The sequence below is a fragment of the Streptomyces sp. NPDC006476 genome (assembly GCF_040612015.1).
Classification (GTDB): domain Bacteria; phylum Actinomycetota; class Actinomycetes; order Streptomycetales; family Streptomycetaceae; genus Streptomyces; species Streptomyces griseorubiginosus_B.
Window position 1 is genome coordinate 114836 of the sequence record NZ_JBEXPK010000001.1, and the last position, 114224, is coordinate 229059.

The following is a 114224-nucleotide window of genomic DNA, read 5'->3' on the forward strand; positions in this document are numbered from 1 at the left end:
GGCGTGGGGGAACTCCAACACCGGTGCCGCCACGGGTGGTTCGTGCGGCTCGCACTGTGCGATCTACGAGCAGGACGTGCACGCCCACTGGCAGGACGGATCCGCCGAGTACGAATGGCTGAAGGCCGACCTCGCCGCGCATCCCGGCGTGCCCAAGTTCGCCTTTTTCCACTTCCCGCTGCGCTCCGACAGCGCGAGCGAGCCGAGTGACACCTTCCTCGCGAACGTCGAGCAGACTCTGGTGAACGGTGGCGTGGACCTCGTGTTCAACGGTCACTCGCACCTGTATCAGCGCAACACCGCGGGGCCCGGCCGGATCGCCTCGTACGTCACCGGGGGCGGCGGCGCGGACGTACACTCCGTCGGCGAGAACGGCTGCTCGGCGACGGACGCGTATGGCATCGGCTGGTCCTACAGCCGTGACCGCGGCTCGGCTTGCGGAGCCGCCGCCGTGCCGACGGACGACGCGCAGGTTTATCACTTCCTGAAGGTGACCGTCGACGGCACGTCCGTCACCGTCGCGCCGACCGACTCTCTCGGGCAGACCTTCGACGTGCAGACCTACACGGTCACTCCGTGACCCGCTCGTCCGCCAGCAGCATCTGCAGGGCGCGTACGAGTGTGGCCGCCGTTTCCTCGTCGAGTGCGGCGAGGAAACGGCGCTCGGCGGACCGCCGCGCCTTCTCCCCCTGCCGCAGGCACTCCTCGCCGGCGGGCGTGAGCTCAACGATGTTCTTGCGCCGGTCCTGCGGGCTGCGCCGGCGCCGTACGAGGCCTTGGTCCTCGAGGCCGTCGACGAGCGACACCATCGTGGTGCGGTCGACCGCGAGCCGCCCGGCCGCCTCGACCTGCGACAGCGGCTCGTCGCCGGAGAGCACGACGAGCACGGCCAGCTCATGCCCGTCCACGCCGTACGGAGCCAGTGCCTCGGCCGACGCGCGGGCCAGCTTGGCCTGGGCGTGCTTGAGGAGGTAGCCGAGCCGGGATTCGAGGGGAGCGGGTCTCGCGTCGCCTGTTGCCATGCCCTGACTGTAATGGGGACTGATCGTCAGTATCGCTGATGATTTAGTAGGCTGACGATCATGACCACTGTGCGCTTCGGCATCAAGACCACCCCCATGCATGTGCCGTACGAGGACCTCCGCCGTGTCTGGCTGGAGGCCGACACCGTGCCGGAGATCGACGACGCCTGGCTGTGGGATCACCTGCTGCCGGTCGCCGGCCCCAAGGACGGGCAGATACACGAGGGCTGGACCCTGCTCTCCGCGCTCGCCGCGCAGACCGGGCGGCTGCGGCTCGGGCTGCTCGTGACCAGCAACCGGATCCGTCCGCCCGCGCTGCTGGGCAAGATGGCCTCCACGGTGGACGTGATCTCCGGCGGGCGGCTGGTGATGGGGCTCGGGGTCGGGGGAACGCACCAGCCGCCGGGCGCGGGTGGGATCGCGGGAGAGAATCCGGCGATCGCCGAGTACGAGGCGTACGGGTTGACGCTGGTCCCGCCTGCCGAGGGTGTCGCGCGGCTGGCGGAGACGGTCGAGATCCTGAAGCTGATGTGGACGCAGGACGTCTTCGACTACGAGGGCCGCCACTTCCGCCTCAAGGGCACGCACAACGAACCCAAGCCCGTGCAGCGCCCCGGTCCCCCGCTGCTGATCGGCGGCTGGGGCACACGGCTGCTGCGGCTGGTCGCCGAACACGCCGACATCTGGAACGTCCCCGGTCCCCCGCACAACAGTGTGGAGTTCGTCGCCGAGCGCGCCCGGGTGCTGGACGCACACTGCGCCGAACTCGGGCGCGACCCGGCCGAGATCACGCGTTCCGTGCAGGTCCTGGTGTCGTACGACGACCCGGCGGCGACGCGGGCGACGGTGGCCGCGCTGGTCGACGCCGGGGTGAACCATGTCGTACTGAGTCTGCCGCGTCCCTATCCGCAAGGAGTGGTGCGGTGGTTGGTGGACGAGGTGATCGCCGAGTGGCGCCCACGGGACGCGGACACGAGGGACGCGGGTACGGGGGACGGAGGTACGGGGGACGCCACCCGGCCGTCCGTCACGGCATGAGGTGGTAGTCCGGGAAGTTCCCGGGCAGCCGCTCCCCCGCGGGCCCCTGCGTCACGGCGCGCACCAGGAGCTCACCGCCGACGAACGCCCCGCGCCAGGACGCCCCGAAGCCGCCGAAGAGCTCGTCCCGGTCGCCTCGGGAGCGCGGTTTTCCGTGGCCGACCTTGAACGCGCGGATCTGCGGCGCCAGCCGGTCGAACGTGGCCCGGTCGTCGGTGGAGAGGGTGGCCACCAGTGCCCCGTTGGAGGCGTTCATCGCGGCCAGCAGCTCCGCCTCCGTGTCGACCAGGACGATGGTGTCGACCGGACCGAACGGCTCCGCGTGGTGCAGCGGGGACGAGGGTGGCGGGTTCAGGAGGGTGACCGGCTGGACGTACGCCGAGGTGTCCTGGCCGGGCAGGAAGCGGGCGTCGGCCTCGCTGCCGCGGTGCAGCGGCACGGCGCCGCGGTCGATGGCCTCGGTGACCTGGTCACGCAGTTCCTTGGCCTTGGCGGCGTTGACGAGCGGGCCGAAGTCCAGCTCCGGGCAGGGGTCCTCGGGCCGATCAACGGCGAGCGGGTGGCCGACCCTGAGCGTGCGGACCGCGGGCAGGTACGCCGCCAGGAAGTCGTCGAACAGCTGCCGCTGGACGACGAAGCGCGGGTACGCCGTGCAGCGCTGCTTGCCGTAGTCGAAGAGCTTCGGGATCACGGCCGCGAGCGCGTCCCAGTCCGAGTGGTTCCAGATGCCCCAGGTGTTGAGTCCTTCCTGTTCGAGTACGTGTCGTTTGCCGAGGTCGGCGACGGCCGTGGCCACCGCCGCACCGGTGTCGCGTCCGCCGACGAAGGAGACGCAGCCGATCTCGGGCGCCCGTACGAGCGCCTGGGACAGCTCGCTCCCGCTGCCGCTGACGAGGGTGGCGGGAATCCCCTCGCGGGCGGCGAGCGCGCAGGCCAGGGTGAGACAGGCGAGGCCGCCGTCGGTCGGGGTCTTGGCGATCACCGCGTTGCCCGCCAGTGCCTGGACCAGCATGGCGTGAACGAGCACGCTCATCGGATAGTTCCAGCTCGCGATGTTGGACACCGGGCCGTCCAGCGGGGCCCGGCCGGCCAGCATCGGCTCGATGCCGTCGACGTACCAGCGCACGCCGTCGATCGCCCGGTCGACGTCGGCCTGGGCGAGCCGCCAGGGCTTGCCGATCTCCCAGACGAGCAGCAGGGCGAGCAGTTCGCGGTGTTCGGTGAGGGCGTCGAGGGTGGCCGCGACGCGGGCGCGGCGTTCGTCGAGGGGGACGTACCGCCAGGCCCGGTGTTCGTCGAGCGCCGCGCGCACGGCCCGGTGGGCGGTGTCGCCGTCCAGACGGGGCGGGCCGGCGATGGGGCTGCCGTCGACGGGGCTGGTGGCGGGCAGCGCCCGGCCGTCGGCCTGCCAGGTGGCGTTCCAGAGGTTGAGGACGCGGTCGTCCCGGAAGGCCTCGGGGGCCACGGCCAGGCAGCGTTGCCAGGCGTCGGTCCAGGACGTGCCTGATTTGAGGGTGAGGGTGGTTGCCATCGGGTTGCTCCGCTCTCGGTGCACAGTCGGGGGCGGGGATGCGTGGCTCAGCTCAACTATGAGGGACCGGGGGCCGGTCTTCGAGGCGGGCGAGGACGAGTTTCGCCGTCTCGGTCGGTGTGCTTCCCACACCCACCCCGACCGCCTCCAGCGCCTCCTTCTTCGCCCGCGCGGTGCCGGAGGAGCCGGACACGATGGCTCCCGCGTGCCCCATCGTCCTGCCCTCGGGGGCGGTGAACCCGGCGATGTAGCCGACGACGGGCTTGGTGACGTGTTCGCGGATGTACGCGGCCGCGCGTTCCTCCGCGTCGCCGCCGATCTCGCCGATGAGCACGACGAGTTCGGTGTCGGGGTCGTCCTGGAAGGCGGCGAGGCAGTCGATGTGTGTCGTGCCCACCACCGGGTCGCCGCCGATGCCGACGCAGGTCGAGAAGCCGATGTCCCGGAGTTCGTACATGAGTTGGTAGGTCAGCGTGCCGGACTTGGAGACCAGGCCGATGCGGCCGGGTTTGGTGATGTCGGACGGGATGATGCCCGCGTTGGACTGACCCGGCGTGATCAGGCCGGGGCAGTTGGGGCCGATGATCCGCGTGCCCTTCGACCTCGCGTACGCGGTGAAGGCGACGGAGTCGTGGACCGGGATGCCCTCGGTGATGACGACCGCGAGGCCGATGCCCGCGTCGGCGGCCTCGACGACGGCCGCTTTGGCGAAGGCCGGTGGGACGAAGACGACGGTGACGTCGGCGCCGGTGGCGTGGACGCCCTCGGCGACGGAGCCGAAGACGGGGACGGCCCGCTCGTCGAAGTCGACGGTGCGGCCCGCCTTGCGGGGGTTGACGCCGCCGACGACGTTCGTGCCGGCGGCGAGCATGCGCCGGGTGTGCTTCATGCCCTCGCCGCCGGTCATGCCCTGGACGAGGACCTTGCTCTCCTTGGTGAGGTAGATGGCCATGTCGGGCTCCTTCAGCCGGCGGTGGCGAGTCGGGCGGCACGACGCGCGGCGCCGTCCATGGTGGTTGCCTGCTGCACCAGAGGATGCGCGCGTTCGTCGAGGATGGCTCGGCCCCGGGTCGCGTTGTTGCCGTCGAGCCGCACGACCAGCGGCTTGGTCAACCGCACACTGTCCAGGGCCTGTACGATCCCGTCCGCCACCGCGTCGCAGGCGGTGATGCCGCCGAAGACGTTGACGAAGACCGACTTCACGTCCGGGTCCGAGAGGATCACGGACAGACCGTCGGCCATGATCCCGGCGGACGCCCCGCCGCCGATGTCGAGGAAGTTGGCGGGCCGGGCGCCGCACCCGGCGACCACGTCGAGGGTCGACATGACAAGTCCCGCGCCGTTGCCGATGATGCCGACCTCGCCGTCGAGCTTGACGTAGTTGAGGCCCTTCGCGGCGGCCGCCGCCTCCAGCGCGTCGCCGTGCTCCACCTCCCCGGCGCCCCAACCGGACTGCCGGAAGCGGGCGTTGTCGTCGAGGGTGACCTTGCCGTCGAGGGCGAGGATCTGCCCCTGCGCGGTCCGCACGAGCGGGTTCACCTCGACGAGCAGCGCGTCCTCGCGGACGAGCACATCCCACAGCCGTACGAGGACGTCCACCGTCTGCGGCGGCAGCCCCGCCGCCTCGGCGATCTCGCTCGCCTTCGCCGAGGTGACGCCCTCGGCCGGGTCGACGGGAATGCGGGCGACGGCCTCCGGGCGACTGGCCGCGACCTCCTCGATCTCCATGCCGCCCTCGGCGGAGGCGATGGCGAGGAAGCCGCCCGCCACGCGGTCGAGGACGTACGAGACGTAGAACTCGCTGTCGATGTCGACGGGTTGGGCCAGCATCACCGTGCCGACGGTGTGGCCCTTGATGTCCATTCCGAGGATCTGACGCGCGGTCAGCTCCGCCGCGGCCGGGTCCGCGGCGAACTTCACCCCGCCCGCCTTGCCGCGCCCCCCGGTCTTCACCTGCGCTTTGACCACCACTCGGCCACCGAGCCTGCGGGCGATCCCGCGTGCCTGTTTGGGCGAGTCGGTGACCTCGGCCCTCGGCACCACGATGCCGTGTTCCTCGAAGAGTTCCCTTGCCTGGTGCTCGAACAGGTCCATTCCGGCTCCTGACTCAAAAGTGCCGCACGCCCCCTGGACACCACCCACCGGATGCGGGATAACAAGGTTCATACAGTATTCGTCGACTGTATGCAATGTACCGCGAGAGCGTTCCAACCCCCTACGAAGGGACAGGACTTCGCCATGCCCGACGACACCCAGGACGTGATTTCCGGCGGTCACCTCGTCGCCAAGGCGCTCAAGGCCGAGGGGGTCGACCGCATCTACACGTTGTGCGGCGGCCACATCATCGACATCTACGACGGCTGCGTCGACGAGGGCATCGAGGTCGTCGACGTACGACACGAACAGGTCGCCGCCCACGCCGCCGACGGCTACGCGCGCATCGCCGGCAGGCCCGGCTGCGCCGTCGTCACCGCCGGTCCGGGCACGACCGACGCCGTCACCGGTGTGGCCAACGCCTTCCGCGCGGAGTCCCCCATGCTGCTGATCGGCGGTCAGGGGGCCCTCGCCCAGCACAAGATGGGGTCACTGCAGGACCTGCCGCACGTCGACATGATGACGCCGATCACCAAGTTCGCGGCGGCGGTGCCGGACACGGCCCGCGCGGCTGACATGGTGTCGATGGCGTTCCGCGAGTGCTACCACGGTGCGCCCGGCCCCTCCTTCCTGGAGATCCCGCGCGACGTCCTCGACGCCAGGGTGCCGGTGTCGAAGGCACGCGTGCCGAAGGCCGGTGCCTACCGGGCCTCGACGCGCTCGGCAGGTGATCCCGAGGCGATCGAAAAGCTCGCGGACCTGCTGGTGCACGCCGAGAAGCCGGCCATCCTGCTGGGCAGCCAGGTGTGGACGACCCGCGGCACCGAGGCCGCCGTCGACCTTGTACGCACCCTCAACATCCCGGCGTACATGAACGGCGCCGGCCGCGGCACCCTCCCGCCAGGCGACCCGCACCACTTCCAACTGTCGCGCCGGTACGCCTTCTCCAACGCGGACGTCATCGTCATCGTCGGTACGCCGTTCGACTTCCGCATGGGCTACGGCAAGCGGCTCTCGCCGGACGCGACCGTCGTTCAGATCGACCTCGACTACCGCACGGTGGGCAAGAACCGCGACATCGACCTCGGGATCGTCGGCGACGCGGGGCTCGTGCTGAAGTCGGTCGCCGAGGCCGCCTCCGGGCGCCTCAACGGCGGGGCCGCCAAGCGCAAGGAGTGGCTCGACGAGCTGCGCGCCGCCGAGCAGACCGCCCTCGAGAAGCGGCTGCCGAGCCTGAAGTCGGACGCCTCACCGATCCACCCGTACCGCCTGGTCAGCGAGATCAACGACTTCCTGACCGAGGACTCGATCTACATCGGCGACGGCGGCGACATCGTCACCTTCTCCGGGCAGGTCGTGCAGCCCAAGTCGCCGGGCCACTGGATGGATCCGGGGCCGCTGGGCACCCTGGGCGTCGGTGTCCCCTTCGTGCTCGCCGCCAAGCAGGCGCGGCCCGACAAGGAAGTGGTGGCCCTCTTCGGTGACGGCGCCTTCTCCCTCACCGGCTGGGACTTCGAGACCCTCGTCCGCTACGACCTCCCCTTCGTCGGCATCGTCGGCAACAACTCCTCGATGAACCAGATCCGTTACGGCCAGGCCCAGAAGTACGGCCTGGAGCGCGAGCGGGTCGGCAACACGCTCGGCGACGTCCACTACGACAAGTTCGCCCAGATGCTGGGCGGTCACGGCGAGGAGGTGCGCGACCCCGCCGACATCGGCCCCGCCCTGCGCCGCGCCCGTGAGTCGGGCAAGCCGTCGCTGATCAACGTCTGGGTCGACCCGGACGCGTACGCCCCCGGAACCATGAACCAGACGATGTACAAGTGAGGTGAACGCCCGTGACCACCAAGGCACTTGAGGGCATCCGCGTCCTCGACATGACCCATGTCCAGTCCGGGCCCTCCGCGACCCAGCTACTGGCCTGGCTCGGCGCCGACGTCGTCAAGCTGGAGGCGCCGAGCGGTGACATCACCCGCAAGCAGCTACGCGATCTGCCGGACGTCGACTCCCTCTACTTCACGATGCTCAACTGCAACAAGCGGAGCATCACCCTCAACACCAAGACCGAGCGCGGCAAGGAGATCCTCACCGAGCTGATCCGGCGCTCGGACGTCATGGTCGAGAACTTCGGACCGGGCGCGGTCGACCGCATGGGCTTCACCTGGGACCGCATCCAGGAGATCAATCCGCGGATCATCTATGCCTCCATCAAGGGGTTCGGGGACGGCCCGTACACCAACTTCAAGGCGTACGAGGTCGTCGCGCAGGCCATGGGCGGGTCGATGTCGACAACCGGTTTCGAGGACGGGCCGCCGCTGGCGACGGGGGCCCAGATCGGGGACTCGGGCACGGGTGTCCACGCCGTGGCGGGGATACTCGCGGCGCTGTTCCAGCGCGAGCACACCGGGCGCGGTCAGCGGGTGAACGTGGCCATGCAGCACGCTGTGCTCAACCTCTGCCGGGTGAAGCTGCGCGATCAGCAGCGCCTGGCCCACGGCCCGCTCGCTGAATATCCCAACGACGACTTCGGGACGGAAGTTCCCAGGTCCGGAAATGCTTCCGGCGGCGGCCAGCCGGGCTGGGCGGTCAAGTGCGCGCCGGGCGGCCCGAACGACTACGTGTACGTCATCGTGCAGCCCGTCGGCTGGAAGCCCCTCAGCGAGCTCATCGGCCGGCCCGAGCTTGCCGAGGACCCCGAGTGGGCGACGCCGGAGGCCCGTCTCCCCAAGCTCAACAAGATGTTCCAGCTGATCGAGGAGTGGTCCTCGACGCTGCCCAAGTGGGAGGTGCTGGAGCGGCTCAACGCCCACAACATCCCGTGCGGGCCGATCCTGTCCACGAAGGAGATCATCGAGGACGACTCGCTGGTCGCCAACGAGATGGTGGTCACCGTCCCGCACCCCGAGCGCGGCGAGTTCACCACCGTGGGCAGCCCGCTGAAGCTGTCCGACTCCCCCGTCGAGGTGACCAGTTCACCGCTGCTCGGCGAGCACAACGAAGAGGTCTACGTCGGCGAGCTCGGCCTCGGCGACGAGGAGCTGCGCCTGCTCAAGTCGAACGGAGTGATCTGACGTGATGGCCGAAGACCGGGTGCTGAGGGTGCGGTCGCTCCTCGACGCTGTGCGGGCCGAGGGGCGGACCGCGCTCACCGCACCCGAGGGCAAGGTGATCGCCGACGCGTACGGGATCGCGGTACCGGGTGAGGAGGTCGCCACCGACGTGGACGAGGCGGTCGCGTACGCGGCGCGTTTCGGCCGGCCCGTGGTGATGAAGATCGTCTCGCCGGACATCCTCCACAAGACCGACGCCGGCGGCGTGGTCGTCGGCGTCGAGGGCGCCGGGGACGTACGGGCGGCGTTCCACGAGATCATCGACAACGCACGCGCGTACGACGCGCACGCGCGGATCGAGGGTGTTCAGATCCAGGAACTGCTGCCCAAGGGGCAGGAGGTCATCGTCGGCGCGGTGACGGATCCGACCTTCGGGAAAGTCGTCGCCTTCGGGCTCGGCGGCGTTCTCGTCGAGGTCCTCAAGGACGTCACGTTCAGGCTGGCGCCGGTGAGTGCCGACGAGGCGCTGTCCATGCTGGACTCGATCCGGTCCGCGGAGATCCTGCGCGGGGTGCGCGGTCGGGCGGGCGTGGACCGGTGGGCGATCGCGGAGCAGATCCGACGGGTGTCCCAACTGGTCGCGGACTTCCCGGAGATCGCGGAGGTCGACCTCAACCCGGTGATCGCGACTCCGGAGGGCGCGGTCGCCGCCGACATCCGCGTGATCCTCGCCGAGAAGCAGCCACCGCCGCGCCGCAGGTACACGCGCAAGGAGATCCTCACCTCGATGCGGCGGCTGATGCAGCCCGCGTCGGTCACCGTGATCGGTGCCTCCAACGAGCAGGGCAAGATCGGCAATTCGGTGATGCGCAACCTCATCGACGGCGGCTTCGCCGGAGAGATCCATCCGGTGAACCCCAAGGCCGATGACATTCTGGGCCGCAAGGCGTACAAGAGTGTCACGGACGTTCCCGGTGAGGTGGATGTGGCGGTCTTCGCGATCCCCGCCAAGTTCGTGGCCTCGGCGCTGGAGGAGGTGGGTCGCAAGAACATCCCCAACGCCGTGTTGATCCCCTCCGGGTTCGCGGAGACGGGCGAGCACGAACTCCAGGAGGAGATCGTGGCGATCGCCGAGCGGTACGGCATCCGCCTCCTCGGACCGAACATCTACGGCTACTACTCGACGTGGCAGGACCTGTGCGCCACGTTCTGCACGCCGTACGACGTCAAGGGCGGGGTGGCGCTGACCTCGCAGTCCGGCGGCATCGGGATGGCGATCCTGGGCTTCGCCCGCACCACGAAGACGGGTGTGTCGGCGATCGTCGGCCTGGGCAACAAGTCGGACCTGGACGAGGACGACCTGCTGACCTGGTTCGGCGAGGACCCGCACACCGAGTGCATCGCGATGCACCTGGAGGACCTCAAGGACGGGCGCGCCTTCGTGGAGGCCGCGCGGGCGACCGTACCGAAGAAGCCTGTCGTGGTCCTGAAGGCGGGCCGTACGGCGGCGGGCGCGAAGGCAGCGGGGTCGCACACCGGTGCGCTCGCGGGCGACGACGCCGTGTACGACGACCTCCTGAAGCAGGCCGGTGTCATCCGGGCGCCCGGTCTGAACGAGATGCTCGAGTACGCGCGCGCGTTGCCGGTGCTTCCCGCCCCCAAGGGCGACAACGTCGTGATCATCACCGGGGCCGGCGGCAGCGGCGTACTGCTGTCCGACGCAGTGACCGACAACGGGCTGTCCCTGATGGAGATCCCGCCGGACCTGGACGAGGCGTTCCGGAAGTTCATCCCGCCCTTCGGGGCCGCGGGCAACCCGGTCGACATCACCGGGGGCGAGCCGCCGTCGACGTACGAGGCGACGATCCGGCTCGGTCTGGAGGACCCGCGCATCCACGCGCTCGTCCTCGGCTACTGGCACACCATCGTGACTCCCCCGATGGTCTTCGCCGAGCTCACCGCGCGCGTGGTGGCCGAATTCCGCGAACGGGGCATCGAGAAGCCCGTGGTGGCCTCGCTCGCGGGCGACGTCGAGGTCGAGGAGGCCTGCCAATACCTCTACGAGCGCGGGGTCGTGGCGTACCCGTACACGACCGAGAAGCCGGTGGCCGTGCTCGGGGCGAAGTACCGCTGGGCGCGGGCCGCGGGTTTGCTGGGGGGCGGTTCATGAGGTGACCCACGCGCGGGGCCGGCCGACAGTGCGGTCGGCCGGCCCCGGGACCCGTGCGCACACGAAAGGCATTGGACAGGGGGCGCTGGCCAGAGCTTTCGACGCAAGGGGCACTGAGCGATGACAACAACCGACTATTCGGCGTCCGTCCCCTACAGAGAGGTGACGGACCGCAACGGCCGCAAGTACCGGATCGGCGAGACAGACGTCGACATCATGGGCCGGACACGCAAGTGGATGGTCATCCTGCCCTGGGTGGGCATGATGGGCATCAGCTCCGCCGAGTACGCGTTCACTTCGGCGGAGGACACGCTCCACGAGGCACATCTGTGGAGCAGCGGACACATCTTCTGGCTGATGGGCGTCTGGATCTTCTTCCAGGCGGCCGTGGCCTTCCCCGCCGGACAACTGCGGGAGAGCGGCAGACTGCCCGCCCGTACGGCCATGATGATCGGCGCCGTCGGCACGATGCTCGGCTATCTGTCACTGGCGTACGCACCGCACGTCACCGTCGCCTACATCGGCTTCGGCATGTTCAGCGGCATCGGCGCCGGTCTCGTCTACGCGACCTGCGTGAACATGGTCGGCAAGTGGTATCCGGAGCGCAAGGGTGGCAAGACGGGCTTCGTCAACGGCGGTTTCGCCTACGGGTCCGTGCCCTTCGTCTTCCTGTTCACCTCGTACATGGACCTGAGCAACTACCGGACCGTGCTCGCCAGTGTGGGCATCGGGCTGTGCCTGGTGGTGGCCTCGGCAGGCTGGTTCTTCAAGGACCCGCCGAAGAACTGGTGGCCCGCGCACGTGGACCCGCTGAAGCTGACCGACGACCCGAAGATCCGCCGGGCGCTGGAGAAGAACCCGCCGGCGGTCAAGCAGTACACCCCGAAGGAGGCCGCCCGTACGCCCGTCCTGTGGATGATGTGGTTCTGTCTGCTGTGCACGGCCGGCATCAACATCTTCGGCATCGCCTTCCAGGTGCCGTTCGGCAAGGACATGGGGTTCGCGGGCGGGATCGTGGCCACGGCGATGTCCCTGAAGGCCATCGTCAACGGCACCGGCCGCGGCGTCATCGGCTGGATCTCCGACCGCTCCGGGCGCCGTAACACCCTGATCATCGTCTGCCTCGTGCTCGGCACGGCGCAGTTCGGCGTGCTGATCTCCGGACAGATGGGCAGCATGCCGTTCTTCCTGTTCTGCTCCATGGTCTCCGGCTTCGGCGGCGGCGCGATCTTCCCGCTATTCGCGGCCATGACGGCGGACTACTTCGGCGAGAACAACAACGCCACCAACTACGGCATGGTCTACAGCTCGAAGCTGATCTCCGGGCTCGTCGGCTCCGGCCTGGGCGCGATCGTCGTCGGCGCCTGGGACTACCACGGCGCTTTCGTCCTGGCGGGCTCCATCGGCCTGGCCTCCGCTGTGCTGGCGCTCTTCCTGAAGTCCCCGGGCAGGCCGAAGGCCCGGCGCATCGTCCCCAACCCGCACCCGCTCGGCGAGGAGATGGCACAAGCATGACTGCAGATCCGCTCTCGGCCGACACGGCAGCCGCACACCGTCCCTACCGCGAGGTGACCGACTCCAACGGCCGCGTGTACCGCGTCGGCGAGACCGACCGGGACATCCTCGGCCACTCCCGCAAGCTCATGGTGTACCTCCCGTGGATCGCCATGATGGCCATCAGCGTCTCCGAATACGCGTACGGCTCCGCGGAGGACACCCTGTCCCACGCGCACGGCTGGACGCAGTCCAACACCTTCTGGATCCTCAGCGTCTGGGTGTTCTTCCAGGCGGGCATCGCCTTCCCCGCGGGCTGGATGCGCGAGAAGGGCATCCTGACGGCGCGCAGGGCCATGTACATCGGTTCCGGCATGTGCCTGGTCGGCTTCCTCGCCCTGTCGCACCTGAGCAACGTGTGGCTGGCCATCCTCGGCTTCGGCGTGGTGGGCGGCCTGGGCTCCGGCCTGGTCTACGCGACCTGCATCAACATGGTCGGCAAGTGGTTCCCCGAGCGCCGGGGTGCCCGGACCGGCTTCGTCAACGGCGGCTTCGCCTACGGGTCGCTGCCGTTCATCTTCATCTTCAACTACGCCTTCGACACCGGGAACTACCACCGTGTGCTGGACCTGATCGGCTGCTACGTCATGATCGTGGTCGCCGGATGCGCGATGTTCTTCAAGGACCCGCCGAAGAACTGGTGGCCCGCGGACATCGACCCGCTGACGTTCGCCGGAAACCGCAAGAACGCGGCGAGTCTGGCGAAGAACCCTCCGGCGGTACGGCAGTTCACGCCGAAGGAGGCCATCAGGACGGGCATGCTGCCGCTGATGTGGCTGGCCATCGTGATGACCGCCGGTGTGTCGATCTTCGGGATCTCCTTCCAGGTCGACTACGCCAAGGACGTCGGTTTCGGTCCCCTGGTGGCGGCCTCCTCGATGGGTGTCATGGCGGTCATCAACGGCGTCGGCCGCGGTGTCGTGGGCTGGCTGTCCGACAAGTGGGGCCGCAAGTCGACCCTGGTGTTCGTCATCGTCGTGCTGGGCCTCGCCCAGTTCGGCGTGATCCTGGCCGGCGAGATGAAGAGCGAGTGGCTGTTCCTGTTCTTCGCCTTCCTCTCCGGCTTCGGCGGCGGCGCCTTCTACCCGATGTTCGCGGCGCTGACCCCGGACTACTTCGGGGAGAACTACAACGCCACCAACTACGGCCTGGTCTACAGCGGCAAGCTGATCAGCGGCCTCTTCGGCGGCGGCCTCGGCTCCATGGTGGTCGCGGCCTGGGGCTACGACGGGGCGTACGCGCTGGCCGGCGGCGTCTCCATGGTCGCGGCGGCGATCGCCCTGCTGCTGCGGCAGCCGGGCCGCAGCAGCTCGGACATGCTCACGGCCCAACCCCAGCCGGCGAGTTGACGGCACGCGCGCGTGAGGCGACCCTCCCCGGGTGCGGGGAGGGCCGCCTCATGGCGGGCGTACGGTTCAGCACTTCTCGCGCAGGGAGTGCAGATACGCGCTGGAGCGGCGGGCGAAGGTGAAGGACTCGTCGGGCTGGTCGCGCTCGGTCTGCCAGTGGTGGGCCAGGCGCTCACCGCGGAGCCTGGTCACGGCGGAGATGAACTTCTGGTAGTCGATGTCGCCGTCGCCGACATCGACCATGCGGTAGCCGAACTGGTTCGACGGATCGCTCACCCCGTCCTTGACGTGGAAGAGTGGGTAGCGGTGGGGCTGCCTGAGGACGTAGTCGAGGGGTTCGAACGGGGCGGGGCTGCCGTCGGGCCGCTTGGAGAACCGGAACTGGCCGGCGTAGGCCCAGAAGATGTCCATCTCCAGGAACACCAGGTCGGGGTCGGTCTCCGCGAGGACCACGTCGTAGAGGCGGACCTTGGGGTTGTCGGTGGCGAAGGAGAACTCGTCGGAGTGGTTGTGCTGGTAGAACTTCATGCCGCGCGCCTTCGCCGCCGCGCCATAGGTGTTGAACTCCTCGGCGGCGCGCTTCCAGGCGTCGACGGTGGAGCCGTAGCGGAACGGTCCGGAGGCGGTGCCTATGTGCTTGAGGCCGAGTGCCTGGGCGTCGTCCAGGACCTTGGTGAGGTTCTGGGCGAAGGTGTAGGCGTTCGGGTCGTCGGAGTAGTAGCCGACGTGGCTGCCGATCGGGGTCAGACCGTGGTTCCGAGCCAGCCGCCGGAGTTGGGCGAGCGTGATGGGGCCGGCCGAGCCCTGCGTGTAGCCGGCGAACTCGACCTCGTCGTACCCGTACTTCTCCAGTTCGGCGAAGACGGGCGCGAAGCCGAGCGTGGAGACCTTGTCGCGCAGGCTGTACAGCTGGATACCCAGCCGGCCGGGCGGGAGGACGGGACGGCCACGGCCCGCGGAGGCGGACTCGGCGGCCGTCGCCGGGGACGCGGCGCCGAGCAGGGCCGCCGCGGTGGCGCCGGCGGCCACGCCGAGCATGCCTCTCCTGGTCAGGCGGTGGGTGAGTTCGGGATCGGTCTGGGGGATGCGGCTCATGCCTGGAACTCCTCGGTGTCGGAGGGCGTTGTCAGTGGTGAGTGCTTCACTGGGGACCAGTCGGAACGGACGGGTCCTGCGGGGCCGGTCGGTCCAGACCGGCGAGGTGGAGCAGGAGTGACTTCACGTCGGTGGCCGCGAGGCGGTCGCCGACGGCGCGGGGGGTGGAGCAGATGAGGAGCGGACCGTCGTCGTCGCTCGTGGGAAGGCGGCCGTGGCTGCCGCGAATAGGTGACGGGTCCAGGGGCACGACCGCCATGCGGTAACGCATGCCGAGTTTCTTGCGCGCGAGCGCGGTCGCTGCCTTGACCCTGACGTAGGGGTCGAGTGGGTCCATGAACAGCTCGGCCGGGTCGTAGCCGGGTTTGCGGTGGATGTCGACGAGTCGCGCGAAGTCGGGAGCGCGGGCGTCGTCGAGCCAGTAGTAGTACGTGAACCAGGCGTCCGGTTCCGCGACGGCGACGAGTTCGCCGGAGCGCGGATGGTCGAGGTGATGGGTCTTCTTGCCCTGGTCGTCGAGGAGTTGGTCGATGCCGGGCAGGTCGGCGAGGACTTGTCGGATGGTGTCGAGGTCCTCGGGGCGGCGCACGTAGACGTGGGCGATCTGGTGGTCGGCGACCGCGAAGGCACGGGATGCCATCGGGTCCAGGTACTCCATGCCGTCCTGGGTGTGGACGTCCAACAGGCCGGCGCGGCGCAGGGCGCGGTTGATGTCCACGGGCCGGTCGGCGCGGGTGATGGCGTACTCGGACAGGGCGACGACGGTGCGGCCCTCGGCGGCGGCGTCGTCCAGGAGCGGGGCCAGTGCGGTGTCCAGGTCGGTGGCCGCCTTGCGGGAGCGCGGGTCGTCGGGGCCGAAGCGTTGCAGGTCGTAGTCGAGGTGAGGGAGGTAGCACAGGGCCAGGTCGGGGTGGCGGGTGCGCAGGATGTGGCGGGTCGCGTCGATGATCCACTGGCTGGAGACCAGGTCGGCGCCGGGTCCCCAGAAGTGGAAGAGGGGGAAGGTGCCGAGCTTCTCGGTGAGTTCGTCGTGCAGGGCCGGGGGCCGCGTGTAGCAGTCGGGTTCCTTGCGGCCGTCGGCGTAGTAGATCGGACGGGGAGTGAGGGTGATGTCGGTGTCGGCGCCCATGGCGTACCACCAGCAGATATTGGCGACCGTGTAGCCGGGGTGGGCGCGGCGGGCGGCGTCCCAGAGCTTGTCCCCGGCGACCAGGCCGTTGTGCTGGCGCCACAGCAGGACGTCGCCGAGTTCGCGGAAGTACCAGCCGTTGCCGACGATGCCGTGCTCGGACGGGTGGGTGCCGGTGAGGAAGGTCGACTGGGCGGCGCAGGTCACTGCGGGCAGGACGGTGCCGAGCGGGGCGCGGGAGCCGGACCGGGCGAGCTTCTTGAGGTGGGGCATGTGGTCGAGGAAACGGGGGGTGAGGCCCACGACGTCCAGGACGAGGAGGGGGGTGGGGCTGGTCGCGGCCCGGTGTGTGCTCATGGCAGCTCCTTGAGGCCGAGGTCGGTCAGCAGGTCGCGGGCGAGGGTGAGTTCGGCGGCGATGCCGTCGGCGAGTTGGGGGCGGCCGCGGGGCCGGAGTTCGGGCGGGAGGGCCTGCCAGGTATAGGTCTCCACTTCGAGGTGGTGGGTGAGCGGGTGCGGGCCGCCGACCAGGCCGGACAGGGCGGCCCGCAGGACGGGGAGCGTGGAGGTCAGGGGCACGGCGGGGGCCGCCTGCAGGGGGACGTGGAAGTGGGCGCGCCAGGGTGCCGTGTCGGGCAGGGCGCCGGCCGTGAGGGCCTCGCCGAGGTCGTCGGTGCCGTGCAGGCCACCGGCCCCCAGGGTGCGGGTCTGGTGCAGGAAGCGGGGTTCGTCGAAGGAGGCGAGGGCGGCACGGACGCTGGGAAGGCGGGGGTGTTCGGCGTGCAGGGCGGCGGAGAGCTGGGATTTGACGATGGGGACGCGTGCTTCGGTGAGCGCGTCCAGGGCGGTGTGCGGATCCTCGAAGGAGGTGGCGAGGTGGCAGGTGTCGACGCAGACGCCGATGCGGTCGTGGCCGATGCGGGTGAGCGGGTCGATCGCGTCCGCGGTGGTCTCGACGACGCAGCCGGGTTCGGGTTCCAGGCCGACGCTGATCGAGCGGCCGGTCAACTCATGGACGGCGTCGAGTCGTTCGGCGAGGGTGACGAGGGCCGTGCGGGCCTTCGCGACGCGGTCCTCGCCACCAGCGGTGCGCCAGGCGAGCGGCAGGGTGGAGATGGTGCCCTCGGTGACGTCGTCGGGCAGGAGCCCGGCGAGGATGCGGGCCAGGGCGGTGGTGTGGTCCAGGCGTTCGGGGTCGGCCCAGTCGGGCTTGTACACGCGGTACTTGACCTCCTCGGCGCCGAAACCCTCGTAGGGGAAGCCGTTGAGGGTGACGACCTCGAGTCCCCGGCGGTCGAGTTCGGTGCGCAGGCCGCGCAGGGCGGACGGGTCGGTGACCAGGGCGTGCGCCGCGTCCTTGGCGAGCCAGAGGCCGATGCCGAGTCGGTCACGGCCGAGGCGCCGGCGGACGGGTTCGCAGTGCTCGCGGAGCTGGGCGAGGACGCCGTCGAGGTTTTCCGCGGGGTGGACGTTGGTGCAGTAGGCGAGGTGGACGGTGGAGCCGTCGGGGTGTCGGAAGCGCATGTCTCACGCCCCGCCACGGAGGATGGAGTTGCCCTCGTGGGCGGAGTCCGTGGCCGTGACGTCCAGGTTCAGGCGGCCGCTGAGTCCGTAGAAGGCGACGGGGTTCCGCCACAGCACCCGGTCGACGTCGTCCTCGCCGAAGCCTTCGGCCAGCATCAGGTCGGCCACCCTGCGGGTCTTGAGGGGATCGCTCCTGCCCCAGTCGGCGGCCGAGTTCACGAGTACCTGCTCCGGGCCGTAGGCCCGCAGGATCGCGACCATGCGCTCCTCGTCCATCTTGGTGTCGGGATAGACGGAGAAGCCCAGCCAGCAGCCGCTGTCCTTGGCCTCCTTGACGGTGGTCTCGTTGAGATGGTCGACCAGGACGCGGTCGGGGGACAGCGCGGACTCGTGGACGACGTCGAGGGTGCGGCGCAGACCGGCGAGCTTGTCCCGGTGCGGGGTGTGCACCAGCGCGGGCAGGCCGTGGTCGGCGGCGAGCTGGAGCTGGGCGGCGAGCGCGGTGTCCTCGGCCGCGGTCATCGAGTCGTAGCCGATCTCGCCGACGGCGACGACCTGGTCCTTGACGAGATAGCGGGGCAGTTCGTCGAGGACGGGGGCGCAGCGGGGGTCGTTGGCCTCCTTCGGGTTGAGGGCGAGGGTGCAGTGGTGGGCGATGCCGTACTGGGCGGCACGGAAGGGTTCCCAGCCCAGGAGGGAGTCGAAGTAGTCGAAGAAGGTGGCGGGAGAGGTGCGGGGCTGGCCGAGCCAGAAGGAGGGTTCGACGACGGCTCTGACGCCGGCGGCGTGCATGGCGGCGTAGTCGTCGGTGGTGCGGGAGGTCATGTGGATGTGGGGGTCGAAGATGCGCATCAGGACTCCTTGCCGTCGCTGCCGCGCAGGCCGGGTTCCGCGGCCGGCGCGGGTGGGGTGGCCGTGGGGTCGCTCAGGGTCAGGACGCGGTACAGGTCTTGGGGCACCGCACGGCCCGCGGCGGTGCGTTCGGCGGCGTGGTCGGCGAGCATGCGGGCGAGTTCGCCGTCCCCGCGGGCCCGCCGGTCCAGATCGGTGACCTCGTCCACGGGGACCCCGGTGAACAGGCACTTCAGGACGGCGTGGCGCCAGAGATGCGGGCTGAGGTGCCGGGCGGCGTACGGGCCGACGGCGGCGGACAGGAGGCGGGTGTCGTTGGTGCGCAGGGCGTCCTCGACGAGCGGAACGGCGTCGGGGCCGGCGACCAGATGGGGCAGGGCGTGCAGGACGGCCCGGCGTTCGGCGGCGGTGCCCTGGAAGTAGACCCGGCTGAGCGCGTCGGTGCCGGCGCGGGCGGCGTGCAGGATCAGCACACGGGCGGCGTCGGCGTGCTCGGGTCCGCAGCGGCGACCGGCCTCGGCGATGCGCAGCTCCCATGCGGAGACGGGTCCGTGGACGCCGGGTTGGGCTGCGGCCTCGGAGAGGGCCTGCTCGAGCCAGGTGCGGGCGGACTCGTCGAGGCGGGCGACGAGGTGGCGGTGCAAGGCGGACGGTGGGGTGAGGGCGGCCGGGGCCGTGTCCTGGGGACGGGAGGTGGACGCGCGGTCGGGGTCGCCGATGCTCGTCCGTCCTGCCGCCGCGCGGGCCCCAGTGGTGTTCCCGGGGTCGATCTGCGGCATCGCGTCTCGGTCGGTCTCCGCGTGGGCCGCCCGGGGGATGTTCCGGGTGGGGTGCCGATGCGTCATGGGGTGCTGCTCCCTTCGGGGGTGGCGGAGGGATCGCCGTGCGGTGCGGCGTCGGGCGACTGAGCGGCTTTCGTCGCCGCGCGACGGAGGAACGGGAGGGAGTGTTCGGCGAAGTGGGGGCCCGCGTGGGAGTGACGGGGCAGTTCGACGACGGTCAGGCCCTGGTAGCCGGTGGCGGCGAGGGCCGCGAGAACCGGCGGGAAGTCGATCTCGCCCTCTCCGAGCGGGAGGTGCTCATGGACGCCGCGGCGCATGTCCTCGATCTGGACGTGCCGGAGCCAGGGACTGGCGGCGCGTACGCAGTCGGCGGGAGAGAGGGGTTCGAGGCACTGGCAGTGACCGATGTCGAGCGTCAGACCGAGGTGTTCCGGGTCCCCGAGGGTGCGGCGGAAGTGGTGGAAGTCGGCGAGGGTGGCGAGGAGATGGCCCGGTTCCGGTTCGACGGCGAGGGGAATGCCCGCGCCGGCGGCGGCTTCAAGGACGGGCGTCAGTGACTCGGCCAGACGTTTCCACGCCGTGTCCGGGTCCGTGCCGGCCGGGGTGATCCCGCTGAAGCAGTGCACGGCGTGAGCGCCGAGGTCGGCGGCGACCTGGACGGCGCGGATCAGCAGCCCGACCCGCCGGGCCCGGTCCTCGGGGCCGGGGTCCAGCAGGGAGGGGCCGTGCTTGCGGCTCGGGTCGAGTACGTAGCGGGCGCCGGTCTCGACGGTGACGTCCAGGCCGAGGGCGTCGAGGCGTTGAGCGACACGGCGGGTTCGGGAGGTGAGGTCGGGGGCGAGGGGGTCGAGGTGCATGTGGTCGAGGGTGAGTCCCACGCCGTCGTAGCCGAGGTCGGCGAGGAGGCCGAGGGCCTCGTCGAGCCGGAGGTCGGTGAGGCCGTTGGTGCCGTAGCCGAAACGGACGGGGGTGGCGGCTGCCGGCCCCGGGGTCGGCGTGCCGTTCGGCCGGTGCGTCTTCTCGGTGCTCATGTGATGCTCACCGTCCTCGCGAACCGCCTGCCGAGCGGGGCGAGCACTGCCACGAGCACCGCGGTGGACCGTGCGCCCGAGCGGGCGGCGAGTGCGGCCTGGAGCGGAATCGTGGCGCGGACACCGCTTCCGACGGCTCGTTGGGTGAGTTGGGGTGACGGATTGAGGGCCGCGTGGGCGTAGGGGCGGGCCGCGGTGACGGCGTAGGCGGCGCCGAGCGCCGAGCGCAGGGCGGCTTTCGGGGCGGGGCGGCGGGTGAGGAGGTGGGTGAGGACGCCGGTGGTGGCGAGGGCGGCCAGCGGGGCGAGGGGTGAGCCGTCTGTCGTCTCCCGGCGGGAAACGGCCGTCACCGCGAGGGTGTGGGTGGCGAGCAGTGCCGCGGAGGGGAGAGCTCTGCGCGGGTGGCCGGTCGTGGCTGCCGCGCCGAGCAGCAGGTCGAGTCCGCGGGCGGCGGCCATGGCGGCTGGACCGGCCGGGGTGCGCTTCAGACCGAGGTCGTACGCCCAGACGGTGGCCGCGAGGGGGGCCGCGACCGCCAGAGCGGGGCGGCCCGCACGGGCGGCGAGCGCGAGGCCGGCTCCGGTGAGGGCGCAGGCGGCCGAGAAGGCGGCGGCCGGGTGGATACGGGCCGAGGGGAGGGGTCGGTGGGGGCGCTCCAGCGCGTCCTCCTCACGGTCGGACCAGTCGTTCAGGGCCATGCCGGCCTCATAGAGGCAGAGGGAGGATCCGATGGCGAGGAGAGTGCGGGCGCTCGGGGCCGGGGCGGTCGCGGTCGCACCGGCGAGGGCGTCACCCGGGACGGTGAACAGGGCGGGGAGCCGCAGCAGTTCGGCCCAGGCGAGGGCGTGTTCGGCGAGGGATGCGGTGCGCCCGGCGTCCGGCGACGGCATGGGTCCCGCCGCCCGGGCAGTGCCGGTCCGACCTGTCCTGCTACGTCGGCCGACGCCCACGGCAGGGATCTCCCAAGCCGGCGTCGATTCAGCGGCATCCGCAGCCCCACCGGCGCCCCTTCCGGCCCCGGCAGGCGTCAGCCGAACCGGCGTCGAATCAGCGGCATCCGCAGTTCCGTCGGCGCTCCTTTCCTGCACGGCATCCGCCTGGGAACCCGGCTTCGGGGCCATGACACCGGTACTTCGGCCGACTCTCCGGCTCGTCCACCGGCCGGGGTCCCACGCTCGCAGCCGGCTCATCGCGGCTCCCCCTGCCGGTCCGAACCACCGTGAAGCACGCGCCGGCGGGAATCAGAATCGGCGGACCCACCGTGGGAGCCCCGTCCCCCGTCCGTCACCCGCAGTCGTTCCGCGAACCCGAGGAGCGCCTCGTACTGCTCCCCCAGCGCGGCCGGTCCCTCACCCACCGGGTCCTTGAAGTAGAAGCCCAGTTCGCCCAGAGGCCCGGCAAGGCCCGCCTCGTGCGCTCGGGCTGTCAGCCGGGCCAGGTCGAGCACCAGGGGCGCGGCCAGCGCCGAGTCGCAGCCCTGCCAGATGGTCTGGAGGATCATGCGGGTGCCGAGGAAGCCGTCGAAGGCGATGTGGTCCCAGGCGGTCTTCCAGTCGCCGAGCGTGGGGACGTCGTCGATGTGGACCTCGCCCTCGGGAGTCACCGCGAGGGTCTCGGCCAGGACGCGCTCCTTGCCGGCGTTCTTGGCGGCGGCCGCGGCCCGGTCGGCCAGTGCCGCGCCGTCGCCGCCGCCGAGGAGGTTGGTGCCGGACCAGGCGCGGACCGACAGGGCGCGCTGGGTGAACATCGGGCCCAGGACGGAACGCAGAAGCGTCTGGCCCGTCTTGCCGTCGCGCCCGGCGTACGGCAGGCCGCTCCTCTCCGCGGCGGCGGCCAGCGAAGGGTGGTGCAGGCCGGTCGACGGGGTGAAGTTCACATACGGGCAGCCCGCGCGCAGGGCCGCCGCCGCGTAGAGGGAGCTCGGCGGGAGGGCACGGTCCGCTGCCGGGGGCTCGGTGGAGGCGACGTTCACCACCACAGCCCGGTCCAGACCGCGTCGTCGTACGAAGTCATAAATGTCCGCGGTGAAGGCGGCGATCAGCTCCTCCTCGGTGCGGGTGTCGCCCGGCACCGGGCCGCCCGGTCTGATCTCCTCCTCGGCGGCGGAAAGTTCGGCCGGGACGGCGGCGGGGAGGCCGGGTGGGAGGACGCCTCCGGCCGCCAGTGCCTCGGCACGTTTCGGCAGGGGGCAGTCCTGGGTGTCGTGTCCGCCGAAGACGAGCGCGGCCAGGGGCGGCAGGCCGGTGTCCGCGAACGCCGGGGTCTCGGTGAGCAGCCCGGTGGGCGGTCGCAGGCCAACGGTCAGCGCGGCGCAGCCCGCGACGACGGTGGTGGCGACGGAGCCACGGGCCCCGATCAGCCATACGCCGACGCGTGGCCCGGATACGGAAAGGGACGCGGACATGGGCAGCCTCCTCGTCGAACGCGTCGGGTACGAAGCACCACAAATCAACAGCTCCGGGGATCGATGAATCCCGCGCGACGGAATTCCTTGATCCTGCGCCCCCGGACGGGGTGGAAGGCGGCGGGCGGAGGTCCGGCGTCCTCCGCCCGCCGCCGCTCAGTCGCCCTTGCCGGGCAGTTCCCTGATCCGGATGTCGCGGAAGGACACCTGGTCGTCGGCTCCGTGGTTCTGGATGCCGATGTGTCCGTCGGCGAGGCTCCGGGCCGGGTCGGTGTTGGTGAAATCGTTGATCTTCACGCCGTTGAGCCAGACGCGGAGCCGTTCACCCTCCACGCGGATCTCGTACGTGTTCCACTCCCCCGGCGGGTTCAGCGCACGGTCGCGCTTCTTCATGTCGGCGGACTGAAAGCCGTAGACGGACCCGGTGGTCCTGTCGGGCACGTCGGTGGCGTCGATCTGGATCTCGTAGCCGTTGTTCACGGCCGACCACGGGTCGTCCGAGGGCGGAAAGCCCACGAACACACCGGAGTTGTCGTCCCCGTCGGGACCGGCCATCGTCCAGTCGAGCTTCAGGGAGTACGACGTGAAGCCCGACGCGGCGTACCAGAGCAGGCCCATACCGCCCGACGACGTCAGCGTGCCGTCGCCGGCCAGGGTGAAGGAGCCGGGGCCCGCCTGCTTCCAGCCGTCCAGGGACGTGCCGTCGAGCAGCGGCCGGTAGCCGTTCTCGGGACGGCAGTCGGCCTGGGCGTCGCCGGTCGCCCATCGCAGACCGCCCAACAGGTGCTGTCGGAAGGCAGGTTCGGCGTACGACTCCTTGGTGTGGCCGCCTCCGGTGTAGAAGGCCCGGCCGCCCTGGTAGCTCTGGCACCAGGCGATCGGATGGTCGCCGTTCATGGTGCCGCCGGTGTACGAGGACTCGTCGAGCGAGGCCAGGACATGGGCCCGGTCCCGGGGGTTGGAGCGGTAGTTGTACCACTCGTCGGTACGGGACCAGGTCCGTTCCAGGCCCGAGGTCGCCGGATGAGCCCGGTCCTCGACGGTCACCTTCGCCGGCTGGATCGCGGGATGCGACTGGAAGTAGGCGCCCGCGAGGCCGCCGTAGAACGCCCAGTCGTACTCGGTGTCGGCGGCGGCATGGACGCCGACATAGCCGCCGCCGTGCCGGATGTAGCCCTCGAAGGCACTCTGCTGGGCGTCGTTCAGCACGTCCCCGGTGGTCGACAGGAACACGACCGCGTCGTAGCGGCGCAGGTTCTTGGCGGTGAACGCCCCGGCGTCCTCGGTCGCGTCGACGGTGAAGCCGCCGCCGGTACCCAGCTGCCGCACCGCCTCCACGCCGGCCGGAATGGAGTCGTGCCGGAAGCCGGCGGTCTTGGAGAAGACCAGCACCCGTTTCCCGGCGTCCCCGGGGTGCGAGGCGGCGGGACCCGAGACGCAGCCGAGGAGCAGTGCCGCGCCCGCGACGACGGTTGCAGAGCGGCCGGTTGAGCGCATCACGTTCTCTCCCCTCAGCTCGTCGTGAAGGTGAAGTCATCCACCTCGAACAGCGCGCCCGAACCGCCCTTGAAGACCAGGTAGAGCGCGGTCGAGCCCTTCGGTGCGCGGGACAGGGCGGCGGTGACGTCCTGGAAGGTGTCCCAGCCGCCGGTCACGGGGACGGTCGCCTTGCCGAGCAGGGTGCCGCTCGGCGAACCCGCACGGATCTCCAGCCGCCCGCCCGCGCCGCCGGAAGCCACACGAGCCGTGACCTTGGTGGCGTTGCTCAGGGCGTACGGAGTGAACGAGATCCAGTCGCCGTTGCCGATGTCACCGACCGTCTTCCCGCCGTGCGCGGTGTCCCGGGCGACGACGGTGACGCCGGAGCTGTCGCCGAAGTGCTCGGCCTGGCGGTGGCGGGGCTGCAGGACGTTGCGGCCGTGGGAGGTGAGCGGGGCCTGGCCGCCGCCTCCGTTGTCGGTGTACTCGGCGTCCAGCACCCCGAAGATGTTGGCGTTCTCGTCGTGGCCGCCGTCGGCGGTGGTCTGGAGGGTGCCGGTGCAGCCGTTCGCCGAGGTGATCGGGTGGCCGTGGGTGTCATGGCCGAGGACGAAGGTGACCTTCACCTTGGAGCAGTCGATGGCCGTGCCGTCCTCCGGGTCGGTGACCCTCACCTTGAACGGGATCGCGTCACCGAAGCTGAACAGCTGGCCGTCACGCGGGAGTTCGACGGTCACCGTCGGTGCCGTGTTGCCGACGACGATCTGAACGCTCGCGCTGCCGGTACGGCCGCTGGGGTCCTTCGCCGTCAGGGTCGCCGTGTAGGTGCCGTTCTTCTTGTACTTGTACGTCGGATTCGCCGCGGTCGACTTGCCGCCGTCCCCGAAGTCCCAGCTGTAGGTGAGAGCGTCACCGTCCTGGTCCGACGAACCCGCGGAGGAGAACCGCACCTTCAGCGGGGCCTGTCCTGACGTGCGGCTCGCCGCGGCCTGGGCCACCGGGGAGTGGCCGTCGGTCGCGTTCTCGATGCGGTACAGGCCGGAGTTGTCGTCGCCGCCGAACCACGAGGTGCCGTAGTCGAGGACGTACAGCGCGCCGTCGGGTCCGAAGGCCATGTCCATCACCTGGGTGCCGGTCCACGGGAAGACGTTGATGGACTGCACGGTGCCGCTGCCGTCGCTCACGATCCGCTTGATCCAGCGGCGGCCGAACTCACCGGCGAAGAAGTCGCCGTCGTACGCCTCGGGGAACTTGACGGGCGAGTCGAGCGAGGCGTCGTAGTGGTAGACCGGACCGCCCATGGGGGACTCGGAGCCGTCGCCGAACTCCGGTACGGACGGGCCGTTGTAGGGAATCCAGGCGGGCTGGGCCGGGGGCAGGTCGGTGAGGCCGGTGTTGTGCGGGGAGTTGTTCTTCGGGGCCCCGCAGTCGAAGGAGCTGCCCGAGGTCTTCGTCGCGAAGTCGTAGTCCACGTAGGCGTCGTTGGCGCCGGTGCAGTACGGCCAGCCGAAGTTGCCGGGGCCGGTGACGCGCGCGAACTCGACCTGGCCTGCCGGGCCGCGGGCCGGGTCTGCGGCGCCCGCGTCGGGGCCGTAGTCGCCGACGTAGACGATTCCGGTCTTCTTGTCGACGCTGAAGCGGAACGGGTTGCGGAAGCCCATCGCATAGATCTCGGGGCGTGTCCTGTCGGTGCCGGGCGCGAAGAGGTTGCCGTCGGGGATGGAGTACGAGCCGTCGGCGTTCACCTTGATGCGCAGGATCTTGCCGCGCAGATCATTGGTGTTGCCCGCGGAACGCTGCGCGTCGAAGGCGGGGTTGCGGTCGGCGCGCTCGTCGATGGGCGTGTAGCCGTCCGACTGGAAGGGGTTGGTGTCGTCGCCCGTCGACAGGTACAGGTTGCCGGCCGCGTCGAAGTCGATGTCGCCGCCGACGTGGCAGCACAGGCCGCGGGAGGCCGGGATGTCGATGACCTTCTTCTCGCTGGCGGTGTCGAGGGTGCCGTCGGCCTTCAGCACGAAGCGGGAGAGGCGGTTGACGCCGTCGAAGGGGGCGAAGTCGGCCGCGGTGCCCGTCTCGGGGGCGTCACCGGCCGGGGTGTTCAACGGGGGTGCGTAGTAGAGGTAGATGGCCCGGTTGGTCGCGAAGTCCGGGTCCACTCCGACGCCTTGGAGCCCTTCCTCGTCGTGGGAGTAGACGTCGAGCTTGCCGATCAGCCGGGTGTTGCCGGCGGCGTCCGTGAGGCGCAGCTCGCCGTCGCGTGAGGTGTGCAGGACGGAGCGGTCGGGGAGGACGGCGAGCGACATGGGTTCGCCGACCTCCGCCTCCCCCTTGGCGAGCGTGACCTGCTGGAAGTCCTCCGCCGCCAAGGCAGCCGGTGCGGTGCCCGGGTCGGCGACGGCTGCGCCGGCCTGGGGCGTGGTCAGGGTGAGCGAGGCGCCCGCGAGGAGCGCGCCGCCGAGGAGGGCGACCGCTCGGCGGAAGCGTCGTCTGTGCGTTGTGGGTCCTTCGGTGCGGGTGGTGCGGTCGTTCCCGTGCACGAATGCCTCCATGGGGGGCCGGTTGTACGGGCGGGTGCGTACGCCGGGATGCGCCGTCATCCCGGAGATGCGGAAAATGAACTGGCTTCTGTGCAGGCTCAGTTGCCGAACGCCGCGTCGAAGGAGGCCGACGGCGGCTCGAAGTCGTGGGCCTTGAGCCGGGTCAGGGCCTCCGGGGCGCCCTGGAGCCGGTCCATGCCGGCGTCCTCCCACTCGACGGAGATCGGGCCCTGGTAGTCGATGGAGCGCAGCATCCGGAAGACGTCCTCCCAGGGGACGTCGCCGTGGCCCGCGGACACGAAGTCCCAGCCCCGGCGCGGGTCGCCCCAGGGAAGATGGGAGCCGAGGCGGCCGTTGCGGCCGTCCAGGCGCTTGCGGGCCTCCTTGCAGTCGACGTGGTAGATCCGGTCGCGGAAGTCCCACAGGAAGCCGACGGGGTCCAGGTCCTGCCACACGAAGTGCGAGGGGTCGAAGTTCAGGCCGAAGGCGGGACGGTGCCCAACGGCCTCCAGGGCCTGGTGCGTTGTCCAGTAGTCGTAGGCGATCTCGCTCGGATGGACCTCGTGGGCGAACCGCACGCCCTCCGCGTCGAAGACGTCGAGGATCGGGTTCCAGCGCTCGGCGAAGTCCTCGTAGCCGCGCTCGATCATCGACTCGGGCGCGGGCGGGAACATGGCGACCAGGTGCCAGATGGCGGAGCCGGTGAAGCCGATGACGGTGTCGACGCCGAAGGCCGCCGCGGCCCGCGCGGTGTCCTTCATGCGGTCCGCCGCGCGCCGCCGTACCCCTTCCGGGTCCCCGTCGCCCCAGACCTCGGCCGGCAGGATGGCCTGGTGGCGTTCGTCGATGATGGCGTCGCAGACGGCCTGCCCGACGAGATGGTTGGAGACGGCCCAGCACTCGAGGCCGTACTTCTCCAGCAACTCGTGCCTCGACCTGAGGTAGGAGGAGTCGGTGAGAGCCTTGTCGACCTCGAAGTGGTCGCCCCAGCAGGCGAGTTCGAGGCCGTCGTAGCCGAAGTCGCGGGCGAGGCGGCAGACTTCCTCCAGGGGCAGATCCGCCCACTGGCCGGTGAAGAGCGTGAACTGGCGTGGCATGTCCGGGACCTCCTCAGACGGCGACGGGCGTGTAGACGGAGTTCTTCTCGGCGCTCTCCTCCACGGCCGCCAGCACGCGCTGCACCTGCAGCCCGTCGGCGAAGGAGGGTTCGGGCCGGCGGCCCTCCGCGACGGCGTGGACGAGGTCGCGGGCCTGGTGGACGAAGGTGTGCTCGTAGCCGAGGCCATGGCCCGGCGGCCACCAGGCGTCCAGGTAGGGGTGGTCGGGTTCGGTGACGAGGATGCGGCGGAAGCCGGCGTGCGTTCCCGGCTCCGTGCCGTCGTGGTACGACAGCTCGTTGAGCCGCTCCAGGTCGAAGGCCAGCGAGCCGCGCTCACCGTTGAGTTCGATGCGCAGGGCGTTCTTGCGGCCGGTGGCGTAGCGGGTCGCCTCGAAGGAGGCGAGGGCGCCGGAGGCGAAGCGGCCGGTGAACAGGGCGGCGTCGTCGACGGTGACCTGCCCGGTGCCTGCGGACGAGGCCGCGGACAGGCCGCTGGTGGCGCCGACGGGCAGCGGACGCTCCCGTACGAAGGTCTCCGTCAGGGCGGACACACCCGCGAGCCTCTCGCCCGCGAGATACTGCGCGAGGTCGACGATGTGCGCGCCGAGATCGCCGAGCGAGCCGGAGCCGGCCAGTTCCCTGCGCAGCCGCCAGGTGAGCGGGAACTCCGGGTCGACGAGCCAGTCCTGAAGGTACGTCACCCGGACGTGCCGCAGCTGTCCGAGGCGCCCTTCCGCCACCATCCGCCGGGCCAGGGCGGTCGCCGGCACCCGACGGTAGTTGAAGCCGACCATCGCCAACTGACCACGTTGGTGGGCGGCTTCGGCCGCCGCCGCCATCGCCGAGGCCTCCTCCACGGTGTTCGCGAGCGGCTTCTCGCACAGGACGTGCTTTCCGGCGGCGAGGGCGGCGAGGGCGATCTCGGCGTGGCTGTCGCCGGGGGTGCAGATGTCGACGAGGTCGATGTCGTCGCGTGCGATCAGGGCCCGCCAGTCGGTCTCGGCCGTCGCCCAGCCGTGCCGGTCGGCCGCCGCCCGTACGGCCGTCGCGTCGCGCCCGCAGATCGCGGCCATGACCGGCCGCAGCGGCAGGTCGAAGATGCGCCCCGCGGTGCGCCAGCCCTGGGAGTGGGCGGCGCCCATGAAGGCGTAGCCGACCATGCCGACGCGCAGGGGCGGCTTCGCGGCCTCCGGTCCGTCCGACTGCTGGGGCTGTGCCATACGGATGTCCTCCTCGTCCTCGTCCTCTTCGTGGCTGTGCCGTGGGGGGTGCGGGGCGGTCAGCGGAAGCCGGTGGGCATGTACTGGTCGACGTTGTCCTTGTCGACGACGGCCGAGTAGAGCGTGATCGAGGCGGGGATCTCGAACTCCGCCATGCCGCTCACGCCCTTGCCCTGGCCGAGGGCGCGGGCCAGGTCGATCGCGGACGCGGCCATGGTCGGCGGGTAGAGGACGGTCGCCTTCAGTACGCCGTTGTCCTGCTTGATGGCCTGGAAGGCGGAGAGCGCTCCGGCGCCGCCGACCATCAGGAAGTCGTCCCGCCCGGCCTGCTCGATGGCGCGCAGCGCGCCCACGCCCTGGTCGTCGTCGTGGTTCCACAGCGCGTCGAACTTGGGCTGGGCCTGCAGGAGTTGGGCCATCTTGGCCTGGCCGGACTCGACCGTGAACTCGGCGGCCTGGCGGGCCACCTTCCTGATGTTGGGGTAGTTCTTCAGGGCGTCGTCGAAGCCTTTGCTGCGCTGTTTGGTGAGCTCCAGGTTGTCCAGTCCGGCCAGCTCGACGACCTTGGCGTTCGACTTCCCTTTCAGCTTCTCGCCGATGTAGGTGCCGGCGTTGAGGCCCATGCCGTAGTTGTCGCCGCCGATCCAGCAGCGGTACGCCTGCGGGGAGTTGAAGATGCGGTCCAGGTTGACGACGGGGATGCCGGCGCGCATCGCCTTCAGCCCGACCTGGGTGAGGGCCTTGCCGTCGGCGGGCAGCACGACCAGGACGTCGACCTTCTTGTTGATCAGGGTCTCGATCTGGCCGATCTGCGCGGCCGTGTCGTTGGAGCCCTCGGTGATCTCAAGGGTGACGTCGGAGTACTTCTTGGCGCGGCTCTCGGCGTTGTCGTTGATGGCGTTGAGCCAGCCGTGGTCGGCCTGGGGTCCGGCGAAGCCGATGGTGACGTGCTTGCCCGGCTTGTCGTCCGCGGCTGGCCGGTTGTCGGCCGCGGTCTTCTCGTCCTTGCTCTCGTTGCTCGTGCAAGCGGTGAGGAGGGCGGTGGTGGAGACGGCGGCGGCTCCGAAGAGGAGGCCTCTGCGGCTGGTGCCATGTGACACAGCACTGGCACCGGTGGAATGTGACATAGTACTGAAACCTTTCCTCAGACCTCAGGACGTGCTCGCGCTGCGCCGCTGCACCAGCACGGCGGCGACGATGATCGCCCCCTTGGCGATCTGCTGGACGTCGCTCTGCAGGTTGTTCAGGGCGAAGATGTTGGTGATCGTCGTGAAGATCAGGACACCGAGCACCGAGCCGGTGATGGTCCCGCGTCCCCCGCTCAACAGCGTTCCGCCGATGATGGCGGCCGCGATGGCGTCCAGTTCGTAGAGGTTGCCGTTGGTGTTCTGGCCGGAGCCGGACAGGACGATCAGCAGGAAGGCGGCGATGCCGCAGCACAGCCCGGACAGCAGGTACAGGTACAGCCGCTGACGGCGGACGTCGATGCCGGCGAGCCGGGCGGCTTCCGCGTTGCCGCCGACGGCGACCGTGCGGCGGCCGAAGGTGGTGCGGTTCAGGATCAGCCAGCCGATGATCGTCACGACCGCGAAGACCAGGACCAGCGGCGGGACGCCGAGCACGTAGGAGTCGCGCTCGCCGAGCTTGAGGATGCCGTCGATGGTGACGATCTGGGTTCGGCCGTCGGTGATCTGCAGGGCCAGGCCGCGGGCCGAGGCGAGCATGGCGAGGGTGGCGATGAAGGGGACCATGTTGCCGTACGCGATGAGCAGTCCGTTCACCAGGCCGCAGCCCACGCCGACGATCACCGCCGTGAAGAGGACCCCGGCGAAGCCGTAGTCCTGCGTGGCGACCGTCGTCGCCCACACCGAGGCCAGGGCGACGATCGCGCCGACCGACAGGTCGATGCCGCCGGAGGTGATGACGAAGGTCATGCCCACGGTGACGACGCCGATGACGGAGGCCTGGGTGAGGACGAGCTGGAGGTTGCGGGTGTCGAGGAACTCGTCGGGCTTGGTGATGCCGCCGATCAGGACCAGGGCCGCGAGGACGCCGAGGAGGGAGAGGGTGCGGACGTCGGCGCGGGCGAACAGGCCGCGCCAGACGGGGACTTGGCCGGCCGTCGGCACCTTGTCGGTGTTGTCCCGTGGCGGGGAGGCGTGCTGCGTCATGACGCCGGGCTTCCTTCCATGACGAGGTCGAGTACGCGGTGTTCGTCGAGCTCCCGGGCGGGCGCCGTGTGGACGACGTGTCCCTCCCGGAGCACCAGGACGCGGTCGGCGAGGCCGAGCACCTCGGGCACCTCGCTGGAGACCAGCAGGACGGCGAGGCCCTCGTCGGCCAGGCGCCGGACGACCGCGTACAGCTCGGCGCGGGCGCCGACGTCGACGCCCCGGGTCGGCTCGTCGAGCAGCAGGACACGGCAGCCGCGCAGCAGCCACCGGGCCAGGACGGCCTTCTGCTGGTTGCCGCCGGAGAGGGTGCGGACGGGCACGGAGGGGTTGTCGGGCCGCAGGGACAGCTCGCGTGTCGCCGCCCGCGCCGCCCCCAGTTCGGAACCCCGGTCGATCCAGCCGGCGCGCGAGAAGCGGGACATGGAGGAGACGGAGACATTGCGGGTGACGGACTCCAGCATCAGCAGGGCCTGCGCCTTGCGTTCCTCGGGGGCGAGCCCGAGCCCTGCCCGCACCGCGGCCCGTACGCTCCCGGGCCGCAACACACGCCCGTCCACCCGTACGTGACCGGCGGTCGGCCTGCGGGCGCCGTAGATCGTCTCCAGGATCTCCGAGCGCCCAGACCCGACGAGTCCGGCGAGACCGACGATCTCACCGGGCCGCACCTCCAGGTCCAGCGGCGCGAACTCCCCTTCCCGCGCGAGCCCTTGAACCTCCAGCACCGGGGTCGATTCCGGTAGCGAGGCGGGCCGCTCGGGGAAGACGTACTCGACATTGCGACCCGTCATCAGCGCGACCACCTCACGGGTCGGCGTGGACTTCGCCGGCAGCCCGCGGGCCACCGCCCGTCCGTCCTTCAGCACGGTCACCCGGTCGCCGATGCGGCGGATCTCCTCCAGCCGGTGGGAGATGTAGACGACGGCGACTCCCTCGGCCGTCAGGTCGCCGACGATACGGAAGAGGTTGTCGACCTCGTCCGGGTCGAGGGCGGCCGACGGCTCGTCCATCACGATGAGCCGTACGTCGTGGGAGAGCGCCCGCGCCATGGACACGATCTGCTGTTGGGCCGCCGACAACTCCCCCACCAGCCGGGTCGGGTCGATCTCCGGATGCCCGAGTCGCCTCAGCAGAGCGGCGGTCGACGCCTTCGCCGTCTTCGCCCGGACGACGAATCCGGCCGCCGTCGGCTCGTGGCCGAGGTGGACGTTCTCGGCGACGGACAGGTGTTCCACCAGGTCGAGCTCCTGGTAGATGGTGGCGATGCCGAGGCGCATGGCGGCGATGGGCGAGCGGAGGGTGACCGGCTCGCCGCGCCAGCCGATCGTGCCGGTGTCGGGCTGGTGGGCGCCGGCCAGGACCTTGATCAGGGTGGATTTGCCGGCCCCGTTCTGGCCGAGCAGACAGTGCACCTCACCGGCCTGGACGTCGAGGTCGACTCCGTCGAGGGCCCGGACTCCGGGGAAGGACTTGGTGATGCCGGACATGCTGAGCAGCGGTGGTTCTGGTGCCATGCGGATCCCCTTGGCGGGCGTGCGGGCCGGTTGCAGGGTGCGTGCGGGCACGCTCGGTCGGCGTGCCTGCGGGCAGGTGTGTTCGGGGCACGGCGCGGCAGGGCGCCGTGCACGTGAGCCGTACTGAATGAGCGCTTACGCGGGTGAGAACAGATGGTCGCTGATGAGGCGGGCGGCGCCGATGACTCCGGCGTTCGGGCCCAACTCCCCCAGCACGATGGGTAGGTTGCCCGTCGCGAGCGGCAGCGACTGACGGTAGACCTGGGTGCGGATCGCGGCGAGCAGGGTGTGGCCGAGGCCGGTGACCCCGCCGCCGATCACCACCAGGCCCGGGTTGAAGAAGGAGACCAGGCCGGCGATGACCTGGCCGGTGCGGTTGCCGCCCTCGCGGATCAGATCGAGGGCGGTGGCGTCACCGGCGGCGGCCGCGGCGGCGACGTCCACCGCGGTGAGGGTGCCGTGCGCCGCGAGACGCGAGGCGAGTTCCTCCGACAGCCCCTGCCCGGCCGCCTCCACGGCGTCCCGGGCGAGGGCCGCCCCGCTGAAGTGGGCTTCCAGACAGCCCCGGTTGCCGCAGGCGCACGGGCGTCCGTCGGGCACGGCCTGGATGTGCCCGATGTCGCCCGCGCTGCCCGTCACCCCGCGGTGGACCTCACCGCCGACGACGATGCCGCAGCCGATGCCGGTGCCGATCTTGACGCAGAGGAAGTCGCGCACGGAGCGTGCGACGCCCGCGTGCATCTCCCCCATCGCCATGAGGTTCACGTCGTTGTCGACCATGACCGGGCAGCCGAGTTCCTGGCTGAGCGCCTCCCGTACGGGGAAGCCGTCCCAGCCCGGCATGATCGGCGGAGCCACCGGGACGCCCTCGGGGAAGCGGACCGGTCCCGGGACGCCGATGCCGGCGCCGTCGAAACCCTCCGCGAGCCCCGAGGCCCTCAACTTCGCAGCCATGGACAGGACTTGCTCGAAGACCGCGACCGGGCCCTCGCGGACGTCCATCGGCTGGTTGAGGTGTCCGAGGACCTCCAGCTCGGCGTTGGTGACGGCGACGTCGACCGAGGTCGCGCCGATGTCGACGCCGAGGAAGCGCAGTTCGGGATTGAGCCGGACGTTGTGGGAGCGGCGGCCGCCGCGCGAGGCGGCGAGTCCGTCGGCCACGACCAGGCCCGTCTCCAGCAGTCGGTCCACCTCCACGGCCAGTTTGGACCGTGAGAGGTCGACCTGATCGCCCAGCTGCGCACGGGAGTTGGGTCCTGCGTCGCGCAACAGCTTGAGCAGTTTGGCCTGATGGGCGTTCGCGGGTCGTGCCGTCATGCGTCTCACGAGCCCCTCCCCGCCTCAATCGGCCGCCATTGTTCCGGCTTTCGAGGGGAACGTAGCAAGGAACACCGAGCCTGAGAAGAAGCCTTGCGCGAATTCGCTACAACTTTCTCCACTCACAGGACAAAGGAGGGAGCGGAGTCCAGACCCGGCCGCCCCGTGGTGTCAGGCCGACGCGACGCTCCAGCGCGGGGTCAGGACTCCCCCCGCTCGTGGTACGACCGCCGGGTGTGTTCCGTGTGGTCGCGCATCAGCCGGGTGGCCCGCTGCTCGTCCCGGTCCGCGATCGCGGCGATCAGCTCGCGGTGCTCGATCCAGGACTGCCGGCCGCGCTGACGGGCGATCGGCGTGTAGTACCAGCGCACCCGGCGGTCCACCTGCGCCGCCAGTTCGGCGAGGACCGCGTTGCCGGCCAGATCCATGATCTTGGCGTGGAAGCGGGCGTTCATCGCCACCGCGCCGTCCACGTCGTCGGCGGCGACCGCCTTCTCCCCCTCGGCGCACAGCTCCTGAAGGACCGCGATGCCGGCGCTGCCCGCGTTGGCGGCGGCCAGCCGGGCGGCCTCGGCCTCCAGCAGCGTACGGACGGTGAGGAGCTGGTCGGCCTCCTCCTCCGTCGGCTCGTGCACGAACGCCCCCTGGGCGGGCCGCAGATCGACCCAGCCGTCGGTGTTCAGCCGCTGCAGCGCCTCCCGCACCGGCTGCCGGGACACACCGAGGTGACCGGCGAGTTCGCTCTCGACCAGATGCTGGCCGGGCTGGAGGGCGCGGGTGGTGATCAGTTCGAGCAGTGCCTCGTAGACGCGGTCGCGCAGCGGTCCGGGCCGTTCGAGCTTGGGCACCGCGCCCTGCGGCAGTCCTGTCGACAACATCGGTCGGTCCCCCTCCTGGGCAGCGCGGGGCAACTGCAGCCGGAAAGCCAGTATCGATTGTCTTTCGTCTACAGTCTACGGCGCACAACCGCCAGGGGGACGGCGAGTTGACCTCGTCACACGACTGCCCGGCACACTCCCGCTCACGGGCAGCGGACGACCTGTCCGGCGTACGAGAGGTTGCCGCCGAAGCCGAAGAGCAGGACCGGGTCGCCGGTGGCGAGGGCCCCCTGTTCGACCAGCTTGGAGAGGGCGAGGGGGATGCTCGCCGCGGACGTGTTCCCGGACTCGGTGACATCCCGTGCGACGACGGCGTTCACGGCGCCGATCTTCTCGGCGAGGGGCTCGATGATGCGCAGGTTGGCCTGGTGCAGGACGACCCCGGCGAGTTCCTCTGGCGCGAGCCCGGCGCGTTCGCAGGCCTTGCGGGCGATGGCCGGCAGCTGCGTGGTGGCCCAGCGGTAGACGCTCTGCCCCTCCTGCGCGAACCGGGCCGGCGTCCCCTCGATCCGTACCGCGTGCCCCATCTCGGGCACGGAGCCCCACAGCACCGGCCCGATCAGCGGACGGTCGGCGGCCTCGACCACGGCGGCCCCCGCCCCGTCGCCGACGAGCACACAGGTGGTGCGGTCGCTCCAGTCGGTCACGTCGGACATCTTGTCGGCGCCGATGACCAGGGCGCGGACCGAGGCACCGGCGCGCACCGCGTGGTCGGCGGTGGCGAGGGCGTGGGTGAACCCGGCACAGACCACGTTGACGTCCATCGCGGCGGGCGAGGGGATGCCGAGCCGGGCGGCGACCCGGGCGGCCATGTTGGGCGAGCGGTCGACGGCCGTGGAGGTGGCGACCAGCACCAGGTCGATGTCGCCGGGCGCGAGGCCCGCCGCCGCGAGCGCCTTCGCGGCGGCGTGCGCGGCGAGTTCGTCGACGGGCTCGTCGGGCCCGGCGATGTGCCGGGTACGGATGCCCACCCGGGACCTGATCCACTCGTCGCTGGTGTCCACCATGCCCGCCAGGTCCTCGTTGGTGAGCACCTTGGCGGGCTGGTAATGGCCGACGGCAGCGATGCGCGAGCCGTTCATGGGTGGATCCCCCTCGTTGCTGCTTCGGGTAGCGGGATCCACCAGTCTGATCAGTGACTCACGAGTACGGCGGCAGCCGAGGCGACAGGAAACGGGCGCCCGGGTTGTGGGCTTCTGTCAGGCCCTCGGACGCCCGAACACCTGCCGAACAGTCACCCGGTGAACAGCTTCGTCGCCTTCTCCACGAGTTCGTAGACGCCGTAGACGAGCGGCGCGCCCACCCACAGCCAGGCGAAAGCGATCAGCGGGCGCCGGTCAGGCGGACTCTGGCTGCTGTCGTGCTCCGACATCGGCGGCCTTTCTCGGTGCGGGGATGTGGTGACGGGGGTCGACCGGCCGGACGAGTTCGTTGGCGACGAAGCCGACGACGAGCAGACCGATCATGATGACGAAGGACAGGGTGTAGAGGGACGAGCCGGTCTTGCCGGCGTCCTTCTGGTGGTCGGCGATCCAGTTGACGATCAGCGGTCCGAGCACACCGGCCGTGGACCAGGCGGTGAGCAGCCGGCCGTGGATCGCACCGACCTGGTAGGCGCCGAAGAGGTCCTTCAGATAGGCGGGGATGGTCGCGAAGCCGCCGCCGTAGAAGGAGAGGATGACCAGCGCGCACAGCACGAACAGCGGCTTGGAGGAGTCGCCGAACAGTGCGATGAGCGCGTACATCACCGCGCCGACGCCCAGGTACACGCGGTAGATGTTCTTGCGGCCGATCAGGTCGGAGGTGGACGACCAGCCGATGCGGCCCGCCATGTTGGCGGCGGACAGCAGCGCGACGAAACCGGCGGCGGCGGACGCCGAGACGGCGGCCGAGCTGTTCGCGAAGAAGTCCGTGATCATCGGGGCGGCCTTCTCCAGGATGCCGATGCCCGCCGTCACGTTCATGCACAGCACGAGCCACAGGCACCAGAACTGCGGGGTGCGCACCGCGCTCGCCGCCGAGACCTGCACGCCCTCGAGGGCGCTGGGCGCGTCCGCTGAGCCGACACGATCCCCCGGACGCGGCACCCGCACCAGCAGCACACCGAGCGACATGAAGACGGCGTACGACAGCCCGAGGACCAGGAACGCCAGCGCGATCCCGGAGTTGTCGGTGCCGAAGGAGGACAGCATCTGCGCCGACCAGGGCGAGGCGATCAGCGCGCCGCCGCCGAAGCCCATGATGGCGATGCCGGTGGCCATGCCGGGCCGGTCCGGGAACCACTTGATCAGTGTCGACACGGGCGAGATGTAGCCGATGCCGAGGCCGACGCCGCCGACCACGCCGTAGCCGAGGACGATCAGCCAGAACTGCTTGGTCTCCGCGCCGAGCGCGGACAGCAGCAGGCCGGAGGAGAAGCAGACCAGCGCCACGGTCATCGCCCACCGCGGCCCTTTGCGCTCGACGAGCGTGCCGCCGAACGCGGCCGACAGACCGAGCATCACGATGGCGAACTGGAACGGCAGCGCGCTCTCGGTGCCGTCGAGGTTCAGCGCGGATTCGAGCGGTGGCTTGAAGACGCTCCAGGCGTAGGCCTGGCCGATGGAGAGATGGACGGAGAGGGCGGCCGGGGGGACGAGCCAGCGGCTCCAGCCGGGCGGCGCTACAGGGGGGCTCATGATCCCGAACCCTAGGAATCCGTACGGGAGTTGGGAAGGTACGGGAGGGCAAAGCGTCGACCGTATGCGATGAGCGGTATGCACGGCGCGACGAACGGTCGGCGGCGGACGATGAACGGTCATGGGCCGTCCCGGCGCCCGGTGTCCCAGGTGCTGCGCGAGGTCTTGTCCCCTCAACTTCCATACTGTAGACAATATTCGGTCGACAAGATTCGGCAGTGCGGCCCTCTCCTCGGTATCCCTCGACCGAACGGAGCTGTCTCGTCATGAAAGTCGCAGTCCTCGGCGCCGGTGCGATCGGCGCCTATGTCGGTGCCGCGCTCCACCGCGCCGGCGCCGACGTGCATCTGGTGGCCCGTGGACCGAACCTGGCGGCCATGCGGAGGCACGGAGTACGGGTGCTCAGTCCGCGCGGTGACTTCACCGCGCACGCCCACGCCACCGACGACCCGGCCGAGATCGGCCCGGTCGACCATGTCTTCCTCGGTCTGAAGGCCAACTCCTACGCGGCGTGCGGGCCGCTCATCGAGCCCCTTCTGCACGACACCACCACGGTGGTCGCCGCCCAGAACGGCATCCCCTGGTGGTACTTCCACCGGCACGGCGGCCCCTACGACGGCCACCGCGTCGAGAGCGTGGACCCGGGCGGCGCGGTCAGTGCGGTGCTCGCGCCCGAACGGGCCGTCGGCTGTGTCGTCTACGCGGCGACGGAGTTGGCGGGGCCGGGAGTCGTACGGCACCTCGAAGGCACCCGGTTCTCCGTCGGCGAGCCCGACCGCAGCATCTCGAAGCGCTGCCTCGACTTCAGCGAGGCCATGGTCGCCGGAGGTCTCAAGTGCCCGGTGGAGCCGGACCTGCGCAACGACATCTGGCTCAAGCTGCTGGGCAACATCTCGTTCAACCCGATCAGCGCGCTGGCCCGCGCCACCATGCGGCAGATGTGCCGGCACGGCCGCACCCGCAAGGTCATCGAGACCATGATGGCCGAGACGCTCGCGGTCGCCGAGGCCCTCGGCTGCGAGGTCGGCGTCTCCATCGAACGCCGGCTGGCCGGCGCCGAACGCGTCGGCGACCACCGCACCTCCACCCTCCAGGACCTGGAGCGCGGCAAGCCGCTCGAACTCGACGTCCTGCTCGCCGCCGTCGTCGAGCTGGCGGAGATCACCGGTGTGGAGGTGCCCACCCTGCGCACCGTGCACGCCATCTCGGACCTGCTCGCGCTGAGGAGCGCCGCATGAGGAATCGTCAACCGAAGACCTACACCCGCCTCACCCACCCCCTGGTGCGGGACTCCCGTGACGAGCCGTTCCGGCGGGCGAGCTGGGAGGAGGCCCTGGACCGGGCGGCCCGCGGCCTGGACCGCAACCGCGGCGCGTTCGGCATGTTCTCCTGCGCCCGCGCCACCAACGAGATGAACTACGTGGCGCAGAAGTTCGCCCGGGTCGTCATGGGCACCAACAACGTCGACTCCTGCAACCGGACCTGTCACGCCCCGAGCGTCGCCGGGCTCTCCGCCGCGTTCGGCTCCGGCGGCGGGACGTCCTCGTACGAGGAGATCGAGCACACCGACGTCATCGTGATGTGGGGCTCCAACGCCCGCTTCGCCCACCCGATCTTCTTCCAGCACGTGCTGAAGGGCATCAGGAACGGCGCGCGGATGTACGCGGTCGACCCGCGGCGCACCTCCACCGCCGAATGGGCGGAGAGCTGGCTCGGGCTGAACGTCGGCACCGACATCCCGATGGCGCACGCGATCGGCCGGGAGATCATCCACGCGGGCCTGGCCAACGAGGCGTTCATCGAGCGGGCGACCACCGGTTTCGAGGAGTACCGGGCGCTCGTCGAGCCGTGGACGCTGTCGCTCGCCGAGAAGGTGACGGGCGTACCGGCGCGCGCGACAAGGGAGTTGGCGCATGCCTACGCCCGCGCCGAGCGCGCCCAGCTGTGCTGGACCCTCGGCATCACCGAGCACCACAACGGCACCGACAACGTCCGCGCGCTCATCAACCTCTCCCTGCTGACCGGCCAAGTGGGGCGCTACGGCGCCGGGTTGCAGCCGCTGCGCGGTCAGAACAACGTGCAGGGCGGCGGCGACATGGGCGCGATCCCCAACCGGCTGCCCGGCTTTCAGGACATCCTCGACGCGGACACCCGGCTGAAGTTCGAGTCGGCGTGGGACACGGTCATCGAGCCGCACTACGGGCTGAACCTCACCGAGATGTTCGAGGCGATGGAGGAGGGCTCCCTCCGGGCCGTCTACTGCGTCGGGGAGAACCCGGCGCAGTCGGAGGCCGACAGCGAGCAGGCCGTACGGCGCCTGCGGCAGCTCGACTTCCTCCTCGTCCAGGACATCTTCCTGACGAGGACGGCCGAGCTCGCGGACGTCGTCCTGCCCGCCACGGCCGGCTGGGCGGAGACCGAGGGCACGACCACCAACAGCGAGCGGCGGGTCCAGCGGGTCCGGCGAGCGGTCACCCCGCCCGGCGAGGCCCGCGAGGACGTCGACATCATCTGCGAGCTGGCCGCACGTCTGGGCCACGGCTGGAAGTACGCCGACTCGGAGGCCGTCTGGAACGAGCTGCGCTCCGTCTCGCCGGACCACTACGGGATGACGTACGAGCGTCTGGAGGAGCACCAGGGCATCCAGTGGCCGTGCCCGAGCACCGAGGAACTCGAACCGACCTTTCTGCACGGCCGGTTGTGGGAGAAGGACCCGGCGAGGCGCGGGATGCCGGCGCCCTTCGGGATCGTGCGGCACGATCCGCCGGTCGACCTCACCGACGAGGAGTACCCGATCCGGCTCACCACCGGACGCCGTCTCGACTCCTACAACACCGGGGTTCAGAGCGGGGGTTACGCCTCCCCGTTGCGGCGCGGCGAGTACGTCGAGCTGTCCCCGGAGGACGCCGAGCGCTACGGGGTCGTGGTCGGCGAGGAGGTACAGGTGTCCTCGCGGCGCGGTTCGCTCGTGGCGCCGGTGTGGATCGACCCGGCACTGCGTCCCGGGCTCGCGTTCATGACCATGCACTTTCCCGACGAGGTGGACACCAACCAGCTGACGATCGAGGCCAACTGCCCGATCGCCGGGACGGCGGAGTTCAAGGCCTCGGCGATCCGGATCGAGAAGCTCCCCGTCGCGACCGTCGTGAGGTGACCTGATGGATCTGCACTTCGGCGACAGCAAGCCGACGGACGACGAACGGGCCGCCGTCGACGCCCTGTTGGGCCCTCCGGAGTCCTCCTGGGAGGGTGCCGACCGGTCCGATGCCGACCTGCGGTGGGCCCGCGGCGGCCGCGCGGCCCGGGACCGCCGCGACCTGCTGCTGCCGGGGCTGCACGCCCTCAACGACCGCATCGGCTGGATCAGCGAGGGCGGGCTCGACTACCTGTGCCGGCGGCTGACCGTGCCGCCGGCGGAGGCGTACGGGGTCGCCACCTTCTACGCGATGTTCTCGCTCAGGCCCCGCCCCGCGACCGTTCTCCACGTCTGCACGGACCTCGCGTGCACGGCGGCGGGCGCGGCCGGCCTCCGCGCCGGGGTCGAGGCACGGCTCGGTCCCGGCGTCTCGGTGCAGCGCGGCCCCTGCCTCGGCCTGTGCGAACGCGCCCCGGCCGCACTCGCCGTCAGGGCGGGCGATCCGGTGCGTACGGCGGTGTCGGCGCCGGCGACCGTGCAGGACGCCGTCCTCGCCGCGACCGCCCCCGACTCGGCGCCCGAGGAGCCGCCGGCGGCGACGGCGGTGCCGCAGGCCGGGGACCCGGGGCTCGTCCTGCTCGGCAGGGTGGGGACGGTCGACCCGTCCTCCCTCGACGACTACCGCGCCCACGGCGGCTACACCGCCCTGCGCCGCGCCTTCGAGCTCGGTCCCGTCGGAGTGATCCGCGAGGTGACCGACTCCGGCCTGGTCGGGCGTGGCGGCGCCGCCTTCCCCACCGGCCGCAAGTGGCAGGCCACGGCGTCGCAGCCCGACCACCCCCACTACCTGGTCTGCAACGCCGACGAATCCGAGCCGGGCACCTTCAAGGACCGCGTGCTCCTGGAGGGCGACCCGTACGCGCTGGTGGAGGCCATGACGATCGCCGCGTACGCGACCGGCGCGCACCAGGGGTACGTCTATCTGCGCGGCGAATACCCGCGCGCCCTGCGCCGTCTGGAGCACGCGATCGCGCAGGCACGCGCGCGTGGCTTCCTCGGCGACGACGTCCTCGGCCAGGGCTACGCCTTCGACATCGAGATCCGGCGCGGTGCGGGCGCCTACATCTGCGGCGAGGAGACCGCCCTGTTCAACTCCATCGAGGGGTACCGGGGCGAACCGCGCTCCAAACCTCCCTTCCCGGTTCAGAAGGGCCTGTTCGGCAAACCGACCGTGGAGAACAACGTCGAGACGCTGGTGAACGTCCTGCCGATCCTGACCATGGGCGCCCCGGCCTATGCGGCGATCGGCACCGGGAAGTCCACCGGGCCCAAGCTGTTCTGCGTCTCCGGCAGCGTGGACCGGCCCGGCGTCTACGAGCTGCCGTTCGGCGCGACGCTGGGCGAGGTGCTCCGGCTGGCCGGGGTGCGCCCGGGCCTCAGGGCCGTCCTCCTCGGCGGGGCCGCCGGCGGTTTCGTGCGGCCCGACGAACTGGACATCCCGCTCACCTTCGAAGGCACCCGGGAAGCAGGCACCACGCTCGGCTCGGGCGTCGTCATGGCCTTCGACGACACCGTTCCGCTGCCCCGGCTGCTGCTGCGGATCGCCGAGTTCTTCCGGGACGAGTCCTGCGGGCAGTGCGTGCCGTGCCGAGTCGGGACGGTACGGCAGGAGGAGGCGCTGCACCGGATCGCGGAGCGCACGGGGGCGGCCGCGGCCGACGACATCGCACTGCTCAGGGAAGTCGGGCGCGCCCTGCGGGACGCCTCGATCTGCGGTCTGGGACAGACCGCGTGGAACGCCGTGGAATCCGCCATCGACCGTCTGGGAGCCTACGAATGACCGTGACACCGCTCGGGATTCCGCGCCGGCTGCTGGAGTTCACCCTGGACGGCCAGGAGGTCCGGGTCCCGGAGGGCTCGACCGTCCTCGACGCGTGCCGGGCGGCCGGGAAGGACGTACCGACCCTGTGCCAGGGCGACACCCTGCGCCCCAAGAACGCCTGCCGGGTGTGTGTGGTCGAGGTCGAGGGCTCCCGGACCCTGGTACCGGCCTGCTCACGCGGGGCCGAGCCGGGAATGGTCGTCCGCACGGACACCGAGCGCGCCCGGCACAGCCGCAAGATCGTCCTCGAGCTGCTGGCCTCCTCCGTCGACATGTCGACGACTCCGCGGGTCGCAGGATGGATCAAGGAGTACGAGGCGAAGCCGGAGCGGTTCGGCCCGGCTGCGGCCCGGCTGGGCGAGGAACCGAGGGTCGACAACGATCTGTACGTGCGCGACTACGACAAGTGCATCCTGTGCTACAAGTGCGTCGACGCCTGCGGCGACCAGTGGCAGAACACCTTCGCGATCTCGGTCTCCGGCCGCGGCTTCGACGCCCGGATCGCCGTCGAGCAGGACGCCCCGCTGACCGACTCGGCCTGTGTGTACTGCGGGAACTGCATCGAGGTGTGCCCAACCGGAGCGCTGTCGTTCAAGTCGGAGTTCGACATGCGTGCGGCGGGTACGTGGGACGAGAGCAAACAGACGGAGACGACCACGGTGTGCGCGTACTGCGGAGTGGGCTGCAACCTCACGCTCCACGTGCAGGACAATGAGATCGTGAAGGTCACCTCCCCGCACGACAACCCGGTGACCCACGGCAACCTCTGCATCAAGGGCCGCTTCGGCTACCAGCACGTACAGAACCGGGACTGAGGCACACATGGGACGAGTCACGGAACGACGCAAGGTGATCCGCATCCGGGACGGGGCCGTCTCCTCGCGCCCCGACACCCTGGTCGCGGAGGAGCCGCTGGAGATCCGGCTGAACGGCAAACCGCTCGCGATCACCATGCGCACCCCGGGCGACGACTTCGCGCTGGCGGCGGGCTTCCTGGTCAGCGAGGGCGTGCTCGCCGAGCAGACGGACCTGCAGAACATCGTGTACTGCGCGGGCGCCACGGTCGACGGCACGAACACGTACAACGTGGTCGACGTGCGGACGGCGCCGGGCGTGGCGATCCCCGACATCACCCTCGAACGGAACGTCTACACGACCTCGTCCTGCGGTCTGTGCGGCAAGGCGAGCCTCGACGCGGTGCGCACGACGGCCCGCTGGCCGATAGCCGACACTCCTCCGGTCCGCCTCGATCCCGAACTGCTCGCGGGCCTCCCCGACCGGCTCCGCGCGGCCCAGCGGGTCTTCGACCGGACCGGGGGTCTGCACGCGGCGGCCCTGTTCACCGAGGACGGCGAGCTGCTGGACGTCCGGGAGGACGTGGGCCGGCACAACGCGGTCGACAAGCTGGTTGGCCGCGCCCTGCAGAGCGGGAACCTCCCCCTGTCCCGCACGGTCCTCCTCGTCTCCGGCCGGGCCTCTTTCGAGCTGGCGCAGAAGGCCGTCATGGCGGGGATCCCGGTGCTGGCCGCGGTCTCCGCGCCGTCCTCGCTGGCCGTGGACCTGGCCGCCGAGGCCGGCCTGACCCTGGTGGGCTTCCTGCGGGGCAGCTCCATGAACGTGTACGCGGGCGAACACCGGCTCACCCTGCGGACCGCGGCCGCCCAGGCCTGACCGGCTCCCCGCGACACGGCGGCGGGGCCCCGACCGGCGGGGAGCGCCCCCTGCGCCGCACAGGGGCCCCGCCGACACTCTGGCTCCGTTCGCCTCCGGGGCGCTTTGTGCCGGTGTCGAGACGGCGATCGTGCTCAGCGCTTCGCGCCTCCGCGAAATCGGCCGTTCGGCAGGTCAGGACCGCCCGCTCAGCAGTGCGCACCGGAGATGGGTCAGCCGGCGACGAACCGCACCTCCGGCGCCCGTACCACCGTCCCCAGTCTCGGGAAGTCCAGGCGGGTCGACGCGTCGTGTTCGGCCGCCGTGAAGGCCGACATGGCGTCCTCGACGAAGACCAGGTCGTAGCCGAGGTCGCCGGCCGCGCGGGCGGTGGACTCGACGCCGAGGTTGGTGGCGATCCCGCCGAAGACCAGGGTGGTCACGCCCCGCTCCCGCAGTACGGCGTCCAGGTCCGTGCCCTGGAAGGCGCCGATGGTGCGCTTGACGATCTCGACGTCGCCGTCCCGGGCCAGGCCCGCCACCAGACCGCTGCCGGGCGGCTGTTCGGCGACGCCGGGGCGTTCGACGCGGACGAGCACGACGGTCGCGCCCGCCGAGCGGAAGGCGGCCGCCAACTCCTCGGCGGTGGACAGGACTTCGGGGCCCTTGCGGGGCTCCAGGGGCAGCGCGATGATCCGGTCCATCAGATCGACCAGGACGAGGGCGCTGCGCGCGGGATCGAGGGCGAGGGGTGCGGTCATGACGGAACGTTATCCGCCGTCAGCCCTCCGTAGTACCGGAAATCCGGATCAACATCTTCATGAACCGGTCACGTTCGGCCGCAGAGAGCGGGGCGAGCAGTTCGTCGTTGGCCGCGCGCGCCGCCTTCTCGCAGCGCGCCAGCGACCGCGCGCCGTCCTCGGTGAGGGACACCGCGTTCTTGCGGCGGTCCGCGGGATCCGGTTCGCGAACGACCAGGCCGGCTGCCTGGAGGTCGTTGAGGACGCCGACCAGGTCCTTCGGATCGAGCTGGACGCTCCGCCCGAGGTCGGCCTGGGCGACCGGGGCGAGGTCACGGACGGCGGAGAGCACCACGTGGTGCCACATCCTCAAGCCCTCCGCCGCGAGCGCCTCGGCCACCAGGGCGCGTCCACGGGCGGCCGCACGGCCGAGCAGCCAGCTGGGCAGGGAGCGGATCGCGGCGAGCGGGGCGTCGGACATGGCGGCAGCCTAGCCAAAACTCATTGGAGTTCCCAATGAATGCGCGATACCGTTGGAACTCCCAACGATTCCGTGCGATTCCTGGAGGTGTGATGCGGCGCGTCCGCTACGAGTCCGCCGGTGGCCCCCTGTTCGTGGAAGAGGCCCCCGTCCCGGTGCCCGGCCCCGGCGAGCTCCTCGTCCGCTGCGAGGCCGTCGGCGTCACACTCCCCGTCGTCCGCAAGGTCACCGAGGCGGCCGAGCCCGTTCCGCTCGGCGGCGAGATCGCCGGGGAGGTGGTGGCGGCCGGCGAGGGCACCACCCGCTTCGCCGCCGGAGACCGGGTGACCGGCCTGTGCTTCGGGCACGGCTACGCCGACTTCGCGCTGCTGCACGAGGCCATGGCCTCGCCGGTCCCGGACACCGCCTCGGTCGTCGACGCGGTCGCCCTGGTCCGCAGCGGCCTGGTCGCCCTCGGCGCCCTGGAGGCGGCCCGCCCCGAGCGAGGCGAGGCGGCCCTGGTCACGGCTGCGGCGAGCGGCGTAGGGCACCTGGCCGTCCAACTGGCGCGGCGGCGGGGCGCCGCGCGGGTGGTGGGCGCGGTGTCGGACCTGCGGAAGGCCGGTTTCGTACGGTCCCTCGGCGCCGACGAGGTGATCGTCTACGAGGCCGACGGCTGGGGCGACCCCGTCGACTACGTCCTGGACGCGGTGGGCGGCGAGCTGCTGACCCCGGCGATCGCGGCTCTGGCCCCGGGCGGGCGGCTCGTGGCGTACAGCTCGGGCGGCGGGACCGTGCGGGCGTACGACCTCCTCGTGGGCGCCAAGTCCGTGATCGGCTTCCAGATGGCCCGGATCGCCCGCGGGAAGCCGGAGTTGTACGAGCGGTGGCGACGGGAGCTGTGGCGGCTGCACGCGGAGGGCGCGGTGCGGCCGGTCGTGCACGGGGAGTTCGCTCTGGAGGACGCGGCGAAGGCGCACGCGGTGGTCGAGTCGCGGGGCAACCTGGGCAAGGTGGTGCTGCGGCCCTGACTTCAGGGCCCATGGACCGTGCCGTCGGCAGCCGCTAACGTCCCCTGGGTGCCCGACGACCGACGAGCACGACAGCGGACGGGAACCGGCCTCGGCCTGCTGCTGGCCCTGGTTCTCGGGACCGTCCTGCTCACCGCCCTGCCCGACGACGACGGCCGGGAGGGCGGCGGGTGCGCGCCGCACACGGTCACCTCGTGGTCGAAGGACGACCGGCTCACCGGTGAATTCGCCCGCTACGGCGACGACGCCACCCGCACCGACGACTGGACCGGCGGCGACGGCACCCACTCGCTGCGGCTGCCCGACGGACGGGTGCTGTGGCTGTTCTCGGACACCTACCTGGGCCAGGTGCACGGCCCGCCCAACCCGGTCGGCGAGTCCTCCGCCTGGCGGGACACCGGCGCTCCCCTGGTGCGCAACTCGGCCGTGGTGATGGACGCCGGGGGCCGGCTGCGCAACACGCTGCCCGCCCCGCTCTTCCCGAACCCCGCCCAGGACCAGTGGCGTTGGCCGGTCGCGGCCCGCGTGGAGCCGCGCTCCCCCGGCTCGCCCGAGAAGGTCGTGCGGGTGCTGCTGTGGGTGCGAGCGACCGGGCAGCCGCCGTGGATCTACGGTGTGCCGACCGCCACCGAGGTCGCCACACTGTCGCTGCCCGGCCTGCGGGTCGAGTCGGTGGCGAAGGTGCTCGACCAGAGCCTGGTCCCCGACCCCTCCCGCCGGATCCTGTTCGGCACGACCCTCGTCGAGCAGGGTCAGTGGACGTACGTGTTCGGCGGCGACGACGGTCGGGCCGTCTCCCGGCCGTCGTCCTCGGCGTACGTGGCCCGGGTGCCGAAGGGACGGCTCGGGGAGGCGTCGGCCTGGCGGTACTGGGACGGGGCCGGCTGGGGCACGGTGCCGAAACCGCTGGCGGGTGCCCAGGTGGGCAGCGCGTTCTCGGTCGTGCGCACGGGCGGTACGTACGTCCTGTTCACGATGGCCGCGGGTGCCGCCGGGCTGACCGGCGTGACCTCCTACTGGGCCTGCTCCCCCACCGGCCCCTGGCACGGCCCGGCGAAGGACTTCAGCGCCTCCCTGCCGGCGTCCGGGGTCGCCGCGTACAACCCGCAGGTCCACCCCGCCGTGTCCGACAGCGCCGGCGACGGACGGCTGGTGCTCAGCTACGACGTCAACTGGCTGGAGACGACGGGTGCTTCGGCGAGCATCAACGCGAACGTGTCCCTGTACCGACCTCGGTTCGTGACGGTCCGGCTGACCCGGACGCGGTGACCTCGCCCTCGCCTTCGTCCTCGGCCTCGGCGGCCTCGGGATCGTGCGAGCGACGCTTGGCGATCACCGCGCACACCATCAGCTGCATCTGGTGGAAGAGCATCAGCGGCAGCACCGCCAGCGAGGCGTGCGCCCCGAACAGCACGCTCGCCATGGGCAGTCCGGAGGCGAGGGACTTCTTGGAGCCGGCGAACTGGATCGCGATGCGGTCCTCCCGGTCGAAGCGCAGCGCCCTGCCGCCGTACCAGGTGAGGATCAGCATCACGGCGAGCAGCACCGCCTCGACGACCAGCAGGCCCCCCAGCCGGACGGGACTGACCTGGTGCCAGATGCCCTGGACCATGCCCTCGCTGAACGCGGTGTAGACGACGAGCAGGATCGAGCCGCGGTCGACCAGGCCGAGCACCTTCTTGTGCCGGGCGACGAAGCCGCCGATCCAGCGCCGCAGCAGCTGCCCGGCGACGAACGGCACCAGCAGCTGCAGCACGATCTGGACGAGCGAGTCCGCCGAGAACCCTCCGGCGCTGCTGCCCAGCAGGGCGGCGGCGAGCAGCGGGGTGACGACGATGCCGACCAGGGAGGAGAAGGAGCCGGCGCAGATCGCGGCGGGCACGTTGCCGCGGGCGATGGAGGTGAAGGCGATCGAGGACTGGATGGTCGAGGGGACCAGGGTGAGGAAGAGCAGGCCCTGGTAGAGCGGGTGGGTCAGGAGGACGGGGACCAGACCGCGGGCGGCGAGGCCGAGCAGCGGGAAGATCACGAACGTACAGACGAGGACCGTGCCGTGCAGCCGCCAGTGCTTGAGCCCGTCCAGCGCCTCACGGGTGGACAGCCGGGCGCCGTAGAGGAAGAAGAGGAAGGCGATCGCGGCCGTGGAGGCGCCCGACGCCACGTCGGCCCCCGTCCCGCGCGCCGGCACCACGGCCGCGAGGCCCACCGTGCCGAGCAGCAGCAGGATGTACGGGTCGATCGGCAGCCAACTCGGCCATCGCAGGCGTTTCACGGTGCTCCACTTGCTTGTCGCTGTAGGCGGGTCCGGGGCTCTGTCCGGGGCACGGAGTACCCCCGTTCATCGTCCTCCTCCCCCGGCCGATCGGGAATCCGTCATACCGCTCTGACTGTCATCGCCGATCACGATGACCGACTACCGTTGTCCCCATGTACGACCCCTCCCACCTGCGTACCTTTCTGGCGGTCGCGCAGACCCTGAGTTTCACGCAGGCCGCGCGCCGGCTCGGGCTGCGGCAGTCGACGGTGAGCCAGCACGTACGGCGGCTCGAGGACGCGACCGGGCGGCAGCTGTTCTCGCGCGACACGCACTCCGTGGAGCTGACGGAGGACGGCGAGGCGATGCTGGGCTTCGCCCGACGGATCCTGGAGGTCCACGAGCAGGCGACGGCCTTCTTCACCGGGACCCGGCTGCGCGGCCGGCTCCGCTTCGGCGCCTCGGAGGACTTCGTCCTGACCCGCCTCCCGGAGATCCTGGAGGGCTTCCGGCACGACCACCCCGAGGTGGACCTGGAGCTGACCGTCGAGCTCTCCGGCACCCTCCACGCACAGCTGGACGCGGGCCGACTCGACCTGGTCCTCGCCAAGCGCCGCCCCGAGGACCCGCGCGGCGAGCTGGTCTGGCACGACGAGCTGGTCTGGATCGGCGCGGAACGGCTCCGCCTCGACCCGGACCGCCCGGTGCCGCTGATCGTCTTCCCGCCGCCGGGCATCACCCGGGCGGTCGCCTTCGAGTCCCTGGAGCGTCAGGGGCGGTCCTGGCGCATCGCCTGCACCAGCGGCAGTCTGAGCGCGCTGATCGCGGCGGCCCGCGCGGGCCTCGGCGTCATGGCCCACTCCCGCGGCCTCGTCCCCCCGGGCCTGGTCCGGCTCCCCGACCGCTTCGGCCTCCCGGAACTGGGCCGGGTGGACTTCGTCCTGGTGCACGGCCGCCGCGGCGGCCCGGCCCAGAGCGCGGCGGACGCCCTGGCGGCGACGATCCTGGCGGGCGGCGACCGCCTGCAGCGCCGCAGAGGCGCGTAGGCGCGTAGGCGCGTAGGCGCTCCGCTGGATGTGCCGTGCTGTGCCGTCGGTCGTCCGCTGCGCCGTCGCGGCCGGTCGCGCAGTTCCCCGCGCCCCCTCGGGGGCGCTACTGAACCGCAGCGGACTTCACCACGCCTGTTCAGGTGCCCCCCTGGAAGTGCCTCGCTGTGCTGTCGGTCGTGCGCGGCGCCCTGGTGGCTGGGCGCGCAGTTCCCCGCGCCCCTCGGGGGCGCTACTGAACCGCAGCGGACTTCACCAGGCCCGCTCAGGCGCCCCCTGGAAGTGCCGCGCCGGGCCGTCGGTCGTCCGCGGCGCCCTGGTGGCTGGGCGCGCAGTTCCCCGCGCCCCTCGGGGGCGCTACTGAACCGCGGCGGACTTCACCAGGCCCGCTCAGGCGCCCCCCTGGAAGTGCCGCGCCGGGCCGTCGGTCGTCCGCGGCGCCCTGGTGGCTGGGCGCGCAGTTCCCCGCGCCCCTCGGGGCGCTGATGAACCGCGGCTTTCGCGCTCAGCGCTGGGGCGGCGGATAGGTCAGCTGCTTGATCCTGCGCAGATAGGGCACGGCGTCCACATGCTGGATCCCCTCCAGCCGTCCGATCGGCCCGCTCAGGTAGCCGTACAGCGCGGCCGTGTCCTTGAACACGGCGGTGGCCAACAGGTTCGACGCCCCGGAGATCGCGGTCACGTACGCGGTCTCCGGATGCCCCGCGATCGCCTCCCCCACCGCATGCAGCCTGGCCGGAGTAGCGGTGATCCACAGCGACGCGGAGAGGGGGTGGCCGAGGATCTCCGTGTGGTACTCGACGTCCAGATACACCGCCCCGGACGCGACGAGCGAGGCCAGCCGCCGTTTCACGGCGGACTCCGAGCGGCCGGTCGCACGCTGGAGCTCGGGATACGGGGCCCGCGCGTCCCGCTCGAGCACGGCGACGAGCGGCTCGTCCTCGGGATCGATCCGCGCGGGCCCCGCGGAGGGCACGAGATCCGGCCGCAGCGCCTCCCGCTCCTCCTCGGTCAGCGCGCCGAACTTCTGCAGCCAGCCGTCCGGCCCGCCGAAGAACCGGTGCAGCAGCTGATGGGCCCGCAGCTCCACCACGCTCGGCGTCCGCGGCAGCTTGCCCAGCAGCAGGTCGTCGCGGTCACCGGGACTGCGCGGCCGGGTCCCGCACAGCACCTCCGTCCCTCCGGCGGCGAGCGCGATCCAGTGGGTGTCCGGCCGCTTGGCGAGCGCGTCCGCGATCTTCAACGCGGTGTCCGGCACGCAGCGCAACCGCAGGTTCCATTGGTCGTACCCGAGCCGCTCCGGGTCCCGGACCGCCACCACCCGCAGCCCGCCCTCCGCGCACAGCCGCCGAAAGCGCCGGGCGACGGTCTGGTCGGAGACACCCAGCACCGCGCCGATCCGGCTGAAGGAGGCCCGTGCGTTGGCCTCCAGGGCCGCGAGGATCCGCAGATCGAGCAGGTCGAACGTGTCGGACTCCATGACGAGCCCGTGGGATTCCGTCGCGGTCATACCCTCTCCTGTCGGATTCCGGCGTCGGGACACCCGAAACCACCGTGATCGGCCGTGCGGGGCCCATCGTACGGAGAGATACGCGTCCGGCGTACGGAAAGCAGAGGGAGTTGAGGACATGCGTACATGGGGGCCGCTCACGGCGGTGTGCCTGGGCACGTTCATGTTGTTGCTGGACGTGACCATCGCGGTGGTCGCGTTGCCGGACATGGCGAGGTCGCTGCACGCGTCGCTGAGTGATCTGCAGTGGGTGATGGACGGCTACGCGCTGGCACTGGCCGCGCTGCTGCTCGGGATCGGGGCCGCGGCCGACATCCTGGGCCGGCGGCGGGTGCACGTCGTGGGCGTCGTCGTGTTCGCGACGGCGTCCCTGCTCTGCGGCCTCGCGACGGGGCCCGGCATGCTGGTCGCCGCGCGCGGGCTGCAGGGGCTCGGCGCGGCGGCGATGTTCGCGACCACGCTGCCGCTGCTGGGCTCGGTCTACCAGGGCAGGCGGCGCTCGACGGCCCTCGGTGTGTGGGGCGCGGTCAGCGGCGCGGCGGCAGCGGTGGGTCCGGTGGTCGGCGGACTGCTCACGGACGGGCCCGGCTGGCGGTGGATCTTCTACGTGAACCTGCCGGTGAGCGTGGCCGCGGTGTGGCTGACGCTGAAGGTGGTGCCGGAGTCGCACGGCTCGCGCGAGCGGCGCGTGGACTGGGCGGGCACGGCGACGTTCGCCGCCTTCGCCGCGGGGCTGACGTACGGCGCGGTGCGGGCCGGGCAGCACGGCTGGGGCGAGTCGGGCACCCTGAGCACCTTCGCGGCGGCCCTGCTGGCGCTGGTCTGCTTCGTGGCCGTGGAACGGCGGGGCGCCGACCCGCTGCTGGATCCCCGGCTGTTCCTGAAGCCCGGGTTCTCGGGCGTGATGGTGGGCGCGCTCGCCTTCAACGCGGCGGCGTTCAGCCTCATGGCGTACGACTCGATCTGGCTGCAGACGGTGCTCGGGATGAGCCCGGTGCGCGGCGGGCTGGTCTTCCTGTGGCTGTCGCTGTCGTCCTTCGTGGTGGCGGCGCTCGGCGGGCGGCTGCTGCACGGGGTGCCGGCGCGCATCACGATCGGCGGCGGGTTGCTGCTGATCGGCACGGGTCAGTTCTGCATGACGGCGCTGGACGCGGGGTCGACGGCGTCCGCGCTGGTGCCGGGGCTGATCCTGGTGGGTGTCGGCACGGGCCTGGTCGCGCCCGGCATCGCGGGCGCCGCGCTGGCCGCCGTGCCGCACGACCGGGCCGGCATGGCAGGGGGCGCGGTCAACACCTTCCGGCAGTTGGGGTACGCGCTCGGCATCGCCGTGTACGGCACCGTGGTGACCTCGCGGATGCAGGACACGCTGCCGCGCGAGGCCGCGCACGCGCTGGCGGGCGGAGCGGCCGGGGCGCTGCGCGGGTCCTTCCCGGAGCACGCGCTGCGCTCGGCGTTCGCCGCGGGTCTGAACACCGCGGCCGTGGTGGCCGGTCTCACTGCCACGGTGGCCGGAGCGCTCGTTCTCGCCCTGGTCCGGCCCCCTCGTCCGGGCCGCACCGGAGTGATGAATTCCGCCCCGGAGACGCTGAGGGAAGAGACGGCGACACACCCCGGATGACGCCATTGACCTGCGGTCAAAGCCGGTAGGCAGGTCGTACAGATTCGGTGGAGATTAAGAGCCCGATACTTACTCAACCGTCAGTTTTCTGTCCGACCCTTCCTGATGTGAGGGTATTTTCCGCCCGGTGGCCGGGGCGTAGGTGAGGGTTGTTCGGATTCGGCGCCCCTCCCGCCCCGCCGCCGGGTGGGGTAGCTTTCACGGCGCTTGCGAAGTCTCGAACACGGCGCCAAGGGGAGCGGGGAGTGGGTTTGCGCGAGTTCACCAACCCTCCGTTGGCGTTGGCACCCCCGGTGGGGGGTCTGGCCGACGTCGTCTTCGAGCGTGCCCAGCAGGACCCGCTGCACATCGCGCTCGGCCGCAAGGACGAGCAGGGGCGGTGGCGCGACGTGACCTCGGCGGAGTTCCGGGACGAGGTCCTGGCGCTCGCCAAGGGGCTGCTCGCCCGGGGCATCCGGTTCGGCGACCGGGTCGCGATCATGTCGCGCACCCGCTACGAGTGGACCCTGTTCGACTTCGCGCTGTGGACGATCGGCGCCCAGGTGGTGCCGATCTACCCCACGTCCTCCGCCGAGCAGTGCTTCTGGATGCTGTACGACTCCGAGTGCTCGGCGGCGATCGTGGAGCACGAGGACCACGCGATGACGATCGCCACCGTCATCGACCGGCTGCCGCAGCTGCACCAGCTGTGGCAGCTGGACACCAACGCCGTGCAGGAGCTGTACGACGCGGGCGCGCACATCGAGGACGACGTGGTGCACCGCCACCGGCAGGCCGTCACCCCCGAGTCGACCGCGACGATCATCTACACCTCCGGCACCACCGGCCGCCCCAAGGGCTGTGTGATCACCCACGGCAGTTTCATGTACGAGGCGGACACCGTCGTCGAGCGGTGGGAGCCGGTGTTCCACTCCAAGAAGGGCGACGAGGCGGCCACGCTCCTTTTCCTGCCGCTCGCGCACGTCTTCGGCCGCATGGTCGAGGTCGCGGCGATCCGCGGCGGGGTCCGCTTCGGCCACCAGCCGCAGCTCAACGCCGCCGCCCTGCTGCCCGACCTGCAGGCGTTCAGGCCGACCTTCATCCTCGCGGTGCCGTACATCTTCGAGAAGGTGTTCAACTCGGCCCGGCGCAAGGCGGAGAAGGAGGGCAAGGCGGGGCCGTTCGAGAAGGCGGTCGACATCGCGGTGAAGTACGCCGACGCCGTCGAGGCGAAGGCCTGGGGCATCGGACCGGGTCCCTCGGCGGGCCTCAGGATGCAGCACCAGCTCTTCGACAAGCTCGTCTACTCCAAGGTGCGGGCCGCGATGGGCGGCCGCATCCGCAACGCCATGTCCGGCGGTTCGGCGATGGACCGGCGGCTCGGCCTGTTCTTCGCGGGCGCGGGCGTGCCGGTCTACGAGGGCTACGGCCTGACCGAGTCGACGGCCGCCGCGACCGCCAACCCGCCCGACCGCACCCGCTACGGCACGGTCGGCCAGCCCATCCCCGGCATGACCGTGCACATCGCCGACGACGGCGAGATCTGGCTGCACGGCGCGAACATCTTCCAGGGCTACCTCAACAACCAGAAGGCCACCGACGAGACCCTGCACGACGGCTGGCTCGCCACCGGCGACCTGGGTTCCCTGGACGACGACGGCTATCTCACCATCACCGGCCGCAAGAAGGAGATCCTGGTGACCTCCGGCGGCAAGAGCGTCTCCCCCGGGGTGCTGGAGGAGCGGGTGCGTGACCATCCGCTGGTCAGCCAGTGCATCGTCGTGGGCAACGACCGGCCGTACATCGCCGCGCTCGTCACCCTCGACCACGAGGCCGTGGAGCACTGGCTGACGATGCGCGGCAAACCGCAGATGCCGCCGCAGCAGCTGGTGCGCGACCCGGACCTGGAGACCGAGGTGCGCCGGGCGGTGGTCGCCGCCAACACCCTGGTCTCACAGGCCGAGTCGATCCGTACTTTCCGTATCCTGGCCCAGCCCTTCACCGAGGAGCACGGTCTTTTGACCCCCTCGCTGAAGCTGAAGCGCAAGGCCATCGAGAACGCCTACGCCAACGAGGTCGAGGCGCTCTACCAGGCGTGACTAGCTGATGTTCACCCGGAAGATCTTGTCCGACCCGTCGGGCTGGTTGCCGTTGTTGTCGCTGTTGGTGGTCGACAGCCACAACTGGTCGGCGCCGGGAACCTTGGTGACCGTCCGCAGCCGGCCGTAGGTACCCACGTAGTACGCGGTCGGTGTGCCCACGCTCTCGTTGTCGCCGTTGATCGGGATCCGCCACAGTCGTTCGCCGCGCAGGGACGCCATGTAGACGACGTTGCGCACGATGGCGATACCGCTCGGGGACGCCTCCGAGACGTTCCAGGTGGCCTTGGGGTTGGTCATCCCGGAGACGCTGCAGGTGCCCTCGCAGGTCGGCCAGCCGTAGTTGGCGCCCGGCTTGATCAGGTTCAGCTCGTCCTTGGAGCTGTTGCCGAACTCCGCCTCCCACAACCGGCCGTTGCGGTCGAAGGCGAGGCCCTGCGGGTTGCGGTGGCCGAGGCTGTAGACGTAGTTGCCGAACGGGTTGCCGGGGGCCGGCTTGCCGTCGGTCGTCATGCGCAGGATCTTGCCGTTGAGGGAGTTCTTGTCCTGCGCCAGGTCGGGCGTCTGGGCCTCTCCGGTCGAGACGTAGAGATAGCCGTCGGGGCCGAAGAGGAGCCGTCCGCCGTTGTGGTAGCGGTTCTTCTTGATGCCCTGGAGCAGGATCTTGTAGTCGCTGAGCTTGGTGCCGTCGTACGTCATGCGCACGACCCGGTTGCCCTCGGAGGCGGTGTGCATGAAGTAGACGTAGTGGTTGGTGTCCCACTTGGGGTCGACGGCGACGCCGAGCAGTCCGCCCTCGCCGTTGGTGGTGACGGCGTTCGGGACGGTGCCGACCTGCGTCTTCGTGCCGTCCTTGGCGACCTTCCAGACCTTGAAGTCGTCCCGCTCGGTGACCAGGGCGGTCTTGCCGTCGGGCATCCAGTAGGTGCCCCAGGGGATGGTCCAGCCGCTGGAGAGCGTCGCGATGGAGGACGGGACGCCGCCGTCTGTCGCGCACGCCTTCGTGGTGAAGGTGACGGTGTTGCTGGCCTCGGAGACGTTGCCGGCGGCGTCCCGGGCGACGACGTTGAGGCTGTAGGGGCTGTTGCAGGCGAGCCCGGTGAGCGTGGTCGACGTGCCGCTGGTGACCATGTCGTAGACGGTGGTGTCGCTGCGCACGTCGTAGGCGACGACCGCCTTGTCGTCGGTCGAGGCGCCCCACTTGAGGTCGGCGCTGTTGGCGGTGACATTGCTCGCGGACAGCGTGCCCGGCTTGCTCGGCGGGGTGGTGTCGGAGCTGGGCTTGGTGGTGCAGTCGACGACCGGGCTGGCAGGCGAGGTGTTGCCGGCCGCGTCGCGGGCGATCACCGTGAGGTTGTAGTCGGTGTTGGGGGTGAGCCCGGTCAGCGCCTTGGAGGTCGAACTCCCCGGCGCCTCACTGATCTTGTTGCCGTGCTCGTAGATGTCGTACGCGCTCACCCCCACGTTGTCCGTGGACGCGCCCCACGCCAGCGTCAGCGCGTCCTCGCCGATGTCCGAGCAGCTGGGCTGTCCGGGACGGGTCGGGGCCTGGGTGTCGGCGGCCGCGTCGAGGCTGATCCGGTCGAGGTTGGGGCCGCCGTTGGCGGTGGTGGCGGTGGCCCGGATCGTGTCGGTGCCCGCGGTCAGCGGGACGTTGACGGTCTTGGTGACCCAGGTGTTCCAGTCGGCGGTGGCCGGGAAGGACACCCCGGAGGCGACGACCGTGCCGTTGACGGAGATGTCCATCGGCCGGTCGGTGGAGGTCCCGTTGGCATACCGCAGGGTGAGGGCGGAGGTGCCGGCGGAGGCCGCGCTCACCGTGAACTCCACGTAGGAGCCCTTGACGTTGGTGTAGTCGACGAAGCCGGTGCCGGTGTACCCGGTGTGGTTGGTGGCCACGGTGCCCTGCGAGATCAGGGCGTCCTCGGCCTGGTAGTCGGTGGCGGCCAGCGCGGTGCCCTGGCCGAGTCCGGCGAGCGGCAGCGCCAGGGCCGCCGCGACGCCGTACGGCAGAACTCTTCTGATGTTCACGGATGTTCCCCTCAGCCCGTGTACTGGGTGAAGACCTTGAGGTAGTCGTACGGCTGCTGCGTCACGCCGCTGCAGGCGTCGCCGTCGGTTCCCGAGCCGCAGGCCCGGTCGCGGTTGACGGCCCAGTAGGTGAGCCGTCCGATGTGGTGCTGCTGGGCGTAGGCGAGCATGGTCTTGAAGTCGGCCACCCGCACGCGCTCACCGGAGTCGTCTGTCTTGCCGTTCATCGACGACAGCCCGATGTGGGTGTAGGCGGTGGCGTCGCTGTAGCCGTACGCCGACTTCACCTGGGCCTTGAGTCCTTCCATGGCCTTGGTGGTGAGGCTGCCCATGTTGGTGGTACCGCCGCCGAAGTCGAACGGCATGATGCACCAGACGTCGTTCGCCAGACCGGAGTTCGCGGCCCGCTTGATCATGTCGGTACCGGTGGAGTCGGGGCCGCTGGAGGTGGTGCCGAAGGTGATGACGGTCTTCAGGCCGGAGTTGTTGGCCTTCACCGTCTTCAGCGCGTCGACCACCCGCTGCCGCACGGTCGCGTTGGACCACTCGGTGTTCTCGATGTCGATGTCGAGCGCCTTCAGCTTGTAGGCGTTGATCACCTTCTGGTAGGCGCCTGCGAGCGCAGAGGCGCTGGAGCACTTCTCGCCGAGCTTGTTCCCGCTCCAGCCGCCGACGGAGACGACGACGTCACCGCCCGCCGCTCTGATGGCGTTGATGGTGGACTGGTCGCTGCCACCGGTCAGCGGGCGGGAGCCGTCCCACTTCGGGTTGCAGGTGCCGTCGGAGAGGATGAAGGCGAGCGTGAACCACTTGACGCCCGTCGCGGACATCACGGAGGTCGGGTTCTGGGGACTGCCCCAGCCGAGGTACTCGTAGGGGGCCACGGCGAAGCCGGGTGAAGCGGCCGCCGCCTTCAGGGAGTTGGCGGGCTTGACCCGGATGAGCCGGGTCTCGCCCGGACGCAGGGTCGCGCTGTAGGAGTCGGCGATCACGCCCTTGTGGGATCCGGACCAGAGGTCGGTCACGTCACCCGAGCCGCTGAAGCCGACCTGCGACCAGTTCACGCTCACCGTCGCGTTGCCCGAGGTCCCGGTGTTGAACAGGGCCACGACGTACTGCCCGTCGCTCTCCTTCTTGCTCCAGACCTGTTTGACACCGCTGCTCACGATCCGCTTCGCGGCCACGCCGTCCTGGTCGACGCCGATCAGCCGGTCGTTGGTCAGCATCGCCTTGTCGACGGAGTCGAGTTGGGTGAGGTCGGTGCCGAGCAGCAGCGGGGCCGCCGCCATCGACCACAGCGTGAAGTGCGAGCGACGCTGGTCCGCCGTCAGACCCACCTGGTCGCCGTTGCCGATCTCCAGCGAGTCCAGGTCGTTCCAGCCACCCGGGCCGGCGTACTGCTGCCAGGAGGCGGCCGAGTCGAAGCGCTTGGAGACATGGGACCAGTCGGTCAGCGGATAGCCGCTGCCGTTGCTCCCCGGCCCGCAGTAGCACTCGACGTCACCCTGGGTGCGCCAACTGTTCGCCAGTTTCCGCCAGGTGGGGGCGTCGGCGATCGGCAGGTTGTTGGACAGGGCGAAGTTGATGGGCCGTCCGCTCGCCCGCAGCGCCTTGTCCCAGGCCTGGACGTCGGGGATGTCGGCGCTGCCCACCCCGTCGATCTTCAGGTAGTCGACACCCCAGGACGCGAACTGCTTGGCCCAGGAGTCGACGAACTCCTGCGCGCCCGGCTTGGAGTAGTCGATGTAGTACATGTTCTTGCAGTTGTAGTTCTTCTCGGTCTTCGAGGTGTCCGCGATGTCCTTCGCGTGGTACGAGGTCCCCTCGATCGGCGTGTTCTTGGTGACGGCGTTCTTGGCGATGCCGGGGGTGACGTAGAAGCCGAACTTCAGGCCCTTGGAGTGGACGTAGTCGGCCACCCCTTTGATGCCGTCCGGGAACTTGCTGGTGTCGACGGCCCAGCGACCGTAGCTGTCCACGGTGAAGCCGTTGGAATCGCACTTCTGCCAGAAGTCGTCGAGGTTGACGTAGACGAAGCCGTGGTCCTTGAGGCCACTGGAGACCAGCGCGTCGGCCTGCGCCTTGATCTTCGCCTCCGTCGGCGTGCGGCGCACGAAGCTCCAGCTGGACCAGCCCATGGCGGGCCGTACGGACTGGCCGTTGTCGGAGGCGGCCGCCGGGTGGGCGGTGCCCACGAGCGGCACCGCCGCGGCGAGCAATAGGCCCGCCGCCGCGGCCGTGAGGGATCTGAGACGGATCATGACTGTCCCCCGTTCGCGGGTGTGGCGTACGACGTGCCGATCCACGCCTCGTCGACCCGCAGTCGCTTGTAGCGGGTGGTGTCGCTGGATGCGGCCCAGGTGGTGTCGACCTCGAGCCGGACGTAGCGGGCGTTGGCGGCGGTCAGGTCGATGCCCTGGATGCCCCGGCGACTGGGCAGCTGGCCGGTCTTGACCGCGCTCCCCCAAGTCGAGCCGTCGTTGCTCAGGAACACCTTGTAGTCCTTGATCCGCGCCGACTGCTCGGTGCTCGAACGGGCGTAGGCCACGGAGTCCTCGCGCTGGTTGAGCCCGATGTACTGCACCTTCTTGGCCGAGCCGAGGTCGAAGGTGAGGTTCACGGGGAGCGTCTTGTTGTTGTCCCAGTAGGTGAGGTAGTCGCCGTCACCGGCCGCCGACGCGGCGTGCCCGCTCGCGGAAGCGCTCGCGCTGACCTTGACGCCGGTGAGGATGCCCTGGCGGCCGGCCGTCGTGACCTTGAACACCGTGTCGTACGGGTCCCAGTTGCCGAGCCCGCTCAGGGTGAGCACGCCACCGGACTGCGACCACGAGACCGCCGCTCCCGTGCGGAGGTTGGTGACGGAGGCGATGCGGTAGCCGTTGTCCCGCACGCGCAGGGTGCTGGTGCTGGGCGGGGTCAGGACGTGGATGTACTGCCGGTTGGCGTCGTCCTTGGCGATGGTCGTCACCCCGTACGCGCCGTCGTTCCAGGCGCCGGGCTTGAGGCCGCCGTACATGTAGCCGCCGCCCTCGGTGCCGTGCAGGGACTCCCAGATGGGGTCGAGGTAGGAGTCTGCGAAGGTGTTGAAGGATGCCTGGTTCGACGGGAACTTGCCGTTGACCTGGGCCGTCTCGGCCATCAGCGCCTTCACCGAGGAGCCGGCGTTGGTGATGAGGCGGCCGAGGGTGAGCGCGCGGTCGACGGAGGGGTTCGAGCCGTCGTACCACCACGCACCGGTCGAGGGCAGCTTGAAGTCAGCCTCGGTCAGGCGGGGTTGGGCGGTGTAGACGGCCTGCGGGTAGTCGTAGGCCGGGGTCATGCCCGTCTTCTGCTCATTGCTGATCATGTCCATGATCGGCGTGTCTTCGTTGTTGTTGCTGAGCGTGTAGTTCGGGCGCTTGTCGTAGATCTGCTGGTAGAGGTTGTGGCTCTCCCAGTAGGAGTTGTCGTTGTCGATCCAGAAGCCGCCGAGGTCGGGGTAGCGGTCCATGACCTCGAAGAAGTTGTCGTAACTGAACTGCCCGAAGCCGTCGTTGGTGGTCAGGTCGACGTTCTTGCCCTTGTAGGCGGAGTACGCGGACGAGTCGAGCCACTCGTGACCGCCCTCGTCGTGCCACTGAGGGTCGTTGGTCATGTAGAGGATGACCTTCATGCCCTTGGCCTTGGCGGCCGTGATCAGCTCACCCAGGAAGTCCCGCTTGGTGGAGCAGGATCCGGGGATCTTGGACGGCCAGGGGCGGGCGTAGCCGAGGCGGCTGTGGAAGGTGGCGAGGACCAGGTACTGGGTGTGCAGCTTCTGCGCCTCGTTCACCCAGTAGTCGGGGCTCCAGCCCCCGCTCGTGACGTCGTTCTCCCAGGCGGTGCAGCTGGTGTGGGCGGGTGCGGTGCGCAGGCCCCAGTGCAGGAACAGACCGCCGACGGAGGCGCGGAGGAAGTCCTGGCGGGGGTTCTCCAGGTCGAGCGGCTTCACCACCGTACTACTGCCGCAGTCCTGGCTGCCCGAGACGCGCAGGGCACCGCCGGAGGTGTTGTGACTGTCCGTCAGGCAGCCGCCGGTGACGTCCTGGAAGCCCACGTCGAACGGAGAGTTGCTGCCCTTCTGCGCGGTGAACCGGGTGAGCCGGATGCCGCTGGCCGCGTTGGCGATGAACGCGGGCCGGCCGTCGTTCGAGGCGAACTTCACCGAGCTGTCGGTGAACTGCACGTTGTCGGCGTTGTGCAGGTACCAGCCGTAGGCGGGCCGGGTGCCGATGCTCTTCGGGTTGTAGTCGGTCGAGTCGTTGCTGGGCACGCCCGTGGACATGGTGCCGTTGCCGCCGGGGACCGTGATGTTGACGTCGGTGAAGGTCACGCCGTTGATGCGGTGCCCGGACTCGCCCCACAGGGTCGGGCTGAAGGAGGGGCTGTTGCCGGTCGCCGTGATGTTGTCGTACGTGACGTTGCTGATCGATCCGACGCCGGGACTGTTGCCGCAGCGTTTGCGGGTGCCGATCTTCTGCATGATCGGCGAGTGGACGTTGGTCATCGTGATGTCGCGGTAGTGGACGTCGGAGATCTTCGAGCCGTCCATCGAGACCATGCCGAGCCCGGACTTGTCGGCGCCGTCGATACGGATGTTCTCGAACTGGTAGTCCGAGAAGTCGCCGCAGGTCTCGGAACCGAACATCAGGGCGTTGCAGCACTTGGCCCCGAGGGTCGAATCACTCACCCGCACATGCCCGTTGGGCAGCTTGGCGCCGAGCGCGTAGTCGCTCTTGAAGACCAGGGCGTCGTCGTTGGCGTGGATGGTGGCGTTGGTGATCGTGGCGTTGGTGGTGGAGATGACGTTCCAGCCGTCGCGGTCGCTCGCGGTGTCGATGGTCAGGTGGTCGGAGGTCACGTTGGTGCAGCCGTTGATGAGGGCCGCGAAGTGACCGCCCCGGCGCAGCGTGAGACCGTCGCCCATCCTGAGCCCGTCGCACCGGGTCAACGAGATGATCTTGTCGGCCTCGCCGGACTTCGGGTTGCCGGTGATCAGGTTGCCGGCGCCGTCGATGACGCCCTGCCCCACGAAGCCGATGTCGGTCAGCTTGTCACCGTAGATCATCGCGTCGTGGAAGTGGCTGTGGCCGTAGTCCTGGTAGTTGTCGTAGGGGTTGGACTCGGCCTTGTCGTAGGTGTCGGCGCTGGAGCCCTGGAGAGTGGCGCCCTTGTCGAGCTGGAGCGTCACATGGCTCTTCATGTGGAGGGTGTTCTTGGACTTGTAGGTTCCGGAGGGGAAGCGGACGGTGCCGCCGCCCGCCGCGTTCGCGGCCGTGATCGCCTTGTCGATGGCCGAACTGTCGTTGCTGGAGCCGTCGCCCTTGGCGCCGTAGTCGCGCACGTTGTACTCGGCGGCGGCGCGCGGCGCGGTGTGCGGGGCGGCGAGGGCCGCGGGGTGGGTGAGGCCGAGGACCACGGCCACCACGAACAGGATGACGGCCGCCGCTCGGCGGCCCGGACCGGTGGGGGGTTTCATGTGACGGCTCCTCACACGAGTTGGTAACCGCGGAGGTTGGTGAGCAGGAGATAGGTGTCCTGCAGGGACCCGGAGGTGTCGCCGAGGGAGCGGTAGATGCCCCACTTCGGCCGCACGCGGTCGGCCAGGAACGTGTCGACGCCGGTCTTCGACTTGTCGATGACGGTCGTGCCGCCGGACTTGAGGATCCAGCGGACGGAGCCCGCCGAGCCGTTGCCGACCTTGATCTGGAAGTCGACGTCGGTCCAGCTGTCGTGCAACGGGTCGAGATCCGTGCGGCCGATGAGGGTGCCGGAGATGGGCAGGGTCAGCTCGATGGTCTGCTTGCCGCTCACCCGGCGCAGCGACTGCGTGACGATCGGGGAGGAACCGGCACCGGGCTGCTTCATCTGCATGATGTGGGTGAAGGTGGTGGTCGCCTTCAGCGAGCTCGGGATGTACATCGAGTAGGTGACCCGCCAGGTCTGGCCCTCGTTCCACTTGAGGTAGCTGCTGGAGCTCGTGCGCAGACCCGTGACCTCCTGGCGCTGGCGGTCCGTCGAGGTGTCCCGGTCCACCATGTGCATGTTGAAGCGCCAGTTGTTGCCGGTGGCGAAGATGTGCGGATGCCCGGCGGGGTGCGAGTCGGCGCGGTCGTCCTCGATCGTCTCGAAGGCGCCGAGGCCGTCACTGCTCGCGGAAGGAGCCCACTTCTGCTGCCAGGAGGCGGCGTGGGCGGTGGCGGGCAGACCCAGCGTCGCCCCGGCCGCACCCGCGACCGCCGCGCCCAGCAGCGCCCTTCTGGACGTGCTCATGACACTAATCACCTCGCAGTTGTTCGTTCATGATCAGGAAGGCGCCCAGACCGTGGAAGTCGTTGGTGGCCCGGTCACGTGCGATGTAGTACGCGTAGTCGCCGACGTTGGTGCCGATGGAGATGTCGGCGAGGTTGGTGCGGCCGTCGGAGCCGACCGAGAGCTTCGCCAGCACGCCCTGGTAGCCGCGCTGCGCGACGGCGGCGTAGTGCGGGTCGAGGTAGCCCTGCTGGACGCCGCGGGAGAGGGCGTAGGTGAACATGCTGGAACAGGAGGTCTCGGTCCAGTCGTCGGACCGGTTGCCCTTGTCCATCACCTGGAACCAGCGCCCGGTCGCCGGGTCCTGGTACTTCTCCAGCCCCGCGGCCAGCTTGCGGAGGATGGTGAGCAGTTGGGGACGGCGGGACTGGTTCGCCGGAATGGCGTCCAGGACGTTGACGATCGCCATGGAGTACCAGCCGACGGCCCGGCACCAGTGCTCGGGGGCGAGCCCGGTCTGCGGATCGGCCCAACTGGCGCTCTTGGACTCGTCGTAGGCGTGCTTGAGCAGGCCGTTCGCGACCTGCAGATGGCTGCCGTAGACGTACAGCTGCTTGGCCGCCTCGTCGTCGGTGTACGCGCTGTCGCCGAACTCCTTGCCGTACTCGACGAGGAACGGGTTCACCATGTAGACGCCGTCCGCCCAGAGTTGATGGGCGCGGCTCGAGGTGTTCGCGTGCCAGAAACCGCCGTCGGCGGTGCGCGGGTAGGTGTTCAGGCGGTCGCGGATCTTCTTGGCCGCCTTGCGGTAGCGGTCCTGTCCGGTCTCGTGGTGCAGGATCACCAGGAGCCGGCCGGCCTGCATGCTGTCCAGGCTGTTGAAGGACTGGTCGATGGAGCCGTCGCTCTTCACGAACCGGTCGACATAGCTCTTGATGTAGGTGAGGTAGCGGGCCTCGTGGGTGCGCCGGTAGGTGAGGTACTGGCCGTAGAGGTAGAGGCCGACGGGGTAGGACCAACCGCCGATGCTGGTGGGCGTGTAGCGGGCCATGGTGGAGTCGACGACGGACGTCGACCAGTCGGGGGCGGCGGCCGGGCGGAGGGCCGCGGGGCCGGTGGGGGCGGTCGGCGCGGGTGCGGCCGCGGGCAGGGTGGTCAGGGCCGCACTGGCGAGGACCAGCCCGGTCAGTGCCGTTCGCAGGCGACGGCGTCTCATGTTCCTCCCTCTCGATCGGACGGGGAGACCCGGAAACATCGGAGGAAAACCGAACTAACTGTTCACATTCATGGATCGCGTTCAGGGACTCGTTCGATATCGCGATCCAGAGTTGCGGTCCGGAGGTTCAGCGGTCAATGGTCCGGACCGCAGAGGTCGGATCCATTTCCAGCCAATCTCGGTTTCCGACACTGACTCATCGGTCAGTTCGGACGGATTCTCCGGTCAGGAATGCATCACGGCTCGTGATCGTTGACGATGGGAGTACCACCTGACGACAACCGAAGGATCAAGAGCTCGTGAGCAGCAAGGTCCCCCCGATCATCCTGAACAACGGCGTCGAGATGCCCCAGCTGGGCTTCGGCGTCTGGCAGGTGCCGGACGACGAGGCGGAGCAGGCCGTCGCCACCGCGCTGGAGGCCGGGTACCGCAGCATCGACACAGCGGCGATCTACGGCAACGAGGAGGGCACGGGCAAGGCCATCGCCGCCTCCGGCGTCCCCCGCGAGGAAATCTTCGTCACCACCAAGCTCTGGAACTCCGAGCACGGGTACGACGCCACGCTGCGCGCCTTCGACGCGTCGCTGGAGAAGCTCGGTCTGGACTACCTCGACCTGTACCTGATCCACTGGCCGACTCCGGCCCGCGACAAGTACGTCGACACCTACAAGGCGTTCGAGAAGCTGCACGCCGACGGACGCGTCCGCGCGATCGGTGTCTCCAACTTCGAGCCGGAGCACCTGCGTCGGCTGATCGACGAGACGTCCGTCATCCCTGCGGTCGACCAGATCGAGCTGCACCCGCATCTGCAGCAGCGCGCGGCCCGGGAGTTCCACGCGGAGCAGGGCATCGCCACCGAGGCCTGGTCCCCGCTCGGTCAGGGCAAGGGCCTGCTGGAGGTCCCGGCGATCGTCGCCATCGCCCAGAAGCACGGGCGCACCCCGGCCCAGGTCGTGCTGCGCTGGCACCTCCAGCTCGGCAACATCGTGATCCCCAAGTCCGTGACGCCGTCCCGGATCCGGGAGAACATCGAGGTCTTCGACTTCAGCCTGGACACCGAGGACCTCGCGGCGATCAGCGCCCTGAACGAGGACCGGCGGCTGGGTCCGGACCCCTCGGCGTTCAATATGGCCTGAGCCGCTGCCACGGCCACCACGGCCTGACGGCACTCACCCGCGGGGTCTCCTCCCGCACCACGGGCCGGGCAGCCGGGGCCGGGCCCGGAACCGGCTGCTGGGCCGTGGAGTTCCGCCAGGCCAGGACGATGTCGCCGTACGCCTGGTCGGCGAAGTAGTCGGAGTGACCGAGCGGCTCCTCGTAGCAGGAGTCGCCGGGCCGCAGCCCGAAGCTGCACGGATCCAGCAACTGCCGGTCCGGCGCGCCGGGCAGGCATCCCGCCGCCGCCCTCGGCCGGGCGGCCGCATGGGGCGGCAGGGGGTCGTCGACGATGACCCAGCCGCCGATCGGATCGCTGGGACGGTAGAGGTTGTTCCAGCGCCAACGCCCTTCGTCCGTCAGGAGTTCGCCCACCCGTCGCAGCGTGCGGACGTCGAAGTAGGCCGGGAAGAACCGCACGTACAGCCGGGTCACCGGGTTGCCGTAGGTGAGGAGCGCGGTCCTCTTGCTCGCCGGCGTCCTGGCCTGCAGCAGCACGGCCGTCCCGATGACACAGCCCTGCGAATGGCAGGAGAAGACCACCCGTCCGTCCTTCGCCGGGTCCCCTGTGGCAGGGGTCAGGTACTCCAGGCGCTCCAGCAGATCGGGGACCGTGCGCTCGGCGTAGCAGGGCGGGGCGAAGGGGTGGGTGGCCCGGGGCCAGAAGGTGCCGATGTCCCACAGCACACCGACCGTGCGGCGGAAACGCTCACTGCGGTAGGCCTGCCGCCCGGCCCACAGGATGGCCGCGACCAGGCCGGTGAGCACGAGGTTCGCCAGGGTCAGGAACCAGCGCGGCCCCTCGGTGACCAGCCGCACACCCAGGATCAGACCGAGGACGGTGCCCGCCACGGTGATCAGGGCGACCGTCGCCAGCAGCCGCCCGAGGACCGACTGCGCGGCCCCGTCGAGCCGTCCGGCCAGGTCCCAGGACGCGGCGATCCGTGTGCACCGCACCCCTTGCTCGTCCCGGTCCACCTCCGCCTCGGGATAGGCGTCGGCGACCTGGCGCGCGGACGCGGCGCGGCCGCGTCGGATCCCCGCCCACGCCATCCCCGTCAGCGCCACGGCGGCCGCCGTGCTCGCGAGCCCGACCGCGGCCGCCCAGTAGTACGCGGTCGGTACGACCAACAGCCGCTGGCCGCCGGGATTCGGGGTCTGTCCGGGCACCGCGGGAGCGCCCAGGATCTCGGCCACGCGCAGGGTCAGACCGGCCGACAGAGCCGTCGCCAGCGCGGTGGCGAGCAGGGCGACCCCGCTCATGGTCAGCCCGCCCCACGCCGGGCGCGGGAAGTCCGGGTTGTCGAAGCCGGACTCGCGGTCCTCGCCCCTCCGCCCGCGCAACGCCCCGATCATCCCCGGGACATGGGTGACGAACAGGACCGCCAGCAGCGCTCCCTGCGCGCCCAGCACCCACTGGGTCGCCCCCACCTGCCACGGCAGTTCGGCGGGAGCGGGCCCGAGCCGCTCGTCGCGCCACACGGCCACCACCACGGCACCCGCCGTCAGCAGTGCCGCGGCGAGCGGCAGCAGCGAGTACCCGTCCCGGTCACGCTTCAACGGCTCGCCCACCGTGGGCTGTTCCCGCTTCCCCGTACGCGGCAGCGCGACCCGCAGGACCACCCAGGCCAGCAGAACCAACAGCGCCAGCAGTACGGCGTTGCGCGCGTCGCCCAGCGGTGTCGTACCCCAGCCGGAGCCGTGCCACAGGCGGGTGAGGTCACGGCCGGGCGGCAGGGGCGCCAGCAGCAGCACACCCACCAGCGCGGTCGCTCCCGCGACATGCAGCAGACGCAGCCTGCGCACGGCCGCGTTCCCGTTCCACAACTGCCGGTTCTCCAGCAGGGTCCGGTTGTCGGGGTGCTGCACGCTCTGCGGCACGGGCCGCTTCTCGAACCGCGCCCACGTGGTGTGCGCCAGGTACCACAGCAGCCCGATGACGGCCAGCGGAAGCACCGCGGCGACGGCGAGATGGCGTCCGGTCCCGGCGAGCCATCCGTACCGCATCCAGTTCAGCCACACCACACCGCCGTTCGCGCAGTGCGGACCGCCCGTCCCCGCTGCGCCGCACTGCCATCCGACCAGGTCCATCGAGACCGAGGTCGCGGCCAGCACGGCGGTCCCGGTGAGGGACAGCGCGAGCAGCCGCTGGGCCACGATCCGCGCCTCCACCGAGCGCCGTCGCCGCTCGGCGGAGTGTCCCGGGTCCATGTAGAAGGCCATGTTGAGCAGCATGAACGGCAGCAGGAGCAGCCACAGGGCCCGCTTGTTGTCGCCCGAGGTCAGCCCGCCCCACGAGTAGCCTTCACGCCGGAACCCCGGCGGATCGTCCGTGCCCCGGCGGCTGTCCCAGACCCGCCGGTAGAAGCCGGCCTGCCGGTCCCCGGCCACCCGCAGCACCGCGGGATGCCCGAGTTCCGACTCCGGCGAGGTTCCTCCCACGCCGTGGACCCGCAACTCGGTCCAGCCGTCGGTGCCTTCGTTGACGTAACGGTCCATGACCGCCCCCGTTCCCCCGAACAGAACATGTCCAGGATGACGGGTTCGCGCCCGGTCGAACCCTTTGCGGCAGCCGCGAGTTCAGATGCGGACGGCGGAGCCTCAGGTGCCCCGCACGTCGGTGAAGACGATCTCGAACTCCTCCAGTCCGGTCACCGTCACATGGGCCTTGGCCGCGCCCTCGTGCCGGGCCGCCGCCTGGGCGGCGCGGGAGGCGACGAGGGAGCCTCGGTCGGTGAACAGGGCGCCGACCAGGCCGCGTCCACGCTGCCGGTCGACGAGCAGGGACGCCCTGGCCAGCCCGGGCAGCGTCTCCAGCCGGGGCACCACCGACGACCGGAAGGTGTCGGCGAGCAGATCGGCGTCCATGGGGTCCAACTCCAGCCGGGTGAGGCGCAGTCCGCCGCCCTGTGCGGGCTGCCGGACCTGGTGGAAGACCAGGGCCTCGTAGTTTTCGACCGCGGTCGTCGCCGCGAACGGCTCCAGCAGCGATCCGCGCCGCTCCCGCATGACCTCGTCGCTGTTGCGCCGGGCCTCCTCGGTCTGCCACCAGCTCACCGCGAGCAGCTTGCCGAGCTCCCGGTCCACGAAGATGCCCGACCCGCGGTAGCCGGGACGCTCCTCCAGCAGGTCCCGCCCCTGCGAGTTCAACGCCCTGATGGCCGTGTCGACCTGCGCGGGATCCCCGGTCACGTACACCGTCCGAACGAACATGCCCCTCGCCTCCCGAAGCCGAGCGCTGTGCGGAATGTACGATATGGCCAGTCTTCTCCTGTGCGGGGAACGCTGCAATCAGGGCGACTCGGCGGACCCGTCGTCACGCGGGTTCGTACGGCGGCCTCCCACCGTGACGTACGCGCTCACCAGGATCAGCCCGCACCCCGCCCACTGCGCGAGCGTCGGCCGCTCCCCCAGGATCCAGGCACCCAGCAGCACCGCGCCGACAGGGGTGAGCAGCAGCAGGACCGCGCCGGTGTGGCTCGGCAGGCGGGGCGAGTTGAGGGCCACCAGGAGCCAGCCGACGATCTGGCTGCTCAGCGCGACCAGGGCGAGCCAGCCCAGGGTGTGCCAGGGCGGGGTGAGGTCGAGGGCGCCCCAGGCGGCGCCGCCGAGCGCGGAGACGACGGTCGCGGACAGGATCACCACCGTGTACGTCGTACGGACATGTCCGTGGAAGCCGCCGCGGCGCAGCAGGAACAGGAAGCCGGAGTAGCTCAGGGCGGCGAGGACCGCGTGGACGGTGCCCGCGACGGGGTCGCTGCCGCTCGCGCCGTGCTCGAGGAGCCCGCCGGTCAGCACGACCCCGGCGATCATCGCCGGGAGCCAGAGCAGGAAGCGGCGGGGGATGTGCTCCCGGTCCACCGCCCAGGCCAGCAGCGGTACCAGGACGACCTGCACGTTGACCAGCACGGTCGACAGCCCGGCGCCCACCTCGGTGATCGACCTGGCCCACAGCAGGGCGTCCACGGCGAACAGCGCGCCGCCCGCGACGCCGTAGAGCAGTTGGCGGCGCGGTGGCCGGCCCTCACGCCGGAACTCGGGCAGGGCCAGCGGCGCCAGGACGGGCAGGGCGAGCAGACAGCGGTACGCGGATGCGGTGCCCGCGTCGGCGCCGGACAGTTCGATGAAGACCGGCGACAGGGACAGCGACAGCGCGCCGGCCGCCTGGCCCCACCCCGGGCCGCCGAAGGCCCGGGCGGGGCGTCGGCGCTGCGGGGCGAGGTCGGTACGGGCCACCCGGCGGCCTCCTCAGGACGGGTACGCGGCGGGGCGGTCGCCCCGAGTACCCGTGTACCGGCCATCTACGCGGGACCGGCTTCCCCGCGGTGAGCTGGCGCTTTCCACTCCAGCCCCAACCGCACACCCAGACAGGGCCGTTCACGGGGTTGACGCGGGCATGCTCGCGGGTCCACCTTGTACGCCAACCCGGTCAGGAAAGTTTCCTAACAGAAGGGTCTCCCCACAGTGCGCATCCGAACACTGACCCTCGCCGCGGCCTCCGGGGCCGCCCTGCTCGCCGCCGGAGTGCTCCCCGCGAACGCTTCCGGCGCCGTCCATCCGACGTCCGCCCAGGAGGGCTCGGTCAGCGCGGCCGACCTGCTCGCCAAGGTGACGTCCTGTTCCCAGATCTCCAACGGCAAGTACAAGACCGACGACGAGACCTCGGCCACCATCCCGGTGTGCGGCAAGAACGGCGCCGTGTTCTGGAAGGCCGACATGGACATCGACTGCGACGGCCAGCGGACCACGAACTGCAACGAGGACCGCGACCCCTGGTACCAGGACGACACGGCCTTCCACCAGTCGAACGGCAAGCCGCTGAAGGCCGAGTCGCTGCCGTACATCGTGGTGCCCAGCTCCAGCAGCATCTGGAAGTACTCCAGCTACGGCATCAAGGGCGGCGGTGTGGTCGCCGTGATCTACAACAACAAGGTCGAGTACGCCGTCGTCGGCGACACCGGCCCCACGAAGATCATCGGTGAGGCCTCGTACGCCACCGCGAAGGCGCTCGGCATCGACCCCGACCCGGCGACCGGCGGGGCCGACTCCGGCGTGACGTACATCCTGTTCAAGAACTCGCAGGTATCCCCCATCGAGAGCCACAGCGCGGCGGTCTCGCTGGGCCAGCAGTTGGCGAAGCAGTTCATCACCAACAACTGAGGGGGCGGCCCGGGCAGCCCGACGTCCCTTGCGGGAGGGTCAGTTGGGCTGCCCGATCGGCCGTACGACGACGGTGTTGACGTCGACGCCCGCGGGCTGCCGGATCGCCCAGAGAACCGAGTCGGCGATCTGGTCGGCGGTCAGCAGATGGCCCGGCGGCAGACTGCCGTACTCGTCCCAGAACGGCGTCTCCACCCGGCCCGGGGCGATCAGGGTCACGCCGACGCCCCACTCGGTGACCTGGCGCCGGGTGTTCTCGGCGAGACCGGTCACCGCCCACTTGGTCGCCCCGTAGATGTTGCCGGGCGTGTTCACGAAACCGGCCACGCTGCCGACCAGAACGATCCGGCCCCCGCTCTCCTTCAGCGCGTCGACGGACGCCCTGACGAGAAGCGCGGGGCCGAGCACGTTGGTCAGCACCATGTCCCTCCAGCCGGCCGGGTCGCCCTCCGCGACCGAGTCGTGGGTGGCGTACCCGGCGTTGGCGACGACCGTGTCCAGCCGCCCGAACTCCTTCAGCGTGGCCGCGACGGCCGACTGCACGTCGTCCCACTCGGCGGCGTTCCCGGCGATCGTCAACAGGCCCTCCGGCTCACCGAGTTCGGCGGCGAAGGCGCGCAGCCGCTCCTCCCGGCGCCCGGTGACGGCGACGCGGTGCCCGGCGTCGAGCAACCGCCGCGCGACAGCGGCACCGATGCCGCTGCCGCCACCGGTGATCAGCGCGACCCGGGACGCGGTACTGGTGGACATGGTTACCCCCTGTGTTCCGTACGGACGTTCCGTGCGAACGAAGGGAGTGAACCAGTTGAAGCACTCTCGAAGTCAAGGGCGACGGACGGGCGACGAAGGCCGGCGACGAAGGCCCGGCGGACATTCGGCGGGGCCTCGGAGTACCGACGGGCCGAAGCGCCCATCGCATCGCGACACGCGCGACACCCGTCGGCGCGGGCCCGGCACCGCTCGCAGCACGGGCCGTGCGCCGCTGTGCCCCGGCGGCCTGCCTCCCGTCACACCCCCGCTTCCGGCACCTGGCCACGGCGCGAGGCCCCTCTCACACCGCGTGGGCGGCCGTGTGCACCGTGTGGGCCGCCAGGACGAAGACGTCCGGGCGGTGGTGGACGCCTGCCTTGTCGTCCGGGTCGAGGAGGCGATCGAGGGTGCTGCGGTCGTCGGCGTCGAGGTGGTCGGCGAAGGCCTCGCGGAAGCGCGAGAGGGTGGCGGCGACGTAGGCACGGGCGCGGTCCTTGGCGGGAGCCGGGAGGTCGAGGAGGAAGGTGCGGCTGCCGGTGGGACGCAGGCCCGCCGCCGTCATCAGGCCCGGCCAGTCCTCGGCCTCCGCCACCGTGCCGGGCAGACTCGCCCGCATCCCGGCGAACCACTCCTCCTCCAGCGCGTCCAGCCGCGCCTGCAGACCGGGGCGCCCGATGCCGATGTCCCGGGGCAGGAAGCGCGCCGGCAGCCCGCCCTCCATGATCGCCAGCGTGCCCCCGGGCGCGAGCCGCTCGGCGAACGCGGCGAGGGCGGCCCGCTGGTCACCGAGGTGATGCAGACTGCGGCTGGCCCACAGCAGGTCCGCCGGATAGTCCAACTCCTCCAGCACGCCCGGCAGTTCACCGGCGACCGTACTGAAGCGGTCGCCCACGCCGAGCCGTTCCGCCCGCGCCCTGGCCCGCTCCAGCAGCGGCTCGGAGCTGTCGACCGCGACGACCCGGGCCCCCGGGAAGGCCTCCGCGAGCAGACACGCGACCACACCCGGACCGCTGCCCGCGTCGACGATCAGCCCCGGTTCCGTCTGCTTGTCGGTCAGCCAGGCCAGGGCCCTCTCGTACAGCGAGGTGAACAGCTCCGCCTGGGCCTCCAGCAGCGGGGCCATCTCCGACCAGTCGATGTCGCCGTGGTCGTGGCGACCGGGCTGGTGGGTGCCGTGCTCGTGGTTGCCGTGGTGTCCGTGCGCCATGGAAGTCAGCCTCTCGTCCGCTGCGGCTCAGCGTGCGCCGACGCACCGCGGGACGGCAAGCGGAGTTGCCGTGACGGCAAAAATCCGGCGGCATCCGGCGGCATCCCGCGGCTTCCGTCGGCAGGAAATTGGGATGCGCTCGGCGGGACCGCTCACCGACGATGGCCCGATGGACGACGTACTGGTGGAGCGCTTCCTCGCGGACGGGTTCGTGAAGATCGAGGGGGCGTTCCCGCCCAGGGTCGCCGAGGACTGCGCACGGCTGCTGTGGCGGGAGACGGGGTACGACCCGCAGGACCCCGGCACCTGGAAGGACCCGGTGGTGTGGGTGGGCGGCATGGCCCAGGGCCCGTTCGCCGCGGCGGCCAACTCCCCCGTACTGCATGAGGCGTTCGACCTGCTGGTGGGTGAGGGCCGCTGGCTGCCGCGCTACTCCCTGGGCAGCTTCCCGCTCCGGTTCCCGCACGAGGAGGAGCCGGACGACGCAGGCTGGCACATCGAGGGAAGCTACCTCCCGGAAGGGGAGAGCTGGTACTTCACCAACCTCCGCTCCCGGGACCGCGCCCTGCTGATGCTGTTCCTGTTCAGCGAGGTGACCGAGGCGGACGCCCCGACCCGCATCCGGATCTCCTCCCACCTGGACGTCCCGCCCCTGCTGGAGCCGTACGGGGAGACGGGCGTCTCGGGCCTCGAGATAGCGCCGAAGCTGGTCGAGGCCTCGGCGCACCGCCCCGTCACCCACGCCACCGGCTCCCCCGGCGACGTCTACCTCTGCCACCCCTTCCTGATCCACGCGGCCCAGCCCCACCACGGCACCCGCCCCCGCTTCATGGCCCAGCCACCCCTGATGCCGGCGGTCCCGTACGAACTGAACCGCCCTGACGGTAACCATTCGGCGGTGGAATTCGCGATACGCCGAGGTCTGGCCAGGAAGGCCTGACCGCGGCGGATCTGTCTTCCAGGGGCGCGGGGCTGTATCGATGTGCGGCTACCGCCGCGTGGGCACGACCAGCCACATCGACCCGCAGTTCCCGACCCAGCGCAACCGAAGCGGCCTATTCAGTCGACGGCGCAGGGGACGGCCTGGACTCCGACGTCCCCGGGGGCGACGGCCGTCGCGGCCTGGGCGGTACCGGCGACCAGCGCCAGGGCGGCGAGTATCGCTGTTCTGGTACGACTCATGAGTGCGGGTTTCCTTCTCCGAGACGGGAGTTACGGGGTGAGGGCGCGCAGGTGATCGCGCAGCCCTGTGCCGTACGACGTGGGTGTGCCGTCGTAGTTGGAGATGAGCGAGGGACCGGAGGAGCAGTCCCAGGTGTTCCAGGTCCAGCCGAGGTAGGAGAGCCCCCGTTCGTCGAACCACTTCATGACCTGGTCGACGAAGGAGTGCAAGCAGGTGTTCTCGCCGATCTCCCCGGCCACGAGCGGCACTTGGGCCGCGACGGGGGCGAGGGTGGAGTTCCAGCAGCCCTCACTCGCGCAGGAGTTGAAGTTGTACACGTGGTACGCGGCGACGAGATTGCCCGTCGGGTCGCTGGGCCGGTACGTCAGCCACTGGCTCAGGTCGTTCGAGTACGCGAGCCCGCCGGCCAGGACGACGTTCTTCGCACCGGTCGCGCGCACGGCGTCGACGAGGTCCTGCATGCCGGCGACCCGGTAGCCGATGCCGGGGCAGGTGCCGCCGTCCCGCCAGCACTGCCACGCCTGGGTGGCCGTGGAGGTGGCGCGGTCGGGGTAGGGCTCGTTGAACAGGTCGAGGACGACGGCCTGATCGTTCTTGAAGGTGTTCGCCACCGAGGTCCAGAAGGACGGTGTGTACTGCGTGTCCGGCATCGGCTTCTGGCAGGTGGCGTGCACATCGGAGCAGCCCGCCGAGTTGCCGGTGTACTGGCCGTAGGTCCAGTGCAGGTCCAGGACCGGCGTCAGGCCGTGCGCCTCGACGCGGGCCACCAGGTCCTTGACGGCGTTGACGTAGTTCGTGCCGCCGTACTGCGCCTGGACGTTGGAGAGCCCCAGCCAGCACTCCTCGTTGAGCGGGATGCGGACCGTGTTCGCCTTCCAGTCGGCGATCGCCTTGATCGCGGTGTCGTCCACCGGACCGTCCCAGATACCACGGCCCTGCACACACATGAACTCACCGCCGGACCGGTTCACGCCGAGCAGTCGGCGCGTGGCGCCCGAGGAGTCCACGAGCCTGTTGCCGGACACGTGCAGCGCGGGCGCGGTACCGCTCGTGGGCGGCTGGGTCGGCGGGGGTGACGGCTCCGCGTCGACGTTGCAGGTCGTCCCGTTGAGCTTGAACGACGTGGGTACGGAGTTGCTCCCCGACGCCGGCCGGGAGGCGAGGAACCCGGCGCTGACGCTCGCGCCGGTGGCCAGCGAGCCGTTGTAGCTCTCGTTGCCCGCGGTCACCGTCGTGCCGGACTGGGACCACTTGGCGTTCCAGCCCTGGGTGATCTTCTGGCCGCCGGCGAAGTCGAAGCCCAGGCTCCAACCGCTCAGGGCCGCCGAGTTGTTGGTGATCGTCACGGCGGCCTGGAAGCCGGTGTCCCACTGGCCGGTGACCGAGTACTCCACCGAGCAGACGGGCGCGGCTCCCTGTGCCGTGACAACCGGAATGGTCATGGACCCGACAAGTCCGACCATCCCGGCGACGACTAAAAGTACTGAACGCGGGGGGTGTCGCATGAGCGACTCCTCACAGCTCGGGCGCGTCGGTACGGACGCGTCGACTGATGGAATCGCTCCCACTGGTGTCCGTGAAGCTAGCGCCAAGTGACGGCAAAGGACAGGGGAGTCACGGACTTTCCTGACTTTCCCTCAGCCAAAACCCGTCGAATCATTTCGACTCTTCAAGCACCTTGACCGCCCGCACCCCCGTCCCCACTATGGGAGCGCTCCCACTGGTTCAAGGCTTGTTGCTCCTCCCCCACTGTCTCCGAGCCGCAAGGAGGAACCAGCACATGCACCCCAGCAGGAGACGCAGAGCCGCGCGCCGGCTCTGGACCGCCGTCCTGGCGGCCCTGGCCCTTCCCGTCGCCATGCTCAGCACCGGCACGACCTCCGCACAGGCGGCGGCACTTCAGTGCAGTGTCGACTACAAGACCAACGACTGGGGCTCCGGCTTCACCGCGGACCTGACGATCACCAACCGCGGTTCGGACACCATCGACGGCTGGACGCTGACGTACGCCTACAGCGGCAACCAGAAGCTCGGCAACGGCTGGAACGGCACCTGGTCCCAGTCCGGGCAGTCGGTCAGCGTGAAGGACGCCGGCTACAACGGGAAGATCGCCGCGGGCGCCGCGGTCTCCACCGGAGCACAGTTCACCTACAGCGGCACCAACACCGCCCCCACGAGCTTCGCGGTCAACGGCACCACCTGTGCCGGCGCCCACCAGCCGCCGGTCACCGTGCTGACCAGCCCCTCGGCCGGCGCGGTCTACACGCAGGGCACCGCGGTCCCACTCGCGGCGACGGCGGCGGCCGCCGACAACGCGACGATCAGCAAGGTCGAGTTCTACGACGACACGACCCTGCTGGGCACCGACACCAGCGCGCCGTTCACCCTGTCCGCCTCCGGATTGTCCGTGGGCAGTCATTCCCTGGTGGCGAAGGCGTACGACAGCCTGGGCGCGTCCGCGGAGTCGACACCGGTCGGCATCACGGTGGCGTCCGGTCCCGCGATCGTCGCCTCCCCCACCCAACTGGGCGTCCAGCAGGGCAAGTCGGGCACCTACGCGGTGAAGCTGTCCTCGCAGCCCAGCGGGAGTGTCACGGTGACGACGGCCCGCGCGAGCGGCAACTCCGGTCTGTCGGTGGCGGGCGGTTCATCGCTGACGTTCACGCCGTCCAACTGGAGCACCGCGCAGAACGTGACCGTCACCGCGGACTCCTCCGGCACCGGCTCGGCGTCCTTCGAGTCGACGGCGACAGGGTTCACCAAGGCGGCGGTCACCGTGACCGAGCTGGCGGCCTCCAAGGCGTACGACGCCCGCTTCCTGGACCTCTACGGGAAGATCACCAACCCGGCGAACGGCTACTTCTCGCCGCAGGGCATCCCCTACCACTCGGTCGAGACACTCATCGTCGAGGCGCCCGACCAGGGGCACGAGACCACGTCGGAGGCCTACAGCTACCTTCTGTGGCTGCAGGCGATGTACGGCAAGGTCACCGGTGACTGGTCCAAGTTCAACGGCGCGTGGGCGCTCATGGAGAAGTACATGATCCCCACCCACGCCGACCAGCCCACCAACTCCTTCTACAACGCCTCCAAACCGGCCACCTACGCGCCCGAGCTGGACACCCCGAACGAGTACCCGGCGAAGCTCGACACGTCGGTGTCCGTTGGGTCGGACCCGATCGCGGGCGAACTGAAGAGCACGTACGGCACGGACGACGTGTACGGCATGCACTGGCTTCAGGACGTCGACAACGTCTACGGCTACGGCGACACCCCCGGCGGCACCTGCGAGGGCGGGCCGACGGCGAGCGGACCGTCGTACATCAACACCTTCCAGCGCGGCGCGCAGGAGTCGGTGTGGGAGACGGTGCCGCAGCCGACCTGTGACGCCTTCAAGTACGGCGGGAGGAACGGGTACCTCGATCTGTTCACCGGTGACTCGTCCTACGCCAAGCAGTGGAAGTACACGGACGCCCCGGACGCCGACGCGCGTGCCGTGCAGGCCGCGTACTGGGCCGATGTGTGGGCGAAGCAGCAGGGCAAGGGCGCTGACGTCTCCGCGACCGTGGGCAGGCCGCGAAGATGGGCGACTACCTGCGCTACGCGATGTACGACAAGTACTTCAAGAAGATCGGCAACTGCGTGGGCCCGTCGACGTGTCCGGCCGGCACGGGCAAGGACGCCTCGCACTATCTGCTGTCCTGGTACTACGCGTGGGGCGGGGCGACGGACACCAACGCGGGCTGGGCCTGGCGGATCGGGTCGAGCCATGTGCACGGCGGCTACCAGAACCCGCTGGCCGCCTACGCGCTCAGCTCCTACGCCGATCTGGAGCCCAAGTCCGCGACCGGTACGTCGGACTGGGCGAAGTCACTGCAGCGGCAGCTGGAGTTCTACCAGTGGCTGCAGTCGTCCGAGGGCGCCATCGCGGGCGGCGCGACCAACAGCTGGGCCGGCCGGTACGCGACGCCGCCCGCCGGTACCTCGACCTTCTACGGCATGTACTACGACCAGCAGCCCGTCTACCACGACCCCCCGTCCAACCAGTGGTTCGGTTTCCAGGCGTGGTCGATGGAGCGGGTCGCCGAGTACTACCAGCAGACGGGGAACGCGCAGGCCAAGGCGGTCCTCGACAAGTGGGTCAAGTGGGCGCTGTCCAAGACCACGGTCAACCCGGACGGCACCTATCGGATCCCGTCGACGCTGCAGTGGTCGGGGCAGCCCGACACCTGGAACGCCTCGAACCCCGGCTCCAACAGCGGGCTCCACGTCACCGTCGCCGACTACACCAACGACGTCGGGGTGGCCGCCGCGTACGCCAAGACCCTGACGTACTACGGCGCCAAGTCCGGTGACGCGACGGCCAAGTCGACGGCGAAGGCTCTGCTGGACGGCATGTGGAACAACTACCAGGACAGCCTGGGCGTCGCCGTGCCGGAGACGCGGGCGGACTACAACCGCTTCGCCGACAGCGTGTACGTGCCGAGCGGCTTCAGCGGCACGATGCCGAACGGGGACGCGATCAACTCGTCGTCGACGTTCGCGTCGCTGCGGTCCTTCTACAAGAACGACCCCGCGTGGTCGAAGATCCAGAGCTACCTCGCGGGTGGCGCCGCCCCGGTGTTCACGTACCACCGGTTCTGGGCCCAGGCGGACATCGCCCTGGCCATGGGTTCGTACGCGGAGCTTCTCGAGTAGTCCCCGCCGGGCGCTCCGCGGGTTCGGCCGTGCTGTGACTACGGGCCCGTTGTGGCTGGTCGCGCAGTTCCCCGCGCCCCTGAAGGGGCGCGGTGGGCACCGTGTCTCTCGCGGTACCGCCTGAAGGCTCCGTGTGCGTTGTCCCGTCACCTGACGACGGGACCCCGGCCGGGCGCCCCCCACCCGCACTGGGGGTCGCCCGGCCCTCGCGCGTTTCCCTTCGCCACCGGGTCAGGTCACGTTGCCGTAGATTCCGGCCAGTTCGGCGATCGTGCGGGCCAGGCGTGTCCGCAGGTCGAAGGGTTCCAGCACCTCGACGTCCGCCCCCAGGCGCAGGAACTCGCCCTGCGCGTGCCCGACGGACTCGATGGGCACCCTGACGACCGTCCAGCCGTCCGCGTCCGTACGGAGGACGACCGCTCTCGGCAGGCTCACCCCCGGCGCCAGCCGCACGACGGCCTCACCCCGGTACAGCCGGTCGTGGAAGTCGCGCTGGTAGGCCGTCCAGTACGCGGCCAGGTCGAAGTCGGCGGGACGGGTGAACTCCTCTTCGGACGAGGAGAGTTCGAGGATCTGGTCGACACGGAAGGTACGCGGGCCCGGTCCTGCCACGACGTACCAGCGGCCCGCCTTCAGGACCAGTCCGTACGGCTCCAACCGGCGCCGCACATCGGTGGGTTCGGCCCAGCGGCGGTACAGCACGCGCAGCACCCGGCCGTTCCACACCGCCTCGGCGACCGCCGGGAGGTACGGCGTCTCCTCCGCGTCCGCGTACCAGCCGGGCGCGTCGAGGTGGAAGCGCCCGCTGATCCGGTCGGCGTGGACGCGCAGCTCCGGCGGCAGGGCGGCACGGACCTTGAGCTGGGCGGCGGCCAGGACGGAGCCGAGGCCCAGCTCGGCGGCCGGGCCCGGGGCGCCGGCGAGGAAGAGGGCCTCGGCCTCCTCGGTGGTGAGGCCGGTCAGCCGGGTGCGGTAGCCCTCGAGCAGGCGGTAGCCACCGGCGTGGCCGGCGTCGCCGTACAGCGGGACGCCCGCCGCGCTCAGCGCCTCCACGTCGCGGTAGACCGTGCGGACGGAGACCTCCAGCTCCTCGGCGAGCTGGGCGGCGGTCATCCGACCCCGGGTCTGGAGCAGCAGGAGGATCGAGACGAGTCGGCCAGCCTTCACTGACACAGGATGTCAGTGAAGCGGGCCTAGCGTCCTGTCATGCCTTTCGAGGAGAAGTTCCTGACCGTGCCGCCGCCCATCGAGGTGGCCGGCCGGCACATCAAGCGCTATCACGTCACCGCCGACCCGTCCGGCATCGCGCCCGACGTGGAGAAGGCCGCCTACGCGATCCTGCCCGAGCTGCTGCCGGAGCCGGACGGCACGCCGGCGGCCGCGTTCGTCGTCGTTCACCGGGGAAACGACGACGGCGCCTACGTCAACGCCTACAGCTGGGTCTGGGACAACGTCCTGCACTACGCGAACGCGGCGGCGGGCCAGCCCGTGGTCGGCTGTCCGGACCACGACCCGACGCACTTCGTCAGGCCCGAACTGCCGTGGATCGGCTGCGTCTTCGAACTGCCGCCGCTCGTGCACGAACGGGACGCCTGGGTGCGGCACATGCTCGTGCCCGACGTCCCGGACCTGGCCGCCTACCTGGCCGACTCCCTGCCCGAAGGAACCACGGGAGACCGCTCATGAGCAGCCCGCACGATTTCGACTTCCTGCACGGCGCGTGGGAGGTCGCCAACCGCCGCCGTACCGACTTCCTCGACCCGGACAGCGGCTGGGAGGAGTTCCCGGCCACCCACTGGTGTCGGCCGCTGTTCGACGGGGCCGCGAACATCGACGAGATCGACATGCCGCACCTGGGGGCGAAGGGGCTGACCCTGCGCCTGTTCGACCAGGAGCGTAAGGAGTGGTCGCTGAGCTGGTCGTCCAGCCGCAGCGGCACGCTGTTCCCGCCGGTCGTCGGAGGCTTCGACGGCGACCGCGGCGAGTTCCACGGCGACGACACCCTCCCCCACTCTCGGATTCGCTCGAGCGGGGGGACCCCCATCAGCAAGGACGTGCGGGTGCGTTACGTGTGGGCGGACGTGTCCCCCGCCTCCGCGCACTGGGAGCAGGCCTTCTCCGTCGACGACGGGCGGACCTGGGTGACCAACTGGTCCATGGACTTCAGCCGAAGCCGGCCGTCGGCTTCCTGAAGGCACGCAGAGTGAACTCGGGGTCGGGGCGCGGGCGTTCCTGCTCGGGCAGGGCCTCGAGGGCCGCGACGAACCGCTCGGTGAGCGGGTCGCCGGGCGGCAGCGTGGTGAACCAGCCGCGCCGCAGGTCGGCGGCGGTGCGCCGGGGACTGCGGCCCTGGCCCCGGCCCCGGAAACGGGCCTGTCCGGCGGGGCGCAGTCCGTGGGCGACGGCGTACGACTCCACGAGCGGCGCGGCGTCCGGGGCCGGGCGGCGGGGGCGCGGGGCGAGGACGGCGTCGATGTCGCTGCCGACGTCGTGGGCGGCGGCCTTGTCGACGGTGGTGACGTACACGCCGCCCGGCTCGAGGACCCGGGCGCACTCGGCGACGACGGCCCGCACGTCCTCGGGCTCGTCGAGGAGGTGCAGCAGCCAGACGCTGGTCACCGCGTCGAAGGTGGCGTCCGGGAAGGGCAGGGCGCGGCTGTCGGCCAGGACGATCGCGCCGGGCAGCCGGCCGGCCGCCATCCGGGCCATGCCGTACGTCAGGTCCGCGCCCGTCACCCGGGTGGCGGGCCGGGCGGCGGCCAGGCGCCGGGTGACGATCCCGGTGCCGCAGGCCACGTCGAGGAGTCTGCGGGTGCCGGGCGGGACGAGACCCAGGACGGCGTCGGCGGCGGCCCCGGCCCTCGGTTCGCCGCCGCGGCTGGCGTCGTAGGCGTCGGCTTCCTTGTCGTAGTCCAGCACGCCGGTCAGTGTGCCCCGTGTCCCTGTGCGAGCTCCTCGACCCTGCGCGCCAGCTCGAAGTCGAGTGCGGTGACCTTGCCGCCGACGCTGTGCGTGTTCACCGAGAGGGCGACGGTGTTGTAGCCGAGGGTGAGGTCGGAGTGGTGGTCCAGCTCGTCCTGCACCTGGGCGATGTGGATCACCATCGCGGTCGCGGCGAAGTGGGTGCCGAGGCGGTAGGAGCGGGTGAGCCGGTCCGCGTCGACCGACCAGCCCGGCAGCTCGGTGAGCCGGTCCTCGATCTCCTTCTGCGACAGCGGTTCGACGGCCATGACCTCGCTCCTTCCCGGTGGTGGGACACGGACTCCCAGCGTGCCACAGCCGCACCACGACGGCCCGAGGAGCGGGCGACGGAGCGCAGGGCCCCGAGGTCGCCGGCGAGCACGGCGGTCCTGGCCCGCAGGGGGCGCCGGCGGAGTCGCGGTCACCTGCCCCCCGTACATACGTCCGCTTCTGGACTACGGTCGTATGCATGACCATCGTCGCGACCGGCAAAGCCGCCTCCTCCGCCGCCCCGTCCGACAAGGGCGTGGGCCCGTTGCTGCGGGCCTGGCGGGAGCGGCGGCGGGTGAGTCAGCTGGAGCTGGCGCTGCGCGCCGACTCCTCCGCCCGGCACATCAGCTTCATCGAGACGGGACGTTCCCGGCCGAGCGAGGAGATGGTGCTGAGGCTGGCAGAGCACCTTGAGGTGCCGGTGCGTGAGCGCAACGCCCTGCTGCTGGCGGCCGGTTACGCCCCGCACTATCCGGAGACCCCGCTGGACTCGCCCGCGCTGGACGCCCTCCGGCAGGGCCTGGAGCGGCTGATCCAGTGCTACGAGCCCTACCCCGCGTTCGTGGTCGACTCGGTGTACGACGTCGTCGCGGCGAACCGGGGCATGACGATGTTCCTCGACGGAATCCCGGAGTTCCTGCTCCGGCCCCCGCTGAACGCCATGCGGTTGACCCTGCACCCCGAGGGTCTCGCGCCCCGCATCCGCAACCTCCCCGAGTGGCGCGGGCATCTGCTCGCCCAGATGGAACGGGAGATCGCCCTGCACCGCTCCGAGCCCCTGCGCAGGCTGTACGAGGAGGTGGCGGCGTATCCGGTCCCGGACCCGGAACCCGGCCGTGAACCGACCGACCCGGTCCCCTACTTCGCCCTCCCCATGCAGATCGAGCACGACGGCCGCACCCTGTCCTTCGTCTCCTCCATCTCCACCTTCAACACCCCCATGGACGTCACGGTCGCCGAACTGGCCGTGGAGACCCTCCTCCCGGCCGACCCGGCGACGGTCAAGTACCTCCAGACACAGCTGACTTGATCCCTTCTTGAGTCCGAACCTGTGGAACCGAAACCGGAACATGGCACACTGCTGCCGCAGACTTCGACGCGTGGGGTCTGTCCGGCGGATCAGGTCGGCTTCGAGACGCAGCACCTCGTGGGCCACCCGAGGGGGGTCTGGTGCGTGCAGCTGCAAGGCGGAGGAGGGAGTCGACGCGATGGGGGTTCCCCCGCGCGAGGGTCGTTCGAGCCTGGGGGAGTCGGCGACCGACGACAACGCGGCAGATGTGCGTGCCAGACCCCGCGACGCCGACATGATCCGCCGGACAGACCCTGAGGGAGGCGTGGCGTGAGTGAGCGGCGGCCCGCGCCGACCGTGGGGCAGGTGGTGCTCGGCAGGCGGCTGCAGGAGCTGCGGGAGGCGGCCGGGCTCAAGCGTGAGGAGGCCGCCCGTGTCCTGCGGGTGGCCCCGGCGACCGTACGGCGCATGGAGATGGCCGAGGTCGCGCTGAAGATCCCGTACGTGCAGGTGCTGCTGGAGACCTACGGCGTACCGGACGAGGAGATGACGGCCTTCGTCGAGCTCGCCGAGGAGGCCAACCAGCCGGGCTGGTGGCAGCGGTTCCACGACGTGCTGCCGGACTGGTTCAGCCTGTATGTCAGCCTGGAGGGCGCCGCCGGGATCATCCGCTCCTACGAGCCGCACTTCGTGCCCGGCCTGTTGCAGACCGAGGACTACGCGCGTGCGGTGATGGAAGCAGGAACGATCGGCCAGACCGGCGCCGAGAACGTCGAACGCCATGTGTCCCTGCGGATGACCCGGCAGAAGCTCCTGGAACGCCCGGACCCGCCCCACCTCTGGGTGATCATGGATGAGACGGTGCTGAAGCGCCCGGTCAGCATCCGCGGCGAGGTGATGCGTGAACAGCTGGACAAGCTGCTGGAGTTCGCCGAGCACGACCGGATCACCCTGCAGGTCGCGGAGTTCAGGGACGGCCCGCACCCGGGGACCTACGCGCCCTTCTCGCTGTTCCGCTTCGACGAGCCCGAACTCCCCGACATGGTCTTCACCGAGTATCTGACCGGCGCGCTGTACCTGGACTCGCGCACCGAGGTCTCCGCGCATCTGGAGGTCCTCGACCATATGGCGGCGCGAGCCGCGTCGGCCCAGCGCACGAAGAAGATCCTGCGGGAGTACCGCGAGACCTTCTGATCCCCCGCCGCGTCCCGCACGGCACCTTCCGCACACGAGGAGACGACACCGTATGACCGGATCCGACGCCGCGCCACGGATCGACACCAGCCGCCCGCACCCGGCGCGGGTGTACGACTGGTGGCTGGGCGGCAAGGACAACTACCCGGTGGACGAGGAGCTGGCCCGCAGAATCCTCGCCCTGGACAGTACGGCCGTACGCGGGGCCCGGGCCAACAGAAGGTTCATGCACCGGGCCGTCCGCACGGTCGCCGACGCGGGGATACGCCAGTTCCTGGACATCGGCACGGGCATCCCCACCGAGCCCAACCTGCACCAGGTGGCGCAGGGCGTGGCGGCGGAGTCCAGGGTGGTGTACGCCGACAACGACCCGATCGTGCTGCGGCACGCCCAGGCCCTGCTGCACGGCTCCGCAGAGGGCTCCACGGACTACGTGCACGCGGACGTACGGGACATCGACACCCTGCTGGCCCGGGCGGCCGAGACCCTGGACCTCACCCGTCCGGTCGCGCTGTCGCTGGTGGCCCTGACCCACTACCTGGGTGACGAACCCGACGGCGACGACATCCACGGCCTGGTGGGCAAGTACGTCGCGGCCCTCGCACCCGGCAGCTATCTGATCCTGTCGCAGGTCACCCCCGACCTGAACCCGGAGGCCATCGCGAAGGCGGCGGCCGCCTTCCAGGGCAGCGGCACCCCCTTCTACCCCCGCCCGATCACCGAGGTGTACCGCTTCTTCGAGGGCCTGGAGCTGCTGGGCCCCGGTGTCATCCCGGTGACGGGGTGGCGCCCGGAGGCCGAGGACGTGGCGGCGCAGGCCGAGGGGGTCGTACCGGTGTACGCCGGGGTCGCCCGCAAGAACTGACCCGTACGGGCGTCCTGAACAGGTGCGTTCCCCTGCCCGCCCCTAGCGTCGAGGCACAGGGCGAGCAAGGGAGCCACTCACCTGCCCAAGGAGGCGCGATGCCCTCGGACGCAGTGCTCTACCAGGCGGCGGCGCTGTGCCTCACCTACCCGGACGAGGACTTCGTCGCCCGGCTGCCGCTGCTGCGGGAAGCCGCGCCGCAGCTGAGGGAGTTCGTCGACCACGCGGTCCTCACACCACGGCGGGAACTGGCCGCGCACTACATGCGGGTCTTCGAGTCCGGGAACCACCACAGCCTGTACCTCAGTCGGTGGCAGGACGGCGGCGCCCGGCGGCGCGGCACGTCCCCCGGCACTCTCAAGGACGTCTACCGGGCCGCCGGACTGGAGCTCACCGGTGAGGAACCGCCCGACTTCCTGCCCGCGGTGCTGGAGTTCACGGCACGCACCGGCGACACCGGCCTCCTCACCGGACACCGCGTCGGCCTGGAGCGACTCCGTTCCCGGCTCGCCGACCTCGGCACCCCGTACGCGTCCGTCCTGCACGCCGTGTGCGCGACGCTGCCGAGCCGCCGCAGGGCGGGAGCCTAGGCGGCGCCGCCCTTCGTGTCGCGGTCCTCGTCGACGATCTCCGCGTCCACCACGCCCTCCTCGTCCTGCGGTGAGGTGTGCTGCTCGGTGCCGCTGCCGGTGTCCGTGCCGGACGGCTGTTCCGCCTGCGCGTACATCGCCTGACCCATCTTCTGGCTGACGGACGCCAGCTTCTCGACCCCGGCGCGGAGTTCGGCCGTGTCCGCGTCGCCCTCCAGCAACCCCTTCAGCTCGGTCGTCGCCTCCTGGACCTCCGTCTTGGTGTCGGCGGGGACGCGGTCCTCGTTGTCGCGGATGAACTTCTCGGTCTGGTAGACGAGTTGCTCCGCCTGGTTGCGGGTTTCGGCGGCCTCGCGGCGCCTGCGGTCCTCCTCGGCGTACTGCTCCGCCTCCCGCATCATGCGGTCGATGTCGTCCTTGGGCAGCGCGGAACCGCCCGTCACCGTCATCTTCTGCTCGCGGCCGGTCGCCAGGTCCTTCGCCGAGACGTGCATGATCCCGTTCGCGTCGATGTCGAAGGCGACCTCGATCTGCGGCACCCCGCGCGGAGCGGGCGGCAGCCCGGTGAGGTCGAAGACGCCCAGCTTCTTGTTGTACGCGGCGATCTCGCGCTCGCCCTGGTAGACCTGGATGCCGACGGACGGCTGGTTGTCGGCGGCCGTCGTGAAGATCTCCGAACGCCGGGTCGGGATCGTCGTGTTGCGTTCGATGAGCTTGGTCATGATGCCGCCCTTGGTCTCGATGCCGAGGGACAGCGGGGTGACGTCGAGGAGGAGGACGTCCTTCACGTCACCGCGGATGACGCCGGCCTGCAGGGCCGCGCCGACGGCCACGACCTCGTCCGGGTTGACGCCCTTGTGCGGGTCCTTGCCGGTGAGCTCCTTGACCAGGTCGGTGACGGCAGGCATCCGGGTCGAGCCGCCGACCAGGATGACGTGGTCGATCGCCGACAGTTTCACGTTCGCGTCCTTGACCGCCTGGTGGAAGGGGGTCTTGCAGCGGTCGAGGAGATCGGCGGTGAGCTCCTGGAACTGGGCGCGGGTCAGCTTCTCGTCGAGGTGCAGCGGGCCCTCGGCGGAGGCGGTGATGTAGGGCAGGTTGATCGTGGTCTCGGACGAGCTCGACAGCTCGATCTTCGCCTTCTCGGCGCCCTCCCGCAGCCGCTGGAGCGCCATCTTGTCCTTGCCGAGGTCGATGCCGTACTGCCCCTGGAACTTCTTGACCAGGTGCTCCACGATCCGCTGGTCCCAGTCGTCGCCGCCCAGATGCGTGTCGCCGTTGGTGGCCTTGACCTCGATGACCCCGTCGCCGATCTCCAGCAGCGACACGTCGAAGGTGCCGCCGCCGAGGTCGAAGACGAGGACCGTCTGCTCCTCGCCGCGGTCGAGGCCGTAGGCGAGGGCCGCGGCCGTCGGCTCGTTGATGATCCTGAGCACCTTCAGGCCGGCGATCTCCCCGGCCTCCTTGGTCGCCTGCCGCTGCGAGTCGTCGAAGTACGCGGGTACGGTGATCACCGCGTCCGTGACGTCCTCGCCGAGGTAGGACTCGGCGTCCCGCTTGAGCTTCTGCAGCACCCGCGCGGACAGCTCCTGCGCACGGTACCGGGTCCCGTCGATCGACCCCTGTTCGGGGAAGCGCCAGTGCGCGTCGCCCATGTGCCGCTTCACCGACCGGGCCGTCCGCTCGACGTTCGTCACGGCCTGCCGCTTGGCGACCTCTCCGACCAGCACCTCCCCGTTCTTGGCGAAGGCCACGACCGACGGTGTGGTCCTGGCCCCCTCCGCGTTGGCGACGACGGTGGGTTCGCCGCCCTCCAGCACGGCCACCACCGAGTTCGTGGTCCCGAGATCGATCCCGACCGCACGTGCCATCTCCGTCCCCTTCCGCCAGGGCGCTTCTCAGACTCCAGCACAAAACTTGAGTGCGCTGTTGTCAATGCCGCGTAGGTCCATCAGAAGGGCCCTGGGTCCCGGGTACCCCGGAAAACGGCGGTGCCGCGCCCCTGCGCGAGGCGCGGCACCGGTGTCGCAGGCGTTCAGGAAAGCTTGGCGGACAGGGTGATCGTCGTGCCGGCCAGCGCCTGGCTGACCGGGCAGTTCTTCTTGGCGTCCTCGGCGGCGGCGACGAACGCGTCGTTGTCGATGCCGGGGACCGTTCCCTCGACGGTGAGGTGGATGCCGGTGATGCCCTCACCCGGCTGGAAGCTGACGTCGGCGGAGGTGACGAGCTTGGTGGGCGGGGTGCCGGCGCCGTTCAGGGCGTGCGACAGCGCCATGGAGAAGCAGCTGGAGTGCGCGGCGGCGATCAGCTCCTCGGGGCTGGTCTTGCCGTTCGCGTCCTGGGAGCGCGAGGCCCACGTGACCGGCTGCGCCTCGATGGCACCGGAGGAGTCGAAGTTGACGACCCCGTTGCCCTCGATCAGGCTGCCTTCCCAGACGGTGTGTGCGGAGCGCGTGGTTGCCACGGTGAATCCTTCCGACTTCCTGGTGTTCCTTGCGACCCCATCCGATCACATTCCGGCTCATCGCACCCGGAAGACGGGCCCTCGCGCGGTGAACGGCAGCCGTGCGCCCTGCGGGATCAGATAGGCGTGCTCCCGGCGCACCCGCAGCACGTCGCACCAGCCGTCGGTGATCACGAGGACGGGCGCGCCGGCCGGGAAGTCGTCGGCGCGCAGCAGCAGGTCGATCCCCGGCTGCAGGACCGTGCCGCCCCGGCCGTGGACCCGTACCCGCCCGGCGATCTCGGTGACCGGCAGGAAGCCTGCGTCGTGCGGGGCCGCGTCGCAGAAGACCACACGGGCGGCGGCCACGTCCCGGGCCCCGGCGTACGAGGCGATCGCCCCCAGCGCCTTGCCGAGCAGGGTGCGGTCCATGGACCCGGAGGTGTCCAGCACGACACCGAAGGTGCAGCGGGCGATCTCCTCGGGAGGGTAATAGCGCCCCGCGCGCGGGATGTCCGGCGTCGAGGACTGGCGGCGGGAGGGACGCGCGTACGACCGCACGGGCTGCGGGCTCGGCACGAACTCGTCGAACCAGCGGGCGAGTTGCGCGTCCCAGGGCAGCGGCGGGTGGCTGAGCGCGCGGATCTCCTCGACCAGGCCGCCGGGCAGGTACCCGCGCTCCTGCCGCTGGTGCAGGTCCAGGCCCTGGGCGAGGCCCCGGCGGTAGAACCCGTCCAGGTCGACGTAGTCGCCGGGCGGGCCGAGCGGGGCGCCGAGGACGTCGCCGAGGCCCTTGCCGCGCAGGGTGGCCAGCCGGCGCATCCGGCGCAGGTCGCCGGCGAGACGGTCGTAGACCTCCTCCGCGGACAGGCCGGTCAGCGCGGGGTCGTACAGCAGTCCCTCCGGCATGGTGCCGATCTGCATCTCCCGCAGCCAGTCGTTGATGACGTAGTCGCAGGCGACGTTGAAGAGGTAGGGGTCGCGGGTGCCGCAGCGGTCGCCGTGGCGCAGGGCGGCGTGCAGCATCTCGTGCGCCAGGATGAACCGCCACTCCTCGTCCTCGAAGGTTCGCAGCGGGTTGATGTAGATCTCGCCGGCCTCCGCGTTCACCGCGGCCACGGAAATGCCGTGGGCGCGGGCGAGTTCGGCGTCGGCGACCAGCTTGATGCCGGCCGCGATGCCGCCGAGCAGGGGGTAGGAGGAGATGAACCAGCTCAGCGCCTGCTGCCACGGCCGCTGCGGGGCGAGTTCGCCGCTGAGCGAGTCGCGGCGGCCGCCGGCCATGTCCATCGCCGCGGACACGGTCCGGGTCAGGGCGGCGGCGAACGCCAGCTGGTGGTCCGGGGGCCCGCCGTTCCACCCGTGCCAGGTCAGGAGCAGCTGGTCGGGCTCGTCGCCCGCCGTGCCGCACCGCTCGTACGCGGCCGGGAGCCCGTCCCGCCGCCAGCGCGCGGCGAGTTGCTCCTCGTCGCCGTCCGGATAGGAGCCGGGGAGTTCCTCGGGAGCGGTGCCGATGGTGAAGTTCAGCAGGAACCGGTTGACGACGACGCAGCGGGCGGCGAGGTCGAACCGGTCCGGCTGGACGCGCTCGCCCTTCGCCGCCGGGACGTGCCCGAAGCCGAGGTGCAGCACGGTGTGCGCGAGCGCCCAGGCCCAGGCGGCCGGTTCGGCGAGCCGGAAGGGGTGGACGTGCAGGTCGGCGTCGGAGTCGACGACCACAAGGCCGTCACGGGGCGCGAGCTTGCACTCCTCGTCCCGGCAGACGCCGAACTCCACTGCCGCGAGCGCCGGGTTGGCCTTCACCAGCCGCAGCCCCTCGGCGAACGCCTCGGCCGCGAGGTCCCGCTTCTTCGGCCCCTTTGCGCGGGGACGGCTCACCGCCGCGCCTCCACCAGCCGCGGCATGTCCCGGGCCGCCTCGATGAGGAACCACGAGGGCAGCACGGGGTTGCCGTCGGCGTCGGAGGCGATGACGGTCTGCGCGACCTCGACGGAGATCTCGGCGAGCTGCACGAGCAGCGACTTGGCGCGGTACGCGGTCTGCCGGCCGTTCGCCGACATGTGCTCCTTGCTGACCGGGAGTTCCTTGATCAGCCGGCCGCGGAAGGACTCGGCGAGGTAGTACAGCAGGTCGCGGTCCTCGAGGCGGTTCGGCCAGCGGGCGTCGCCCTTGATGATCGCCTCGATGCCGAACCGGCTGCGCACGATCTTGACGTAACCGCAGAAGGCGGTGGCGTGCGCGGGCGTCAGCGTGCCGTGCGCCAGCACCTTCAGCGTGTCCTCGTCGACGCCCTGGCCGAAGGAGTGCAGGGCGTCGGAGAGCATGTGCCAGGAGCGGGGGGTGGAGAACGGCTCCTCGGTCTTGGGCGGCTTGGACCACAGGTGGTCGGGGCGGTCGGTGAGGTGGTCCAGGATCCAGGGGTGGATGTCGCTGTTCGCGGCCCAGGTCAGCCAGTCCTTCGCGGAAGCCTCCAGATGGACGTGGGTGAGGCGGTTGACGAGGGCGGAGGCGATGGGACGGGCGAGCGCGTTGTCCGTGGCGCGGTTGCCGGCGCCGATGACGATCGACCCCTTGGGAAGCTCGTAGGTGCCGATGCGGCGGTCGAGGATGAGGGAGTAGAACGCCTTCTGGACGTCGGGCGTGGCCGCGTTGAGCTCGTCCAGGAACAGGCAGTACGGCTCGTCGCGGGCGATCGCCTCGGGCGGGCAGAACACCGACCGGCCGTCACGGATCTGCGGAACGCCGATCAGGTCCTCCGGCGCGAGCTGCGTGCCGAGCAGGCTCACGCACTCCAGCCCCAGCGACTCGGCGAACTCCCGCACCAGGGACGACTTTCCGATGCCGGGCGCGCCCCAGAGGAACACGGGACGGACGGTGGCCAGGCCCAGCAGCAGCTCGGGGACACGGGTGGGAGTGACGGTGACGGCAGCCTGCAAGGGCGGGGTTCCTTCGGGATGTTCGGGCGATGTCCGACCCGAACAGTCTGTGCGTACGGCTCCGCCCGCGCAGCTGATTTTCAGGCGGCCCGCTCCCGCGCGTCCTCACCCGTCAGCGGCACCTGCGGCCCGTTCAGCTCCCACAGCCACCGCCGCAGCACCCGGTGGACCCGCTCGGCGCCGACGAGTTCGGCGCCCTCCTCGACCGGCTCGGAGAAGGCGAGCGGGGAGAGCAGGAAGGGCCTGGCCTGGGCGCCGCCGAGACCGCCGTGGGAGCCGATCTGCTCCTCGAAGGCGAGGACCTCGCCGTCCGCCGGGTCGTGGAAGGAGTTGACCATGATGTCGGCAGTGTGCGGGAAGGAGTGCGTGCGCCGCACGGCGTCCGCCGCTCCGGGCCCGAAGACCTCCAACGGCCCCGGATCGTCGTCCAGTTGGTCCAGCGGGATCTGGGCGCCGTGGGCGCCGAGCACGAGCCCGCCGTGCTCCTCGCTGCGGACGAGGAGGAAGCCGATGCCGGGATGGTTGGCGAGGGTCGTCAGCAGGGCGGGGTGGCGAGCGTCGATCTCTTCCTTGCTCATCCGGTGCGGCACGTCGGGGAAGGAGACCAGGCCGAGGTTGCCGGAGGCCAGCACCAGCGGCTCGGAGTGGCGGGCCGGGCCGTACTGCTCGCCGCGCTCCTCGACGGGCCGCCGCAGCGCCGCCCGCACCGCCACCCGCGCCTCGGCGCCGCTGTGGGTGCGCTGCGCCTTGCGCGGCACCGGCAGCCCGCAGCCGGCCCGCACCAGCTCGCCGAGACCGAGGCCGTAGCGGGCGCGGAAGGTCTCGCCGGGGCTCTGCCCGTGGTCCGACAGCACGACGATGCGGTACGGCCGCGGGGCGTGCTCGGCGACGTTCGCGATCAGCGCCAGCGCCCGGTCGAGGCGCTGGAGGACCTTCTCGGCGTCGCGGCTCATCGGCCCGGAGTGGTGCGCGACCTCGTCGTAGGCGACCAGGTCGGCGTAGACGGCGGTGCGGCCGGCGAGCAGGTCGCCCATCACGGCGGCGACCACGACGTCCCGTTCGACGACGGTCGCGAAGGCTCGTACGAAGGGATACAGGCCGCCGCGGGAGACGCGGGGCCGCTGCTTGCGCATCCGCGCCCTGGTCGACTCGCCGATCTCGCGGCCGACCTCGGCGACGAAGGACATGACGGTGCGCACCGCGTTGGCCGGGTCGGAGAAGTAGGCGAAGTAGCCGGCCCGGGAGCGGTTCTCCCGGCCGCGGCGGCGGGTGGCTATGGACAGCACGAGGGCCTGTTCGTCGGCGCCGCCGCCGAAGAGGTTGCCGCGGCTCGCGCCGTCGACGGTGAGCAGTCCGCCGTCGCCGGTGAACTCGACGGCTCTTCGCTGGAGTTCGGCCGCGCTGGTCGGGCGGTTGCAGACCATGACCTCGCGGCGGTCCTTGTCGTACCAGCGGAACGCGGGCACGTCGTGGTTGGTGCCGTGCAGGATGCCGAGCTGGCTGGCGCCGGTCTGGCTGGACCAGTCGGTGCGCCAGGGGGTGAGCCGGTGGGTGCCCTCCAGCCACCGGGCGACGGTGGGCATCAGGCCCTTGCCGACGGCGGCCACGAGGACGTCGTGACCGACGCCGTCCAGTTGCAGGAAGACGGTCCCCGGGGTGGCCGGACCGGGCAGGCCGGGCACGCGGCGGCGGTCGGCGAGGCGGTAGAGGCGACGGCGGTAGGCGTCGTCGTCGCGCACCGCCAGGGCACCGCCGGTGGCGGAGGCGACGGCGGACATCACCGCGGCGACGACCACGGCCGTCTCGGGGGCGGCCTCGGCGCTGGAGGACGGGTTCAGCCGCAGGGCGACCAGCAGCAGGGAGCCGTTCAGGACGAAGACCAGCAGGCCGAGGACCAGCGCCGGCACGAGCAGCAGGGCGCGCACGAGCAGCGGCCACACCAGGGCCGAGAGCACACCGAAGGCGCCGGCGCCGACAGCGGCGGTCACGGCGATGTGCGTGGCGCTCTCGCCGTCCGGGGACTGGAGCCGGAAGTCGGGCAGGATGCCGGCGAGCACGAGCATGGTGACTGTGGAGACCGCCCACACCACGACGCTCCGCCCCAGCTGGCTGGCGACCCGCCGCCACCGCACACCACGCACGCCCGGTCCACCTCACGTCCCGGCCCGTCGTCCCCGCGGGCCCGGACCAAGCCTGTCATACGAGCTGCCCGGGCCGGTTCCTACCGGCCGTCGTAGCCGGCCGTCGGCATCGACAGCCTGCGGTGCACCCGGGCCTTCATCTGGGCGTCGTAGCGCGGTTCGGCGCTGCCCACCGTCTCCACCCGCACCCCGCGCCGGGCGCACTCGGCGGTGAACTCCTCGACCGACGACAGCGCGCTCTCCAGGACCCGGCGGCTGGGGGCCACGAACAGGTCGACGCCGGGCCGGACCCCGTCCCACAGGACGCAGTGGTCCGCCCGCACCCCCCGGACCAGCAGCTCACGGGCGATCGTGTACCCGTGCTCCGCCGCCCAGCGCGCGCACATCGCGTGCTGGCTGCGGGAGTCCACCAGGAAGGGATCGGCGTCCAGCTCCTCGAGCGGCGTCAGACTCGCGATCGCCGTCACACGCACGCGTACCGGTCCCATGGCGTCCCCCTCACCTCCGGGTTTCGCCGCCGACCCTACTCCAGCCCGTAGGCTTCGGGGAGTCGCGCGAAGGAGGCAAAGAGGTGCCGGTGGAGATCACCTGGTGGGGTCACGCCACCTGCACGCTCCGGGACTCGGACGTCCGGGTGCTCACCGATCCCCTGTTCGCCCGCCGCCTCGCCCATCTGCGCCGTCGCCGGGGCGCCGTCCCGCCGCCCGGCGCCTGGCGGGCGGACGTGGCCCTGGTCTCCCATCTGCACGCCGATCACCTGCATGTTCCCTCGCTCCAGCGGCTCGCGCCGGGCACGCGCCTACTGGTGCCCCGGGGTGCGCCCCGGGCCGTCCCGGGGCTGCGCCGGCTCACCCATCTCACGGTGACCGAGGTGGGCGCGGGGGACGTCACACAGGTCGGTGACCTGGTCGTACGGGCCGTTCCCGCGCTGCACGACGGGCGGCGGCTGCCGGTCGGACCGCACCGCTCCCCCGCTCTCGGGTACGTCGTCGAGGGCGAGGGGCGCACGTACTTCGCCGGGGACACCGGGCTGTTCGACACCATGGCAAAGGAAGTCGGGCCCGTCGACGTGGCGTTGCTGCCGGTCGGCGGCTGGGGGCCGTATCTCGGGGAGGGGCACCTGGACGCGGGGCGGGCGGCGCGGGCGCTGGCCCGGCTGGGGGCGCGCAGCGCGGTGCCGGTGCACTACGGCACGTACTGGCCGATCGGCATGGACGCCGTGCGCCCCCATGAGTTCCATGCGCCGGGCGAGGAGTTCGTGCGCCTGGCCGCCGAGTACGCGCCGTCCGTGGCGGTGCACCGGCTCGGGCACGGGGAGAGTGTGCGGCTGGAGGTCGCGCGGTGATACAGCTGGCCGTCACCGCGACGACCGTGCCGACCGAGTCGACCCAGCAGGCGCTCGGATACCCGTCGCTCTTCCTGCTGGTGCTGTTCGGGGCGCTGGTCCCGGTGATTCCGACGGGGGCGCTGGTCAGTACGGCCGCGGTGGTGGCCTTTCACCAGACCGCGCCCTTCTCGATGTTGCTGGTGTTCGTGACGTCGTCGGTGGCGGCGTTCCTCGGGGACGCGGCGCTGTACTGGCTGGGGCGGCGCGGGCTGAAGTCGAGGAACGGCTCGCGGTGGCTGGAGGCGATACGGTCGCGGGCGCCCGAGGAGCGGCTGGCGCAGGCGCAGTCGAAGCTGGCCGAGCACGGGATCGCGGTGCTGGTGCTGTCCCGGCTGGTGCCGGCCGGGCGGATTCCGGTGATGCTGGCCTGTCTGCTGGCGAAGTGGCCGCTGCGCCGGTTCGCGCGGGGCAACCTTCCGGCGTGCCTCGCGTGGGCGGCCACCTACCAGGTGATCGGGATCCTGGGCGGCTCTCTGTTCCCGGAGCCCTGGGAGGGCGTGGTGGCGGCGGTCGCGCTGACCGTCCTGGTCAGCGCGGCCCCCGCCCTCTGGCGGAAGATCCGCCGGACGACCACGGCCTAGTCCAGTACCCGCGAGCCTCCCACCGGCAGGTCCCACAGGTTCTCCCGGGCCAGGCCCGCCTTCTCCCAGGCGGTGCGCACCCGGGTGAGCGGTTCCAACACCGGCTCCGCCGACAGGACGAACGTGCCCCAGTGCATGGGCGCCATCCGGCGCGCGCCGAGGTCCTGGGCGGCCCGTACCGCCTCCTCCGGGTCGCAGTGGACGTCGCTCAGCCACCAGCGGGGGTCGTACGCGCCGATCGGCAGCAGGGCCAGGTCGATTCCGGGGTAGCGGCGGCCGATCCGCTCGAACCAGTGGCCGTACCCCGTGTCTCCGGCGAAGTGGACGCGCCGGCCGTCGGGGTCGGTGAGCACCCAGCCGCCCCAGAGGCTGTGGCAGGTGTCGGTGAGGGTGCGCTTGGACCAGTGGTGGGCGGGGACGAAGTCGAAGCGGACGCCGTTCAGTTCGGCCGCCTCCCACCAATCCAGCTCGGTGACGGCCGTGAACCGGCGGCGGTGGAACCAGCGGGCGAGGCCCGCCGGGACGAACACCGGGGTGTCGCGCGGGAGTCGGCGCAGGGTGGGGGCGTCCAGGTGGTCGTAGTGGTTGTGGCTGATGACGACCGCGTCCACGCGCGGGAGGGACTCCCAGGGCACACCGACCGGGGTGATGCGGGCCGGGGTGCCGAGGATGCGACGGGACCAGACCGGGTCGGTGAGGACGGTCAGGCCACCGATCTGGAGGATCCAACTGGCGTGCCCGGCCCAGGAGACGGCGACCGTGCGGGCGTCGACGCGGGGCAGCGGGGCGGGTTCGAAGGGGAGCCGGGGGATGTCGGCGAGGCCCTCGCGGCCGGGGCGCACGGAGCCCTCGCGGGCGAAGCGGGCCATGGCCTTCAGGCCGGGCAGGGGGGCGGTGAGGCGGTCGTGGAAGGTCCGGGGCCACACCCGGCGCTCACCCAGCGGGCGCGGCTCGGCGAGCGGGGGGAACGGGGGCGCGAACCCGGTGGTGGACGGCGGCTCGTGGGCTTCCCGGGTGGTCGTGGTGGTGGTCGACTCGGACTGCTGCGTCATCGAGGAGGCTCCCATCGCCGAGCGTCGTCGCGGAGGTCGTCGAAGACCGACTTCACTTGGTTCAACGCGCGTTGCACGTGTGGCAGTTCCAACGGCGAGGGTGCGGTGAGACATTCCGCGCGCTCCTCGTCGCTCCCGCCCAGCAGCGGGCCGGTGGACAGACGCACGCGCAGGGCGCCGAGTTCGTCGCCGAAGCGGTGGCCGCCGGGCGCGGGCATGCCGAGGCGGGCGGCGAGGAAGTCCTCCAGTTCCTGTGCGTCGCCGACGCCGTGCCCGGCGAGCGCGGAACGCAGCGGTCCGAGGTCGGCGTAGAGGTGACGGCCGGCCTGCGGCGGGCGGGCCAAGGCACCCGCGGCGACGACAGCGGCGTGCGCGGCGGCGGCCACGCGCGCGTGCAGCCGGACGGTGGCGGCCACCCGCGCGGTGACCGGCTCGGGCTCGCCCAGCGCGTACACGGCCGGGGCGGCGATCGGGCCGGCGACACGGGCGCCGAGGGCGGTCAGCACGTCGAGCACGCGCGCGTGCAGGCCGTCGCCGGCCTCGCCCGACGGGAAGCGGGCCACCGCGGCCGGCCAGCCGGGCGGCAGCAGGGCGCCGGCCAGGTCGCTGACGACGGTGACCCGGTCGGGAAGCATCTCCGCGGGGCTGAGCAGCACGGTGTCGTGCGGGGCGTGCAGGGTGTCGCGCCAGGTCTCGTCGCTGACCAGGTGCAGCCCCTCCTCCGCGGCGGCCTCCAGGCACGCGTGCAGCGCCTCGGGCGGGGCGACGGTGGCGGTGGGGTCGTCGGCGACGGACAGCACCAGCAGCCGCGGGTCACCGCCCTCGTCGCGCACCCGGCGGACGGTCTCCAGCAGCGCGTACGGATCCGGGACGCCACCGCTCTCGGCGGGCGTCGCGACATGGAAGACGGGTCTTCCCAACAGACGTGCGTACGGCTCCCACCAGGCCGCGCAGGGCCGGGGCACCAGGACGTCGCCGCCGAGCGCGGCGGTCAGGGCGAGCAGCAGGGCGGGGGCGCCGGGGCCGGCGGCCACGCGGTCGGGGCCGGCGGCGAGTCCGCGGCGCCCCCAGTAGCCGCAGGCGGCCTCGATGAGCGCGGGGCCGCCGCCGACGGGCTCGCTGTCGCCGCGGGCGGCCGACGCGGCGAGCACGGCGGCGAGTTCGGGCAGTACGGGCAGGCCGTCCTCGGGAAGGGGCGGCCCGAAACGGACGGGGCCGTGGCCTTCCGGGTCGGTCCGCGGCATCCCTACCTCCGTTGTGGACTGCTGGGCCGGCGCCGGGCGCGGCCCTGGGCTCGGAGTACCCAGCGAGCCGCCCGTCCATGGCGGCCGGACCGGGTTGCGCCCGTCACATGCGGCGGCCGGGGTCAGCGGCCGGTCAGGGTGTCCCGGCGCCACAGCCGGTACACGGCGGCGCCCAGCGCACCCGCGATCAGGATCCCACCGGCGACCAGGGCGGGCACGGAGTCGGTGAAGGAGCCGCCCTCACCGGCCCGAACGCCGCGCTGGATGACGGCGGGGTCGCAGGAGTCGGCGGAATCGGCGGAATCGGCGGAGTCGGCGGACTGCTCGCGGCACGGGTCGCTGTCCTTGCCGGGCCGGAGGGCACCTTGGCCGTCCTCGCCGGGCCGGAGGGCACCCTGGCCGTCCTCGCCGGGCCGCGTGACGCCCTGGACGTCGCCGGGCGGAGTAACGGCTTGGCCGTCTTCGCCGGGCCGGGTGACGCCCTGGACGTCGCCGGGCGGAGTAACGGCTTGGCCGTCTTCGCCGGGCGGAGTGACGACTCCCTCGTCGTCGCCCGGTGGGATGATGCCTGCGCCGTCGCCGCCAGGCTGGGAGTCGCCTCCGCCGCCTGCGCCGTCGCTGCCGGGCCGGGTGTCGCCCCCACCGCCGGTGCTGTCGCCCCGGTTCACATGGAACGAGGCGCTCCACGCCTTGCCCTGTCCGCCGGGGGCCGCCGGGCAGGTGCCGTCGACGGTCCAGGGGGAGTCCTGGGTCGCCGCGTCGGGACGGTCGGCCGTGAGGGTGTCGGCGGCGGCGAGACGGGCGGTGCCGCGGTAGGCGGCGCGCGCGGGGGCGGTCGCCCCGTCCTCGTCCGGGACCCGCTGCAGCTGGACGGTGCCGTCCTCGAAGGCCTGCGAGGTCGCTTTCAGGGTCGCGGGGGTGGGGCCGCCGGTGGACTCACAGGTCACCGAGACGGTGACGCTGCCGCCCGGGGAGCCGGTGGTCGGGCTGACCTCCGCGACCGGGTCCGCGAGGGCGGCCGAGGCGGCGAAGCCGACCACCGCACTGGCCAGGGCCGCGGCGGACAGGACACAGGCGGTGCTGCGCATGGGGTGGGCTCCTTCGAGCGACGACTGCGGGCGGGGCACGGTGGCCATGCCTCGCAGCCATCACAGCCCGCCGCACGCCACGCCGCGCGCGGCCGGACCCCATTCGCGGGACACCGGGGGTCCGACCGGGTGACACCGGCGGCGGCCGCCCCCAAGGGCGCTCCCGCTCAAGCGGACTCGCGCATGACCTGTTCGCGGACCCGGTCGCAGCACCGGCTGATCAGCCGGGACACGTGCATCTGGGAGATGCCGAGCTGCTCGGCGATGCGGCTCTGGGTCATGTCGGCGAAGAAGCGCATGTAGAGGATGGCCCGCTCGCGTTCGGGCAGGGCGGCCAGTTGGGGGGCGACGGCCTCGCGGTCCACGACCGTCTCCAGCGCCGGGTCGGCCGAGCCGAGCGCGTCGCTCAGGGAGTAGCCGTCCTCGCTGCCGGGCAGCTCGGCGTCGAGCGAGAGGGCCGAGAAGCTCTCCAGCGCCTCCAGGCCCGCCCGCACGTCCTCCTCGCTCATCTCGGCGTGCTCGGCGATCTCCGCCACGGTGGGCCTGCGGCCGGAGACGGTCTGGGAGAGGTCCTGGGTCGCGATCCGGACGCGGTTGCGCAGGTCCTGTACCCGGCGCGGCACGTGCAGGGTCCACATGTGGTCGCGGAAGTGCCGCTTGATCTCGCCGGTGATGGTGGGCACGGCGTAACTCTCGAAGGCGTTGCCGCGCGCGGGGTCGTACCGGTCCACGGCCTTGACCAGTCCGAGGGCCGCGACCTGGCGCAGGTCCTCGTAGCTCTCGCCGCGGCTGCGGAAGCGGCCCGCGAGCCGTTCGGCCATCGGCAGCCAGGCCTCGACCACCCGTTCGCGCAGGGTGTCGCGCTGCGGGCCGGGGGGCAGCGAGGCAAGCCTGCGGAAGTCCTCGGCGGTGTCGGGTGCGTCGTCGTGCGGGTGGTGCTTCGCGCTCACTCGGGTGGGCATGATGCGTCGCAACTCCTCAGAGGGTGCTCTGGGTTGGACGGTCACCGTGGAGTACGGCCGCGAGCTCGGGAACGGTCGCGGCCGGGGGCGGCGCGTCGCCGCTCCCACGGACGTGCCTCCGGTCCGAAGCACTGCAACTGCGCCTGCCCCCCGCCCCCTGCCGCAAACACCGCGCATGTTTTCCCCCAGCCCGCGGGGTGACTCGGTCAGCAGACGACCGCTGCCCGTTCATGTCACGGCCCGGGAGGTTCCCCAGATGAGCACCAAGGTCTCCGACCACATCCTGCAGAGGCTGCGCGAGTGGGGGGTGGACCACGTCTTCGGTTATCCGGGCGACGGCATCAACGGCCTGCTCGCCGCGTGGGGGCGGGCCGAGAACAAGCCCCGGTTCGTCCAGGCCCGGCACGAGGAGATGGCCGCGTTCGAGGCGGTCGGCTATGCCAAGTTCAGCGGACGTCTCGGCGTGTGCGCGGCGACCTCGGGGCCCGGCGCCATCCACCTCCTGAACGGCCTGTACGACGCCAAGCTGGACCATGTCCCGGTGCTGGCGATCGTGGGGCAGACGCATCGCACGGCGATGGGCGGCTCCTACCAGCAGGAGGTCGACCTGCACACGCTGTTCAAGGACGTCGCCTCGGACTTCATCGAGACGGTGACGGTCCCCGAGCAGCTGCCGAACGTCATCGACCGCGCGATCCGCACCGCCTACGCGCGCCGCTCCCCCACCGCGATCATCGTCCCCGGTGACGTGCAGGAGCTCGACTACTCCGCTCCCACGCACGAGTTCAAGATGGTGCCCTCCAGCCTGGACCGCAGTTCCTGGACGGCGATTCCGTCCGAGGAGTCGGTGCGCCGGGCGGCGGAGATCCTCAACTCCGGTGACAAGGTGGCCATTCTGGTCGGCCAGGGCGCCGCGGGCGCGCGCGCCGAGGTCGAGCGGATCGCCGAACTGCTCGGCGCGGGGGTGGCGAAGGCGCTGCTCGGCAAGGACGTCCTCAGCGACGAACTCCCTTACGTCACCGGCTCGATCGGCCTGCTGGGCACCCGTGCGTCGTACGAGCTGATGCGGGACTGCGACACCCTGCTCACCATCGGATCGTCCTTCCCGTACACGCAGTTCCTGCCGGAGTTCGGCAAGGCGCGCGGGGTGCAGATCGACATCGACCCGCACATGGTCGGGATGCGCTATCCGTACGAGGTGAACCTCGTCGGCGACGCCAAGGCGACCCTGGAGCGGCTGATCCCGTTGATCGAGGAGGGTCGCGGGCGCGAGTGGTACGACACGGTGTGCGCCAACGTCACGCACTGGCGCGATGTGATGGACCGCAGGGCGCAGCTCTCGGCGGACCCGATCAACCCCGAGTACGTGGCGCACGCGCTCGATCCGCTGCTGCCGGACGACGCGATCGTGACGTCCGACTCGGGCTCGACGGCGAACTGGTACGCGCGGCACCTGACGATGCGGGGCACCATGCGCGGCTCGCTGTCCGGCACGCTCGCGACGATGGGTCCCGGGGTGCCGTACGCGATCGGTGCGAAGTTCGCCCATCCGGACCGTCCGGCGATCGCGCTGGTCGGGGACGGCGCGATGCAGATGAACGGTCTGGCGGAGCTGATCACGGCCGCCAAGTACCGGGATCTGTGGGAGGACCCGCGGCTGATCGTGGCCGTGTGGAACAACCAGGACCTCAATCAGGTGACGTGGGAGATGCGGGCCATGGAGGGCGCGCCGTCGTTCCTGCCCTCGCAACAGATCCCGGACGTGCAGTACGCCGCGTTCGCCCGCTCGCTGGGGCTGACCGGGATCCGGGTGGAGAAGCCGGAGGACGTCGAGGCGGCCTGGCGGGCCGGCCTGGAGGCGGACGGTCCCGCGGTGCTGGAGTTCCTGACCGACCCGGCGGTGCCGCCGATCCCGCCGCACGCCACGTGGGAGCAGATGGAGGCGACGGCCGCCTCGATCCTGAAGGGCGACGCGGACCGCTCGTCCATGGTCAAGCAGGGCTTCAAGGCGAAGGTGCAGGAGTTCCTGCCGGGCCGGGAGAAGCGCTAGGGCGCCTGTTGGACAGCACCACAGAGTTCAGTTGCGCACGAAACAGTTCAGTGGCCGGTTCGGCTGGCGCATCCGGTCGTTCAGTCCGCAGGCCACAGCCTCGCGGACGGCAGCCCGGGGCACCGGCGCTCGACGCCCTCGGGCTTGCCCATTTCTAAGGCCGCACCTGCAATGGATGGTTGTACTTGATGACTGAGGGTGCGCTCGGCGGCACGGACTGGTCGCTGCGCTTCGGTCCCGGACGGAGGTGGCGAGGACCAGTGGGCGACGTGGGCGGATGGATTCGTGACCTCGCGCCGCGCGGCCGGAATGTGTTGTCCCGGTCGGTTCTGCCCTCGGCCCAGATCAACCGGCTTGTCGACCGGGTCGGCGCGGGTCCGGTGGCCTGGGCCGTCGAACTTGCCCAGGGCATGACTGATCACGTGCCACGCAGATCCCGCAGCTTGGCGTGGACGGCCTCGTGCAGGAGCTGCGGAAGGGATGTGAGGCCGTCGCGTTGAGCATCGTGGCTGCGCTGGCCGAGAACACCGAGGTCGTGCCGGAGCCTCCGGCGGAAGCGCTCACGGGCGCTGTGGAGGCTGTGGGCCGGGGAGTCGGTATCGAGCACCTGTTGCAAAGCGTCCAGCTCGCTCATGCCTACGCCGTCAGGGAGCTCCTGGCCGAGGCCGAACGACAGCTGCCTGCCTCCGACCGGTTCGCGGCGATGGGGCACGTCTCGGAGGTGCTGTTCGCGATCGTCAACCAGCTGTCCGCCGAGATGACTCGCGAGTTCTCCCGGGCCCACGCCGCCTGGGTGACCAGTTCGGCCGCCGTGCGCATGGAGCTGGTACAGGAGGTCCTCGACGGAAAGCCGGTCGCTGCCGATCATGCGCACCGCGTCCTGGGCTACGACCTCACCCGCCGGCACACCGCATTGGTGGTGTGGGCTGACGACCTCGAACAGGCCGATCCCGGCCGGTTGGCAGGGTGCGCCGAGCAGCTGCTGCGGGCGGGCGGAGCGACGGGCACCTTGATCCTGCCTGTCGGCCGGCAACGGGTATGGGCGTGGGGGTCCAGTGTCCACGGTGCCTCGGTGGCGCCGCCGACGTCGACGGCCACGCCCCGGTCCGGGATTCGGGTAGCGGCCGGGCTGCCCGAGTCCGGCGTCGAGGGGTTCGCGTTCAGTCACCATCAGGCCCTCAATGCCGTCCGGGTCGGGATGCTGTCCCGCACCGACCGGTGGCTGTTCGACTACGCCGAGCTCGACGTGATCGCCATGCTCAGCACGCATCTCGATGAGGCGCGCCGGTTCGTGCGTCGTGAGCTGGGTGGACTCGCCGGATCCGGGGAGCCTGCCACCACCCTGCGCACCACCCCCAAGTGCTATCTGGACGCGGAACGGAGCCTGAACACGACGGCTGAGCTGCTGCACGTCGCGCGTAACACGGTTGCGTACCGCATCCAGCAGGCCGAGCAGCTGCGGGGCCGGGAGATCAAGGTCCGGCGGATGCACCTTCAGGTTGCGCTGGCGCTCGCGGAGGAGTTCGGCGACCTCGTGTTGAGCGAACAGGCCACCCCGCGCTGACGGCACTGACGGCCCCTTCGGACTTCGGTCCAGACGGCCCCTTTGGACTTCGGTCCAATCGACGGCGGGCCGGATTGCACCACGGACCAAGCGCCGCGAAGGCTGTGTCCGCTGAACTGTCGGCATGTACTTCGGCTACTGGCCGCGATCGCTCGCACCGGCGCCGGCCTCGCTGGTCTGCCGCCGCCCCGCGGGGGAACGCGCATGGTGATCCACCTCGCCCGCTACCGCCTCGACGACGAGATCCGGTGGGCGACCGTCGCCGACGGTGGCCTGTCGCCGCTCGCCGGCAGCTACGCCTCGACCGCGGACCTCATCCGTGACGGCGCCGACGACTGGCGGTCGGCCGTTGAGCGACCTGCCCGACTGCCAACCGAGTCGGTGGAGCTGCTGTCCCCGGTGACCACGCCCTGCCGCGTCCTGTGCCAGGGCGCCAATTACCGGCAGCACGCGATCGAGTCCGGGATGGATCCCGACGCGCGGCCCTTCAACCTGTTCTTCGACAAGACGGACGCCGCGGTCACCGGTCCCGACACACCCGTCACCCGGCCGCCCCACGTGCGGCTGCTCGACCACGATGCTGTTCGAGGTCGTCCGGCACGGCGCGGTTCTGGTGCGGCCGGACGGCCACATCGCCTGGCGCACCACCGGCACGGCCGGGCAGGCGACGCCGGAGCTGAACCGGTTCCTGCGCGACCACTGGCAGCCGTACTGGAAGCCGGCTCGAACAGGCAGCCTTCTGGCTCCTCACCATGCAGACTCGAAGTAGAGGACGGCAACAATGACGAGCCCCCCACTCGGCCAGACCACAACCTGCGAGGACCTCGCCGTACTCCGCGAGGTCGAGAACCGGGTTCTGTGGTTGTCGACCGCAATCATCGACCATGCCAATCGGGTTCGCCCCAACACGTCGGGCCTGAAGGTGGGCGGACACCAGGCGTCGTCGGCCTCGATGGTGTCGCTGATGACCGTCTGGGCGGGTAGTCCTGCTCCAGGTCTGCCTCTCGCGGCTCGGTCGTGTTGTCTCGCCGAGTCGACGACGTCGCGAGCGATTGGGTCGGCACCGGCAGCTTCCACCTGACCGGCCTCTCCGACCGCGACCCGCAGCACAAACTGCCGGTCGTCGAGCAGCTGGAGGCCGCGCTCTGCACCGACGCCCTGGTCACCCTCGCCGCCACGCCCACCTTCCCGGTGAAGTACCCGCCCTCGGGGACGCTGATGAGCGCCATGCATCACGGCGTCCCCAACCGGCATTGGACCGGCCCGGAGCCGGTCACCAATAGTGCTGGGCATGGGCGCAGACGCCGTGACGGAGGTTCGCCGATGACCAGCTCCCCACCACCCGGAACCGCCGAGCCGGCCCGTGCCGCCTCGCCGTTGACGATCAGCGAGCAAGGCGCGTTCTGGGTCGGTGTCGGGCGCAAGCCGACCGAGGCCGGGACCGCCGCCGAGGCCGCGATGTACGTCCAGTACCAGATCCCGACCGATCTCCGGCATCCGCTGCCCGTGGTGATGGTCCACGGGGGCGGCGGCCAGGGCACGGACTACCTGTCGACGCCGGACGGGCGCCCCGGCTGGGCCACCCGGTTCCTCCAGGCCGGTTACGCCGTGTACGTGGTCGACCGTCCAGGTCATGGGCGCTCCCCGTACCACCCCGATGTCCTCGGGCCCATCGAGGGCGCGGCGCCGACGTACGAGTTCATCCGCTGGCTGTTCTGCGACGGGGCGGGACGACCTGGCAGCCAGTGGCCCGGCAGCGGCGAGGTCGGCGACGACACCGCGCTGGACCAGTTGATGGCGAGCCAGGGCCCGACGCTGCCCACCTTCGCCGAGAACGAGGAGCAGATGCGGCGTTGCGGGGCCGAGTTGCTGGACCGTATCGGACCGGCCGTGCTGATCACCCACTCCATGGGGGCGCCGTTCGGCTGGCTGGTCGCCGATGCCCGGCCCGGGCTGGTAAAGGCCGTTGTCTCCATCGAGCCGATCGGGCCGCCGTTCATCGAACTGCCCGGCCTCGGAAAGCTGGAGTGGGGGCTCACCGCGGCCCCGATCACTTACGAGCCGCCGGTACGGACCCCGGAGGAACTGCGCCTCCGGCTGCGCGAGGCCGGGGGCGACGGGCTGCAGGACTGCCTCGTCCAGGACGAACAGGCCGGCCCCGTGCGGCCCCTGCCAGGGCTCCGGGGCTTCCCGATCGCCGTGGTCGCGGCCGACACCTCGCCGTTCGCGCCGTTCCAGCACGGTGTCGCCGACTACCTCGCCCAGGCCGGTGCGGATGCCGAGTTGCTGCGCCTGGCGGACCTGGGGCTCACGGGCAACGGTCACCTGCCCATGGGTGAGAAGAACTCCGACGACGTGGCCGAGGCACTGATGACCTGGCTGAACAAGCGACTGGCGGATGTGGAGGAAACGTCCCGATGACAACCGCGCCGACCGTGCCGACCGTCGAGACCGATGTGCTCATCGTGGGAAGCGGGCCCGCGGGAGCGAGCGCCGCACTGGCGCTGAGCACCTATGGCGTGCCGAACGTCATGGTCACCCGCTACTCACGCCTCGCGGACACGCCCCGGGCGCACATCACCAACCAGCGCACCATGGAAGTGCTGCGTGACCTGGGTGTCGAAGAGGATGTGATCGCCCAGGCCACCCCGCAGCACCTGATGGGCAACACCGTCTTCTGCACCGCCATCGCGGGCGAGGAGCTCGGCCGGCTGAGGTCCTGGGGCAACGAACCGCTCGTGCAGGCCGCGCACGAGCTGGCGAGCCCCACCCGCATGTGCGACATGCCGCAGCACCTGATGGAACCGGTGCTCGTGAACGCGGCCATAGCGCGCGGAAGCCGACTGCGGTTCGGCACCGAGTATTTGTCGCACGAGCAGGACGCCGACGGCGTGACCGCCGTGGTCCGCGACCGGCTGCGCGGCGACACGTACACCATCCGCGCCAAGTACCTGATCGGCGCGGACGGCGGCCGCAGCAAGGTGGCCGAGGACGCCGGACTGCCGATGGGCGGCCAGATGGGCGTGGCCGGCAGCATCAACATCGTCTTCGACGCGGACCTCAGCAAATACGTGGCGCACCGACCGGCCACCCTCTACTGGGTGCTGGCGCCCGGCGCGACCGTGGGCGGCATCGGCGCCGGCCTGGTGCGCTGCGTACGGACGTGGAACGAGTGGCTGATCGTGTGGGGCTACGACGTCGACGCCGGGCCGCCGGACCTCACCGAGGAGTACGCCCTGTCCGTCGTCCGCAAGCTGATCGGCGACGACGAGATCCCGGTGACCATCAAGTCGTCCTCCGCGTGGACGGTCAACGAGATGTACGCCGAGACGTACTCCAACGGCCGGGTGTTCTGCGCGGGCGACGCCTGCCACCGGCACCCACCGTCCAACGGGCTGGGCTCCAACACCTCCATCCAGGACTCCTACAACCTGGCGTGGAAGCTGAAGCTCGTCCTGGACGGCACCGCGTCCCCGTCCCTGCTGGACACCTACAGTGACGAGCGGGCACCGGTCGGCAAGCAGGTCGTCACCCGGGCCAACAAGTCCATCGGTGAGACGGCCCCCGTCTTCGAGGCGCTCGGCGGCCTGGCGCCGCAGACCCCCGAGCAGCTGTGGCGGAACATCGCCGCCCGCAAGGACGCCACTACGGAGGCCGAGGAGCAGCGGGCGCGGCTGCGGCAGGCGATCGCCTTCAAGGCATACGAGTTCAACGCCCACGGCGTGGACCTCAACCAGCGCTACACCTCCGCCGCGATCGTCCCGGACGGCACCGAGGACCCCGGCTTCGCACGCGACCCCGAGCTGCACTTCCAGCCGAGCACCCGCCCCGGCGCCAAGCTCCCGCACGCCTGGCTCTCCGCGGGCACCCGCAATCTGTCCACCCTGGACCTGGGCGGGAACGGCCGGTTCACCCTGATCACCGGCATCGGCGGCGAGCCCTGGACGGAGGCCGCCCGCATCCTCGGCAAGGAGTTCGGCCTGGAGATCGCCACGGCGGTCATCGGACCCGGCCAGGAGCACGAGGACCCGTACGGGGACTGGACCCGGCTGCGGGAGATCGGCGACTCGGGCGCGCTGCTGGTGCGGCCGGACAACCACGTGGCCTTCCGCCGCCAGGACGCCACCGGTGACGTCACGGCCGCACTGCGGGACGCACTGCGGCAGATCCTCGGGCGGGGCTGAGCGGCCATGGACCTCACCGCGAAGACCGCGAAGCCCGCGGAGACCGAGACGACAACGGCGGTGCTGGAAAGCTTCGCCCACACCTCCGATCCCCGACTGCGCGAGGTGCTGGCCTCCCTGACGCGTCACCTGCACGATTTCGTACGGGACATCGAGCCGACCCAGGCCGAGTGGGAGCGGGCGATCGACTTCCTCACCGCAACCGGGCACATGTGCGACGACACCCGGCAGGAGTTCATCCTGCTGTCGGACGTCCTGGGTGTGTCGATGCTCGTCGAGACGATCAACGACCACAAGGCGGCCGCCGCGACCGACTCGACGGTGCTCGGCCCCTTCCACATGACCGAGTCCCCGGTCCGTGAACTCGGGGCGAACATCGATCTGGTCGGCGGCGGCGAGCCGTGTGTGATCAGCGGACGGGTCGTCTCCGTCGACGGCACCCCGCTGCCCGGTGCGACGCTGGACGTGTGGCAGGCCGACGACCAGGGCTTCTACGACGTCCAGCAGCCGGAGAAGCAGCCGCCGGGCAATGGGCGCGGGCTGTTCACAGCGGACGCGGAGGGGCGGTTCTGGTTCCGCTCGTGCGTTCCGAGCCCGTATCCCATTCCGACAGACGGGCCGGTCGGCTCGCTGCTGGAGGCGACCGGACGTCACCCCTACCGTCCGGCCCATGTCCACTTCATCGTGGGCGCCGAGGGGTACAGCCCGGTGACGACGCACATCTTCGTGGCGGGCAGCGACTATCTGGAGTCGGACGCGGTCTTCGCCGTGAAGGAGAGCCTGGTCGAGGAGTTCGTCGAGGTGGACTCCCCCGCGGAGGCAGCGGAGTTGGGCCTGGCCAACCCCTTCCGCCGGGCGCGCTTCGACATCGTGCTGCAACCGGTGATCCTGTGAAGGGCGAGGCCCTGGACTTCACCCACCAGGCACAGCCGATGCGCGTCCTCTTCCGGTCGGGTGCCGTCCCGGACGCGGTGCCCGACGAGGTCGCGCTTCTCGGCCTGCGCCGCGTCCTCGTGCTGTGCGACGACCATGGCCTGGACACGGCCGGTGCCGTCGCCGCGTCTCTCGGCGACGCCTGCGCCGGGCTGCACGCAGGGGCGGTGACGCACGTCCCGGTGGAGGTCGCCGACCTGGCCGTCGAGGCGGCTCGCGAAGCCCGGGCCGACGGCTGCGTGGCGGTCGGCGGCGGTTCCGTGACCGGCCTGGCCAAGGCCGTCGCGCTCAGGACCGGCCTGCCGATCGTCGCCGTCCCGACGACGTACGCCGGATCGGAGATGACACCCGTCTGGGGCCTGACCGAGGGCGCGGTCAAACGCACCGGGCGCGACCCGAAGGTGTTGCCGCGCAGCGTCGTGTACGACCCGCTGCTCACGCTCACCATGCCGCCCGTGGGGTCCGCGACGAGCGGCATGAACGCGATCGCGCACGCCGTCGAGGCCCTGTACGCCCCGGACTCCACTCCGATCGTCTCCCTCATCGCGGAGGAGGGTGTGCGGGCGCTGGCCGCGGCCCTTCCCAAGATCGTCGCCGACCCCTCGGGGCATGACGCGCGCAGCCGCGCGCTGTACGGGGCGTGGCTGTGCGGTGCCTGTCTCGGCGCGACCACCATGGGGCTGCACCACAAGCTCTGCCATGTGCTCGGCGGCACCTTCGACCTGCCGCACGCCGAGACACACGCCGTCGTCCTGCCCCATGTGCTGGCGTTCAACGCGCCGGCGGTTCCCGAGGCACTGGCGGCGCTGCGCCGGGCGCTCGATGTCCCGGATCCGGTACGGGAGTTGCACGAGTTGGGCGAGCGGCTGGGCATCCCGCGATCGCTCGCCGACCTCGGCCTGACCGCCGCCGACGTGGACCGTGCGGTCGACGTCGCTCTCGGGGCGCCGTACGCGAATCCCCGCCCGGCCTCCGCCGACGATCTGCGCGCCGTCCTGCACGCGGCCTGGGCGGGCGAGCCGCCGTACGGCGGCTGACCGCTTCTACCGGGCGAGTTCGGCGTACGGAACGCCGCTCGCACGTCGGGCCACCCGGCGTGCGACCTCGGCGAACGCCGGGGCGGCGGGCGAGTGACCGGCCTCCGGAAAGGCGACGGCGGCCACCAAGCCGAGGGGCTCCTTCGGAGCGACGTTCTCTACTCCCGGGTGCGGGAACATCCGGGTGGCCGACAGCGGCATCAAGCCCACCATGTGCTGGTAGGCGATCTTCAAGGACACGTCCAGGGCCGAGCGGGCGTGGGAGCCAACCGTCGGGGCGTCGTCGTCCCCGTTTCGTCCGCCCACCCAGAAGTCGAGGCCCGGCTCGGGGGTGACCCAGGGCTGATCGAAGACCTCGGTCACGTCCACCGCGGCTGCCAAGGCCAGCGGATGCCCCTTCCACAGCGCGAGGGAAAGGGGCTCGGTGAAGATCGGTACGCGTGTCAGGCCCGGCATGTCGACGTTCAGGGGCACCAGCGCCACGTCGTACTCGCCGGCCAGCAGCGGGGCGAGACCCTGGTGGAAGTCCGCTTCGTGCACCCGGATCGTGACGCTGGGATACCGCTCGCAGAACGCCTCGATGACCGGATGAGTGAGTTCGGCCAGAGCCACGCCGTAGCACGCGACCCGCACCTCGTCCCGTCGCCTGGCCCTGATGGCGCCCGCGGCGGCGGCGAGCCGCTCGGCGTCGGCCAGCACCTCGCCCGCCCGTTCGAGCAGTTCCCCGCCGTCGGCGGTGAGCGCCACATGCCGTTTGTCGCGGTCGAACAGCTGGACGCCCAGCTCACGCTCGAGGGCGGCGATCGATCGCGTCAGCGCGGGCTGGGTGAGGTGCAGACGCTCGGCGGCGACCCGGTAATTCAAGGTCTCGGCGAGCGCCGAGAAATGGCGCAAACTCCGGAGATCCACTTAAGCCCTCCAGAAAGGCGAGGTCCACGGCGTCGTGGTCCGCGCCAGGTTACAGCGCGCTTCCCCGCACGTCACCAGGCAGAAATGTGCGGCATTCCCGTCCCCCTCCGACCTGCCGTGATGCACGGCACTCATCAAGCCCACAGTCACCGGCATTGGACCGTCCTCCGCCGCGCTGCCGACACTCCCTTCAGGCCGACCAGAACAGCAGCGGATGGGGTGCGAATTGTCCGAGACAACCGACGGCGAGGAACTCACCGAGATGGAACTCATCGCCTACTGCCGTCCGCGACTCGGCGGCATCAAGACACCTAAGCGGGTCGTGTTCGTGCCCGAAATCCCGCGCAGCGCCAACGGAAAGGTCCTCAAGAAGGACGTACGCGGTCACGAGCGACAGATCTGAGGATCGGAGCACCACATGCACCGCACCCTGTTCAACAAGGATCACGACAGTTTCCGCGATGCCGTCCGCCAGTTCACCGAACGCGTTCTCGCGCCCCGTCACGAGGAGATGCTCAGGCGGAAGTCCATCCCCCGGGACATCTGGCAGGAGGCGGGCGCACTCGGCATCCTCGGCCTGTCCGTCCCGGAGGAGTACGGCGGGACAGGCGCGGGCGACTTCCGCTTCAACGCCGTCGCGGACGAGGAACTCGCCGGCTTCAGTTTCGGCGTCGGGGCCAGTCTCGCCCTGCACACCGACACCTGCCCGCCCTACCTCGTGGAACTCGGCACAGAGGAACAGAAACAGCGCTGGCTGCCCGGCATCGCCTCGGGCGACCTGATCAGCGCCATCGCCATGACCGAACCCTCCGGCGGTTCCGACCTCGCCGCGTTGAAGACCACCGCGGTCCGGCACGGCGAGGACTGGCTGGTCAGCGGCTCCAAGACCTTCATCACCAACGGCCACCAGGCGGACCTCGTCATCGTGGCCGCCCGCACCGGCCCCGGCGAGCGGGCCAAGGGCATCAGCCTCTTCGTCGTCGAGGCCGGCATGCCAGGCTTCGAACGCGGCCGCAAGCTGGACAAGGTCGGACAGGAGGAGGCCGACACCGCCGAGCTCTTCTTCACCGACGTCCGCGTCCCCGACAGCCACCGTCTCGGCGAGGTCGGCCAGGGATTCGCCTCGATGATGCGGCTCCTGCCGCAGGAACGGCTGTCGACCGCCGTCACCAACACCGGCCATGTCGCGCGGCTCCTGCACGAGACCATCGAATACGCCAAGGAGCGCCGCGCGTTCGGAGAGACCATCGGCTCCTTCCAGCACAACAAGTTCCTGATAGCTGAACTGGTTACCCGGGTGGAGGTGACCCAGGCGTACGTCGACCAGTGCGTCCTCGCGCACACGCGAGGCGAACTGACCCCCGTGGATGCGGCCAAGGCCAAGTGGTGGGCCGCCGAGACGCAGAACGCCGTACTGGACGAGTGCGTCCAACTGCACGGCGGCTACGGCTATATGAACGAATACCGCATCGCACGCGCCTGGCGGGACGCCCGCGTGACGAAGATCTGGGCCGGGTCCAACGAAATCATGAAAGAGGTCATCGGCCGCGACCTGGGCCTGTAATGCCGCACGCCGAAATCCCCGAGGGAGAACCGCTCTTGGCCATGCCCACCGTCAACCGTCAATGGCTGCCGGCCCGCCGCCCCGTCGGCGCCGTCACCACCGACGACTTCCATTCGCCGAGTCGGACCCGCCGGCCCCCGGAGAGGGGAAGATCCTGGTCCGCACCCTGTACTTCGCCTACGCCGCCAGCCAGCGCATCCGGCTCACCGACGACGGGGCTACCTGCCGCCGATCCAGGTCGGTGAGCCGATGCGGACCATGGGCATCGGCCAGGTCGTCACGTCGAGGAGAACGTCGTGGACGGCTTCGAGAACGCGCCCGCCCTGCTGCCGACGATGTTCAGCGGAAAACAGCCCGGCAAGCTGCTCCTCAAGCTCGGTGACCCGGAATGAACGAGGCAGCCGGGGCCGTGCATGCGCGCCTGGTCAGCCTGAGGAGTCTCGGTGCAGGTCGGCGTCGGCGTGCTCGGGGGCGATGGCGTACAGGATGCGCCGGCCGATGCGGCCGAGCAGCGCTCACCATCTTCCGGTACCCCTCGTCGGTGAGCGTGGCAAGGGTGTGACGGCCGTCAGCCGGGTCGGGGTGGCGGCGGACGTAGCCCTTGCGTTCCAGACGGGCCACGACCTGGGACAGACGGGAGAGCGAACCCTCGGCGAACGCGGCGAGGGCGCTCATGCGCAGTTCCCGCTGTGACGCCTCCGACAGAGCCGCCATCACGCTCACTGCCCTCACCGCCAGCCGCCGACCCGTCGTCATCACCGACCGACTCGATCCGCTCCCTGTCCCGACCCGACACCTGATCCGGAGAAACACCATGAGTGAACAACTCGCCACCCAGCCGGCCCGCCCCCGCGGCCTCGTCGTCACCGGCGGTCTGATCGGCACCGCGGCCGTCGCCGCCGTCCTCAACGCCATTGTCGCCACAGCAGCCCACGCCCTCGGCGCCTCGCACGATTTCCAGCCGCTCCAGCCGTCCGCCTACGTGCCCTTCACCGTCTTCGGCGTCCTGGCCGCAGCTGCCGCCTGGGCGATCATCCGCGCACGATCGACCCGCCCCGCTCGAGTGCTGCGCGTCCTGGTCCCAGCCGTCGTGCTCGTCAGCTTGGTCCCGGACATCATGGTCGGCGCCACCGCCGGCCAGCCCGGTACGAGTTGGGGGGCCGTCGTCGCCTTGGTGGTGATGCACCTCGTGGTCGCCGCCGTCGCCGTCCCCGCCTACCAGCGCCTGCTCCCTCTCCCCACCGCCCAGAACTGACCCCGCGTCCCGTCGCAGTGCGGGCCGCCACGGTCGTATGGCATCCGGTGAGTGCCGTACGGCCGTGGACGGGCTCTTCCCGATCCTGCGCCCGGCGTCCGCCTGCTGCCGATGACGGCCGCCACCGAACCTCCCCCCACGTCCCCCGCTCGTGACATCACAAGGAGGTGTGTCATCGTGACCGACGACATCGACCGCGACCGGCCGCAGACCGAGCCGTCGCCGCCCGCACTGAACCTGGCGCCCGCACCGCACCTGACGCCTGTACCGGACCAGGCGACCCCACCGGACCAAACGGTCCCCGGCACAGTCGAACGCCCAGCAGGACGTGCCCAGCTGACGCTGCTGGTGGCGGGGATCTGTATGCCCGTGCTCGGCTCCGCCCTGATCGCGCCCGTGCTGCCGCACATGCAACGGCATTTCCACAGCACACCCGGCAGCGACGTCCTGGTCCCGATGGTGGTCGCCCTGCCGGGACTGTTCCTCGCCCTGTCCGCGCCACTTCTCGGATCCGTCGCCGACCGGACCAACCGCAAGGCGCTCCTGCTGATCGCCATGGCGCTCTATGCCGTGGTCGGCAGCGCCCCGCTCTACCTGGCCTCGCTGGTGGCGATAGACGTCAGCAGGGTGCTGCTGGGGGCCTGCGAGGGAGTGATCCTGATCTGTTGCACGTCTCTGATCGGCGACTACTGGACGGGAGCGCGGCGGGCGAAGTACCTCTCCGTATCGACGCTGGCCACGTCACTGGCCGCGACGGCGTTCCTGGCCGTGGGCGGAGTGCTCGGGGTGTCGGGCTGGCGGACCCCGTTCTGGATGTACGTGCTTCCGCTGCTGTTGCTGGTGCCGATGGCCAGGCTGCTGTGGCAGCCGCCCCGCACCATTACGCCGGGCGTCGGCACACGGCTGGAGCCGCTGCCGCGCCGTCAGGTCCTGGTCCCGTGCCTGGTCACGCTGTTCGGCGGGCTGTACTTCTTCACCCTGGTCGTCGAACTGCCGTTCATCCTGGACGGCATCGGGATCCACTCGACCGCCGTCGTGGGCACCATCTCCGCCGTCATGGCGCTGGCCACGGCCACCGGTTCGGCACTCTTCCCCCGGCTGGCCGCCAGACCGGCGCGCGTCCTGGTTCCCCTCGAGTTCGCGGGTGTGGCCGTCGGCCTGGCCACCGTCTTCGCGACCGGGGCGCTGCCCGTCGTCGTGACCGGCGCGATCATCACCGGATTCAGCACCGGGGTCATACTGCCGACCCTGCTGGTCTGGGCGATCCACCGGCTGAACTACTCCCAGCGCGGCCGGGGCACCGGCTGGTGGAGCGGCGCGCTGACCCTCGGGCAGTTCTTCTGCCCCCTGGTCGTCGCGGGCCTGAGCGCCGCGTCCGGAGGCCTCCAGCCGGCCCTGCTCGTCCTGGCGCTC

General features: G+C 70.9%; 93 protein-coding genes and 4 pseudogenes (2 of these 97 running past the window's edge). 42 read left to right on the plus strand and 55 right to left on the minus strand.

Going from position 1 to position 114224, the window contains the following annotated elements; genetic code table 11:
* Positions 1 to 580, plus strand: the 3' portion of a protein-coding gene (locus tag ABZZ74_RS00510; RefSeq protein WP_356760639.1) for a fibronectin type III domain-containing protein. Its footprint begins 911 nt before the window's first position; the window shows 580 of its 1491 coding nt (coding positions 912-1491); its start codon lies off the left edge, out of view; it ends in the stop codon at positions 578 to 580.
* Here ABZZ74_RS00510 and ABZZ74_RS00515 read toward each other — a convergent pair.
* The gene (locus tag ABZZ74_RS00515; protein WP_356760640.1) at positions 570 to 1022 is read right to left on the minus strand and encodes a MarR family winged helix-turn-helix transcriptional regulator; all 453 of its coding nucleotides are present in this window, start codon (positions 1020 to 1022) and stop codon (positions 570 to 572) included. The two genes, ABZZ74_RS00510 and ABZZ74_RS00515, sit on opposite strands and share 11 nt — an antisense overlap.
* Positions 1023 to 1082: 60 nt before the next feature.
* On the opposite strand from ABZZ74_RS00515, the gene ABZZ74_RS00520 reads away from it, so the two are divergent.
* A complete protein-coding gene (locus tag ABZZ74_RS00520) occupies positions 1083 to 2060 on the plus strand; it encodes an LLM class flavin-dependent oxidoreductase (RefSeq protein ID WP_356760642.1) in 978 nt (325 codons plus the stop codon).
* Here ABZZ74_RS00520 and ABZZ74_RS00525 read toward each other — a convergent pair.
* From ABZZ74_RS00525 to sucC, 3 genes are read right to left on the minus strand one after another with little or no spacing between them, the layout of a single operon-like run.
* On the minus strand, positions 2050 to 3591 hold the full coding sequence (locus ABZZ74_RS00525; protein ID WP_356760644.1) for an aldehyde dehydrogenase family protein: 1542 nt from the start codon (positions 3589 to 3591) through the stop codon (positions 2050 to 2052). The two genes, ABZZ74_RS00520 and ABZZ74_RS00525, sit on opposite strands and share 11 nt — an antisense overlap.
* Positions 3592 to 3643: 52 nt before the next feature.
* Positions 3644 to 4543 carry a succinate--CoA ligase subunit alpha gene (gene sucD / locus ABZZ74_RS00530; protein ID WP_356760645.1) on the minus strand — a complete coding sequence of 300 codons (900 nt, stop codon included), beginning with the start codon at positions 4541 to 4543 and terminating at the stop codon, positions 3644 to 3646.
* Between the two features lie 11 nt (positions 4544 to 4554).
* Positions 4555 to 5685 (minus strand): ADP-forming succinate--CoA ligase subunit beta, encoded by a 1131-nt coding sequence (gene sucC / locus ABZZ74_RS00535; protein WP_356760647.1) that lies wholly within the window; start codon positions 5683 to 5685, stop codon positions 4555 to 4557.
* 144 nt (positions 5686 to 5829) lie between these two features.
* Here sucC and ABZZ74_RS00540 point away from each other — a divergent pair, with 144 nt between their 5' ends.
* The 5 genes from ABZZ74_RS00540 to ABZZ74_RS00560 all read left to right on the plus strand — a co-directional run bounded on the left by ABZZ74_RS00540 (position 5830) and on the right by ABZZ74_RS00560 (position 13808).
* Positions 5830 to 7512 carry a thiamine pyrophosphate-binding protein gene (locus tag ABZZ74_RS00540; RefSeq protein WP_356760648.1) on the plus strand — a complete coding sequence of 561 codons (1683 nt, stop codon included), beginning with the start codon at positions 5830 to 5832 and terminating at the stop codon, positions 7510 to 7512.
* A gap of 11 nt (positions 7513 to 7523) precedes the next feature.
* Entirely contained in the window at positions 7524 to 8756 is a 1233-nt protein-coding gene (frc, locus tag ABZZ74_RS00545) for a formyl-CoA transferase (protein WP_356760650.1), read from the plus strand.
* A gap of 4 nt (positions 8757 to 8760) precedes the next feature.
* Positions 8761 to 10905 carry an acetate--CoA ligase family protein gene (locus ABZZ74_RS00550; RefSeq protein ID WP_356761089.1) on the plus strand — a complete coding sequence of 715 codons (2145 nt, stop codon included), beginning with the start codon at positions 8761 to 8763 and terminating at the stop codon, positions 10903 to 10905.
* Positions 10906 to 11025: 120 nt separating this feature from the next.
* A complete protein-coding gene (locus ABZZ74_RS00555) occupies positions 11026 to 12420 on the plus strand; it encodes an OFA family MFS transporter (RefSeq protein ID WP_356760651.1) in 1395 nt (464 codons plus the stop codon).
* Positions 12417 to 13808 carry an OFA family MFS transporter gene (locus ABZZ74_RS00560; protein WP_356760653.1) on the plus strand — a complete coding sequence of 464 codons (1392 nt, stop codon included), beginning with the start codon at positions 12417 to 12419 and terminating at the stop codon, positions 13806 to 13808. The genes ABZZ74_RS00555 and ABZZ74_RS00560 overlap by 4 nt, the downstream gene beginning before the upstream one ends.
* A gap of 66 nt (positions 13809 to 13874) precedes the next feature.
* Here the strand turns inward: ABZZ74_RS00560 and ABZZ74_RS00565 are convergent, their stop codons facing one another.
* The 20 genes from ABZZ74_RS00565 to ABZZ74_RS00660 form a co-directional block, all read right to left on the minus strand.
* On the minus strand, positions 13875 to 14903 hold the full coding sequence (locus ABZZ74_RS00565) for a sugar phosphate isomerase/epimerase (protein WP_356760655.1): 1029 nt from the start codon (positions 14901 to 14903) through the stop codon (positions 13875 to 13877).
* 46 nt (positions 14904 to 14949) lie between these two features.
* Positions 14950 to 16389, minus strand: a complete 1440-nt coding sequence (locus ABZZ74_RS00570; protein ID WP_356760657.1) for a nucleotide pyrophosphatase/phosphodiesterase family protein — start codon at positions 16387 to 16389, stop codon at positions 14950 to 14952.
* Complete coding sequence (gene eboE / locus ABZZ74_RS00575; protein WP_356760658.1) at positions 16386 to 17555, minus strand: metabolite traffic protein EboE; 1170 nt, start codon at positions 17553 to 17555, stop codon at positions 16386 to 16388. The genes ABZZ74_RS00570 and eboE overlap by 4 nt, the downstream gene beginning before the upstream one ends.
* A gap of 3 nt (positions 17556 to 17558) precedes the next feature.
* Positions 17559 to 18407, minus strand: a complete 849-nt coding sequence (locus ABZZ74_RS00580; protein WP_356760660.1) for a TatD family hydrolase — start codon at positions 18405 to 18407, stop codon at positions 17559 to 17561.
* Positions 18407 to 19252: an EboA domain-containing protein gene (locus ABZZ74_RS00585; RefSeq protein ID WP_356760662.1), complete on the minus strand. Its 846-nt coding sequence runs from the start codon at positions 19250 to 19252 to the stop codon at positions 18407 to 18409. Before ABZZ74_RS00585 ends, ABZZ74_RS00580 begins: the two co-directional genes overlap by 1 nt.
* Complete coding sequence (locus ABZZ74_RS00590) at positions 19249 to 20220, minus strand: sugar phosphate isomerase/epimerase family protein (protein WP_356760663.1); 972 nt, start codon at positions 20218 to 20220, stop codon at positions 19249 to 19251. The genes ABZZ74_RS00585 and ABZZ74_RS00590 overlap by 4 nt, the downstream gene beginning before the upstream one ends.
* Positions 20217 to 21110, minus strand: a complete 894-nt coding sequence (locus ABZZ74_RS00595) for an SCO3242 family prenyltransferase (RefSeq protein ID WP_356760665.1) — start codon at positions 21108 to 21110, stop codon at positions 20217 to 20219. The genes ABZZ74_RS00590 and ABZZ74_RS00595 overlap by 4 nt, the downstream gene beginning before the upstream one ends.
* Positions 21111 to 21406: 296 nt before the next feature.
* Complete coding sequence (locus ABZZ74_RS00600; protein WP_356760666.1) at positions 21407 to 22624, minus strand: inositol-3-phosphate synthase; 1218 nt, start codon at positions 22622 to 22624, stop codon at positions 21407 to 21409.
* Positions 22625 to 22780: 156 nt separating this feature from the next.
* Positions 22781 to 24121 (minus strand): ThuA domain-containing protein, encoded by a 1341-nt coding sequence (locus ABZZ74_RS00605; protein ID WP_356761090.1) that lies wholly within the window; start codon positions 24119 to 24121, stop codon positions 22781 to 22783.
* Positions 24122 to 24135: 14 nt separating this feature from the next.
* Positions 24136 to 26700: a PQQ-dependent sugar dehydrogenase gene (locus tag ABZZ74_RS00610; protein ID WP_356760668.1), complete on the minus strand. Its 2565-nt coding sequence runs from the start codon at positions 26698 to 26700 to the stop codon at positions 24136 to 24138.
* 38 nt (positions 26701 to 26738) lie between these two features.
* Positions 26739 to 27737, minus strand: coding sequence for a sugar phosphate isomerase/epimerase family protein (locus ABZZ74_RS00615; protein ID WP_356760669.1), 999 nt, complete (start codon positions 27735 to 27737; stop codon positions 26739 to 26741).
* A gap of 13 nt (positions 27738 to 27750) precedes the next feature.
* The gene (locus ABZZ74_RS00620) at positions 27751 to 28959 is read right to left on the minus strand and encodes a Gfo/Idh/MocA family oxidoreductase (protein ID WP_356760671.1); all 1209 of its coding nucleotides are present in this window, start codon (positions 28957 to 28959) and stop codon (positions 27751 to 27753) included.
* 59 nt (positions 28960 to 29018) lie between these two features.
* Positions 29019 to 30059: a substrate-binding domain-containing protein gene (locus ABZZ74_RS00625; protein WP_356761091.1), complete on the minus strand. Its 1041-nt coding sequence runs from the start codon at positions 30057 to 30059 to the stop codon at positions 29019 to 29021.
* Positions 30060 to 30110: 51 nt separating this feature from the next.
* On the minus strand, positions 30111 to 31130 hold the full coding sequence (locus ABZZ74_RS00630; RefSeq protein WP_356760673.1) for an ABC transporter permease: 1020 nt from the start codon (positions 31128 to 31130) through the stop codon (positions 30111 to 30113).
* On the minus strand, positions 31127 to 32644 hold the full coding sequence (locus tag ABZZ74_RS00635; protein ID WP_356760674.1) for a sugar ABC transporter ATP-binding protein: 1518 nt from the start codon (positions 32642 to 32644) through the stop codon (positions 31127 to 31129). The genes ABZZ74_RS00630 and ABZZ74_RS00635 overlap by 4 nt, the downstream gene beginning before the upstream one ends.
* Before the next feature lie 135 nt (positions 32645 to 32779).
* Positions 32780 to 33961: an ROK family transcriptional regulator gene (locus ABZZ74_RS00640; RefSeq protein ID WP_356760676.1), complete on the minus strand. Its 1182-nt coding sequence runs from the start codon at positions 33959 to 33961 to the stop codon at positions 32780 to 32782.
* A 200-nt stretch (positions 33962 to 34161) separates the two neighbouring features.
* Positions 34162 to 34839: a GntR family transcriptional regulator gene (locus ABZZ74_RS00645; protein WP_356760678.1), complete on the minus strand. Its 678-nt coding sequence runs from the start codon at positions 34837 to 34839 to the stop codon at positions 34162 to 34164.
* A 143-nt stretch (positions 34840 to 34982) separates the two neighbouring features.
* Positions 34983 to 35921, minus strand: a complete 939-nt coding sequence (locus ABZZ74_RS00650; protein WP_356760680.1) for a beta-ketoacyl-ACP synthase III — start codon at positions 35919 to 35921, stop codon at positions 34983 to 34985.
* Between the two features lie 152 nt (positions 35922 to 36073).
* Entirely contained in the window at positions 36074 to 36211 is a 138-nt protein-coding gene (locus ABZZ74_RS00655) for a hypothetical protein (protein ID WP_208781035.1), read from the minus strand.
* Positions 36177 to 37517, minus strand: a complete 1341-nt coding sequence (locus ABZZ74_RS00660; protein ID WP_356760682.1) for an OFA family MFS transporter — start codon at positions 37515 to 37517, stop codon at positions 36177 to 36179. The genes ABZZ74_RS00655 and ABZZ74_RS00660 overlap by 35 nt, the downstream gene beginning before the upstream one ends.
* A gap of 266 nt (positions 37518 to 37783) precedes the next feature.
* Here ABZZ74_RS00660 and ABZZ74_RS00665 point away from each other — a divergent pair, with 266 nt between their 5' ends.
* From ABZZ74_RS00665 to fdhD, 5 genes are read left to right on the plus strand one after another with little or no spacing between them, the layout of a single operon-like run.
* Positions 37784 to 38755: a 2-dehydropantoate 2-reductase gene (locus ABZZ74_RS00665; protein ID WP_356760684.1), complete on the plus strand. Its 972-nt coding sequence runs from the start codon at positions 37784 to 37786 to the stop codon at positions 38753 to 38755.
* The gene (locus ABZZ74_RS00670) at positions 38752 to 40671 is read left to right on the plus strand and encodes a molybdopterin-dependent oxidoreductase (protein WP_356760685.1); all 1920 of its coding nucleotides are present in this window, start codon (positions 38752 to 38754) and stop codon (positions 40669 to 40671) included. Before ABZZ74_RS00665 ends, ABZZ74_RS00670 begins: the two co-directional genes overlap by 4 nt.
* A gap of 4 nt (positions 40672 to 40675) precedes the next feature.
* Positions 40676 to 42493: an NADH-ubiquinone oxidoreductase-F iron-sulfur binding region domain-containing protein gene (locus tag ABZZ74_RS00675; RefSeq protein ID WP_356760687.1), complete on the plus strand. Its 1818-nt coding sequence runs from the start codon at positions 40676 to 40678 to the stop codon at positions 42491 to 42493.
* Positions 42490 to 43350, plus strand: a complete 861-nt coding sequence (locus tag ABZZ74_RS00680) for a 2Fe-2S iron-sulfur cluster-binding protein (RefSeq protein ID WP_356760689.1) — start codon at positions 42490 to 42492, stop codon at positions 43348 to 43350. Before ABZZ74_RS00675 ends, ABZZ74_RS00680 begins: the two co-directional genes overlap by 4 nt.
* Positions 43351 to 43357: 7 nt before the next feature.
* Positions 43358 to 44206: a formate dehydrogenase accessory sulfurtransferase FdhD gene (fdhD, locus tag ABZZ74_RS00685; protein ID WP_356760691.1), complete on the plus strand. Its 849-nt coding sequence runs from the start codon at positions 43358 to 43360 to the stop codon at positions 44204 to 44206.
* Positions 44207 to 44418: 212 nt separating this feature from the next.
* Here the strand turns inward: fdhD and ABZZ74_RS00690 are convergent, their stop codons facing one another.
* Both ABZZ74_RS00690 and ABZZ74_RS00695 read right to left on the minus strand, forming a co-directional pair.
* Entirely contained in the window at positions 44419 to 44946 is a 528-nt protein-coding gene (locus tag ABZZ74_RS00690) for an isochorismatase family protein (RefSeq protein ID WP_356760692.1), read from the minus strand.
* 19 nt (positions 44947 to 44965) lie between these two features.
* Positions 44966 to 45406, minus strand: a complete 441-nt coding sequence (locus tag ABZZ74_RS00695; RefSeq protein ID WP_356760693.1) for a MarR family winged helix-turn-helix transcriptional regulator — start codon at positions 45404 to 45406, stop codon at positions 44966 to 44968.
* A gap of 92 nt (positions 45407 to 45498) precedes the next feature.
* Here ABZZ74_RS00695 and ABZZ74_RS00700 point away from each other — a divergent pair, with 92 nt between their 5' ends.
* Together ABZZ74_RS00700 and ABZZ74_RS00705 are read left to right on the plus strand one after the other, a co-directional pair.
* Positions 45499 to 46416: a zinc-binding dehydrogenase gene (locus ABZZ74_RS00700; RefSeq protein ID WP_356760695.1), complete on the plus strand. Its 918-nt coding sequence runs from the start codon at positions 45499 to 45501 to the stop codon at positions 46414 to 46416.
* A gap of 48 nt (positions 46417 to 46464) precedes the next feature.
* A complete protein-coding gene (locus tag ABZZ74_RS00705) occupies positions 46465 to 47685 on the plus strand; it encodes a DUF4185 domain-containing protein (RefSeq protein ID WP_356760696.1) in 1221 nt (406 codons plus the stop codon).
* On the opposite strand, the gene ABZZ74_RS00710 is transcribed toward ABZZ74_RS00705, so the two are convergent.
* Positions 47621 to 48688, minus strand: coding sequence for a bile acid:sodium symporter family protein (locus ABZZ74_RS00710; RefSeq protein ID WP_356760698.1), 1068 nt, complete (start codon positions 48686 to 48688; stop codon positions 47621 to 47623). The genes ABZZ74_RS00705 and ABZZ74_RS00710 overlap by 65 nt on opposite strands.
* A gap of 155 nt (positions 48689 to 48843) precedes the next feature.
* Between ABZZ74_RS00710 and ABZZ74_RS00715 the strand changes: the two genes are divergently transcribed.
* Positions 48844 to 49716: a LysR substrate-binding domain-containing protein gene (locus ABZZ74_RS00715; RefSeq protein ID WP_356760700.1), complete on the plus strand. Its 873-nt coding sequence runs from the start codon at positions 48844 to 48846 to the stop codon at positions 49714 to 49716.
* 505 nt (positions 49717 to 50221) lie between these two features.
* On the opposite strand, the gene ABZZ74_RS00720 is transcribed toward ABZZ74_RS00715, so the two are convergent.
* On the minus strand, positions 50222 to 51226 hold the full coding sequence (locus ABZZ74_RS00720; RefSeq protein ID WP_356760702.1) for an Lrp/AsnC family transcriptional regulator: 1005 nt from the start codon (positions 51224 to 51226) through the stop codon (positions 50222 to 50224).
* 118 nt (positions 51227 to 51344) lie between these two features.
* On the opposite strand from ABZZ74_RS00720, the gene ABZZ74_RS00725 reads away from it, so the two are divergent.
* Together ABZZ74_RS00725 and ABZZ74_RS00730 are read left to right on the plus strand one after the other, a co-directional pair.
* On the plus strand, positions 51345 to 52844 hold the full coding sequence (locus ABZZ74_RS00725; RefSeq protein ID WP_356760704.1) for an MFS transporter: 1500 nt from the start codon (positions 51345 to 51347) through the stop codon (positions 52842 to 52844).
* A 251-nt stretch (positions 52845 to 53095) separates the two neighbouring features.
* A complete protein-coding gene (locus ABZZ74_RS00730; RefSeq protein WP_356761093.1) occupies positions 53096 to 54922 on the plus strand; it encodes an AMP-dependent synthetase/ligase in 1827 nt (608 codons plus the stop codon).
* On the opposite strand, the gene ABZZ74_RS00735 is transcribed toward ABZZ74_RS00730, so the two are convergent.
* From ABZZ74_RS00735 to ABZZ74_RS00755, 5 genes are read right to left on the minus strand one after another with little or no spacing between them, the layout of a single operon-like run.
* Positions 54923 to 56953 (minus strand): PQQ-dependent sugar dehydrogenase, encoded by a 2031-nt coding sequence (locus ABZZ74_RS00735; RefSeq protein WP_356760706.1) that lies wholly within the window; start codon positions 56951 to 56953, stop codon positions 54923 to 54925.
* Between the two features lie 11 nt (positions 56954 to 56964).
* Entirely contained in the window at positions 56965 to 59214 is a 2250-nt protein-coding gene (locus ABZZ74_RS00740; protein WP_356760707.1) for an alpha-galactosidase, read from the minus strand.
* Complete coding sequence (locus ABZZ74_RS00745) at positions 59211 to 62450, minus strand: glycosyl hydrolase family 28 protein (protein WP_356760709.1); 3240 nt, start codon at positions 62448 to 62450, stop codon at positions 59211 to 59213. The genes ABZZ74_RS00740 and ABZZ74_RS00745 overlap by 4 nt, the downstream gene beginning before the upstream one ends.
* 11 nt (positions 62451 to 62461) lie before the next feature.
* Positions 62462 to 63244, minus strand: a complete 783-nt coding sequence (locus ABZZ74_RS00750) for a heparin lyase I family protein (protein ID WP_356760711.1) — start codon at positions 63242 to 63244, stop codon at positions 62462 to 62464.
* Between the two features lie 4 nt (positions 63245 to 63248).
* A complete protein-coding gene (locus tag ABZZ74_RS00755) occupies positions 63249 to 64439 on the minus strand; it encodes a glycoside hydrolase family 88 protein (RefSeq protein WP_356760712.1) in 1191 nt (396 codons plus the stop codon).
* Between the two features lie 299 nt (positions 64440 to 64738).
* Here ABZZ74_RS00755 and ABZZ74_RS00760 point away from each other — a divergent pair, with 299 nt between their 5' ends.
* Entirely contained in the window at positions 64739 to 65575 is an 837-nt protein-coding gene (locus ABZZ74_RS00760; protein WP_356760714.1) for an aldo/keto reductase, read from the plus strand.
* Here ABZZ74_RS00760 and ABZZ74_RS00765 read toward each other — a convergent pair.
* The 3 genes from ABZZ74_RS00765 to ABZZ74_RS00775 form a co-directional block, all read right to left on the minus strand.
* A complete protein-coding gene (locus ABZZ74_RS00765) occupies positions 65562 to 68093 on the minus strand; it encodes a hypothetical protein (RefSeq protein ID WP_356760715.1) in 2532 nt (843 codons plus the stop codon). The two genes, ABZZ74_RS00760 and ABZZ74_RS00765, sit on opposite strands and share 14 nt — an antisense overlap.
* 102 nt (positions 68094 to 68195) lie before the next feature.
* Complete coding sequence (locus ABZZ74_RS00770; RefSeq protein WP_356760717.1) at positions 68196 to 68807, minus strand: hypothetical protein; 612 nt, start codon at positions 68805 to 68807, stop codon at positions 68196 to 68198.
* A gap of 78 nt (positions 68808 to 68885) precedes the next feature.
* A complete protein-coding gene (locus ABZZ74_RS00775; RefSeq protein WP_356760718.1) occupies positions 68886 to 69830 on the minus strand; it encodes a DMT family transporter in 945 nt (314 codons plus the stop codon).
* Positions 69831 to 70058: 228 nt separating this feature from the next.
* Here ABZZ74_RS00775 and ABZZ74_RS00780 point away from each other — a divergent pair, with 228 nt between their 5' ends.
* On the plus strand, positions 70059 to 70754 hold the full coding sequence (locus ABZZ74_RS00780; RefSeq protein ID WP_356760719.1) for a glycoside hydrolase family 75 protein: 696 nt from the start codon (positions 70059 to 70061) through the stop codon (positions 70752 to 70754).
* Between the two features lie 39 nt (positions 70755 to 70793).
* Here the strand turns inward: ABZZ74_RS00780 and ABZZ74_RS00785 are convergent, their stop codons facing one another.
* Complete coding sequence (locus ABZZ74_RS00785) at positions 70794 to 71504, minus strand: SDR family oxidoreductase (protein ID WP_356760721.1); 711 nt, start codon at positions 71502 to 71504, stop codon at positions 70794 to 70796.
* Between the two features lie 301 nt (positions 71505 to 71805).
* Positions 71806 to 72711 carry a methyltransferase domain-containing protein gene (locus ABZZ74_RS00790; protein WP_356760723.1) on the minus strand — a complete coding sequence of 302 codons (906 nt, stop codon included), beginning with the start codon at positions 72709 to 72711 and terminating at the stop codon, positions 71806 to 71808.
* Positions 72712 to 72880: 169 nt separating this feature from the next.
* Here ABZZ74_RS00790 and ABZZ74_RS00795 point away from each other — a divergent pair, with 169 nt between their 5' ends.
* Positions 72881 to 73651: a phytanoyl-CoA dioxygenase family protein gene (locus ABZZ74_RS00795; RefSeq protein ID WP_356760724.1), complete on the plus strand. Its 771-nt coding sequence runs from the start codon at positions 72881 to 72883 to the stop codon at positions 73649 to 73651.
* A gap of 119 nt (positions 73652 to 73770) precedes the next feature.
* Here ABZZ74_RS00795 and ABZZ74_RS00800 read toward each other — a convergent pair whose 3' ends face one another.
* Together ABZZ74_RS00800 and ABZZ74_RS00805 are read right to left on the minus strand one after the other, a co-directional pair.
* The gene (locus ABZZ74_RS00800; RefSeq protein ID WP_356760726.1) at positions 73771 to 73893 is read right to left on the minus strand and encodes a hypothetical protein; all 123 of its coding nucleotides are present in this window, start codon (positions 73891 to 73893) and stop codon (positions 73771 to 73773) included.
* A 30-nt stretch (positions 73894 to 73923) separates the two neighbouring features.
* On the minus strand, positions 73924 to 75399 hold the full coding sequence (locus ABZZ74_RS00805) for a cellulase family glycosylhydrolase (RefSeq protein ID WP_356760728.1): 1476 nt from the start codon (positions 75397 to 75399) through the stop codon (positions 73924 to 73926).
* 275 nt (positions 75400 to 75674) lie between these two features.
* Here ABZZ74_RS00805 and ABZZ74_RS00810 point away from each other — a divergent pair.
* Positions 75675 to 78592, plus strand: a pseudogene (locus ABZZ74_RS00810) (glycoside hydrolase family 48 protein).
* 231 nt (positions 78593 to 78823) lie between these two features.
* Here the strand turns inward: ABZZ74_RS00810 and ABZZ74_RS00815 are convergent.
* Positions 78824 to 79759: a YafY family protein gene (locus ABZZ74_RS00815; protein ID WP_356760730.1), complete on the minus strand. Its 936-nt coding sequence runs from the start codon at positions 79757 to 79759 to the stop codon at positions 78824 to 78826.
* 39 nt (positions 79760 to 79798) lie between these two features.
* Between ABZZ74_RS00815 and ABZZ74_RS00820 the strand changes: the two genes are divergently transcribed.
* Complete coding sequence (locus tag ABZZ74_RS00820; protein WP_208780258.1) at positions 79799 to 80278, plus strand: hypothetical protein; 480 nt, start codon at positions 79799 to 79801, stop codon at positions 80276 to 80278.
* A complete protein-coding gene (locus tag ABZZ74_RS00825) occupies positions 80275 to 80784 on the plus strand; it encodes a hypothetical protein (RefSeq protein ID WP_356760732.1) in 510 nt (169 codons plus the stop codon). The genes ABZZ74_RS00820 and ABZZ74_RS00825 overlap by 4 nt, the downstream gene beginning before the upstream one ends.
* On the opposite strand, the gene ABZZ74_RS00830 is transcribed toward ABZZ74_RS00825, so the two are convergent.
* Positions 80756 to 81511 (minus strand): class I SAM-dependent methyltransferase, encoded by a 756-nt coding sequence (locus ABZZ74_RS00830; protein WP_356760733.1) that lies wholly within the window; start codon positions 81509 to 81511, stop codon positions 80756 to 80758. The two genes, ABZZ74_RS00825 and ABZZ74_RS00830, sit on opposite strands and share 29 nt — an antisense overlap.
* Positions 81512 to 81516: 5 nt before the next feature.
* The gene (locus ABZZ74_RS00835; protein ID WP_356760734.1) at positions 81517 to 81822 is read right to left on the minus strand and encodes a 4a-hydroxytetrahydrobiopterin dehydratase; all 306 of its coding nucleotides are present in this window, start codon (positions 81820 to 81822) and stop codon (positions 81517 to 81519) included.
* 200 nt (positions 81823 to 82022) lie between these two features.
* On the opposite strand from ABZZ74_RS00835, the gene ABZZ74_RS00840 reads away from it, so the two are divergent.
* From ABZZ74_RS00840 to narJ, 4 genes are all read left to right on the plus strand, one after another.
* On the plus strand, positions 82023 to 82853 hold the full coding sequence (locus ABZZ74_RS00840; protein WP_356760735.1) for a helix-turn-helix transcriptional regulator: 831 nt from the start codon (positions 82023 to 82025) through the stop codon (positions 82851 to 82853).
* A 309-nt stretch (positions 82854 to 83162) separates the two neighbouring features.
* On the plus strand, positions 83163 to 84026 hold the full coding sequence (locus ABZZ74_RS00845) for a helix-turn-helix transcriptional regulator (RefSeq protein ID WP_356760737.1): 864 nt from the start codon (positions 83163 to 83165) through the stop codon (positions 84024 to 84026).
* Between the two features lie 52 nt (positions 84027 to 84078).
* Complete coding sequence (locus ABZZ74_RS00850; RefSeq protein WP_356760739.1) at positions 84079 to 84891, plus strand: SAM-dependent methyltransferase; 813 nt, start codon at positions 84079 to 84081, stop codon at positions 84889 to 84891.
* A gap of 98 nt (positions 84892 to 84989) precedes the next feature.
* Positions 84990 to 85481, plus strand: coding sequence for a nitrate reductase molybdenum cofactor assembly chaperone (gene narJ, locus ABZZ74_RS00855; protein WP_356760741.1), 492 nt, complete (start codon positions 84990 to 84992; stop codon positions 85479 to 85481).
* Here narJ and dnaK read toward each other — a convergent pair.
* The 6 genes from dnaK to ABZZ74_RS00885 all read right to left on the minus strand — a co-directional run bounded on the left by dnaK (position 85478) and on the right by ABZZ74_RS00885 (position 93489).
* On the minus strand, positions 85478 to 87352 hold the full coding sequence (gene dnaK / locus ABZZ74_RS00860) for a molecular chaperone DnaK (protein ID WP_356760743.1): 1875 nt from the start codon (positions 87350 to 87352) through the stop codon (positions 85478 to 85480). The genes narJ and dnaK overlap by 4 nt on opposite strands.
* A gap of 164 nt (positions 87353 to 87516) precedes the next feature.
* Positions 87517 to 87945 carry an OsmC family protein gene (locus ABZZ74_RS00865; protein ID WP_208780267.1) on the minus strand — a complete coding sequence of 143 codons (429 nt, stop codon included), beginning with the start codon at positions 87943 to 87945 and terminating at the stop codon, positions 87517 to 87519.
* A 57-nt stretch (positions 87946 to 88002) separates the two neighbouring features.
* A complete protein-coding gene (locus ABZZ74_RS00870; RefSeq protein WP_356760746.1) occupies positions 88003 to 89802 on the minus strand; it encodes a hypothetical protein in 1800 nt (599 codons plus the stop codon).
* Positions 89799 to 90860: a MoxR family ATPase gene (locus tag ABZZ74_RS00875; RefSeq protein ID WP_356760748.1), complete on the minus strand. Its 1062-nt coding sequence runs from the start codon at positions 90858 to 90860 to the stop codon at positions 89799 to 89801. The genes ABZZ74_RS00870 and ABZZ74_RS00875 overlap by 4 nt, the downstream gene beginning before the upstream one ends.
* A gap of 80 nt (positions 90861 to 90940) precedes the next feature.
* Positions 90941 to 93001 carry a phage holin family protein gene (locus ABZZ74_RS00880; protein ID WP_356760750.1) on the minus strand — a complete coding sequence of 687 codons (2061 nt, stop codon included), beginning with the start codon at positions 92999 to 93001 and terminating at the stop codon, positions 90941 to 90943.
* Between the two features lie 80 nt (positions 93002 to 93081).
* A complete protein-coding gene (locus ABZZ74_RS00885; RefSeq protein WP_356760752.1) occupies positions 93082 to 93489 on the minus strand; it encodes a hypothetical protein in 408 nt (135 codons plus the stop codon).
* A gap of 83 nt (positions 93490 to 93572) precedes the next feature.
* Between ABZZ74_RS00885 and ABZZ74_RS00890 the strand changes: the two genes are divergently transcribed.
* On the plus strand, positions 93573 to 94346 hold the full coding sequence (locus ABZZ74_RS00890) for an MBL fold metallo-hydrolase (protein WP_356760754.1): 774 nt from the start codon (positions 93573 to 93575) through the stop codon (positions 94344 to 94346).
* Positions 94343 to 94969: a VTT domain-containing protein gene (locus ABZZ74_RS00895; protein WP_356760755.1), complete on the plus strand. Its 627-nt coding sequence runs from the start codon at positions 94343 to 94345 to the stop codon at positions 94967 to 94969. Before ABZZ74_RS00890 ends, ABZZ74_RS00895 begins: the two co-directional genes overlap by 4 nt.
* Here ABZZ74_RS00895 and ABZZ74_RS00900 read toward each other — a convergent pair.
* The 4 genes from ABZZ74_RS00900 to ABZZ74_RS00915 form a co-directional block, all read right to left on the minus strand.
* Positions 94966 to 96021, minus strand: coding sequence for an MBL fold metallo-hydrolase (locus ABZZ74_RS00900; protein WP_356760757.1), 1056 nt, complete (start codon positions 96019 to 96021; stop codon positions 94966 to 94968). The genes ABZZ74_RS00895 and ABZZ74_RS00900 overlap by 4 nt on opposite strands.
* On the minus strand, positions 96018 to 97265 hold the full coding sequence (locus ABZZ74_RS00905) for an aminotransferase class I/II-fold pyridoxal phosphate-dependent enzyme (protein ID WP_356760758.1): 1248 nt from the start codon (positions 97263 to 97265) through the stop codon (positions 96018 to 96020). The genes ABZZ74_RS00900 and ABZZ74_RS00905 overlap by 4 nt, the downstream gene beginning before the upstream one ends.
* 122 nt (positions 97266 to 97387) lie before the next feature.
* Positions 97388 to 98353, minus strand: coding sequence for a hypothetical protein (locus ABZZ74_RS00910; RefSeq protein ID WP_356760760.1), 966 nt, complete (start codon positions 98351 to 98353; stop codon positions 97388 to 97390).
* Positions 98354 to 98520: 167 nt separating this feature from the next.
* Positions 98521 to 99315 carry an RNA polymerase sigma factor SigF gene (locus ABZZ74_RS00915; RefSeq protein ID WP_356760762.1) on the minus strand — a complete coding sequence of 265 codons (795 nt, stop codon included), beginning with the start codon at positions 99313 to 99315 and terminating at the stop codon, positions 98521 to 98523.
* A gap of 256 nt (positions 99316 to 99571) precedes the next feature.
* On the opposite strand from ABZZ74_RS00915, the gene ABZZ74_RS00920 reads away from it, so the two are divergent.
* The 9 genes and pseudogenes from ABZZ74_RS00920 to ABZZ74_RS00960 all read left to right on the plus strand — a co-directional run bounded on the left by ABZZ74_RS00920 (position 99572) and on the right by ABZZ74_RS00960 (position 109083).
* Positions 99572 to 101365: a thiamine pyrophosphate-requiring protein gene (locus tag ABZZ74_RS00920; RefSeq protein WP_356760764.1), complete on the plus strand. Its 1794-nt coding sequence runs from the start codon at positions 99572 to 99574 to the stop codon at positions 101363 to 101365.
* Between the two features lie 460 nt (positions 101366 to 101825).
* Positions 101826 to 102929 (plus strand): helix-turn-helix domain-containing protein, encoded by a 1104-nt coding sequence (locus ABZZ74_RS00925; protein WP_356760766.1) that lies wholly within the window; start codon positions 101826 to 101828, stop codon positions 102927 to 102929.
* A 204-nt stretch (positions 102930 to 103133) separates the two neighbouring features.
* Positions 103134 to 103493: pseudogene (locus ABZZ74_RS00930) on the plus strand (fumarylacetoacetate hydrolase family protein); the annotation flags it as partial.
* A gap of 13 nt (positions 103494 to 103506) precedes the next feature.
* On the plus strand, positions 103507 to 103698 hold the full coding sequence (locus ABZZ74_RS00935; RefSeq protein WP_356760767.1) for a hypothetical protein: 192 nt from the start codon (positions 103507 to 103509) through the stop codon (positions 103696 to 103698).
* A gap of 12 nt (positions 103699 to 103710) precedes the next feature.
* Positions 103711 to 103905: pseudogene (locus ABZZ74_RS00940) on the plus strand (hypothetical protein); the annotation flags it as partial.
* 41 nt (positions 103906 to 103946) lie between these two features.
* Positions 103947 to 105350, plus strand: coding sequence for an alpha/beta hydrolase (locus tag ABZZ74_RS00945; protein ID WP_356760769.1), 1404 nt, complete (start codon positions 103947 to 103949; stop codon positions 105348 to 105350).
* A complete protein-coding gene (locus tag ABZZ74_RS00950) occupies positions 105347 to 107113 on the plus strand; it encodes an FAD-dependent monooxygenase (protein ID WP_356760771.1) in 1767 nt (588 codons plus the stop codon). The genes ABZZ74_RS00945 and ABZZ74_RS00950 overlap by 4 nt, the downstream gene beginning before the upstream one ends.
* A 6-nt stretch (positions 107114 to 107119) precedes the next feature.
* The gene (locus ABZZ74_RS00955) at positions 107120 to 108007 is read left to right on the plus strand and encodes an intradiol ring-cleavage dioxygenase (protein WP_121417206.1); all 888 of its coding nucleotides are present in this window, start codon (positions 107120 to 107122) and stop codon (positions 108005 to 108007) included.
* Positions 108004 to 109083: a maleylacetate reductase gene (locus ABZZ74_RS00960; RefSeq protein WP_356760772.1), complete on the plus strand. Its 1080-nt coding sequence runs from the start codon at positions 108004 to 108006 to the stop codon at positions 109081 to 109083. Before ABZZ74_RS00955 ends, ABZZ74_RS00960 begins: the two co-directional genes overlap by 4 nt.
* A gap of 6 nt (positions 109084 to 109089) precedes the next feature.
* On the opposite strand, the gene ABZZ74_RS00965 is transcribed toward ABZZ74_RS00960, so the two are convergent.
* A complete protein-coding gene (locus ABZZ74_RS00965; protein WP_356760774.1) occupies positions 109090 to 109992 on the minus strand; it encodes a LysR family transcriptional regulator in 903 nt (300 codons plus the stop codon).
* A 226-nt stretch (positions 109993 to 110218) separates the two neighbouring features.
* On the opposite strand from ABZZ74_RS00965, the gene ABZZ74_RS00970 reads away from it, so the two are divergent.
* Positions 110219 to 110395: a hypothetical protein gene (locus ABZZ74_RS00970; RefSeq protein ID WP_356760776.1), complete on the plus strand. Its 177-nt coding sequence runs from the start codon at positions 110219 to 110221 to the stop codon at positions 110393 to 110395.
* Positions 110396 to 110410: 15 nt separating this feature from the next.
* Complete coding sequence (locus tag ABZZ74_RS00975) at positions 110411 to 111556, plus strand: acyl-CoA dehydrogenase family protein (protein WP_356760777.1); 1146 nt, start codon at positions 110411 to 110413, stop codon at positions 111554 to 111556.
* A gap of 528 nt (positions 111557 to 112084) precedes the next feature.
* Here the strand turns inward: ABZZ74_RS00975 and ABZZ74_RS00980 are convergent.
* Positions 112085 to 112273: pseudogene (locus ABZZ74_RS00980) on the minus strand (MarR family transcriptional regulator); the annotation flags it as partial.
* 97 nt (positions 112274 to 112370) lie between these two features.
* Between ABZZ74_RS00980 and ABZZ74_RS00985 the strand changes: the two are divergent.
* Together ABZZ74_RS00985 and ABZZ74_RS00990 are read left to right on the plus strand one after the other, a co-directional pair.
* The gene (locus tag ABZZ74_RS00985; RefSeq protein ID WP_356760779.1) at positions 112371 to 112811 is read left to right on the plus strand and encodes a DUF6069 family protein; all 441 of its coding nucleotides are present in this window, start codon (positions 112371 to 112373) and stop codon (positions 112809 to 112811) included.
* Between the two features lie 177 nt (positions 112812 to 112988).
* Positions 112989 to 114224: the 5' portion of an MFS transporter gene (locus tag ABZZ74_RS00990; protein WP_356760781.1), read on the plus strand. It continues 105 nt past the right edge of the window; only the first 1236 of its 1341 coding nucleotides appear in the window; it begins with the start codon at positions 112989 to 112991; the stop codon falls past the right edge of the window.

What these genes read in the sequence shown, in the direction of transcription:
- ABZZ74_RS00635 (WP_356760674.1), bottom strand. Translation starts at nt 32,644, where the DNA reads ATGGCACCAGAACCACCGCTGCTCAGCATGTCCGGCATCACCAAGTCC.
- dnaK (WP_356760743.1), bottom strand. Translation starts at nt 87,352, where the DNA reads ATGGCACGTGCGGTCGGGATCGATCTCGGGACCACGAACTCGGTGGTG.
- ABZZ74_RS00550 (WP_356761089.1), top strand. Translation starts at nt 8,761, where the DNA reads ATGGCCGAAGACCGGGTGCTGAGGGTGCGGTCGCTCCTCGACGCTGTG.
- ABZZ74_RS00590 (WP_356760663.1), bottom strand. Translation starts at nt 20,220, where the DNA reads ATGAGCACCGAGAAGACGCACCGGCCGAACGGCACGCCGACCCCGGGG.
- ABZZ74_RS00555 (WP_356760651.1), top strand. Translation starts at nt 11,026, where the DNA reads ATGACAACAACCGACTATTCGGCGTCCGTCCCCTACAGAGAGGTGACG.
- ABZZ74_RS00825 (WP_356760732.1), top strand. Translation starts at nt 80,275, where the DNA reads ATGAGCAGCCCGCACGATTTCGACTTCCTGCACGGCGCGTGGGAGGTC.
- ABZZ74_RS00915 (WP_356760762.1), bottom strand. Translation starts at nt 99,315, where the DNA reads ATGCCCACCCGAGTGAGCGCGAAGCACCACCCGCACGACGACGCACCC.
- ABZZ74_RS00570 (WP_356760657.1), bottom strand. Translation starts at nt 16,389, where the DNA reads ATGAGCACACACCGGGCCGCGACCAGCCCCACCCCCCTCCTCGTCCTG.
- ABZZ74_RS00790 (WP_356760723.1), bottom strand. Translation starts at nt 72,711, where the DNA reads ATGGCGCACGGACACCACGGCAACCACGAGCACGGCACCCACCAGCCC.
- ABZZ74_RS00640 (WP_356760676.1), bottom strand. Translation starts at nt 33,961, where the DNA reads ATGACGGCACGACCCGCGAACGCCCATCAGGCCAAACTGCTCAAGCTG.
- ABZZ74_RS00645 (WP_356760678.1), bottom strand. Translation starts at nt 34,839, where the DNA reads ATGTTGTCGACAGGACTGCCGCAGGGCGCGGTGCCCAAGCTCGAACGG.
- ABZZ74_RS00785 (WP_356760721.1), bottom strand. Translation starts at nt 71,504, where the DNA reads ATGTCCACCAGTACCGCGTCCCGGGTCGCGCTGATCACCGGTGGCGGC.
- ABZZ74_RS00585 (WP_356760662.1), bottom strand. Translation starts at nt 19,252, where the DNA reads ATGACGCATCGGCACCCCACCCGGAACATCCCCCGGGCGGCCCACGCG.
- ABZZ74_RS00840 (WP_356760735.1), top strand. Translation starts at nt 82,023, where the DNA reads ATGACCATCGTCGCGACCGGCAAAGCCGCCTCCTCCGCCGCCCCGTCC.
- ABZZ74_RS00835 (WP_356760734.1), bottom strand. Translation starts at nt 81,822, where the DNA reads ATGGCCGTCGAACCGCTGTCGCAGAAGGAGATCGAGGACCGGCTCACC.
- ABZZ74_RS00600 (WP_356760666.1), bottom strand. Translation starts at nt 22,624, where the DNA reads ATGTCCGCGTCCCTTTCCGTATCCGGGCCACGCGTCGGCGTATGGCTG.
- ABZZ74_RS00795 (WP_356760724.1), top strand. Translation starts at nt 72,881, where the DNA reads ATGGACGACGTACTGGTGGAGCGCTTCCTCGCGGACGGGTTCGTGAAG.
- ABZZ74_RS00770 (WP_356760717.1), bottom strand. Translation starts at nt 68,807, where the DNA reads ATGTTCGTTCGGACGGTGTACGTGACCGGGGATCCCGCGCAGGTCGAC.
- ABZZ74_RS00660 (WP_356760682.1), bottom strand. Translation starts at nt 37,517, where the DNA reads ATGAGCCCCCCTGTAGCGCCGCCCGGCTGGAGCCGCTGGCTCGTCCCC.
- ABZZ74_RS00610 (WP_356760668.1), bottom strand. Translation starts at nt 26,700, where the DNA reads ATGACGGCGCATCCCGGCGTACGCACCCGCCCGTACAACCGGCCCCCC.
- ABZZ74_RS00605 (WP_356761090.1), bottom strand. Translation starts at nt 24,121, where the DNA reads ATGCGCTCAACCGGCCGCTCTGCAACCGTCGTCGCGGGCGCGGCACTG.
- ABZZ74_RS00615 (WP_356760669.1), bottom strand. Translation starts at nt 27,737, where the DNA reads ATGCCACGCCAGTTCACGCTCTTCACCGGCCAGTGGGCGGATCTGCCC.
- ABZZ74_RS00755 (WP_356760712.1), bottom strand. Translation starts at nt 64,439, where the DNA reads ATGAGACGCCGTCGCCTGCGAACGGCACTGACCGGGCTGGTCCTCGCC.
- ABZZ74_RS00580 (WP_356760660.1), bottom strand. Translation starts at nt 18,407, where the DNA reads ATGCGCATCTTCGACCCCCACATCCACATGACCTCCCGCACCACCGAC.
- ABZZ74_RS00715 (WP_356760700.1), top strand. Translation starts at nt 48,844, where the DNA reads ATGTACGACCCCTCCCACCTGCGTACCTTTCTGGCGGTCGCGCAGACC.
- ABZZ74_RS00695 (WP_356760693.1), bottom strand. Translation starts at nt 45,406, where the DNA reads ATGTCCGACGCCCCGCTCGCCGCGATCCGCTCCCTGCCCAGCTGGCTG.
- ABZZ74_RS00750 (WP_356760711.1), bottom strand. Translation starts at nt 63,244, where the DNA reads ATGAGCACGTCCAGAAGGGCGCTGCTGGGCGCGGCGGTCGCGGGTGCG.
- ABZZ74_RS00540 (WP_356760648.1), top strand. Translation starts at nt 5,830, where the DNA reads ATGCCCGACGACACCCAGGACGTGATTTCCGGCGGTCACCTCGTCGCC.
- ABZZ74_RS00670 (WP_356760685.1), top strand. Translation starts at nt 38,752, where the DNA reads ATGAGGAATCGTCAACCGAAGACCTACACCCGCCTCACCCACCCCCTG.
- ABZZ74_RS00885 (WP_356760752.1), bottom strand. Translation starts at nt 93,489, where the DNA reads ATGGGACCGGTACGCGTGCGTGTGACGGCGATCGCGAGTCTGACGCCG.
- ABZZ74_RS00565 (WP_356760655.1), bottom strand. Translation starts at nt 14,903, where the DNA reads ATGAGCCGCATCCCCCAGACCGATCCCGAACTCACCCACCGCCTGACC.
- ABZZ74_RS00515 (WP_356760640.1), bottom strand. Translation starts at nt 1,022, where the DNA reads ATGGCAACAGGCGACGCGAGACCCGCTCCCCTCGAATCCCGGCTCGGC.
- ABZZ74_RS00740 (WP_356760707.1), bottom strand. Translation starts at nt 59,214, where the DNA reads ATGATCCGTCTCAGATCCCTCACGGCCGCGGCGGCGGGCCTATTGCTC.
- ABZZ74_RS00820 (WP_208780258.1), top strand. Translation starts at nt 79,799, where the DNA reads ATGCCTTTCGAGGAGAAGTTCCTGACCGTGCCGCCGCCCATCGAGGTG.
- ABZZ74_RS00520 (WP_356760642.1), top strand. Translation starts at nt 1,083, where the DNA reads ATGACCACTGTGCGCTTCGGCATCAAGACCACCCCCATGCATGTGCCG.
- ABZZ74_RS00690 (WP_356760692.1), bottom strand. Translation starts at nt 44,946, where the DNA reads ATGACCGCACCCCTCGCCCTCGATCCCGCGCGCAGCGCCCTCGTCCTG.
- ABZZ74_RS00620 (WP_356760671.1), bottom strand. Translation starts at nt 28,959, where the DNA reads ATGGCACAGCCCCAGCAGTCGGACGGACCGGAGGCCGCGAAGCCGCCC.
- ABZZ74_RS00595 (WP_356760665.1), bottom strand. Translation starts at nt 21,110, where the DNA reads ATGCCGTCGCCGGACGCCGGGCGCACCGCATCCCTCGCCGAACACGCC.
- ABZZ74_RS00910 (WP_356760760.1), bottom strand. Translation starts at nt 98,353, where the DNA reads ATGCGCAGCACCGCCTGTGTCCTGTCCGCCGCGGCCCTGGCCAGTGCG.
- ABZZ74_RS00985 (WP_356760779.1), top strand. Translation starts at nt 112,371, where the DNA reads ATGAGTGAACAACTCGCCACCCAGCCGGCCCGCCCCCGCGGCCTCGTC.
- ABZZ74_RS00975 (WP_356760777.1), top strand. Translation starts at nt 110,411, where the DNA reads ATGCACCGCACCCTGTTCAACAAGGATCACGACAGTTTCCGCGATGCC.
- ABZZ74_RS00675 (WP_356760687.1), top strand. Translation starts at nt 40,676, where the DNA reads ATGGATCTGCACTTCGGCGACAGCAAGCCGACGGACGACGAACGGGCC.
- ABZZ74_RS00680 (WP_356760689.1), top strand. Translation starts at nt 42,490, where the DNA reads ATGACCGTGACACCGCTCGGGATTCCGCGCCGGCTGCTGGAGTTCACC.
- ABZZ74_RS00745 (WP_356760709.1), bottom strand. Translation starts at nt 62,450, where the DNA reads ATGAAACCCCCCACCGGTCCGGGCCGCCGAGCGGCGGCCGTCATCCTG.
- ABZZ74_RS00900 (WP_356760757.1), bottom strand. Translation starts at nt 96,021, where the DNA reads ATGACGCAGCAGTCCGAGTCGACCACCACCACGACCACCCGGGAAGCC.
- ABZZ74_RS00630 (WP_356760673.1), bottom strand. Translation starts at nt 31,130, where the DNA reads ATGACGCAGCACGCCTCCCCGCCACGGGACAACACCGACAAGGTGCCG.
- ABZZ74_RS00905 (WP_356760758.1), bottom strand. Translation starts at nt 97,265, where the DNA reads ATGCCGCGGACCGACCCGGAAGGCCACGGCCCCGTCCGTTTCGGGCCG.
- ABZZ74_RS00935 (WP_356760767.1), top strand. Translation starts at nt 103,507, where the DNA reads ATGCTGTTCGAGGTCGTCCGGCACGGCGCGGTTCTGGTGCGGCCGGAC.
- eboE (WP_356760658.1), bottom strand. Translation starts at nt 17,555, where the DNA reads ATGCGCTTCCGACACCCCGACGGCTCCACCGTCCACCTCGCCTACTGC.
- ABZZ74_RS00665 (WP_356760684.1), top strand. Translation starts at nt 37,784, where the DNA reads ATGAAAGTCGCAGTCCTCGGCGCCGGTGCGATCGGCGCCTATGTCGGT.
- narJ (WP_356760741.1), top strand. Translation starts at nt 84,990, where the DNA reads ATGCCCTCGGACGCAGTGCTCTACCAGGCGGCGGCGCTGTGCCTCACC.
- ABZZ74_RS00560 (WP_356760653.1), top strand. Translation starts at nt 12,417, where the DNA reads ATGACTGCAGATCCGCTCTCGGCCGACACGGCAGCCGCACACCGTCCC.
- ABZZ74_RS00655 (WP_208781035.1), bottom strand. Translation starts at nt 36,211, where the DNA reads ATGTCGGAGCACGACAGCAGCCAGAGTCCGCCTGACCGGCGCCCGCTG.
- ABZZ74_RS00850 (WP_356760739.1), top strand. Translation starts at nt 84,079, where the DNA reads ATGACCGGATCCGACGCCGCGCCACGGATCGACACCAGCCGCCCGCAC.
- ABZZ74_RS00805 (WP_356760728.1), bottom strand. Translation starts at nt 75,399, where the DNA reads ATGCGACACCCCCCGCGTTCAGTACTTTTAGTCGTCGCCGGGATGGTC.
- sucC (WP_356760647.1), bottom strand. Translation starts at nt 5,685, where the DNA reads ATGGACCTGTTCGAGCACCAGGCAAGGGAACTCTTCGAGGAACACGGC.
- fdhD (WP_356760691.1), top strand. Translation starts at nt 43,358, where the DNA reads ATGGGACGAGTCACGGAACGACGCAAGGTGATCCGCATCCGGGACGGG.
- ABZZ74_RS00700 (WP_356760695.1), top strand. Translation starts at nt 45,499, where the DNA reads ATGCGGCGCGTCCGCTACGAGTCCGCCGGTGGCCCCCTGTTCGTGGAA.
- ABZZ74_RS00950 (WP_356760771.1), top strand. Translation starts at nt 105,347, where the DNA reads ATGACAACCGCGCCGACCGTGCCGACCGTCGAGACCGATGTGCTCATC.
- ABZZ74_RS00525 (WP_356760644.1), bottom strand. Translation starts at nt 3,591, where the DNA reads ATGGCAACCACCCTCACCCTCAAATCAGGCACGTCCTGGACCGACGCC.
- ABZZ74_RS00765 (WP_356760715.1), bottom strand. Translation starts at nt 68,093, where the DNA reads ATGGACCGTTACGTCAACGAAGGCACCGACGGCTGGACCGAGTTGCGG.
- ABZZ74_RS00920 (WP_356760764.1), top strand. Translation starts at nt 99,572, where the DNA reads ATGAGCACCAAGGTCTCCGACCACATCCTGCAGAGGCTGCGCGAGTGG.
- sucD (WP_356760645.1), bottom strand. Translation starts at nt 4,543, where the DNA reads ATGGCCATCTACCTCACCAAGGAGAGCAAGGTCCTCGTCCAGGGCATG.
- ABZZ74_RS00800 (WP_356760726.1), bottom strand. Translation starts at nt 73,893, where the DNA reads ATGAGTCGTACCAGAACAGCGATACTCGCCGCCCTGGCGCTGGTCGCC.
- ABZZ74_RS00720 (WP_356760702.1), bottom strand. Translation starts at nt 51,226, where the DNA reads ATGACCGCGACGGAATCCCACGGGCTCGTCATGGAGTCCGACACGTTC.
- ABZZ74_RS00650 (WP_356760680.1), bottom strand. Translation starts at nt 35,921, where the DNA reads ATGAACGGCTCGCGCATCGCTGCCGTCGGCCATTACCAGCCCGCCAAG.
- ABZZ74_RS00725 (WP_356760704.1), top strand. Translation starts at nt 51,345, where the DNA reads ATGCGTACATGGGGGCCGCTCACGGCGGTGTGCCTGGGCACGTTCATG.
- ABZZ74_RS00955 (WP_121417206.1), top strand. Translation starts at nt 107,120, where the DNA reads ATGGACCTCACCGCGAAGACCGCGAAGCCCGCGGAGACCGAGACGACA.